This is a genomic window from Clostridium omnivorum (genome assembly GCF_026012015.1).
Taxonomy (GTDB): Bacteria; Bacillota; Clostridia; order Clostridiales; family Clostridiaceae; genus Clostridium_AX; species Clostridium_AX omnivorum.
On the sequence record NZ_BRXR01000001.1, the window covers coordinates 1 to 115,343 of the forward strand.

Consider the following 115,343-nt stretch of genomic DNA (forward strand, 5'->3'; position numbering starts at 1 on the left):
ATAATATCTTTTCCTTGAGTGCCTTTAATTATTTCATAGGTATCCGGAAATAAGTACCCTTCCAAAGTGTAGTTTCTCTTACTATCTTTCTTTACGTAATCCGGAACGGAGTATTCTTTGCAAGCCTCTATAAATACTTCTTTTGATATGATGCCTTTTTCTTCAAGCAAAGCTGCAATATGCACTTCATCATATCCTTCAGGTATAGTTACCTTAATAGCATTTTCATTATACTTTCCGCTATTTAAATCCTTAACAAATTCAGATATAGTTATTTTATTTGATAAGTCATAGCTTCCAGGCTTTATTTTTGTATTTAGATTAAGCCTCTTAATATACCATTTTACAATGTACTGATTCTTTAATAACTTCTGCTCTTCTAATGATGCAATTACCCCATTAAGGGTATCACCACTTTTTACCTTAAACTCTATTCTTTCACTTTTTGTAGTAAAAGGGTGTTTTTCAACACCTTTTACCCACAAATATATACTACCCATTGCAGCTGAAATTAAAAACAAAGATAAAATAAGAATTGAAATTCTTCTTTTCATACCCCGTTACCCCTTAACAATATTTAATCTATAGCTTTCTACTAGCTTTTTTTCTAAGTTCTGTATTTAAAATTCTCTTTCTCATTCTGATAGACTTAGGCGTAACTTCAACAAGCTCATCTGAAGCTATGAACTCAAGGCATTGTTCAAGTGACATTTGAGTTATCGGAGTTAACTTTAATGCATCATCAGATCCTGAAGATCTTGTATTAGAAAGATGTTTTCTTTTGCATACATTAACTTCGATATCATCGTATCTTGAGCATTCTCCAACTATCATTCCTTCATATACTTCAGTTCCAGGTCCTACAAATAGTGTTCCTCTTTCTTGAGCATTAAACAGTCCATAAGTAATTGCATCTCCAGTTTCAAATGCTACTAATGAACCTCTACTTCTTCCAGGTATTTCACCTCTGAACTCTTCATAGTCGTCTAGGACGTGATTCATTATACCGTTACCCTTAGTATCAGTCATAAATTCATTTCTAAATCCTATAAGACCCCTTGATGGTATCTTGAACTCTAATCTTGTATAACCATTTATAGCTGAAGTCATATTAACCATTTCAGCTTTTCTAGGTCCAAGCTTTTCCATAACTACTCCCATGAATTCTTCTGGAACGTCAATAGTTAAATACTCAATTGGCTCAAGTACTTTTCCGTTTTCTTCTTTATATATTACCATTGGCTTAGAAACTTGCATTTCATAGCCTTCTCTTCTCATTGTTTCAATAAGTATAGAAAGGTGCAATTCACCTCTTCCACTTACTTTAAAGCAATCAGCTGAATCAGTTTCTTCAACTCTTAAGCTTACGTTTGTTTCAAGTTCTTTGTTAAGTCTGTCTCTTATGTGTCTTGAAGTTACAAAATCTCCTTCTCTACCTGCAAATGGAGAATTATTAACCATAAAGTTCATGCTTAGAGTTGGCTCATCAATGTCAACAAAAGGAAGTGCTTCTGGACAGCTTGTATCAGCAATAGTTTCACCAATATTGATATCTGGAATTCCTGATATACAAACTATGTCACCAAGCATTGCTTCATCAGTATCAACTTTTCCAAGTCCATCATAAACATAAAGATTTGATATTTTTGCATTTGTAATTGAACCGTCTAATCTAACAACAGACACTTGTTGATTCTTCTTAATTATACCTCTTTGAACTTTTCCTATTGCTATTTTACCTACATATTCATTTGAATCAAGAGTAGTAACTAGCATTTGTAATGGCATATCCTTGTATCCTTCTGGAGCCTTTACATTTTTAATGATAAGATCAAATAGAGGATTCATATCTGTGCTTTCATCATCGGGATCTTTCTTAGCAAATCCGTCTCTAGCAGAACAGTATGCTATTGGAAAGTCAAGCTGCTCATCGTTAGCACCAAGCTCAATAAATAGGTCAAATACTTCATCTATTACTTCAACAGGTCTAGCATCCGGTCTATCTATTTTATTTATAACTACTATTGGTCTAAGGTTTAACTCTAATGCCTTTTTAAGAACAAACTTAGTTTGAGGCATTGGTCCTTCAAAAGCATCAACTACTAGAAGAACACTGTCAACCATTTTAAGTACTCTTTCTACCTCTCCACCAAAATCAGCGTGTCCAGGGGTATCAACTATATTTATCTTAACTCCATTGTGCATTACAGCTGTGTTCTTAGAAAGTATAGTTATTCCTCTTTCTCTTTCAAGGTCATTTGAGTCCATAACTCTTTCCTGTACTTTCTCGTTTGCTCTGAATATATTGCTTTGTCTTAAAAGTGCATCAACCAAAGTAGTCTTACCGTGGTCAACGTGCGCTATTATAGCAATGTTTCTAATATCGTTCCTAGTAAATAATTCCATGTGTATTCCTCCATCATGTTTCATTATTGTTTGAAATATATGTTAATGCGACCTCATAATTAAACTTATTAAAAACAAGGTGTTTATTGAACAAATTTTCTACACGCAAAAATTGGACACTATTAAAAGTATCCAATTTTACATTTAACATTCTTATTCTAATATTTTGTCAGTGAAAAGTCAACTTAAGTAGAATTAATTATAAATTTAGATTATTCTATATTATTATTTTATATTTCCATTATTATCGGCAATATCATTGGCTTTCTCTTAGTTTTTTCATAAAGGAACATTCTTAATGAATCCTTTATATTTGTTTTAATAGTAGCCCATTCTGTAATATGTTTTTCTTCACATTGTCTTAGAGCATCTCTAACAATAATTCTAGCTTCGTCCATAAGATCTTCTGATTCTCTTACATAAACAAAGCCTCTTGAAATTATATCTGGTCCTGCAATAACACTTCCAGTTTCTTTTTCAATAGTAACAACTACTGTAAGTATTCCGTCTTGAGACAAATGTTTTCTATCTCTTAGAACTATATTACCAACATCACCAACACCTAATCCATCTACAAATACCTGTCCAGATACAACTGTTCCACTCTTTTTAATGGAGTCTCTAGTTATTTCAATTACATCTCCATTATCAGCAATTACTATATTATCAGCTGGCATACCTAGCTTTCTAGCAAGCTCATAATGCTGCTTTAAGTGTCTGTATTCCCCGTGTACAGGTAAAAAGAATTTTGGCTTTACAAGAGTATGCATTAACTTTAATTCTTCCTGACAAGCGTGTCCCGATACATGAACGTCTTCAAATATAACCTCAGCGCCTTTTTTAAATAGCTGGTTTATAACTCTTGATACCAATTTTTCATTCCCTGGTATAGGCGTAGCAGAAATAATAACTGTATCTCCTGGAACTATATTTACCTTTTTGTGTTCAGAAGCAGCCATTCTTGATAATGCTGCCATTGGCTCTCCTTGACTTCCTGTTGTTATAATTACAATTTGATCCTCAGCATATCTGTTAATGCTGTCAATATTTATCATTATATCTTTTTCAATATCCAAATACCCAAGCTCTGCTGCAACAGCTACTATATTTTCCATACTTCTTCCTGAAACAGCAATTTTCTTTCCATATTTGCTAGCAGCCCTTATAACTTGCTGTATTCTATGGATATTAGAAGCAAAAGTTGCAACAATAATTCTCCCCTTTGCTTTAGTAAAAAGCTTTTCAAAAGTTTCTCCAACAGTACTTTCAGACATAGTGTATCCTGGTCTTTCTACATTTGTACTGTCAGCCATCATTACAACAACACCTTTTTTACCTAGCTCTGCAAACCTTCCAAAATCAGCTACTACTCCATCTATTGGAGTATAATCAATCTTGAAATCCCCAGTATGAAGAACAATTCCAACTGGTGTATGAATTGCAATTGCTACTGCATCAGCAATACTATGACTAGTTTTTATGAACTCAACTGACATATTATCAAGTTTAGTTATATCCTTTGCCTTCATTACTATAAGTTCAGTAGTACTTAATAATCCATGTTCCTTAAGTTTTGTTTCAACGATTCCAAGTGTTAGTTTTGTGCCATAAACAGGCACATTTAGTTGTTTTAATACATATGGAAGTGCACCAATATGGTCCTCGTGTCCATGCGTTAAAAATATACCTTTAACTCTATCTTTGTTTTTTACAAGATAGCTTACATCCGGAATAACTATATCTATTCCAAACATTTCTTCATCTGGAAACTTTAATCCACAATCTATAACGACAATGTCGTTTTTATATTCTATTGCGGATAAATTCTTTCCAATTTCGTTCAATCCTCCAAGAGGAATAATTTTAATTTTATCTTTTTCCCTTTTCATAGCAACCCTCCTTTTAAAAAAGAAGACATCACTTACTACGAACTGCTTTTACATTCATTGCAAATTCCAAAAAACTTTACACTATGATTTTTTATTTCAAAATCATATTTTGTTTCAATATCGTGCTCTAAAGTTTCAAGCAGGTCACCTTGAACTTCGATAACCCTTCCACAACTATTGCAAATCAAATGATGGTGTTGATGGTTTTCATCCTGTCTTACCAATTCATATCTATTGCATCCATCACTAAGATCTAACTTGCATATAACTCTCATTTCTTCGAGAAGCTGCACTGTTCTATAAACAGTTGCAAGACCGATTTCTGGGCATTCTACTTTTACAAGATCATATATCTCTTCAGTAGTTAAGTGATTACCTTCGTTTTTAATTATTATATCTACTATAGCTCTCCTTTGAGGAGTAAGCTTATAACCCTTTTGTTTTAAATCATTTTTCAATTTTTCTATTTCGCTAGGAGATAAATTTGACATTATAATACCCCGCTTCACAATTTGCTAAATTATAGCATTCTTACTATAAACAGATATATGCACTATAATAATACTATAGCAGCATTTTGTCAATTGATAATCGTTAGTAAATAGAAAATATGATAATTCCTTATTAGTTTAATTCATTGTCTGAAAACAAGGTTTCATAAGCTTCTGCTACCATTTCGAACTCTTCATCGTCGTCTACTGTTGCTAAAACATCGTTGCCATTCTCATCTTGATCAATTCTAAGTGCAATAGCATCAACATCTTCCTCATCCATTGGAACTACAATAACATATTCCCTATCTTCAATATCAAGCTTAGTGATAACCTCAAATTCGATTTCTTCACCGTTCTCGTCTGTTAAAATTATTGTGCTTACATCGTTTTCCATTCTTTTCTCTCCTTTTTTTATTTATAATTTTTTATTACTTAAACTATCTAAATAACCTTGTAATATGTATGTAGCGGCAATCTTATCTACTATCTTTTTTCTTTTTGCTCTAGACAAATCTGCCTCAAGCATTGCTCTATGAGCAGCCACCGTAGTAAGTCTCTCATCCCACATTCTTATTTCAAGATTAGTATATTCCTTTATTAATTCGCAAAATTTTAATATCTTCTCTCCTGATGGTCCAATTGTACCATTCATATTTTTAGGCAGCCCAACAACTATTGATTCAACAGAGTACTCCTTACATATTTTATTTATTTCCTCTAAATCTTTGTTTTTTCCTACCCTTTTTATTGTAGTTATTCCTTGTGCAGTAAATCCTAAAGGATCACAAACTGCAACTCCTATAGTCTTTTCACCTACATCCAATCCCAATATTCGCATACTTCTCTCCTCATATTATGCATAAAGTTAAAATAAAAATGCCCATAAGGGCACTTTTATTTTATACCTAGATAGGATTTCAAAACTTCCTCAAGTATCTCATCTCTTTCTAGCTTTCTTACCAAAGCTCTTGCACCATTATAATTGGTAATATAAGTAGGGTCTCCCGAAATTAAATACCCTACAAGTTGATTTACTGGATTATATCCTTTTTTCATAAGGGAATTATAGACCTCAGTCAAAATTTCCTTAGTCAAATCCTTTTTATCTTTAGCTAAATCAAATTGCATTGTATTATCATTATTCCCCATTGCTCTTTCACCCCTTTTTTATCATCCATTTACGGATAAAAGGTTTATTTATACATATATTATAAGTTATTTTTACTAAAAAGTATACTATTTAACCAAGTCTTTAACTATAATATTCACTTGATTAATAGCATCTTGTAGCTTTTCTGGGTTTTTTCCTCCTGCTTGAGCCATGTCTGGTCTTCCTCCACCACCACCGCCAGCAATAGTTGCAATCTCCTTTATGATCTTACCACAGTGTATTCCTTTTGAAACTGCATTTTTTGACGCCATTGCTACAAACTGCACCTTATCATTGCTGCTGCTCCCAAGTACAACTAACCCATCTGAAATCTTATCTCTCAGTTTATCAGCAAGATTCCTTAAGGAATCTCCATCGATTTCTTCTAGTGCTGCTGCAACTAACTTGATTCCATTAACTTCTTTTGCAGTACTAAGTATATCCTCTTCAATGGAGCCTGTTAATTTTGATTTTAACTCAGCAATTTCCTTGTCTTTTTCCTTTAGCTCAGATGACTGAGAATGAAGTTTATTAATAATATTTTTTTCTGTGCATTTAAGAGTTTCAGCAACTTCCTTTAGAAGGTTACCCTTATATTCAACAAATCTTATTGCATTAAATCCAGTAACTGCTTCTATTCTTCTTATTCCTGCTGCTACTCCAGCTTCAGAAGTTATTTTAAACAAACCTATTTCTCCTGAATTAAATACGTGAGTTCCTCCACATAGTTCCTTACTGAATTCTCCTACAGATACTACTCTTACGCTATCGCCATACTTTTCATCAAATAGAGCAACTGCGCCACTTTGCTTTGCTTCATCGATTGACATTACATCAGTATCAACGCTGTATACTGTCATTATATTTTCGTTAACTATATTTTCAACTCTAGTTATCTCTTCCTCAGATAGAGCACTAAAATGAGTGAAGTCAAATCTTAACTTATCTTCATCAACATAAGAACCAGATTGATGAACATGACTTCCAAGTACTAGCTTTAAAGCAGATTGAAGCATATGAGTAGCAGTATGGTTTTTGCGTATGTTGTTCCTTCTAGCTTTATCCACTTCAAAAGTAGCTTGTGTATCAACGCCCACAGTTCCTTCGAGAACATTTACGAAATGAAGTACTTTTCCTGCTATGCTTTTCTTACAATCTAAAACCTGAGCTTTAAAATTAGAGTTGTATATTAATCCTTTGTCTCCAACTTGGCCTCCCATTTCAGCATAGAAAGTTGTTTGCTCAGAAACAATTATACCTGAAGAACCAGCTTCTAAGTTTGATACAAACTCATTATCTTTAATCAATAGAAGAATTTTAGAATCACACTTGGTTTCACCATAACCTACAAAAGTAGTATTTACATCTGCAGGTATCTTATTCAATATACCATCATCGCTTCCCATGTAATTTGAATCTTCTCTTGCAGCTCTAGCTCTTTCCCTTTGTGACTGCATCTCTCTGTTAAAACCTTCTAAATCAACACTTATTCCCTTCTCTTCAAGTATTTCTTCAGTTAATTCATATGGAAAACCATAAGTATCATATAACTTAAAGGCCTTATCCCCAGAAAGCACTTTTATTCCTTCATTTTCAAGCTCATCAGTGTAATCCCTTAATATTTGCATTCCCCCATCTATAGTTTCTGCAAATCTTTCTTCTTCTAATTGAATAACCTTCTTTAAATATTCCTCTTTTTCCTTTAGTTCTGGATAAGCTCCTCCAAAATTATCTATAACAACCTCACACAATTTTGTTAGGAAGGTTCCTTCAATACCAAGAAGTTTTCCATGTCTAGCAGCCCTTCTTAAAAGTCTTCTTAATACGTATCCTCTACCTTCATTAGAAGGAAGTACCCCATCACTAATCATAAAGGTAACGCTTCTAGCATGATCAGTAATTATTCTAATTGATACATCAGTTTTGCTATTCTCATTATATTTTGCACCTGAAATTTCACAAACCTTAAGTAGTATGTTTTTGATAGCGTCAACTTCAAAAATGTTATCAACACCCTGCATTATTGTTGAAATTCTTTCAAGTCCCATACCAGTATCAATATTTGGATTTGCCAATCTATTATATACTCCATTTTCGTCCTTATCAAACTGAGTAAATACCAAATTCCAAAACTCTACTATTCTGTCTTCATCAGCAGCTTTAATAAATTCTTCAACAGTAGTAACCTTTCCAGTTCCCCTATCATAGTGAATCTCTGAGCATGGCCCACAAGGTCCCTGACCTATTTCCCAGAAATTATCATCCTTTCCAAGTCTAAATATTCTTGATGGATCTATGTCTGTTTTACTAGTCCATATATCGTAAGCTTCATCATCTTCCAAATAAATTGTTGCATATAGTTTATCCTTAGGAATGCCTAATACCACAGTAACAAATTCCCAAGCCCATGGAATAATTTCATTCTTAAAATAATCTCCAAATGAAAAGTTACCGAGCATTTCAAAGAAAGTACCGTGTCTTGATGTTTTTCCAACATTCTCAATGTCCCCTGTTCTAATACACTTTTGACAGGTAGTTACCCTTTTGCTAGGTGGAGTTTGAAGTCCTGTAAAATATGGCTTTAAAGGTGCCATACCTGCATTTATAAGAAGTAAGCTCTTGTCATTCTTTGGAACCAAAGAAAAACTAGGCATTCTTAAATGATCTTTACTTTCGAAAAATTCTAAATAGGCTTCTCTTATTTCGTTTAAACCCATCTTTTTCATATTAAATTACCTCCTGAAATATTAATATATTCATTTTTAAAATAAACAATAAAAAAAACCTTCAAATCCCTAAAAGGGACGAAAGTTTATTCCGCGGTACCACCCTAATTATACAGTATTAAAAAAATTAATTTCTGTATCACTTAATTTGCCTGACTCCGAGACAGCTTCTAATTATCTATCAAGAAGTTTCCACCAGCCACTTCCTCTCTAAATGAATCAATAACTATACTCCTTCTCATCATTGCCGCATATTGATTTATAAAGATTATAAATTAAAAAACTATTTATGTCAATATTGGTTGTATACCCATGCGATAGATAATATTGTAAATGACCAAGTTTAAAATAAATAGTAGTTTAAATCCTCGTATATTATTTTAATAATTACTCCTATAGGAACCGCTAATACCATTCCAATAAATCCACCTATCTTGCCTCCAATAATAAGTATAATAATAACTAATAGGGGGTGCATACTTACGCTATCTCCTGTAATTTTTGGTGATATTATGTCACCTTCTATCTGCTGAATAAAATATAAACATATTGAAGCGTAAATTGCAGTTTTTGGAGAAATTAGAAGTGCCATAAAAACTGCCGGAAGTGCTCCAAAAAGCGGTCCAAAATAAGGAATTATATTAAAAGCAGCATTTAATATGGATAATATTATCGGAAAATCAACTTTTAAAAAAATCAATATAAAAAATGTAAGTATTCCAATTAAAAGACAAAGTAAAAATTGGCTTATAATATATCTTCCCATAATCTTATCTATATGGCATAGTATTTTTTTTATTATACTCCTGCTCTTACATGGAAAAACTACAATTAGTCTATTAAATATAATATCACTATCTGCAAGAAAGTAGTAAACCACAATAGGAATTACTGCGAGAGATATAAGATTCTCCCCTATAGAAAAAGCATTATCCAGAAACTTATTTAGCATAGAAACAAATTGTACATTTACTTTTTCATATATATTTTCTAGAATCACAAATAGAGTTTTATTATTTTTCAAAGGTTTTAACTTATTGTAAAACTCATTAAAATAATGCTCAAGTTTTATAAATGAATTATTTACATTTAAGCTCTCTCTAAAAATAGATGGAATTATAACTATCAAAATTAAAACAGCGCATAACACAAAGACTATGAGAAGCAAAGCCGCAGCAATTCTCTGGTTAATTCCCCTTTTAATTAATAGCTTTTGTAGGGGTTTAATTGTATACGCTATAATAAAAGACATAAAAATAAGATATAGTACTTCCTTAACTATAGTACTTTTATAAATCACAATACCACATGTGAAAAATATAGCTATCAATATTATATACTTAATGATTTTCTTTTTCATTGCAATCAACTTCCATCAATAATCTATGTGGTACGCTAGAGAATTCCATATTTGATACAGGATTAATTTTAAGTATACCTTCTTCTCCAAGTAATAATTCCTTCATGAGAAAAACCTTTTTTCCAGAAATTAAATTTTGTAGAAGCCCTGTAGATACTATTATTGCCTTTATTTCAAAGCTTGCTTTATCAAATAATATATCCTCTAACATTCCGAGTACAGCAGCATCTCTATCAATAATGTCAATGTTTTTTATGTCAGAAAATTTAAGTACTTTGTTTTCACAAGTTTTTTTTACTACCATGATATTACTGTAGGAAATGATATCCTCAACATAAACATTTACAGTGTTTTTAAAAAACTTATATGATGAAACAATAAACCCTTCAACTTCTGCACTATTAAAATTGATGATTATATCCTTGACAAATCCTATTTTCTTTCCTTTTATATCAACTACATCCATTAAGATAAAATCCTTGCTTCTATACATACTATTCATCTCATTATTTATATATTTAGTAACAATTAAGATTATCTTTTCCAAAACATAAAAAAATATAACCCTTTTAGGGTTATATTTCATAAAATATTATTCTCCGTGTACTTGATCATGTATATCATCGTGTTCTTCATAATCCCATGGTTCTAAACCTTGAGATATTCTGTATTCATTAATTGCTTTATGGATTGCTTCTTCAGCTAAAACTGAACAGTGCATTTTAACTGGTGGAAGACCATCTAACGCTTCTGCAACAGCCTTGTTTGTTAATTCCCAAGCTTCTTCAAGAGACTTGCCAATAATAAGCTCTGTAGCCATACTTGAGGAAGCTATGGCAGAACCACAACCAAAAGTTTTAAACTTTGCATCTTTAATTATATTATCTTCAACTTTTAAGTATATTTTCATTATATCTCCGCATTTAGCATTACCTACTTCACCAATGCCATTTGCATCTTCTATTTCTCCTACATTTCTAGGATTCATGAAATGATCCATAACCTTTTCGCTATATTGCATGTTATTTATCCCCTTTCTTAATAAAGTCATCCCATAGAGGTGACATATCTCTAAGTCTAGAAACTACTTTTTCAACTGTTTCAATAACATAATCTACATCTTCCACAGTTGTTCCGTCTCCCATACTAAGCCTTAAAGAACCATGAGCTATTTCATGAGGAAGTCCTATAGCTAAAAGTACATGTGAGGGATCTAACGAACCAGATGTGCAAGCACTACCACTTGAAGCACATATTCCCATATGATCCAATAACAATAATATAGCTTCTCCTTCTATAAATCTAAAGCAGATATTTGCATTACCTGGTAATCTTTTTTCACCTACGGGTCCATTTAATCTTGAATAAGGAATTTTTAAAAGCCCTTCTATGAGTCTATCTCTTAGCTCTGTAAGCTTCTTTGAATGAGCTTCCATATTTTCCGAAGCAAGCTCTATTGCTTTTCCAAGTCCAACTATTCCAGCTACATTTTCAGTACCAGCTCTTTTAGATCTTTCCTGACCGCCACCATGTACAAGATTATCTATTTTTACACCCTTTTTAATATAAAGAGCACCTGTACCTTTAGGTCCATAAATCTTGTGAGCAGCCATAGATAACAAGTCAATGTTCATTTCTTTTACATCAATATTTACATTTCCAACTGCTTGCACTGCATCTGTGTGAAATAAAACCTTTTTTTCTCTACATAGTTTTCCTATTTCGTTTATAGGCTGGATTGTTCCTATTTCATTATTAGCAAACATAATTGAAACTAAAATAGTTTTATCAGATATTGCTTTTTCTAAATCCTCTATTTTTATAAATCCATACTCGTCTACTGGTAAATATGTAATTTCAAATCCATTTTTTTCAAGATATTCACAAGCATGAAGTATGGCATGATGTTCTATTGTTGTAGTAATAATATGATTTCCTTTATTCTTGTGTGCAAATGCTATTCCCTTTAATGCCCAGTTATCTGCTTCAGATCCACCGCCAGTAAAGTATATTTCGTTACTATCTGCATTTATAGCTTTTGCTACTCTATCCCTTGCCTTATCTATTGCCTTTTTTGTTTCTCTTGATAATGAGTAAATTGAGGATGGATTTCCAAAATGCTCTGTAAAATAAGGAATCATCTCATCAAGAACCTCTGGCTTAACGTAAGTGGTAGCAGCATAATCCATGTATATTGGTTTATTCATGCTTTTTCTCTCCTTCGCTATTGGTAATTTTCATGTTATAATAATCATCCACTATATCCTTTAGGGTTGTGGATTTTGTAACACTATCAATGCTTTCTTTTATTTTTGCCCATAAAAGTCTTGTTGCACAACAATCAACGTTGTTACAGCTCTTGTCATCAATGCATGTAGAAATTTCTACGGGGCCTTCCAATACTTCCATTAATTCATATATAGTTATTTCTTCAGGCTTTCTATTTAATACATATCCTCCTTGAGCACCTCTAACACTTTTTATAAGATTTGCTCTTCTTAATGGAGAAAATAGCTGTTCTAAATAGTATTCTGATATGTTCTGCCTTTCTGAAATACATTTTATAGACACAGGATCCATACCATAGTGAATAGCCAAATCCACCATTGCTTTAATTCCATATCTTCCTTTGGTAGATAGCTTCATATAATCACCCTTTCAATGTTGAGTGTTTTACTATGTTTTCAAATTTATAATATCAAATCAGAGTATTATTGTCAACAATTTCAAAACCAATATTTATGTAAATAGCAAAACCAGCTCATACTAATTTTTTTTAATCTTCATTATAATAAGTCTTCTTTCCCATTTCTTTAGGAAAATATTCTTGCTCTACAAAGTGTCCTGGGTAGTCATGTGGGTATTTGTATCCAACATTTCCTAAGGCCTGTGCTCCTTTATAGTGGGTGTCTCTTAAATGTGGAGGTACTCTGTATTGATTATACTTTGCATCCTCAATTGCTTTAAATACTGCAGTACAAACTGAATTGGATTTTGGAGCTTTTGCAAGATAAATTATAGCTTGGGCAATTGGTATTGAAGCTTCTGGCATACCCACCATCATAAGGGCATTACTTGCTGCCTGAGCAATAAGCATTGCGTTAGGGTCTGCCATTCCAATATCCTCTGAAGCATGAACAATAAGCCTTCTAACTATAAATTTAGGATCTTCACCACCAGCAACCATTCTTCCAAACCAGTATAAAGCTGCATCAGCGTTTGAACCTCGTATACTTTTAATAAAAGCAGAAATAATATCGTAATGATTATCCCCTGTTGCATCATAATTTACAGCTGGCTTTTGAAGAGCTTCCAATACCCTTTCTTTTTCTATAATAATAATACCCTCACTATTCTTATGGGTTGAAAGTACTGCTAGTTCTAGAGCATTTATTGCAGTTCTAGCATCGCCACCGCATAATTCAGCTATACATTGAAGTGCTGCTTTTTCTATATTAATTTTTAATCCACCATAACCTCTTTCACTATCCTTTAATATATTCTCAAGTATGAGAACTATATCATTTTCTGTTAAAGGTTCCATTTGAAATACTTTTGCTCTGCTTAAAATTGCACCATTTAAATCAAAGTATGGATTTTCTGTGGTTGCACCTATTAGTATTATAATACCTTTTTCCATGGCATCTAGCAGAGAATCCTGTTGAGCACCTTTTTTCAAAGCATGTATTTCATCTATAAAGAATATAGATTTCTTACCATAAAATTTTAAATTATCTTCTGCTTTTTCTATATATTCTCTAATCTCTTTTACACCAATAGAAGTTGCATTTAATTTTACAAATTCACACTTCGTTTCTTTTGATATTATAGATGCTAAAGTTGTCTTTCCAACTCCAGGAGGTCCATAGAGAATTATTGATGTTAAGCTATCATTTTCAATCAGTCTTCTAAGGAGTTTTCCCTTACCAACTATATGTTTTTGACCATAAAATTCATCTAAATTTCTTGGTCTCATCCTTTCAGCAAGAGGCTTATTACCAGAACTTTTATTCATAGCCATAGTAAATAAATCCATTTAATCACCTTCTTTTTGACCTTTTACACTCTACTTAATTAAACTTGGCTTATTAAAATGTATTTTTCATGCTATAAATCAGGTCGACTTAGTTAAAACTATTATAGCATTTAATTTTAAACTTTGCTTAATGTCCATTATATAATACTTTTAGAAACTTTATAAGGTCTTTTTATTCACTACTAGCGTGAGATTCCCAAAGGCTGCACTGAAAATAAAGAATTTGTGAAAGGTGAATACTATAAAATGAAAGCATTAATAAATCCTGATTCTTACCATGGAAATAATAAAAGAATAAACTTTTTTGAGGGCTGGTATTTTAAACTAGTAGATTCTTCTAAAAAAAACGTTTATGCATTTATTCCAGGAATATTTTTAGGCAAAAATACGTCACAATCCCACAGCTTTATTCAAATTCTAACCGCTTCTACTGCTTCCTATAACTATTTAAAATACTCTACTGTAAATTTTAAAAGTTCAAAAAATGAGTTAGAAACAAGTGTGGGAGAGAATAGCTTTTCCTTAAATGGATTGTCGTTAAATATCAAAGACATAAATCTTAATATAAGTGGTAATATAACTTTTAAAAATGTATTAAAATGGCCTGATTCCTTGATTAACCCCGGAAGTATGGGCTATTACAATTATCTAAAGTTCATGCAGTGCTTTAGTCAAGTATGTGCAATTGATATGGATTTATCGGGAGCTTTGAATATCAATGGCCAATGTATTGATTTTAATGGTGGAAAAGGTTATATCGAAAAAAATTGGGGAAAGTCCTTCCCTCATTCTTGGATATGGGTTCAATGCAATAATTTTAATAATACTAGGGCTGCACTCAGCTGCTCAATAGGTCATATTCCATTTCTTTTCGGAAGCTTTAGAGGCTTTCTTATTGGTTTTAGGGTAAATGATAGTTTCATAAAATTTACTACTTTAAATAGAAGCATACTTAATATATCAAGAAAAAATAATGATGTATTAATTCAGGTTGAAAACAATGAATATAAGCTTAAAATTGAAACATATACGAATAAAAGGGATTTTATACTCTGTAACGGTCCTAGAGATGATAAAATGATTCCTTTAGTTGAAGAAAATTTGCTTGCCAATATTGTAGTAGAACTAATAGACAAAAAAACTAACCGCCCAGTACTTATAGATAATGGCAGCTGTGCGGGAATAGAATATGGTGGCGATCAAATGTGGATTATCAATAAATAATAGAACTAAGGCTGCAGATTATATATACTTACTTGTTATATACCCTGCAGCCTATTTTATATATATTTACATATATTCTGCTTTTCTATTTCTAAAATATACTGGCTTAAGTTCACATACTTCCGCAAGCTTTAGAGCTACATTAAGGTTTTTACCTATATCATTCATGTTATGAGCATCGGAACCAATTGTAACGTTTAATCCCCCAAGTTCTCTATATCTTTTGTAAATTTCAATAAGGTTATCTACTGAACCTTTGTCAGCAAGTCTTTTAGTATTAAGTTCCAAAACGATGCCGCTATTGATTACCATTTTAAGCACTTCATCTATCAAATCACTATATTCATTATAATAAAGCTCTTTATCTTCATATCTTGCATATCTAGCAATATAGTCTATGTGACCTAGACTGTCTATAAAAGTATGATTTTTTATATTCTTGAGCATGCATTGAAAATATTCTGTATATACTTGATTTTTAGTACGTCCATTATATAGTTTCTCATAATATAAATCAGTATTATTAATCATGTGAATTGAACCAATTATATAATCAAAAGGATACCTTTCAGCTACTTCTTTGTTATCTGAAATACAATCATCTTTCATTCCAAGTTCAACACCTAAAAGAAATTTATCCCCTCTATATCTATTATAAGTTTTAAAATAATCATCTATATCAAAAATAAATTCACCTGGTCTTGGAAAATTAAAATCTATATGTTCAGTTATAATACACCCTATATTTAATTCTTCTGATTTTGCTAAAATTTCTTCTACTCTCATCCTGCTATCTGTAGAAAAATTAGCATGCATATGACAGTCAAACATATTACTACCTCCTGTTGTTTCATCCTCAATAAAAATTTAAATCACAAAAATATACATATGGATTTATAATTATTCATAAATTTAAATAATTTTGCATAGACAAGTTAACTTTATAGTCCCTGCTTCATATAATTACTATATGTAATTATAAGCTAAAACCAGTAAAAATACAAAAGTAACAAATTATTTTTGATGGGGGGTTGGCAAATTATGAAAACTAAAGTAATAGCTATTGGGAATCCTATTATGAGTGATGAAGGCATAGCTATAAAGGTTGCAGAAAACTTAAAATCAATTCTAAGAAAAAATAACATAGAGGTTATAATGGGAGAAACTGATGTGGATTACTGCTTTGACAACATCAAAAAAGATGATTTTTTATTTATTATCGATGCAACCTATTATGGTATCATACCTGGTTCGCTTACACTGATACCTCTTGAAAAATCTATTCCTTACCTTAGTGACACTTACTCACAACACGAACTAAGCCTCATAAATGTACTAAAGAAAAATGGGAATGTGCCTCCAGGCTATATAATAGGTATAGAAGTTGATGAAATAAAATTCGATTGCAATTTAAGCTCCTCACTGACAAAAAAATTTGATAAGATATGCAGTAAAGTTCAACATATTATCGTAAATAATTCTCCCAATGCATAAAAATAAGAGGACTGTATGTCCTCTTCATACTATTTTGCTCAATGATTTAAAAATCACATAGTATTTTATTATTAAATAAATTCTTTTATTAAATTAACTTCGTCTAATGCCCACCTTTTTGTAATTCCATAGTCATTTTTATTATTAGATTGAACCTTATGTACATAAGAAACCATAAAACTTAATATCATAGAATATGCTCTCCTTCGCAATTTTCCTTCAAAAGTCATATCCAATTCTTTTCCATATCCATTTATAAATATTGCATCATTGGACCAAAGAACATACTCATATTCACTATCAGCAAACATAGCACGATCTGCATCAATAATAGCTACAATCTTCCAACTTCCATCAACTTTATTTACTATAATATTTGGATCCCATAAATCATTATGAACTAAACTAGGCTTAACACTAATATCAAAAAGTTCTATATGCTTGCTAAAAAAACTATCGAAAACTTTAATATCACTATGATCAAAAACATTATTTCTTGCTGTCTTTTCTGAGATTTCTTGCGCCAATTCACTTATAATATCAGCCCATTTATTTGAACCCCTTATATTACCTTCTGGAGTAATCCATCCAAAGGTGTTGGATTTTATATTATGTATTTTGGCAGTATATGCTCCTAACTCTTCTTTTATCTTATTTCTAGCCTCTCTTGGAAAAGAAGGATGACTCAATGATATGCCTTCAATATATTCCATAACGATATAATCTCTATTTATTATCTCATGTGTAATATCACACTTTAAAACTTTTGGAGTAGGAATCCCATTACTCTCTAATAGTCTATATATAACTGGCTCAGACTTCATCATACTTTTTTCGTAATTTAAAAGTAGTTCCTCTCTAATAGGAGCAACTCTAAGTACTAGCTTTTTTGTAGGATTTAAAGTTTTTATTACATAAGTTGTGTTAAATAATCCGCCTTTTAAAAAATCATAACTATCCACTAAGGTATCATTTTCAAAACTCTTTTTCATAATGAGTTCAATATCTTTTAATTCTAGCTCTTGATAAATTCTTGATTTACTCAATTTATGTACATCTCTCCTTCTTATAATCCTTTCACCCATCCTACACTAAAAAATATATTTACTATTAAAAATTAACCAATAATTTAGCTCTAATTATTATTCTAATTAACTTTAGTTTATAATTGTATTGTAATTTTCATATATTCTATGAATTAATTACAGTAACTAATTTATTTTCTGAGTAAACCTTATCATTAAGCAACTGGCCATTATAGATGTACATTAAAATTGCTGATACTTTATATGTCAGCAACATCGAACTGGTTGTGATTATTTCATTAAAACTTTTCGACACAGATTAAGATATATTATTTCTTCTTCCTAAACTTCTTCGTCACAAATTTCCCTACTTTATATATACTTGCAAAAGTATCAACAATGGAAGGGACATTAATTTCAACATTCCAATTACCATTATTTTGCTGAGAAATAGGTCTTATTAGTTCTTTAGGTTGTTCTTTCTGTACTGTTGCCGCTACTTCATTATTTATAATTTCTTTCTTATTCTTGATTTCTATTTCTTTTTCAATATCCTCCAATACCTGCAATTTTATATTATTTATTATTGATAACTTCTTTTCTATTTTCGTATACCTATCACCAGTAAGTTTCATTAAATATAAGATAATTAACAAAAAACTTAATAACTTAATTAATATTATCACTTGCCCAGATAGATAACTAGATATATTTTGAATCTTTGTATCATTAAATACTCCTATTTTATCAATAAATAATACACATAATGCTGAAAGCATTCCTATGAATAAACTTGTAACATTCTTTGAATAATTAGTGCTATATTTACCAATTGAAGCTTCAAGTCTAATTCTTTCAGCTTGAATAGATATTTCTTTTCTATCTAGTTTATCTTTATAAAATTTTCTAATTTCATCAATGAGTTTAACAATATTATCATGGTCATATTTTTCAGTTGTATTTAACTTTGTTTCACTAAATAAACTTAAGCACTCTTTATATAAATTTTCATCGTTATTATTCTTTTTCTTAACCCAAAGCATAAAAAATCACCTCAATATAACCATATTCTACATATTAAGGTAAATTCCTTTAAATAATATTGATACTTAAAATGGATATTGCAATTAAAGTATCAGTTTGTCCAACTGGTAATGTTAAAGATGATTTATTTAAGAAAATTCCTGTTGTTAAAATCGCAGATGGGTCATGTGGAATCAATATCTATATTGTCTATAGAGAAATCTGAAATATCATTACAAGATATAGTTACTGTATGTACCACATATAATAAACCAATTTTCTCATAAACCAAACATTTAAATCCTCCATTAAGATTCTAGGTGTAGTTTTCAGATACACCATCTATGGTTACATTTTTTACACCTTTATAACCACCATAAGTGATTATCCTTAATTTTGATCCTTTAAAAGAAAACTTACAAGATGAATTACTTGTATTGGCTATCCAATGGCAATGGCCATATGAATATGAAGAATCATAACAAATGGGAAGATTTGTATAAATCAATCTTGAATCATTATCATCATATCTTTGTCACCCTTTTTCTGGATGTAATAATTGATTTCCAACTTTTACACCGTTTTCAGCTGTATTATTCAAATTAGCTGTTTCTATTTCTGGAGCTGTTTCTGCCTTTACATTTTAACTCCATGAACACCAACGAAAATTTCTGTAACTAAATTCATGCAACTAAATACTGCCACAATCTTTTTCCAATTCATTTTTATTCTTTTTATACTCATTTGTTAATCACCCTTAAGACATTATACTCTTTCCATCAAAAGATCAACATTTTCGTCATAATATTTCAACGCATTTCGTAACAAAAAGTTCAGCTCATCACGACATATCTTACTAACATTTAAATTTTTACCTATTATTAAATTAAATGTTATAACCCTTCTTGAATCTTATCTAAAATAAAACGGATATCCCTTCAGATACCCTTGCAAATACAGAATAATATTAAATAAAAGCCTAGGTATTTAAACCTAGGCTAGTTTTCTAACAACACGACGTTCTTCTTCTATTATTGTTACATAAAAGTATAGCTATAATTATAATCCAAACAAACCATCCTCCACCAAAACCGCATCCAAACCCTAAAGAATTATTGTTGCAACAACATCTTGATCTTGATGAAGAACAACAGCAACTTCTTCTTTTACTCATGTATAACATCTCCAATCAATATATTTTTGAAGATATGTCCTCAATACAATATATGTTATACTGTAAAAAGTGTACTACCCCTTTACATAATAATAAACCAATTTGTTCTTCTATTTTTACTTCCCTTGATTGTTATTTTTTCATTTGAAGGTGTTATAATTTCTAATGCATTAAAAGAATTAAAATCCTGTTTTAAATCATCATTGTAAATATTTAAATCCATTTAAAAAAATGCTTTACATAACTTCCTGTTTTTTTATTAGAAGTCATGTAAAGCAATTAAGTATTTTAGAAGATATTTTGTGTTTAAACCGTTGATTTACCTAGGTTTCTTCTTATTTAATCCACATAATATTTTTTAACATAAGGCGAAGTCATAGCTCTAAGTAAGCATCCATAGTCCATATTAAAATCTACTATATCGCCAACTTTATAAAGATTACAGCTGTTAGTAATATCTAGCAGCAAATGATCGCTGCTAGCTCCAAGTATATTTACTTGCTTATCTAGTGGTGTTAATCCCTCAGATACAATGTCCTGCCTACCTAAAGCTACAATAGCTCTTTTAATTATACCTCTATCCTCAAAGTGAGGCGTTTGACCAAATGCATCCATACCAATGGTTCCAATAGGTACAGATGGTTTTTCCTTAATTTCAATTATTTCGCCCTTTAAGGTAAAACTATCCTTATAGCATCCAGGTACATCCTTTCCAAAAGAAGTTTCCCTGCCAAGAACTATTGCTTCACCAATTCTAAGCTGATTAATGCCATCAGGTATAGTTCCATTCATTACAGCATAAAGACTGCTGGAATTTCCTCCTGATACAATTGGAATTTCATACCCTATTTTATCTTTTATTTCTTTTTTTATCATAACAAGTTTTCCAAGATTATTCCCATCAGGTATAACCCCACCATAGCAAGTAAGATTTGTTCCTATACCTGCTAATTTAATATTTTCAAGAGATATTATTTCCTTAACTAAATCAATTACATCTCTCTCTAATACACCTTCTCTTAAATCCCCCATATCTATCATTAATATAACATTATGAATTTTGCTCGCTCTCTTTGCAGCTTTGGACAATCTTTTTATTGTCTCAATCTCAGAATTAAGGCTTATATCAGAGTATTTTACTACCTCTGCTGCATGGCTTTCCATTGGAATTCTAAGCAGCAGTTTTCTGCATTTAAATTCCTCAAGTCTTTTGAGATTTTCAATTCTTGAATCTCCTACAATTTCAAGCCCACCATTTAACATAGCCTTTACTACAGGCTTTTTTGCACAAAACACTTTGGTTACACCTACCACATGTATACCTTTTGTACTGCATAGCTTTACAATTTCTCTAGTATTATGAGTAATTTTTCCTAAATTTACTTCAACACATGGATATTCTCTTTTCATTTCAAAGCTCCCCTTTATTTAAATCCCCTAATAGAATATACTAAATTCCTAAACTCTGTTTTAAAAGCATAACTGCCGCTTCCTTATCCTCTTTGCTTAACACACCAGCGCTAGCCATTATATACATGTTGTCCAAAAGAATTCGAGCCTTTCCCCTAGGCAGCATAGTTAAATCTTCTTTAGTATAGCGAATACTTCCCAATATATCTCTGCCCTCTGGCAGCCTTGTCAGTGCACCTCCAGTGCCTACTATATATTTTACTTTGGATAAATCCTTACCATAGGCTATAACCTTCTTTGAATCTCCGTATATTCTCTTTAAATAACCTACATGTCTATTTACAGCCACCTCAACAGCCTTTTTAGTAAGTATAAGACTGCAATTTATTTCTTCCTCGGTTTCTGGTATGGCCCTTATATTACTTTTTATATATTCTTTATCTAAACCTTTTAAATCCCTTGTATCTAAAAGATTTATGATATTTTCGCTGTTAACATAAACCCCTAAATCACCCTCTACAGTTCTCTTAGCTTTAGGTTCAGGGCTTACAAGTATGTCTAAAACCTCTGAACTTCCTTCGGTTACTGAATGAACATCTGTAGTAGCTCCACCAACGTCGAGAACTACCACATCTCCAATAAGTTCATATAGCAACTTTGTACTTTCCATTACTGCTCCAGGTGTGGGCATTATAGTTCCATTTACCATTTCCTTTATTTTGTTCATCCCAGGTGCTTTAATAATATTGTTTTCAAAAGCCTGCTGAATAACATATCTGGCAGGTTCTACATTCAGTTCATCAATTCTCGGATATACATTATCAACTATATAAAGTTCTTGACCTCGAAATATTTCCTCCATATCATCTATATTGGCTTTATTACCACAGTATACAAAAGGCTTATTAAGGTTTTCTTTACTTAAAACTTCGGCATTATATAGTGCTGTATCCCTTTCGCCAAAGTCAGTGCCTCCAGCAATCATTATTAGATTGGGATTTATTTCTCTTATTTTTTTAATGTCGCTTCTTCTTAGTTTTCCAGCTGTAACTAGCTTAATATTTCCGCCTGCTCCTAATGCTGCTTCCCTTGCTGCCTTCACTGTCATATCTTCCACCAGTCCATGGACGGTTATCTTAAGCCCTCCTGCTGCACTGCTTGTGGAAAGCATTTTTTTATAAGTTAGCTTCTCTCCAATTTGATTTTCTATATCCTCAATGCTTTTTCTAAGTCCAATTGTTACATCACCATCCATAACTGTAGTATAACTCTTTCCTTGAGCAACAATTTTAACTTCATTTGATTTTATGATAAAAGCTGTGGCAACAGTGGTTGTACTTCCTACCTCAGTAATAATATAATCTACTTGCATATCCTCACCTTCCTCTACCCTTTATATAAAGAGCTTCTATAAGTGATTATAGAAGCTCTGCACTGTTAATTATTGAATAGCTAGCATTTTATTTCTCTCTTCTTTTTAATTCCTCTACGATAAAGGTAGCAACATGATTACCATGGCTTCCCCTTCCAAATCCTGCATCCATTCCATTAGCTGTAGCTATTTCATTTGTTACCTGAGTTCCACCACAAATTAGTATTAACTTATCCCTAACTCCTTTTTCTACACATACATCATTAAGTTTCTTCATATTCTTAATATGAATATCATTATGAGTTATTATCGTACTTGCTAATACTACTTGGGCTTTAGTTTCTATAGCTGCATCTACAAGCTTTTCAACTGGACAGGAAGTTCCAAGATATTCGCACTCTATTCCATACTTTTCAATTCCACCGTGCTTAATATCAATTGTTTCTCTAAGACCAACAGAATGCTCATCTTCTCCTACTGTTGCTGCTACTACCTTTACTGGATGATTCTTTATAAATTCTCTTATTGTATCATCATCCATTACATGTTTAGGTTCAGGAATTTTTAGCGTAGCCTTATCAATTGCAAAATTAACCCTTCCTTTAATCTCTACTAAAGTTCCCTCAGCTTCCTGCATAACCTGTTTATGAATTACTTCTACGTCTCTAAGATTCATGTTTTTACCTATTTCTATTGCAGCAGCTTCACTTACAAGTTCTCCTTCTGGAATGAATAATGTAACAGATACATATCCATCCTTTTTCCATTCAACTTCTGGAACTATGGTGCCATCCTCTTTTACACTTTCAAGTCTATTATATACATTATCGTTTTCATCAAGTTCATCAATATATTTTATCTTTTCGTGTTTACATAAGGTGCAGCCATCGATAGCATCACAAGCATTTTCATACTTGCTAGGCACGTTATTATAGCCAAAATGAGCGCATACTGGGGCAAAATAGTCTTCTTCTCTTTCATAAACACTGTCAGCAGCTATTCCACCTTCAATCTTTCTAGCTATACCATCACCATTTCTCTCTGGGTATTCTCCAGAATCAACGAAGAATCCATCATTTACAGCTTTAAAGTATCCACCATGTTCAATTATTTCCTCTAAGAATAAAACAGCTCTTTCTTTTAATTCTCTTGACTTTTCAGGAAGATACCCTTCTTTTTTAAGCTCTATCATATCCATTAATCCATCCATGCCTATTAATGCTTGCTTAGCAGTATTAATGGCATGCATGTTGTTATAATGCCATGGAACGTTTCTGCCTTCATCAGGAGTTATTGTACTTTGAATATCTGCTGAAGTAAGCTTGGAAATCATTAGATTAAGGGTATGACCTACTGTTGCTTCTCTAGTACAAGACTCAATGTATTTAGTATTCATTTGAGCTCTCATTCTATAACCCTTAAATATCTCTCTTAAAGCTACTGCATAAGGAAGATCTATTCTCATACAAGGTGCTGGAGCTGAAGTTGGAGGAACTGTCGAAAGAGCTATATTCTCTTTCTTCATTCCAACTATTTCAGAAAACTTACTATTTATTGCATGCTGAACCATAAGCTCAGGCATAACCTTATACCCCTTCATTGCTGTAGCATTTGCATTGTGTGCACCATCGATTTGAAGCATGTCTGCCCATGCCATTATATTTTTAGCCACAGCCGCATCTACAAAGGAACGTACCATATTTATGTTTCTATAAAGTACATTATATTGAGGGTCTTGGTGTGCTCCATTAACTCCCTCCTCTGCAAACATAACTGCTATATCTGGACCTGCAATACCAGAAACATAGGAGTGGAAGTTAATTTCTCTACCAACTTCTTCTTCAATAAGATCAATAGCTTTTCTTGTGGCTCTTACTTGCTTTCTAGTTACAGCAATTCCACCTACACCTTCTGGTGTACCTTCAATTAGCCCATCATAATGGCTTTGGCCAGCTGTTCTTATAACCATAATATGATCAGCTCCATGCCATGCAGCCATTCTCATTCTTCTAATATCATCTTCAAATCTTCCAGATGCTATTTCTGTTGTAATTACAGGTTTTGGTTGAGGGTCAATCTTGTTAAAGCTTCTTGCTGCTGGCAGTGGCTGACTCTTTTTTAGCGGCTTCGTTATCTCTTGATATTCAAATTCTCCAACCTTTTCATTATAGTCTTCTCTCCAATGCCATCCTCTTCTTTTAGGAGCATAGTGCTCTAAATCATTTAGTATTTCTTCTATATCTAACTTTTTATTCTGCTCTAACATTACTTTCACCTCTCATCTTTGCATGTACAGTATCCCATCCCTTGCCTTCGCTTAATTCTTCTCCAGCTTTCAAATATGGTATCCCCTTAAGCTCTGCATAAGTTAATACTACATTTCCCATTCCTTTTCCAAGAAGATTCCACTTCTGTCCTTCTTTAACTATGTTTCCCGCCTCAATGCTTGAAAATCCCATCCTTAAAAGTACTGAACGTTCAACAGATGGTGAGGTATGTTTATATGCCAAGTCAACTAGCGGCCTTACAATTTCTTCAGTAAGATTCCAAAATCTATTATATAGCTCTTCATCACTTAAATTTTTAAGGTGCTCTCTTCTCTTTTCAAAATCGTCTTCTCTTTTCATTTCTCCACCTACCCTACATAGATTCCTAATTCAGATAAAATATTTTCTACATTTTTTTTATTTAAGTTAGTCTCATCACATAAGAAGTCTATATCTATACTTTCAATACTGCTTACATTAGCATTTTTAACAGCATTAGAAATATATGATCTTCTATAATTATCTAAATTCAATTCATTTACCATCATTTTTGAAGGATGACTGGGAAGTATTATACTTTTGCCAGGAATTTCTTCTTCAGAATTTCCTATCTTTACTTCTATACCATTTTTCTTAGCAAAGCTTAATTGAGGAAGTATATGCTTGCCTGCTCCGGTATACTCGGTTTCTTGAACCACAATTATTTGATCATCGTCATATTCTTGAGCAAGCACAAATGCAGCTGCTAAAGATGTGTTTCCAGCTGGTCCTCTTTCCATTCCTTCTAGCTGCGCAAGCAGCTCTGTCATATAAAATACTTCTCCTTGAGGCATAGTAACATATCTATCAATATATCTTAACGGTCTAGCAGCACTTCTTGGCACATCAGACCTATCTGGATTGGTCATAAATGGAATTCCAAAACCAGTGTGCCCTGTTGTAAAGGATTTTCTATTAAAGTCCTTGTCAGATGCCATATGAAGACCTGACAAATCAACTGAAGCCCCGATAATTTTGGTATCCAGTGCACCTGCTTTTCTTAGCCCTCTTGCAGTGCCAGTTAGATTTCCACCTCCAGCATTAGTAATAACTACAGCAGCTGGATCTTTTCCAAACTTTTCTCTGCACTGAGTTGCTATTTCATAACCTAAAGTTTCTACCCCAACTATTCCGTAAATAGAATATAATGAAGCATTATAAAAACCAGTTTCATCTAGTACCTTAAGATATGTATAAAATAATTCTGGACCAACAGTTAGTCTTAAAACCTCAGCTCCAAGGCACTCACATTTTCTATCCTTTTCTATTATTTCTGGCTGTCCTACCTTATTAGAATCATAGCACTCCTGCACTATAATACACTTAAGTCCTCGCATTGCAGCTTGAGAAGCTACAGCTGAGCCATAATTGCCAGAAGTTGCTGAAGCTACACCCTTATAGCCTCTCATTTTCGCATCATAAACAGACACCGATGCTCTTCTGTCCTTAAAACTTCCAGAAGGATTGCAGCTTTCATCTTTAACAAAAATTCTAGCTGCCTTTCTTGTTTTGGATACTTTTCTAGCTAATGCAGTTAAATTTCTCATTTCAAGAAGTGGAGTATTTCCAACTCCAGTCTCTTCTTGAATTTTCATAACATCAGAAAGGGAATAGCCAACTTCTCTCATCATCTTCTCATAATCGAAAGATAATTTACCTTTTTCATATTTATCATAATCAACGCCAACTGATTTAAGCATTATTTCTTTTTTTCTAGCCATCATCTCTTCGTATTTATTCATTGTCATCACCCCACAATATAGATTTTGCTTGTGGGCCTATATACATTATTTCTGGTACATAGTCTCCAAAATCATGAACAAATCTAGGGTTTTCTTCTGTTATGATGCCTCTAAGCATTCTGCCACATACAGTTTTTATCTCTGCCTCTTCACCAATGCTGCTGTCTTCTTGCAAAATACCCTTGGCCCAAAGCATTAGTGGTTTACATTTTGTCTCTTCAGGTAGGTTGTGAGCTCTATCTTCTGAGCTTAATACCTCCTGAACAATTTCCACAAAAGCTCCTTTTTTAATCATTAAAACTCGCCTTCCTTGTAATATGCTACTTGATTTGCAAAGCAATTTTCTATTGCATGTGGTAGTGGTAAATCCATCATAGTCTTTAAGCCTGCTCTGCTTGCCACAACTTGAGGAATCATGTTCACTGCTAGTGCTATTGTACCAATTCCGCCAGGAGTTTCTGGTTTGATTGAAAGGTGTAGATCTGGATCACCCTTTATATCAATATAGTCACCTGTATCAACACCCTCGCTTTCAGGATGAATTTGTTGTGGATGCTCAAGTGTTATTACAGCCTTACCATCCTTCATTCCGTAGCCTATATGAGCACAACCGGCAACCATTCCAGGTTCCACAGTTACATATGGTGTTTCTCTATGAGTATTAGATATTATTGGTTCGCGTGTTTCTACTATTTCATCTAGTTCAATACCCAAAGCTTTTGCTATCATTGGTATAGATTGCTGGAAGCCTACATGTCCAACAATTGAACCATCTTTTATTCCACTTTCAAATTCCTCTACTGTAGTTCCAACACCCTGTGTTCTCATTACAGTAGCTCCAAATGGTGATAAATCGTTTACTCTTGATGCATATATAGAATGAACCTTTCTGCAAGCAGCAGAAAGCGTTATTATCATTGTGTCTAAAACAAAACCTGGATTTACTCCAGTTCCTAAAATAGTAACTCCGTTAGCCTTAGCTAATCTGTCCATTTCCTCTGATAGTTCTTTATTTATTGTATATGGATAAGCCATTTCTTCAGCAATAGTTATACAATTCATCTTATTTTCAACTATATGCTTTATATAAGGAAATACATTTTTAACAAAAGAATCTATTGCAAGTAAAACTAAATCTGCTTTTGTATCTTTTATAGTATTTTTGAAATCTCCACTTACTTTAATATTGAGTTCTTTTCCAACATTCAATACTTCGCCTAAGTCCTTGCCAATTTTCCCTTCATAGCTATCTATTGCTCCAACTATTTCTACCCCTTTCTTATCGAGAAGCATTTTAGCCATTCCACTTCCCATTGCACCTAAACCACAAAGTATTACTTTTACATTTTCCATAATAATCCCCCATTCTCAAATAAAAAATAATTATTTATAATCTCAAATATTTATAGCAACAATCATGCCAAATATAATCTCAATTTACGCATTAACCAACAAAGTAAATTATCCAAAATACGTCATATTCTGAATATTTATTACTAAACGTCTAAAAATTATACATTATTGTTGGTATGTGGTAAAAAAATCAGGTAGAACTGCAAATTTTTTTGCAGTTCTACCTGATTGAAAATATAAATTATTCTGAATTTTACACAGTGCTGCAAGTTTTTTTGCATGCATAGTGCCGAATTTATGGCAGTTTATATTTTTTAATCTTATACTGTAGGTTTTGTCTTGTCATTTTTAATTCCTGAGCAGTTTTAGAAATATTACAATTGTACCTTAATAGACTTTCTTTAATAATTTCAGCTTCTATCATATCAATATACTCTTCTAATGATTTGTTTTTTAAATCATAATGCACTTCAGGGTTTTTAGTCATTATTTTGCTGGTAATTATTTTATTTTCAAAGTATTCTTTAGTTAACACTCTGCTATTATCTACCATGTTCATTGCAGACTCTATAACATTCTTCAATTCTCTTATATTACCTGGCCAGTCATAACTATTAAAAGCTGTGAGGACACTTTCTTCTATATCCTCTACTTGTTTCCCCAACAGCTTATTGTAGTAATCAATAAAGCCTAAACAAAATTCTTTAATGTCTTCCTTTCGCTCCTTTAATGGTGGAACATCTATTCTTACAACACTCAGCCTATAATAAAAGTCTTTTCTAAGTTTTCCTTCTCTTATAAGCTTTTCTGGTTCTTCATTAAGAGATGCAATAATTCTTACATCTACATCTATAGCAGCATTACTTCCTAAGGGTCTAATATATCCATCTTGGAGTACTCTTAAAAGCTTAGATTGAAGTGCAGTATCCATAGAATTAATTTCATCAAGAAGTATTGTTCCACCATTAGCTTCAATAAAAAGTCCTTTTTTATCTTCCGCCCCCGTGAAACTCCCCTTTACTGTACCAAATAGCATAGATTCTAATAAACTACTAGGAATTGCTGCACAATTTATTGGAACATAAGGTTTATCCTTTCTCGCGCCACTATGATGAATACTCTGAGCAAATACTTCCTTTCCAACTCCTGTTTCACCATATATTAATACGGAGGAATTTGAGAAACTGGCTCTTTGAGCTTTATTAATTACAGCTTTTATGCTTTCAGTTTGTCCAATAATATCATCAAATGTATAATATTTATTTGTAGTGTTACCTGATCCCTGTAATTTGCACAACTTTTCATTTAATTCTTTTAATTGGGTAATATCTTTAGAAATTTCTACTGCACCAATTACCTCACCATTATAAAAAGCAGGTACAGTAGTATTAATAGATGTGATCTTCTTACCATGATTACTACTATAGTTTTGAATTACATCCACATATTGTTCCCTATTTTTTAAAGCATTCATAAGCGTAGAAGATTCCTCTTCTACGCCTTTCAAAAATTCAAATGCTCTTTTGCCAAGTATTTCTCCCGGTGAAATTCCTTCAATTCTTCCCATTGAATTATTATAGTACAATGTATTACCATTCTTATCTACAATGTGAATTCCTTCATCTAGATTTTCAATTAAGCACTTTAGAATGCTTTCAATATTATTCATCTTTCACCCTTAATAAATTGGATATTTAGAACATATCTCACTAACCTCTGCTCTTACCTCTTCAATTACAGTTTCTTTATGTTCTATAACTTTATTAATTAGAGCAGCAATTTTAATCATTTCTTCTTCTTTAAAACCTCTAGTTGTTACTGCAGCAGTACCAATTCTTATACCACTAGTTATAAAAGGACTAAGGGTTTCAAAAGGTATTGTATTTTTATTTACAGTAATATGAGCTTCATCCAATAATTTTTCTGCATCTTTTCCAGTAATTGCTTTATTTGTTAAATCAACAAGCAGCAAATGGTTATCTGTGCCTCCAGAAACTAACCTAAATCCATACTTAGTTAGCTCCTCTCCAAGTACTTTAGCATTTTTTACAACTTGCTTTATATAAGTTTTAAACTCTTCTGTATCAGCCTCTTTAAAGCATACGGCCTTTGCAGCTATAACATGCATTAAAGGGCCTCCTTGCATACCAGGAAATATAGACTTATCTATTTCTTTTGCATATTTTTCTTTACATAATATAGCTCCACCTCTAGGGCCTCTCAAGGTTTTATGCGTAGTTGTAGTAACAAAGTCTGCATATGGAACTGGTGAAGGATGTACCCCAGCTGCAATAAGACCAGCTATATGAGCCATATCCACCATTAAATATGCTCCTACTTCATCGCAGATTTCTCTAATTTTTTTAAAATCTATTATTCTTGGATATGCACTAGCGCCAGTAACTATCATTTTAGGCTTATGTTCTAATGCAAGTTTTCTTAATTCTTCATAGTCTATTTGTTCAGTTTCTTTATTAACTCCATAAGAAATAAAATTATATAGCTTTCCAGAAAAATTAACCGGGCTTCCATGAGTCAAATGACCGCCATGGCTTAAATTCATCCCTAGTACTGTATCACCAGGTTTTAAAACTGCAAAATATACAGCCATGTTTGCTTGAGAGCCTGCATGAGGTTGTACGTTAGCATGCTCAGCATTGAATAACTTTTTCATCCTTTCTCTTGCTAAATCCTCAACCTCATCAACTACTTCACAGCCACCATAATATCTTTTTCTTGGATAGCCTTCTGCATATTTATTTGTGAGCTTTGAACCCATTGCCTCCATAACAGCCTCACTAGTAAAGTTTTCAGAAGCAATAAGTTCAATGTTATGCTCTTGTCTTTTTGCTTCTCTTTCAATGATACTAAAAACTTCTTCATCTTTTGATTTTATGTGATTTAATTCCAATTTAAGCACCTCGCCTTTATTTTTTAAAATTCCTATACATAAAATTATAGAGCCATCAACATTTTTTATCAACTATTGACAGAAAATTTAATATTTTTTTATTATATTAGTTTACTTAATCATCTAATTTAAATTTCAAAAATATGTGATATAATCTTGTTATCAATAATTAGATTTATGTCAAAATTACTTGCTAAACTTAATGCCACTTAAAAAATTAGTGATGCTTGAAAGGAGTTTTTCATGAGTGCAAATAGAATAATACACATTGCAGCTGACGCTGGAAAAATAATTCTAGAAAATGGTGGAGAAACCTATAGAGTTGAAGAAACCATGTCTAGAATTTGTAATGCCTTTGGAATATCGCTTGCTGAAAGTTTTGTTACTCCAACAGGAATTATGATTTCAGTTACTACCGACTGTGATCAAACTATAACAATTGTAAAAAGAATAAAAAGTAGAACAGTTGACCTAGAAAAGATTGCAAAAGTTAATGATCTTTCTAGAAATATAAAATCTCAAGGTTTAACCTTAGACCAGGTTAAAGTTGAATTAAATACTATTAACACAACTAAAAGATACAGCGATAAAACTTTGATTTTATTTTCTTGTATTACGGTTTCCTTCTTTACTCTTATGTTTGGAGGAGATTTTCATGATTTTTGCGTATCCTTTATTATAGGCGGACTTATTAAAATACTTACTCTTGCTCTAAGTAAAGTAAACTTAAATGACTTCTTTATAAATGTTTTAGGAGGGGCTTTAGCTGCTCTCTTGGCACTTTTGTCTGTTAACTTTAATCTCGCAACACATGTAGACAAAATTACAATTGGCTCCATTATGCTGCTGGTTCCAGGACTTTCTATAACTAACGCCATAAGAGATACAATAGCTGGCGACTTACTTGCAGGAATTTCAAGAGCATTGGAGGCTTTTTTAATTGCTGTGGCAATTGCAGCAGGCAGCGGAACAATAATAACTCTCTGGGTTATTTATTTTGGGGGTAGCTTAATATGATTATTATAAATTCTTTATATGCTTTTATTGCAACCTTTGGTTTTTGCATATTATTTAATATACGTGGTAAAAACTTATTTTATACTTCACTTGGTGGCGGTGTTACTTGGTTTTTCTACCTCTTAGCTGATCACTTTAGTAGTTCAAATATTTTTGCTCTATTTATAGCCTCAATTGTAGCGGGTATATATTCTGAAATAATGGCAAGAGTTCTAAAATCACCTGTAACCACTTTCTCTATATGTGCAATTATTCCTCTAGTTCCAGGTGGAGGCATGTATAATACTATGCTTCAATTAATTCAAGGTAATGTTAATAATTCCTTAACTACAGGCCTTGCTACATTATCAAGTGCTGGTGCAATCGCAGTTGGAATTTTACTTGCATCATCTTTCACTAAGCTAATGTTATTCTTTACTAAGCAAAAAAAGGTCATCTAGTAAATAAACTAGATGACCAATTTTTTAACCTATTTTCTATTTTAAAAACATAAGCAGTGTAGAAAGTAAATCTTCAATTTCAGTATCCTTTGAAGAATCAATTTCATCTTTCATAATGCAGTTTTTTGCATAGTTTTCCAAAATCAATCCTCCAACCTTATTCACCGCTGCCCTTACTGCAGCAATCTGAATAACAATATCCCTACAGTTTACTTCATTATCAATCATTTTTTCAATGCCTTTTACCTGACCTTCAATTCTTCTAAGTCTGGTTTGTATATCTTTTTTCATTAAATCTTTATTACTATTTTTAGTGTCATTTACATCATCTTCAATTGTACCATCAATATCAGAAGTATTTTTTTCCTTCATCTATATCACTCCTAGGCTTTGCATTATTCTTGATGGCTTATTTTAGCTATACCCAATTCCTTTAATTGAACATCATCAACAACATTTGGTGCTTCACTCATTGGATCATAGGCATTTTGATTTTTAGGAAAAGCAATAACATCTTTAATATTATCAGTTCCAGCAAGGAACATAATAAGTCTATCAAAGCCAAAAGCTAATCCGCCGTGTGGTGGTGGTCCAAATTTGAAGGCTTCAAGTAAGAACCCAAATCTTTCCCAAGCTTTTTCTTTAGTGAATCCTAAAACATTAAACATTTTTTCCTGCAGCTTGCTGTCATGAATTCTTATACTGCCTCCACCTAATTCTTCTCCATTTAAAACAATATCATATGCTTTAGCTCTAACCTTACCTGGGTCAGTATCTAAAAATTCTATATCCTCATCCATTGGCATTGTAAATGGATGGTGCTCTGCTTGATATCTATTTTCCTCCTCATTATATGAAAGAAGTGGAAACTCTGTTATCCATACAAAGTTGAACTCTGTATTATCTTTTAGAAGTTCAAGCTTCTTTGCAAGTTCAAGTCTTAATGCACCTAAACTTTGTAATACAACCTTATTAGAATCAGCAACAATAAGTATCAAATCGCCTTGCTTTGCATCTACCTTTTCTATAATATTCTTTAGCTCTTCCTCAGTTAAGAACTTAGCTATTGGAGACTTGATCTCTTCTTCTTTAACAGCTATCCATGCAAGCCCCTTAGCCTTATAGGTTTTAACAAACTCACCTAATCTGTCTAAGTCTTTTCTTCCCATATTAGCACAATTTTCAACCTTTATAGCTCTTATACTGCCCTTAATCTCTATTGCATCTTTAAACACTTTGAAGTCTGCATTTTTAACTTCATTACTTATATCTACTATCTCCATACCAAATCTAAGATCTGGTTTATCTGAACCGTATTTTTCCATAGCTTCTTTATAAGGCATTCTCTTTATTGGAGTTTCAACATCTACATCAAGTATTTCCTTGAAAACTTTTTTAATTAATCCTTCATTTACAGCTATAACGTCATCCACTTCTACAAAGCTCATTTCAATATCTACTTGAGTGAACTCTGGCTGTCTATTTGCTCTTAAGTCTTCATCTCTATAGCACTTTGCAATTTGGAAGTACTTATCAAAACCTGATACCATTAATAATTGCTTAAATATTTGTGGTGATTGTGGTAATGCATAAAACATTCCTGGATAGTTTCTGCTAGGAACTAAGTAATCTCTTGCTCCTTCTGGTGTACTCTTAGTAAGAGTTGGAGTGTCTACTTCTAGAAATCCATTATCACTTAAATAATCTCTAACTACTTTTGCAGTCTTACTTCTAGTTATAAATATTTTTTGCATATCTGGTCTTCTAAGATCAAGATATCTATACTTTAATCTGATATTTTCTGCTGCATCCAGATTTTCTTTTATGTATATTGGTGGTGTTTCTGATTCAGATAAAATCTTTATATTATGTCCTTTTAGCTCAATCATACCAGTTGGCATATTTGGATTTGGTGATTCTCTCAGTACTATTTCTCCAGTTACTGCAATACAGTACTCCGATCTTACATTATCAGCTTTTTCAAATGCTTCTTTATTTATTTCTTCTCCAAAAACAACTTGAAGAATACCAGTTCTATCTCTTAAATCAACAAATATTAAGCCTCCTAGATTTCTTTTCCTCTGTACCCATCCCATTACGGTAAAATTACTTCCTATGTTGGATTCCCTTAGTTCTCCACACATTGCTGACCTTTTAAGTCCTAATAACGCTTCACCCATATGTTTATTCCTCCATTTCAATTTGCATCTATGGATAGTATGCTTTTTCCACAGTGATAATTTTTTCATTGTAGAAGTATGTTTTTATAAAATTTATTTTAAATTTATTTATCAGATAATTAATATAGAGTATCTAGAAGTTTAATTTTATTATGGATCATTTCATCAATTCTAGAAATATACTCTCTTACGTCTTTTGTATTGCCAAATCTTTCAATTCTATTTTCATCTAAAAATACAACTTTTGATACTGCATCTGCTCCTAATGCTATAATTGTCTGCTTTTCTTCCATCATTTGAATATTATAAATAGACTCTTTATGCTGCTTTGTATAGCCTACGTTTTCCATGTTTCCTACCATATTCTTTTGTCTATACATATAATAAGGGCTCATATGCAGTCTCTCAGCTAAATTAACTGTAGCTTCATACATAGAATTTAATTCATTCTGAGACTTTTCTTCAAGTTTTATTTTATTTACAATATTCTCATGAAGTCTTGAAGATCTTTTGATTGACATTCCATGAACTGTTATACTTTCAGGGTTCAGCTTGTAAATTTTGTCACAAGTATTTAAAACTTGTTCAAGCCCTTCTCCCTGAAGTCCAACAATTAAATCCATATTTATATTGTCAAAACCACAGCTTCTTGCAAGATTAAATTTATCTATAACATCATTAGAAGAATGATTTCTTCCTATTCGCTTTAAAGTATCATCATTCATAGTTTGTGGATTAATGCTTATTCTGTGTACTCCGAATTTTTTCATAGTCAATAGCTTTTCATAAGTAATACTATCAGGTCTTCCACATTCAACAGTAAATTCTTCCACCTCATTTATAGAACATAAATTATTATGTATTTCTTTCATAATATTTTCAAATTGCAAGTTATCAACTGATGTTGGTGTGCCACCACCAAAATAGATACATTGAATCTTTAGCTCTTTTTCTCTAATATAATTTCCCATTGTAGCTATTTCTTTTGTTAAGGCTGATAAATATGGTTCTACTAGCTTTGAGCAGCTGCTAATTGGGTTAGATGCAAAAGAACAATAAATACATCTAGTAGGACAAAAAGGCATACCTATATAAATACTTACAGTATTTTTATCTTTATTTACTATACCTTCCTCTAGCTTTGCTACATCAATACATAGTCTTGCTTTATCTTCTCTAGCAAAATATCTCTTACTATAGATATGGATAATTTCTTCGTCACTTTTTCCCTCATTCAAAAGTGATAGGGCAATTTTACTTGGACGTATTCCAATTAATATTCCCCAAGGCATTTCTTTTCTTGTTTTATTACTAAGGAACTTAAATATCTCTCTTTTTACATTTTCTTTTTTTACAAAATTGTTATCAAATTCAAAGTAACTTTTATAGCCAGCATCAATAATTTGAATACCCTTGTCATCAATGAAAACAATAAAACTTTCATCAAAATTACTGCTAGTAGGTTCTTCAGCTGCTTCTACGAATTTAATATTTTCTGATTTGTAAAAGATACTAAACATTTGAAATACATCGTATCTAAATGTCATGTCATTTAATTTGATTTTTATCATTATCTCACCTAAATATTCAAGTTATTTTAAATAATGAAAGCCTTAAAAAAAAGGATTGTTCTCCCTTTCATACTTAATAGTGCTTTGTGGTCCATGTCCAGGATAAACCTTTATGTCATCATTTAAAACCATTAACTTTGATTTTATACTTTCAATAATTGTTTCAAAATTTCCACCCTCAAGATCTGTTCTACCTATAGATCTTAAAAATAGAGTATCACCAGTAAAAAGTGAATCATTAACTAGGTAACATACTCCACCTGGGGTATGGCCTGGTGTTTCGATACATTTAATTTCAGATTCACCTAATTCAAAAATATCATTTTCTTTAACATTTTTATCGAACTCTACTTCTATTCCTTTAAACTTAAGTGGGCCAAACATATAGGCTCCATTTTTTATTAATTGTTCATCCTGTTTATGAATGTATACTGGAACACTAAATTCTTCTTTTAGCATTCCTACAGCCCCAGTATGATCCATATGACCATGAGTTAGCAAAATATATTTAACCTTACCTTCTATTGCCTTTACAGCCTTTATAATGTCCTCTCCATCTCCACCTGGATCAATTACTGCAGTTTCCTTGGTGCTCTCATCACACATAATATAGCAGTTTGCAGCGTACACTCCAGCTGGAATTCTCTTTATTTCCATGTAAACACCTCATTTAAAAAACTTTTTTTGAATCAAGCATTAGCGTTACAGGACCATCATTTTCTATGGATACACACATATCCGCCCCAAATACCCCAGTTTGAACTCCTGGTATAATATCCTTACATTGAGCTACAAATTCGTTATATAAATTTTCAGCTTCTTCTCCTGCTAACGCCTCCATAAAATTAGGTCTGCGTCCTTTTCTACAATCTCCATACAAAGTAAATTGGGAAACCAAGAGTAGTTCCCCATCTACTTCTAATAAAGATTTATTCATTTTATTATCTTCATCTTCAAAAATCCTTAGATTCAATATTTTGTCCTTTAAAAATTTTATATCTTCTACACTGTCGTTTTTAGAAATACCTATCAGTACATTTAAACCTCTTCCTATAGCACCGACAACTTTTCCATCTATTTCAACCTTGGAGGATTTTACTCTCTGTACTACAGCTCTCATGTTTCACACTCCTCTTAAGATTTGGTTCTATATATCTCCCTAACACCCTTTAATTTTTTTATTTTTCTCATTAGCATTCTCAAATGCTCCAAGTCAGGTATTTTAACCTTTAAACTCACTATTGCTGTTCCACCTTTAGCAGATTTTGCATTTACTGCGCAAAGATGAGTTTTTGTTTCCATAACAAGCTCCACAATTTCTGACAGCAATCCTTCTCTATCATCGGCTTCCACTTGGAGTTCAGTAATATAGTCTGAGCCTTTTGCTATTCCCCAAGTTGCTTCAACTATTTTACCTTCATCTTCCTTTTTTAAGGCAGCCAAATTCATGCAATCCTCTCTATGAATTGATACTCCTCTTCCCTTAGTAATATAACCTACAATATCATCACCTGGAACTGGATTACAGCACTTTGCAAACCTTACCAGTAAATTGGTTGTGCCTTTTACAATAATTCCTGGACTTTTAGTTCTAAATTTATCTTCTCTTTGATTTGTAATTTTACTGTTATTTTTATTTATTTGCTCTTCCAAGTTTTTTAGATTATTTAAGTCATTTTTATTTGTACCTTTTAAGAACTGTTCCTTTAATCTTAAAACAATAGAAGAAGCCATAATATCGCCAAGTGCAACTAGTGCATATATATCTTCTATAGAATTTGAATTATATCTTTTAAGTAGTTGTTCTAGTGCTTCACCTTTTGCTAATTCTCCAAAATTATATCCCTGCTTTTTAGTCTCCTTTTCAAGCAGTTCTTTGCCCTTTACAATATTTTCTTCTCTTTTTGCTTTCTTAAACCAAGCTCTTATCTTGGACTTAGCCTGGTTGCTTTTTACAACATTTATCCAATCCATGTTAGGACCTTTTGGCACAGAAGAAGTCATAACTTCTACAATTTCTCCTGTCTTTAAGTGATAATCCAAAGGTACCATTCTTCCATCCACTTTAGCACCTACACATCTGTTTCCAACATCAGTATGAATCCTATATGCGAAATCTATGGGAGTTGCATCATTAGGAAGATTAATTACTGTACCCTTAGGTGTAAATACAAAAACTTCATCAGAAAACAAATCAATTTTAAAACCTTCCATGAATTCTTCTGCATCAGAGGTTTCTCCCTGCCATTCTAATATTTCTCTTAGCCATGAAAGTTTAAAATCTAAATTATTTTCTGAATTTACTGTACCCTCTTTATACTTCCAGTGAGCCGCAATTCCGTATTCAGCTGTTCTATGCATATCAAAGGTTCTTATTTGAATTTCAAAAGGTTTTCCTTGAGGCCCTATAACTGTAGAATGAAGTGATTGATACATATTAGGCTTAGGCATAGCAACATAATCCTTAAACCTTCCTGGTATTGGCTTATACATTGTATGTACTATTCCTAGTGCTGCATAACAGTCCTTTACACTATTTACCAGAATTCTTACAGCTGTCAAATCAAATATTTGGTCTACAGTTTTATTTTTACTAACCATCTTTCTATAAATACTATAAAAATGTTTTGGTCTTCCATCAATATCTGATTGAATTCCTGCTTTCAGCAAGCTATCATGCAATTCTTTAGTAATAAGATTTATATATTCTTCTCTTTCTACTCTTTTCTCGGATATTTTTTGTACTAAATCATAGTACTCATTTGGATTTGTATATCTAAAAGCTAAATCCTCTAGCTCCCACTTAATTTTTGATATTCCTAGTCTATGCGCGAGAGGAGCATAAATATCAAAAGTCTCTTTTGCTTTTTCCTTTTGCTTTTCAACAGGCATATATTTTAGAGTTCTCATGTTATGAAGTCTATCTGCAAGTTTTATAAGAATTACTCTAACATCTTTTGCCATGGCAAGCAGCATTTTTCGAACATTGTCAGCTTGCTGTTCTTCTTTAGTCTTATATTCAATTTTCCCAAGCTTAGTAACACCTTGAACTAGCTCAGCTACTTCCACATTAAAATTATTTACAAGATCCTCGTAAGTATAGGTAGTATCCTCAATTACATCATGGAGTAATCCCGCTGCTATAGTATTTGCATCTAAGCCCATATCCGCTAGTATACATGCCACTTCTAATGGGTGGATTATATATGGCTCACCTGATTCTCTCTTTTGCATATTATGAGCCTCATAAGCGAAATTAAAAGCTTTTTCAACAAATTCTTTATTTATGTTATTATTGCTTTTATCTATTTTATCCATTAACTTCTCTAGCATTTGGGGTACTCTCCTAAAATCAAAGGCTGGTTAATTAAACCAGCCGTTATTTTTTACTCTTATTATATAATAATGTGTAGAAATTTGCAATTTAAATTTGACAAACTGCAATTTTCATGCTTCATTTATATTTTTTAGATATCATATGTTACAAGTGACATAACATCATAGTTTGTAAGTTTATCTTTTCCATATAAATCAGTTAGTTCAATTACAAAATCGATACTAACTACTTCACCACCAACTTGTTCTACAAGCTTAGCTACAGTTGCAATTGTTCCACCAGTAGCAAGAAGGTCATCAACTATTGCTACCCTCTGACCAGGCTTAATGGCATCTTTATGTATTTCTAATATATCACTACCATACTCTAAATCATAACTTATAGAAATAGTATCATAAGGCAGTTTTCCTTTTTTTCTAACTGGTACAAAACCAGCCCCTAGGGCATAAGCAACAGGCGCCCCAAATAAAAAGCCCCTAGCTTCAGGTCCTACTACAACATCTATATCTTTATCTTTAAGGTACTCAACCATTTTATCAACAGTAAATTTTAGTGCATCCTTATCTTGAAGTAATGTGGTTACATCTTTAAAACTAATGCCTTCCTTTGGAAAATTATCAATTATTCTTATATTATTTTTCAAATCCAACTTTATTTCCCCCTAAATATGGAACTTCGATAACACGAATATTTCCATGTTTTAATTGTTTTTCGTTTTTAGAACATATTTGATAAAACCCATGTTATATGGGCCTCACAACAATTTTTTCTATAAAATAACACCTCTATATTATACATTAAATGTTCAGGTATTTTCAAGTTCTAAATCTATTTTTAACTTATACTAATTTCCCTAATCCTTTTTTCTATCTCATTATTCAAATACTTTGCAATTTGCTCAGCTCTATATTTATCAGAGGTCGTAAATAATTCTACAGCAATTCTTGCATTATCAATTCTGCCTTCTAAAGTTCTAGTTGAACCTATTTTTTTAACAAATTCAAAAATAGCAGTTTCATTTTCTTCATTTAATTTATAAATCTTCTTCCAAGCATTTATACCATAATTATTAGTCTTTTTTAGCTGCTTTATTCCTTCCTCAACAATAAATTTATTTTCTCCAATTAAAGGAACTTCTTGTGCAACCGTTCCTAACATAACTAAATCTAAATACTTATTTATACTTTTCATTCTATAATAGCTTGCAATTGCCTGCACTAATTTAAAAGCCACACCTGAAGCAGATAAAAATTTAAATTCATAATTACAATTTTCCTGTTTTGGATTAATAATTATTTCATCAGTGGTTCCTTTTACTTCATGATAGTCAGTAACAATTACATCTATACCTAAATTATTACACATCTTAATCTGAGAAAATGAACTTGAACCACACCCCACAGTAATTAATAATTTTGCGCCTAATGCTTTAATATTGTTTTTCACATCTTCAGAATTTATATTAAAATTCGGTGAAATTACATTTGGAACAAAATACTCAACATCAGCATTTAAATATTTAAACACTAATAAAAGTAATGCAATACTTGAAATGCCATCCAAATCATAATAACCATATATAACAATTTTTTCTCTATTATTAATTGCTCTAACAACTCTATTAAGCGCTGCATCCATTCCTTTTAAAGCAAATGGATTGAACCTTAACTGCGGCTGAAAATATTGCAATTTTTCCTTACAATTTTCCATAATTAAATCCTCCAAATTTATCGAAAACACCTTTATTATAAATGAAATTGTCATTTTTGACAAATGTTTTAGATAAATTTTTTAAATAATTAATTTTAGCACTTTAATATATACACAAATTTTAATTAATGGAATATTCTACAAACATAATATATATAAAAAATTAAAAAAGGAGTGCTGAGCACTCCTTCTATCAAACTAAATTATGCTATTGCTCTTTTTGCTTTAGAGGATCTCTTTTTAAGTAAAACCCAAATTGGACTTGCTATGAATATTGAAGAATAACATCCTGATGCAATTCCAATTATAAGTGGGAAAGCAAAATTTCTAACTGAAGGAACAAATATATATACTGCAGTTATAGTTATAAGAACTGTAAGAACAGTATTAATAGACCTTGTCATAGTTTGAGTAATACTAGCATTTGCAAGCTCGGTAACATCTTTTCCCCTAAAGTACTTTTGATTTTCTCTTATTCTATCAAATACAACTATTGTATCATTTATAGAATAACCAATTACAGTAAGCATAGCAGCTATAAATGCTGAATCTACAGGAACTTTGTATAGTGCATACACTCCAAGTGTAATAAGTACATCATGCAATAATGCTATGATAGCAGCAAAGCCAAACTTAAATTCAAATCTTATTCCAACGTATATAAGCATAGCAACTGTTGCAAGAGCTAAAGCCCAAGAAGCCTTTTGCTTTAATTCATTACCTATAGTACCACCAACGGTGTTCTGATCCAAAAGTGAACCTTCTTTTAGTGTATATTTAGTTTTAAGATCATTGTACATTGAGGCAACTTCTTCACCAGAAAGCTTATTACTCTTAATTTCATATTCTGGTGTTGTTTTTCCTTCTGGAATAGCTTTATTTGTAACAGCATCTTTAGCATATTTTAAAACTATTTCATCTGCTTCTGTTTTATTAAAATCTTTTCCCATGTCAATTTTTACAACAGTACCACCTGTAAAGTCCAAGCCAAAATTAAGCCCGTTGACAGCTATACCTATAAAGCCAGCAACTATAATTATAATTGAAATGGCAAACCATATCTTTGTTTTTTCTATAATTTTTAGCACAGTTTTTACCCCCTTGTAATTGCGTGTACTCCAAATGTTCCAATAGTCCACTTTTTATCAAAGAATCCCGCTTTAGCAGCAAGTCTCGTTAAGAATCTTGTTACTGTAATTGCAGTGAACATACTTAAAAGTACACCAATCATTAAAGTAAGGGCAAATCCTTTAACAGAACCTGATCCAAGAGCGTAAAGAACTATACCAGAAATAATAGTAGTAATATTTGAATCTAGAATGGAGCTTAAAGCTCTATGAAAACCTGCTTCTATTGCAGCCTTCGGAGTTTTACCTGACTTTAACTCTTCCTTCATTCTCTCAATTATAAGTACATTGGCATCTACTGCCATACCAACTGTCAGTAGGAAACCTGCAATACCTGATAGCGTTAAAGTAGCTCCTATTGCTGAAAATACTCCTAATAATAACACTATGTAAAGAAGTAAAGCAATATCTGCTATTAAACCAGGTATTCTATAATACAATATCATAAATAGGAATACTATTCCTATACCAACTTCACCAGCTAATATACTCTGAGGCATAGCATTGGCACCAAGTGTAGGTCCAACTACTTTAACTTCAGCAGTTTTAATTGGAAGTGGAAGTGCACCTGACTTAATAATTCCAGCTTGCTTTTTAGCTTCTTGTAAATCTTTAAGTCCTGTAATTTGAGCTTTTCCACCTGTGATAACACTTTGAACTGTTGGATCATTTATTTTATCTTCATCCATATATATAGCTATCTTTTGTCCTAAAAACTTAGAAGTAGCTTCTGCAAATTTCTTTGTACCTGCATCAGTTAATTCTAGGTCTACTACATAGCCGCTTGTTTGATCTAAATTAGCAACTGCATTTTTTACATCTGAACCAGTCAATATTTCTGAATTATCTGGTCCAACAAATCTTAGCTTTCCAGTCTTTCCAACTGAATCAATTACTTCTTTAGTATCAAATTTTCCAGGTATATCAATTCTTATTCTTTTTGTTCCTTCTTTTGAAATTGTTGTCTCGCTTACACCCATTTTATTAACTCTTAAGGAGATAAGCTCGATTGTTCTATCTAGGTCTTCTGGCTTAACCTTATCAGAAGTTTGAATTTCCTCCAATACAGAAATTCCACCCTGTAAATCCAGTCCTCTATTTATGGTGTTTCCTAAGGATTTGATTTGATAATCACCAATAGTCGCTCCCATAGCCCCCAAATATGCTAAAAGACCGATTAAAAAAACACAAACAAAAAATAATACCGCACTTTTTCCTTTTGTTTTCATCTTTCTCCCCCTCTGACAGTTTCTTAGAGTTTATTATATTACTATTTAAATAAATAGTCAACTTAAGGTAAATATGTTTTTATTTTTCCATTATTTTTGATTTTAATGCAATAGAACACTCAATTCTTTTCTTTTGCATTTTACATCCTAGCTCATAAGGCACATGAATATCACCATTAAAATTATAATTATTAGCCTGGCATCCACCACTACAATAGAATCTTGCCCAGCACTCTCTGCAGGTAGGTTTATTATAAATGTGAGCCTTTTTAAAACTCTTTGAAGTACTTTCATCTATTTTAGCTTCAAAGACATCTCCTATTTTGAATTTTTCATTGCCAACAAATTGATGACATGGATATATATCTCCTGTTGGGGTTATAGCAACATATTCGTGCCCAGCACCACAGCCGGATATTCTCTTATATACACACGGTCCACCTTGAAGATCAATATTGAAGTGATAAAACTTAAATTCTCTTCCTTCTCTATGTCTCACTAGCATATCTTCGTAAAGCTTATCATATTGCTCAAAAATCTTTGGTAGGTCTTCTTCCCTAAGAGATAACGGATGGTCCTCTGGAAGTACAACAGGTTCAATAGATATTTCCTTAAATCCAAGGTCCGCAAAATGCTTTACATCTTCAAAAAAGTCAGTATTATTTCTTGTAAAGGTTCCCCTTACATAGTACTGTTTAGACTTGTCCCTCATTTCTACCATCTTTTGAATATTTGGAAGTATTTTATCGTAGCATCCGCTTCCGTCAAATCTAACTCTAACTTCATCGTTTACTTCTTTTCTTCCATCTATACTCAATACTATGTTTCCCATATTTTCATCTATATACTTCATTATTTCATCGGTTAATAACGTAGCATTGGTAGTCATAGTAAATCTAATAACCTTATTGTGAAGCTTTTGTTGCACTTTTGCATACTCAACAATTTCCTTTATAACATCAAAAGCTAAAAGAGGTTCTCCACCAAATAAATCTACTTCAATATTTTTTCTAGGTCCAGAAGCATTTATTACAAAATCTATAGCTTTTTTCCCTACTTCTGCAGTCATTATCTCTCTGCAGCCCTTATATTCACCTTCATCAGCAAAGCAGTACTTACACTTTAAATTGCAGTCATGAGCTATATTTAAGCATAATGCTTTTATAAAAGATTGGGAATTATCATTTTCAGCTATATCTTCATAAAGATCCTTTGAGTAAAGCATTTCCTCTTGTATTAGCTGAAAAAGTTCATCATAAGCTTCCTCAATCTCACTTTTTGCATACTTTGTTGAAAATTTCTCTATAAGTTCTTCTTTACTTCTTAATCCTTCTTCATCTAATAAGTCATAAACAAGTTCATCAACAATATGAACTCCACCTGAGTTAACGTCTATTACATAACGATCATTGCCTTGAATAAATTTATGTATGTTTGCCAATTTTATTTCTCCTTCCAAGTATCTCAATATATAAATTTAATTTAGAACTTTAATAAATTTAAAGCAGTAACATCTGTTACTGCTTCTCTGGTATATTAATTTTCACAAGCTAAGTTAGCAACTGTGCAGGAAGTTTTACAAGCAGATTGGCATGAGTTAGCACATTCTTTACATCCTGGTTTTTTCAAACTATCTTTTATGTTGCTCTTGTTTACTGTTATAATATGTTTCATTATTATTCCTCCATTCGAAAAAACTTACTTAGTAATTGTACCATAAATTTCTTTTAAAATAAAGTGTTTCTAAAGATTAATTCCTAACATACCAGATAAACATCCTACCGCTAGTCCAAGTAGTGACCTCCATAAATCTCTTATGCTAAGTGCAGCATCTCGTCCAGCTACTAAAGATGCAAGATAAATAATCAATATATATATTAAGGCTACGGATAAACCAACTAGCCATCCTTTGTTTCTTATTTTTTTAGTTGCATAAATAGCTCCATAGACTATGCTAGCCATGGTAATAATCAAAATACATAATGAAATTATGTTTTGATTTAAATTACTAAAGCTACTTATAAGAGCCATTACTACAATTAAAATGGTAGTGATGATACACCCTCTTAAAACACCCCTACCAATGTAAGAATAGTTTTTCTTAATTCCTTCCATAAAAAACACCTCCCATCTAGTATTATCTATGTAGAAGAGAGGTATTTTATGATTACTTTTCTGTACTTTCTATTTTTTCTGTTTCATTATCACTTTCAGTGACTAAAACTTGAGAGATACCATTTTTATCAAGTTTAATTCTCATCTTATCTGGACCAGTTTGCATTATTACAAAATTATCTTGTATGTTTACTATTTTGCCTATAATGCCTCCTCTTGACATAATCTCATCGTTAACCTTTAATCCAGACAACATTGCACTGTACTTCTTTTTCCTTTTGTTTTCAGGAACCAAGATTATTAAATAGAATATAGCAATCATTAATATAAAAGGTAAAAAACCAATTAAGCTCTGCATACTTAAAACCTCCTTCCATTAATTCTTATACTATTATAAATTACAAGTATAATCTTATCAATACAAATATTTCATATTAACTAAAAAGCTTTAATTTTATTAGGAGTTACTACTCCAAGCATTTAGTTTTTCATTTTTATAATCATCAAAATAATCTCCATCAATGGCATCTCTTATTTCTTGCATCATATTATTATAAAAATACAAATTATGTAAAACACACAATCTCATAGCTAGCATTTCCTTAGCTTTAAATAAATGCCTAATATAAGCCCTTGTATAATGCTTACAAGCTGGACATTGACATCCTTCATCAATTGGGCTACCATCTGTTTCATACTTTGCATTCATAAGATTGATCTTTCCATCTTTAGTGAATACATGACCATGACGACCATTTCTAGCAGGAAGGACACAATCAAAAAAATCTACTCCTCTAGATACTGCTTCTAAAATGTTGCTTGGAGTACCTACTCCCATTAAATATATTGGTTTGTTCTGTGGAAGATATGGCACTACGGAATCAATGATTCTGTACATCTCTTCATGAGTCTCACCAACAGCAAGACCACCAATAGCATATCCATCTAGATTCATTTTTGAAATTGTCTTTGCATGTTCTATTCTTATATCATCATAGGTTCCACCCTGATTAATTCCAAAAAGCATCTGCTTTTTATTAACTGTATCTTCAAGCGAATTTAATCTATCCATTTCTATTTTACATCTTTCAAGCCATCTTGTTGTTCTTTCAACAGACTGCTCAACATATTCTCTAGAGGAAGGGTTAGGTATACATTCATCAAAGGCCATTGCTATTGTAGATCCAAGATTACTTTGAATTTGCATACTTTCTTCAGGTCCCATAAAGATTTTCTTTCCATCAATATGAGAGCTAAAATAAACGCCTTCCTCTTTTATTTTTCTCATTTGTGACAATGAAAAAACCTGAAACCCACCTGAATCCGTAAGAATAGGTCTATCCCAATTCATGAACTTATGTAGGCCACCCATCTGCCTTACAATCTTATCCCCAGGTCTTAAATGAAGATGATAAGTATTTGAAAGTTCCACTTGACAGTTTATTTCCTTCAAGTCCATAGAGGAAACTGCGCCTTTTATAGCACCTAGCGTACCAACATTCATAAATACTGGTGTTTGTATCACACCGTGAGGCGTAGTAAATTCTCCTCTTCTTATCTTGCCACTTTTCTTGAGTAATTTATACAAATTTGTCACTTCCTCTTTATCAAAAATAGTAATATATTATGATATAAACATAGCATCTCCAAAGCTAAAGAATCTATATTTATTCTCTACTGCTTTATTATAAGCATTTAGTATTATTTCTCTGTTAGAAAGAGCGCTTACAAGCATAATGAGAGTTGATTCTGGTAAATGAAAATTAGTAATAAGTGCATCAACTATTTTGAAATTATATCCAGGATATATAAAAATATTTGTCCATCCTGATTGTTCTCTTACCATACCATTCTCATCACCAATAGTTTCAAGTGTTCTACAGGAAGTTGTACCAACTGCTATGACTCTATTTCCCTTTTGCTTTGCTTCATTAATTATATTTGCTGTTTCCTTTGTCATTATGTAGTATTCAGAATGCATATGGTGTTCCTCTATTTTATCCACCTTAACTGGTCTAAAGGTACCTAGACCAACATGCAATGTAATAAAAGCAAGTTTTACACCTTTATTTTTAATTTTATTTAAAAGTTCATCAGTAAAATGTAGTCCTGCTGTAGGCGCTGCTGCTGAACCAACTTCCTTTGAGTATACAGTTTGATACCTCTCCTTATCGTCAAGTTTTTCCTTTATATATGGTGGTAATGGCATTTGTCCTAATTTGTCGAGCACTTGTTCAAAAATACCTTCATAATAAAACTTAACTATTCTACTTCCCTCTTCACCAAGCCCAATAACTTCCGCAGTAAGTTCACCGTTTCCAAATACAAACTTTGTACCAACTTGAGCTCTTTTTCCTGGCTTCACAAGAGTTTCCCAAGTATCAAGTTCAATCCTCTTTAATAACAAAAATTCTATTTTGCCTCCTGAACCTTCCTTTGCACCTATTAGTCTTGCTGGTAATACCCTTGTATTATTTAAAACAAGGCAGTCTCCTGGATTTAAATAATCAATTATATCTTTAAAAACCTTATGCTTTATTTCTCCATTTTCCTTATTGAGAACCATTAGCCTAGATTCATCTCTTTTCTCTATTGGAACCTGTGCAATAAGTTCCTCTGGCAAATCAAAATAAAAATCCTTTACGTCCAAAAATTTCACCCTCTTAAAATTATAGTACTTTACTTAGTTTATTCATCAAATATTGTACACTGTTTATTATCAAAGCCCTTTTTTCCCGGTGCTCTATTTAAGTGCTTAAAAGCTTTTTCCGTTGCAACTCTTCCTCTTGGAGTTCTTAATATAAAGCCCTTTTGAAGGAGATATGGTTCATAAACATCTTCAATGGTATCCAATTCCTCTCCAATAAAATATGATAGTGTTTCAAGTCCAACTGGTCCGCCATTAAAATTATCTATGATAGCCACTAATATTTTATTATCAATACTGTCAAAGCCTTCCTTGTCTACATCTAAAAGCTCCAATGCGGATTTAGCAATTTCTAAATCCACAACACCTTGTCCTTTAACATCCGAGTAATCTCTAACCCTTTTTAAAAGTCTGTTTGCAATTCTAGGTGTTCCTCTTGATCTCTTTCCTATCTCAAAGGCAGCTTGTTCAGTAATTTTTGTTTCCAGGATGTCTGCTGATCTTATTATAATTTCCATTAATTCATTTTCATTATAAAATTCCATTGGGCATAGCACTCCAAATCTATCTCGAAGAGGAGCTGTCAAAAGTCCTACCCTAGTAGTTGCTCCAATTAACGTGAACTTTGGCAAATCTAATCGAATTGATTTTGCTGCTGCACCCTTTCCTATAACAATATCTAATGCATAATCCTCCATGGCAGGATACAATATTTCTTCTACATTTCTATTAAGTCTGTGGATTTCATCTATAAATAGTACATCAAAGTCACTAAGACTGGTTAAAATTGCAGCTAAATCTCCTGCTCTTTCGATTGCCGGTCCTGAAGTAATTTTTAAGCTTCCCTTCATCTCTTTAGCAATAATATTAGCTAAGGTTGTTTTACCAAGTCCGGGAGGCCCATATAGAAGCACATGGTCCAATGCTTCATTTCTTTTTTTTGCAGCCTCGATAAAGATGCCGAGTTTCTCCTTAACCTTTTCTTGACCTATGTATTCTTTTAATCTTTGAGGTCTCAAACTTAATTCACTGTAACTATCTTCTTCTCTATTTAAAGCTGAAACAAATCTTTCTTCCATAGCATTCTCCTTAATTCATCAAATACTTAAGGCAGCTTTTAATTATATTTTCCAATGATTCCTCTGCTGGAACCATTTTTAATGCCTGTTCTGCTTCTTTTTCTGAGTACCCAAGTGAAACTAAAGCTTCAAGTGCTTCATCTAAGCTTCTGTTAAATACTTGTTGGTCTTCCATATTAGACTCTTTTATAAAATCTTTTAACTCTATTTTATCCTTTAATTCAAGTATAATTCTCTGAGCAGTTTTTTTACCAACTCCAGGAGCCTTAGTAATTGTTTTTTCATCTCCAGTAAGAATTGCATACTTTAAGTTATCAATGGTGCTTATAGAAAGTAGTGATAAAGATGCTTTTGCTCCTATTCCATTGATAGTGAGCAGCAGATTAAACATATTTAGTTCATCCTTACTCAAAAAACCATATAATCCTATAAAATCTTCCCTTACAATTTGTTGGAGGTACAATATTACCATTTCATTAGTTTTTGGCATTTTAGCTATGGTGCTACCAGAAGTAAAGATTTTATACCCAATACCACTATTATCTATAATAATGTAATCTTTGTTCATTCCTACAAAAATACCTTTAATATATTCATACACAGCAGAAACCGCCCTTCTTTTGCATAGTTCTACAACTATAATTTTAACACATATATTACTTTACCATCATAGTAAAATTAATTCAATAAAAAAACTTGAGGATTGATTAGTATCCTCAAGTTTAACTTCTATCTATTAATTCACCAAAATCTTCATCAATTTTAGCCTCAGCACCATCCCTTGTGTCAAATTGAAAGTCTTTGCTGCCATTTGTAAGCAAATCAATATCTCCTTGTTTTAGCTTCTTTACTTGTATTTGCGTGATATCCTTGCTTTCATCTTCTAAAACAAGCTTTCCTTCGCTGTCTACCTTAAAAACAGCTAAATAATCTCCCTTAATTCCAATCACATATTTTCCTGGTTTATAGATATCTACTTTCTTACGAAGCACAACTTCAGCCTTAGTTATTTTTTCAACTGTATAACCCATAGCTTCAATTTGCTGCTTTGTTTTACCTGCAAACTCTCCAGAATTTTGTTCCTTTTTATCTACTTCTTCACTCTTTTTATATTCTATATTTAAAATCACTTTTGCACTTGGTGAAACTGTTTCATCAGAGTTAAAGCTATTTAATGCCTTGTCTACATTAATAGTAGAACTATTTTTAGCCCTTTTAGGATTTGAACCATCATCAGCGAACTTCTTAAGTCCATAATTATAGCTTATAGTAAAAGACACAACCAATATAAAGACACAAGAAATTATAATATAAATATTTTTTTTGGACATAATATCCCTCCTTATGAAAAAATTATGTCCAAATTTTAAAACTTTATTCAATTAAAATAATTTCATAACGTATATTTTCCTATTATTCATTCAACTGTATATTTTCTTCATATTCTCTTATAAGTTCTTCAATTTTAGGTGTACACCTTCTGCCAGAGCAGCCTCCTGATCCGGCTCCTGTAGCCTTCTGAACATCCTTTACAGTTCTTGCACCTGCTGCAATAGCTTTTTTAATAGTTAACCTAGAAATGGCTTTGCAGAGACAAACCTTTGTTAATTTATCTAAAACTTCTTGATTTAAATTATTCTCCATATTACACCTCACAATAATTATAGTTTTCACTCATTTTATAACATTTCTCTATTAATAATAATTATTAGATATAGTATACTACAAATCTAATCCCTTGTAAATAAAAAGAACTCAGGAAAACCTAAGTTCTTTAAATCTATTATTCTTCTGAGTCTCCACTATGTTTAGGTTTATACATCATATATGCAGCAGCACCTAATCCTGCTATGGTAGCAACTGTTCCTGCTACTCCCAGTGCGGTATTTGACAACCTTTTTTTTCTTCTATTCGGCATTAGCCAATTAGCTACTGTGGTAGCACCAACTATCTCTTTAATCATATTCTCACCCTCCAAAAGTTTGATATTTATATTTTGCATAATATTTATTACTTTATCCCTAAGTTATAAAATATTAATAATTAATTTACTAATGCAATTTATATTTACTTATATTAAATATTCTTTTATGCTCTTTAAATAAAAAACGTCTTGCTTTAAGAGCCATCTTCATTAAGCTCATCAGTTTTTTCTATAACAAGCTCACCCTTCTTCATGAACATAAAACATATTTTTTCAAGTAAATCATGGCAAAAGTAAAAGAATAAAAGAATTTAACTTCTTTTATTCTTTTCTAACTTCTAAATACAAAAAACACTTCGGTATGTAACCAAGCTGTACATACCAAAGTGTTTTTAATTTTATATTATTCTTCAAATCCTTCTGGGAACTCAGCGTTGTGGAACACGTCCTGAACATCATCGTCATCTTCAAGTGCATCCAGCATCTTTTGGATTTTTACCGCTGTTTCCTCATCTACTGAAGAATATGTATCTGGTACCATCTTTAGATCCGCCTCTAGGAATTCTACTCCATTGTTTTCTAAAGTTTCTCTTACAGTACCAAAATCTTCAGGTGTTGTAGTTATTACATATACTTCATCTTCTGCTTCGAAATCTTCTGCTCCTGCATCTAACGCAAGCATCATTAATTCTTCTTCATCCATTGCATCCTTTTCAACAATCATTTGACCTTTATTTTGGAACATGAATGAAACGCAGCCAGTAGATCCCATGTTTCCACCATACTTTGAAAAAGCATGTCTTACATTACCTGCAGATCTATTTTTGTTTTCTGTAAGTACGTTAACAATTACAGCAACTCCACCTGGTGCATAGCCTTCATAAACTATTTCTTCGTAGTTTACTCCTTCCATTTCTCCAGCACCTTTTTTAATAGCTCTTGTAACAGTGTCCAGAGGCATGTTATTAGCTTTTGCTTTTGCAATAACGTCTCTTAGTTTACCATTGGTATCCGGATTTGATCCACCCATTTTTGCTGCAACGGCTATTTCTTTACCTATCTTAGTAAAAATTTTACCTCTTTTTGCATCTGTTTTACCTTTTTTTGCTTGTATATTATGCCATTTAGAATGTCCTGACATAAAATCTCCTCCTAACACAAATGTTGTATATAAGAATTTATATTTTTCTATCGGATAAACACCTTAAATATTATAACACAAGAAATTATTTCAGTAAAATATTTTGTATACTATTCTTTAAACAACTTATTTTCAAGTTTAAAATAATAATCCGGCCTTCCCGAATCAATTATTGCCTTGCCAGAGGTTGCATCAGTAATTTCCAGTTTTATCTGCTCTATTTTTTCAACTTCATTACTCATATGTAGCCTTACCTTATCTGTATATTCAATTTGATCAATATACCAAAGGTTCTGGGAACATATATACTGAACTTTTCCAAGCAAATCATAATCTATAAGAATCTCAACAGGACATCCCATTACCTTTTCTACTACTCCAGCTTCCTTTATTCCAATGGATGCACCTTTAGAATATGCTCTTACAAGTCCGCCAGCCCCTAAAAGTATCCCGCCAAAATATCTAGTCACTACCACAACCACATCTGTTATATCGCTTTTTTTTATTACTTCAAGCACAGGTATTCCAGCTGTGCCCTGCGGCTCACCATCATCGCTGTAACGCTGAATTCCCTTGCTTTCTCCAATAATATATGCATAAACATTATGAGTTGCTTGTTTATGTTGATTTCTTATCTGATTAATAAAATTTCGAGCCTCTTCCTCGTTATAAACCCTTTTAACATGACCTATAAATAAGGATTTTTTTTCTTCAAATTCAGCTTTAGCTTCTTTTAAAACTGTATAATAACTCATTTAGTCACCACCACTTATTAATTACAATATTCAACTATTTAATTGGAAACCCTATCCATAAACTCTTTTGCAGCATTCTTAATATACTGTTTGTCCGATAAAGTATATATAGTTTCAATCCTTTTTAACGCATTTTTGCTCTTTAACTTTGTAAGTGCCTTGATAGCATACTGAACAACCTGAGGATTTTCATCATCTAGAGATCTAATTAAGGGACCTTCAAAAGAAGTTAATTCCATCTTTCCCATTGCTGAAACTGCCATTCTCCTTATATTAACATGTTTATGAACTAATGCTTTTAGTAGAATATCAGAATAATCTTTATCTTTTAATTCACCAACAATCCAAACTGCACACTCTTTATCCTTTGAAAGCATATCGGTATAGTTTCTTCTAATGAAGCTCAAGAGTGCCTTTTGATTAATCTGGTCAATAGAATTTAGTAAATTAATCTTATCTAGCTTTCCAGCGTTACAGATACTATTGAACAATTCTCTTTCATCTTTGCTTTTAGCAAGAAATCTGTATTTAATTTTACCTTTAATTAAATGTTCCTGAACTACTACTTTTTCCAAATTTCTTATTTTACAAATAGCATCAATAGGCTTTCCCTCTAAAAAAAGAAAATAGGAAATGTCCTCATTAGCATATTCTTCAGCCTTATTCCAATCAATTTTTATTAGGCCTTTACTCAAAACTATCACTCACTTTTTAACATATTATTTATAATATTCAATCCTTTTTCTATTTTTTCATTTGATACCTGTGAAAATCCAAGCCTAAAGTATTCTTCTCCCTCTTTAGGGTATTTATGAAAAAGTACCCCTGGAGTTAATAATACTCCACTTTCTTTACATTTATAAAACAAATCAATGCTATTTACTTTAGAACTACTATCTATTTGCAGGTAAAAATTTAATCCTCCACCAGGACTATTAAAACATACTTTATCACATAGAATTTGCATAATCTTATCTTCCATATACTTATATCTATTTGCATAAATGTCCTTTAAAGAGGTAATATGCTCTCTCCAAAACCCTTTTTCTATATACAATGAAAGGGCCCTTTGCATTAAACTTGAAGTTGAAATATCTGAATTAACTTTTGAGTTTTGAATTGATTCCCTAAATTTTACTGGTGCTATAAGGTATCCTATTCTTATACCAGGTAAAAAAATTTTTGAAAAACTCTTTATGTATATTACTCTATCACTATCATCCATAGCTTTAAAGCTTTTATATTCAATATTTTCATCATATATTAATTCAGAAAGGTAATCATCTTCAATAATATAAAAGTCATAGTACTCTGCCATATCTAAGATTTCCTTCTTTTTAGAAAGGCTATATGTCATGCCAGTTGGATTTTGAAAATAACTCATTAAATAGAAGCATTTTATTTTATTTTTCTTTAAAATCTTTTCAAATTGATTTAAATCTATACCATCCTGAAGCATAGGCACTTCATAAATATTCGTTCTTCTTCCTTTAAAAACAGAAAGTGCTCCACTATATGTTGGCTTTTCAACAATAATATTATCATTAACATTTAGTAAAGCCTTAGATACTATGTCTATTCCTTGTTGAGCACCGGACACAATTAGCACATCCTCTGTGCTAAGTTTGTTATTCCAAAAATATTTATTAATATTGTTTCGTAGACCTTCATATCCTAACAACTCCTGATAAGTCAGTGCTTCCGCCCCATCTCTATCTAAGACTTCATTAATAACCATTTTAAATGTAGACACCGGAAAGAATTCGCTACTAGCAGTTTCGCCAGTAAAATCAACATACTGGTTTAAAATGCTAGGTGAAAGCTTCTTGAGTGTATCTGAATAATCCTTTTTAAAATTTCTGCTAATTTCTTTTCTTTTAGCATAGGTTCCACTACCTACCTTCTGGACTGCATATCCCTCCACTTGAAGTCTTTTATAAGCATTAATTATGGTATCATTATTTACACCTAGAAGGTCCGATAGTTTTCTGATTGAAGGTAATTTTTCACCATCCTCAATAAAGTCACTATCAATAAGCTTTTTAATATGTTTTGAGATTTGAATATATTTTGGTACCTCATCCAACTTAAAATTTAAATTATATTTATCCATTTAATCACCTATTTTAATATTATGAATAGTTTAAGCTACTACCACAAAATTTACAATATGTGATAGTAGCTTACTTTTCTCAAAAAACAACTTTTTATTGAATTAGCTAAGGTATTTCGTATATTATATGAAATAAACATTTTCTTTAAATAATACTTTACCATCTTCTGTTTTATAGTCTCTACTTTCTTTCTTTACAATATTTCTTTCCCAGAGTCTATTAAGTATATCTTCAAGGCTAATATCATAATTTTCAAAAAGCCTATCTTTTTTTACATCTTCCATGCTCAAGAAGCAATCCTTATCTCTTATATAATTAATTAAAAGAGATGCTGTATTTCTAAGATTCTCATCAACTGCAGCTTCAATATAGTTAATAGTCTCGGTAATTGCATTTTTGTTATCTACATTATTAAAAAACAAATTATCAACACAAAGCCTAAAACTATCATTTAAATTCATAGCCATAGTCATAGCATCTTTACTTATCATATATCCAGATGAATTAACATAGAGATTTGCAAAATTTTCAACACATTTAACAGCAGAACTATAAGCAGTATACATTCCATCATTTGATAAATATTTCTTACATATTCCTATGTTTTTAAGTACCTTTCCTAGGTACACCATATTCCATCTTTCCCTGTCCAAATCAGGGTAATATCTTCCATTATCATATTTTATTGTAATATCCATATCTTTAGAAAAAACAAGTCTTGAGGAAGCAAAAATTCTATGTATAAATCCTCCTCGTAAATCTTCTTCATAAAGTTGAAGAAATTTAGTTTTACTCATTAATTTAATGTGAACAGGCACATTCTTTTCTTCTGTATATATATTTTTTATCTCTGCCTGCTTCTTATCTAGGATTACAAAAAGGTCTATGTCAGATTCATCCCATAAATCCCCCGTAACCATACTTCCAAACACCATAACAGCAAGAACTGCTCCATTAGTTTTAAGCCTATCTATAATGCTGTTAAATGCTTTCTGATATTGTATGATACTCCTTTCCAAGTGAAATCCCCTCCAAAAAAATAAATTTAAAATTAAAGTTAGCTAACAATAGCTTATATTTAATTATAATACAATTAAGCATAAAAACAATACTTTAACAATATTAACTGAATAAAATCTTTCACATTTATATCAATATTTTAAATATTTGCATAGTTCTTCCCTCTTTACAGCTATTACATTCAAAAATATGTATACAATAGTCACTATTGTCGTTTATTGTCATATTGGCAGTATAGTCATCTAATAAAACCTCTTGTGCTCTCCCTTTGTTCTCCATCACGCTGCCACATTTATTGCATATAAGAGTTTTCTCTGAAAGCTTATTGCAAAGTGGACATACTTTATTCATTTTTTTCTCCTTTCTAGAAGCCTTACTTATTTTGCTTTTACACCATTTCAATTATTTGATAATAACTTCTTTCAACAATGCTACATTACTCACTAACAAATTTATTCCTATTTTGCCCTAAAATTAAATAAATAGACTAGTTTCCTAGCCTATTTATCTTAAACATTATAAAGATACTTTAAGCATTTATTATATACCTCATCATCTACTTGAGCCTCTATTACTGTGCCTTCCTCTATAAATTCCTCAGCATCGATATTTGCATTTCTATGAAGATATGCAGCAGTAGCTTGCTCTGTGTAAGGAATTAAGTACTTCACCTTTTTCAATGTATACGGAAGCATAGTACATATTTTACTTAAAAGCTGATCTAAATTAATATTGTTTTTCGCAGAAATTAAAACTATTTCTATATTCTTATATTTTTCTATTACTTCATTAAGCTCTTCTTCACTTATTTTGTCTATCTTATTTAGTGCAAGCAGCATCGGTTTATCAATAACATTTAGCTCTTTTAAAACTTCATTTACCGCTTCTATTTGTTCTTCTGCATTTTCCGCCGATATATCAACCACATGGACTAGTAAATCAGAATATATTACCTCTTCGAGAGTTGATTTAAATGCTTCTACTAAATCATGAGGGAGCTTTCTAACAAAACCAACTGTATCAGTGAAGGTTGCAATTCTATTATCCGGCAGGTTAATAGCTCTAGTAGTTATATCTAAAGTAGCAAACAACATATCTGCTTCAAAAACCTTTTCCTTTTGGGAAACCTCCTTAGGCATTGCTATTTCACATATTTTATTTCGTAGAGTAGACTTACCAGCGTTAGTATATCCTATCAATGATATTTTGGGTACGCTACTTCTATTTTCCCTTTGTGTTTCACGGGTCTTTTTTACTTTTTCCAATTCCTTAAGTAAATCATAAATTCTTTCTTTAATATGTCTTCTATCTGTTTCTAGCTTTTTTTCTCCTGGTCCCTTTGTACCTATTCCACCACCAGTTCTAGAAAGCACAGTACCTAGTCCCATAAGTCTTGGCATTCTATATTTAAGCTGAGCTAATTCAACTTGTATTTTTGCTTCTCTAGACTTAGCCCTTCTTGCAAATATCTCCAAAATAAGAGTAGTTCTATCTATAACTTTAGCACCAATAGCCTCTTCAAGATTTCTAACTTGAGAACCGATTAACTCATCGTCAAATATGATTACATTAGCTCTTAGCGCTTGTCTAAGCATTCCTACTTCCTGAACCTTGCCACTACCAATGAAAAATGCAGAATCAATTCTACTTTTATTCTGAAGAACCTGATCTACAACATTTATTCCGCAGGCTTTAGCTAATTCGCAGAGTTCATTTAAGCTATCTTCACTTTCAATTCCAACTAATATAGCTCTTTCACTATCATCTTCTAATATTTCATTTTGTTTTATCAAGCTCTCAATAAATTTTACTTTATCTACAAAGTCAAAATCCATAGCTGCTGCTATTGTCATAGGTGATGTAGTTTCTGGTACTAAAACTTCATTCATAACTCCACAAAAGCCTAAGGTCAATTCCTTACATTGTCCTTTTTCAACAGCTAAAGCTACAAGACAATCCAGTTTTAATTTAACTAGTGCAGATATATCTAATGCGGAAAGAGTAGCATTTCCATTAGGATGTGTGTGTATTATTCTTACCCCTGACAGCTTCTTTTCCCCTATGTCAATTAAAGGCAATTCAACTGTGGTACTGTCACCAACAGCTACTGCCAGTATTCTTCCCTTTCGATCCACTGCAACGCTAATTTCTCTTTCTATTTGTTCGGTTGCAGAGCATATTATAAATGCAAGCTCTTCTGTTAATATTAATTCCTTGGGTAAGGATAATTCGTAGACCTTCTCCAACTTTTCTAAAATGCTATTTCTAATACCTTCAATATTTCCATATATCATATTATCATCTCCATATCCGATGCATATTTCACTGACTATTATATATACTTGACAACTTTCATATAATTTTATACTATAAAAGCAATATTGTAAATATCTATAGCTTGGAGGATTACAATGGAAAATAAAAAAGAAAACATACTAATTACTAAAGAACAAATTGAAAAAAGAATAGTTGAACTAGGTGCTGAAATTTCTAGAGACTACCAAGGTAAAAAACTTTATGTTTTATCTCTTTTAAGAGGTAGCTTTATTTATACTGCTGACCTAGTAAGACAAATTTCCGTTCCTACAAAAATTGGTTTTATGACTACTTCTAGTTATGGCCATGATGAAGTTAGCTCTGGAGTTGTTAAGATTGTAAATGATATTCCAGATGATATTGAAGGATATGATGTTCTTGTTGTTGATGATATTGTAGACACAGGAATCACCATGAAATTCGTAATAGATCATGTGGCTTCTCTTGGTGCAAAATCTGTAAAGTCTTGTGTACTTTTAGACAAACCTGAGAGACGTAAGGTAGATATAAAACCTGATTACTGCTGTTTTGAAATTCCAGACATATTCGTTGTTGGGTATGGACTAAACTATGGTGACTATTATAGAAATATACCATATGTTTTTAATTGGGAATAATAATTTTATAATTTCAAATAAAACTGGTAACAGCTTGCTGTTTACCAGTTTTATTTTGCATTATTTTCAGTGTTTTATTTCGAATTCATATTATTAAGATCTAAGTTAAAAGCATTGTTAGGAATTTTTCCTACTATTATAGTTTCTGATATAGGGACTTCACATTTCACATCTATATCACTTTTGCCAAGAAACATTACTACTCTTACTTTTGCTTTTACCTCTACGTAAATTTTGTGCCTTGTTTGATTAAATCCTGCACTTTCAAATTCAGATAAATATTTTGTTTCCACATATCCTACAGGAACCATTTTTATTAATAAATCAGGTCCCATTGAAGCAAGGAGATTATTTTTAAATATGTAACCTAAAGGTATCTTAACTCCAATCTGACCATAATTCTTTAATTCCTTTTGCGCCTTTAATGCAACCTCGGAGGATATTTTACTCATGCTTATTGTATCTGCTTGTACCATTACAATATTGCCACTTGCATCCTTCTCAACCTTTATGATATCTTCATATCTAAACTTCTTAGAATATTCATCCAGTATAGCGCTATTAATTATTTCCATAGCTTTTGCTCTCATTTCAGCATTTGTTACTATTATTAATGTAGGAGTTATTACTTTATCAAATTCATATATAAAAATATTAAAGGAAAATATCACTATAGAAAAAAAAGCAATTACCTTAATTTTTGTCTTAGTCTTAATAATTACACCCCCCTATATATCTTTTATTAATTTTAGACATATAGTATAATTTATTTTATTGAATTTAAATTATTCTTAATAAGTTATATTTAAATGTTTTTTATTTGGACATACTTTATTAAAAACAAGCATAACTATATGGTAAAACTATATTAATAAATCTAATAAACAATATTTTATTAAAAGTGGATGTTTTCCTGGATTTTTATATTTTTTATTATGTGTTATAATATTTTAAAGTTGTCAATAATAATAGGAGGCATTCAAGGAGGATTAACATATGCAAGAAAGCAAAAAGAAAAAAAAGAAAAAAACTTCTTTTAAGGTTTTGAAAATAGTACTTATTACACTTTTAAGCATAATTATTTTATCAGGAGTTGCTCTTGGCGGTGTGGTTTTAGCTATTATAAATACAGCACCTCCCCTAGATGTAAATGAAATACTGACATTAAATGAACCCTCTATAATATATGATTCTAATGACAAATATATGGACAACGTTATAACTGATGAAAAAAGAACTGTAGTTTCTATTAAGGACATGCCTGACAATTTAAAACATGCCTTTGTAAGTATAGAAGATGAAAGGTTCTACACTCATAAAGGAGTTGATCCTAGAAGACTTGCAGGAGTTGTTTACATAGATATTATGAATAAAATTAAACATGTAAATACTTTGCAAGGTGCATCAACTATAACGCAGCAGCTTATTAGTAATACACTGCTTTCGAAGGAAGTAACAATTAAAAGAAAAGTACAAGAAATGTATCTGGCAGTGGAGCTTGAAAAACGTTTATCAAAAGATCAGATTCTTGAAGCATACATGAATACCATTTTTTTAGGAGGAACTGCTCATGGTGTTGAAGCTGCAGCTAATCAGTATTTTAATAAATCGGTAAAGGATTTAAGCCTAATTGAATGTGCTTATATAGCTGGAGTTCCGCAAAGTCCATCTGTTTATTATCCATTTTCAGATTCTGCTAAAAAAAATCCATCTGTATATTTAAATAGAACTAAAAGTGTTCTTAGTAAAATGTACGAGAATGGTTATATAAAAAAAGATCAATATGATGCAGCAATTAAGGATTTAAGTGATAAAAAATTAGCATTTCAGCAGCCTTCAGCTACTGCAAATAAAATGAATTATGAATGGTTCTCGCTACCTGCAATTGTACAAGTTAAGAATGACTTAAAGGCTCAATATCACTATAATGATAGTGAAATCAATTCACTGTTGATGTATGGTGGATTAAAGATATATACAACAATGGATAGAAGTTTACAGGATGCTGCAAAAAAAGTTTTAGATGATAATAAAAACTATGGCAATTTAAGTGTGCAGCCCCAAGCTTCTGCAGTAATAATGGACTATCATACTGGAGAAGTTAAGACGATTATTGGTGGAAGAGGAGAACAACCTGCACGTTCTTTTAATAGAGCTGCATTTAATGGTTCTAAGGAATTTTTAAAACCCGTTGGTTCAAGTATAAAACCTTTGACAGTCTACTCAGCGGCAATAGATTCTAATCTCGCAACAGCTGCAACTGTAGTAGAGGATTCACCACTACCTGAAGAAATAGGGAAAAAATATGGCCCTCCAGGACAGCCATATAATCCTAGAAACTATGAAACTGGCTATTTTAGTGGTGATGTAACAATTAGAGAGGCTATAAAAAAATCTATCAACCTAGTTGCAATTAAGCTGGAAGATAAAATCGGCTTAAAAACTGGTGCAGCTTATGGTGAAAAATATGGATTACCTCTGGTAAATCAAGATAAACAAAGTATTTCCGCTCTATCATTAGGTCAGCTTACATACGGTTCCAATACACTTACTATGGCTGCTGCATATGGAGTTTTTGGTAATAACGGTGTTTATACTGAACCAAGATTATACAGAAAAGTGGTAGATAAAAGAGGTATAACTATATTAGAAACTAAGCCTAATACAAGAAAGGTATTGTCACCTCAAAGCGCATATATTATGTTTGATCTTTTAAAGGGACCTACAAGTGAAGGAGGTACAGCTCCTAATGCTAGATTTAGCAGTATGCCTGTAGTTGGAAAGACAGGTACCTCTGGAGATAAACAAGATTTTTGGTTCTGTGGACTTACTCCGTATTACTCTGGAGCTGTCTGGATTGGAGATGACAAACCTAAAAAGCACGATGATATATCTAGTGCTACCTCAGCTGGTATTTGGCAAAAAATCATGGCTGAAGCCCACAAAAATCTTCCTGTTAAAGATATTGAAAGACCTTCAGGAATTGTTACTGCATCTGTATGTGCTGATTCAGGCAAAATTCCCACAGATTTGTGTGCTAAAGATCCTAGAGGAAATAGGACTATTACCGATATTTTTGCAGAAGGCACAGTACCAGCAAGTTTGTGTGATGCTCATGTAGAAGCGAAGATTAATAAATTAAATGGAAAGCTTGCTAATGAAAATACTCCGCCTGATTTAATTGAAACTCGTGTCTTCATAAAAAAAGAATATGCTGATGGAGATAAGGATAAGCCATATATACTTCCAACTGAGTATGATGATACAAAACCAAGCATTCCTACTACTCCTATTACTCCTACTAATCCACCTAACAATACAAATACTAATACCAATACTAATACTACTGGTGGTTCTACAAATAATACTACCACTGGTAATACCAACACTGGTGGGGTTAATCAGGATAACTCGGGAACAACAAATAATACTAGTCACTAATATTTAAAAGGAAGAAGCAGGCGCTTCTTCCTTTTTATTAATCTACATAAAAGCTATAAGGCTTTTATTATAATTACTAATAATAATTTCCATAGCCTTTGTTATAATAGGAGCCCCTATTTCCGAATTATCACTTCCATCCATTTTACCCGGATCTCCTATTCCTATAATGAAATTAACTTTTTTAAAAGAAAGTGTATTTACTGTATCTCCTTTTAATATTCTATTACCCTTAATATTACCATATTTATCAACAGCTTTATCTACTAATTTGCCTAATTTATCAATGGAGTAATCTACTTGAATTCCTCTAGCCTTAGGTGTATTAGATGCTACAGCTATAATTCCAATCACTTCAATATCCTCACAAACCAAGATTTCTTCCATAGCCTTTTCACCAAATCCCATGCCGTTATCACCTTTATCATCTACCATAACAACAATAGGATCATATTTTGCCCTTTTAATAAGTCCTATAATTTGTTTCCCAGATAATAAGGTAGGGTTTCCTGCAGAAGCAGAAATGCATCTTCCTCCAATATTCAATGTTGCTTTTTCTACTGCCTTTTGAGCAATTCTGTCTCCATCAGTTACTATAATTACCCTCCTTTTCAATCTTTTTCACTCCTTTGTTTTGGGATTAAACAATAGAGCCATTATATACCCAAATATTATAGCTGCTGTTATGCCTCCAGCCGTTCCCTTTATACCTCCAGTAAATGCACCTACAAGACCAACATTATCTACCTCTTTCATTACCCCTTTAGCTAATGCATATCCAAAACCAGGTAGCGGTACTGTTGCCCCTGCTTTCCCTATTTTAATTAACCAGTCATAAATATTTAATGCCCCAAGTAATACACCAAGGGTAACAAAGCTAACTAGAATTCGTGCAGGGGTTAATTTAGTCTTATCTATAAGAATTTGTGCTATTACACAAATTAATCCACCAACTACAAAAGCTCTTAAATAATCCATTATAAAAATTCTCCCTCCTTATGCAGTACTTATTCATTAATCAGTTTCTATTGCCACTGCATGAGCAATTCCAGGTATGGTTAACCCTTGAAAACAGGAAGTGGAACTTAAAAGTGCTCCTGTAGATACTAGCAAAACCTTTTTTAAATTGCCTTTAATTATATTTTTATAAATATAACCACAATCAACTACAGCAGAGCAGCCACACCCGCTGCCTCCTGCATTTGTACCTTGCTTTTTATGATCAAATATCTCATCACCACAATCAATATAGATATTTTTAATGTCATATCCATATTCCAAAAGTAGCTTTTCAGTAAGTTTTTTCCCTACTGAACCTAAATCTCCTGTTGCAATTAAATCATAATAATTAGAATCCCTTCCAGTATCCCTTAAGTGCTGGGCTATTGTATCCACTGCTGCTGGAGCCATAGATTCACCCATATTATTCACATCACATACCCCATAATCCTTTACCTTACCTATTGTAACAAAGGTTACATAGGGAAAGTTGCCTTCTTTACCTAGAACCATAGCGCCAGATCCAGTTACCGTCCATTGCGCAGTTGGTGATCTTTGACTTCCATACTCTAATGGAAATCTAAATTGCCTTTCTGCTGAAGAAAAGTGCGATGAGGTTGCAGCTACTACGTAATTTGCAAATCCACCATCCATTATCATAGATGCCATGCTTAAAGATTCGGTCATAGTAGAGCATGCTCCATATAACCCTACAAATGGAATATTTAAATCTCTGGCTGCAAAACTAGAAGATGTCAGCTGATTTAATAAATCCCCAGCAAATAGATAATTTATGTCTTCTTCTTTCAAATTGGCCTTTTTTATGCATTCGCTTATAGAAGTATAAATTAAGCTACTTTCTGCTTTTTCATAGCTATCCTTATCATTTAAATCATCCTCAAGTATAATATCAAAATAATCTTTTAATGGTCCACTACCTTCTTTAGGTCCTACTATACTTGAAGTTGCAATTATTCTTGGTTTGCTTTCTATTTCAACTGTTTGCTTACCGACTCTTTTCCCCAATTAATATCACCTACTTCAGAAAATAATAAATAATACCTACAATAACTGAAGAACCTATTCCATATACCAAAACAGGCCCTGCTATAACGAACATTTTGGCAGCAACACCAAATATAAAACCCTCCTTTTTAAATTCCATAGCTGGAGATACTATGGAATTTGCAAATCCTGTAATTGGAACAACGCTTCCCGCTCCAGCAACTGCAGCTATTTTATCATAGACTCCAATCCCAGTTAGCAGTGCACCTATAAAAACCATAACTATTGACACATAAGTAGATGCATCATCCTTGGGAACACCAATATTTAAAAAATAATTATTAAAGAATTGACCTATTGAACAAAATATGCCCCCAACTATAAAAGCATTAATACAATTTTTTAAAAGTCTAGATTTTGGTTTCACCTCGGAAGTTAATTGGTGGAACTTTTGTTTTATTTTTTCTTCTCCATTTTCCATAGAATCACATCCTATAATCAAAAAATACTTTATGATTATTTTATGCAATAATTATTTTTTTAAACAAAAAGGATAGAACACTAAATGTGCTCTATCCACTTAATCTTTCTTTCATAAGTTTTAAAACTTTTTTTTCTATTCTAGATACCTGAACTTGACTAATGCCAAGCATTTTAGCTACTTGCACCTGAGTTTTATCTTTAAAATATCTTAGTAAAATAATCTGTCTAGATTTTGTATCTAAATTACTTAGTGCTTCTTTTAAAGCAATTTTATCTACTATTTCATCATCTTCTTCTGCATTCTCACTTAGTTTATCAATAAGCAAAACCGGTGATCCATCATCCTGATGAATGGTATCATATAAATACTGTAGTCCACTGACAGACTCTACAGCAAAGATTATTTCTTCTGCTTTAATCCCGGAAAACTCCGCCAATTCCTCTATGGTAGGATCTCTATCTAATTTTTTTGTAAGTGCTTCTTTATCATAATGAATTTTTCTTGCCACATTCTTTACACTTCTGCTAACTTTAATAATTCCGTCATCTCTAATGAACCTTTTAATTTCACCCATAATCATTGGCACAGCATATGTAGAAAACTTTACATTAAAACTTGGATTAAAATTATTAACAGCCTTTACAAGTCCCATACATCCAATTTGAAAAATGTCCTCATACTCATAACCTCTGTTTAAAAACTTCTTACTTATAGCGGACACTAATGGTAAATTTACCTGAATTAACTTATCAAGAGCTTCTTTATCACCTGTTCGCGCTATTTCTATGAGCTCTACATTATCTTCATAATTATATTCATGTTTTCTTAGTATTTCCTCATCCATATCCTTCACCTAACTTAATGACTTAAATACTTTTCTCATAGTTATAGAAGTTCCCCTACCCTTTTCAGATTTAACCTCTAAAAAATCCATAAAAGTTTCCATAACAGTAAATCCCATACCAGATCTCTCTAAATCAGGTCTAGAAGTGTAAAGCGGCTGCATTGCTAGTTCAATATTATCAATTCCAACACCATCATCGCTAATTGTAATGGAAAACTCATTATCTCTAATACTTGCTTCTATTCTTACAGTTCCTTCCTTACCTTCATATCCGTGGATAATAGCATTTGTAACTGCTTCTGATACAGCAGTTTTTACATCAGTAAGCTCTTCTATAGTTGGATCTAGCTGGGATACAAAAGCTGCAACAGCTACTCTTGCAAAACCTTCATTTTCTGATCTACTAGCAAATTCTATTTTAATTGTGTTATCGTACATTTTTATCCCCCCACTAAAAATTACTTAATGCTTGTTCTAAATTTTCATAAAGTTTTATAATTTTAAACATACCTGATAATTCAAAAACACGCTTTACTGAACTGTTTACATTAGCAATACATACTTCACCTTTTTTTAAAGATAGTTTTTTGAATCTTCCTATTACAACACCTATTCCTGAACTATCCATAAAGGTAACATTTGTAAAATCCATAATTAATTTAGTTATTCCAGACCTATCTAACCTATCATCAATCTTTGTTCTGACTTCTTCAGCACTATGATGATCTAATTCACCCATTAAATACACAATTAATGTATCCTTTTCATTTTCAAATTTTAAGTACATGCCTTTCCCCCCACATCTATAGTTAATAAATTTCTTATCTAAAATATCTTACTTGATTATTATTCTACATCTTACATAATTTTCCTTCTAATTTTCTAAAATTTACACACACTTTTTATTTTATCCATAATATATCCTTTTTATACATAATTACTCTAGCAAAGCAACCTTTTTACCAAAATTTATATACTTTAAGATTAATCTATTGCCCTACAAATGAATCATTGTTATAATTATCATTGTTTAATTACAGTTTAAGTATTAAAGGAGGTTGTATTATGGACATGTGGTTAAAAGAAGGGCAAATCAGCGACGCTGCTATGACCTATAAAATAAAAGAAACTTTAGTTACTAAAAAGACTGAATTTCAGGATTTAGCCATAGTAGATACCTACGCTTTTGGGAGAATGTTAATTCTAGATGGGATAGTACAAACAACTATAAAGGACGAATATGTATATCATGAAATGATTTCACATATTCCACTATTTACCCACCCAAATCCAAAAAAGGTACTTGTAGTTGGTGGTGGTGACGGAGGAGCAATAAGGGAAATTTTAAAACACCCTTCAGTAGAAAAAGCAATTTTATGCGAAATAGATAGTGCTGTAGTGGAGGAGTGTAAAAAATTCCTACCTGAGATTAGTTGTGCTCTTGATGATTCAAGGTGTGAAATTTTTATTGGTGACGGTATAAAATATGTTCATGAACACAAAAATGAATTTGATGTAATCATTGTTGACTCAACAGATCCTTTCGGAGCTGCAGAAGGACTTTTTGGCGGAAGCTTTTACAAAGAAATTTCAGAATGTTTAACTGAAGATGGAATATTTATAGCGCAAACAGAAACACCTTTTTATCTACCAGAAGTGGTTAAAAGTGTTGTCAATGATGCAAAAGCTGTATTTCCAATAACAAAATTATTTATGGCCGGGATTCCTACATATCCAAGCGGTTTTTGGAGCTTTACCGTAGGTTCAAAAAAATATGATCCTGAAAACATAGAAATAAATAGGGATCTAGATTTTACTACAAAATATTATACAAAAAAACTTCATAAGTCATGTTTTACATTACCAAAATTCGTTGAAGACCTTACTAAATAGACAATATAAAAGAAGTATATTCTATAAAATATACTTCTTTTTAATTAGATTTTAATTTCTCTTCAATAATTTCTATTTGTTCATATGAAAGATTAAAATAATTATATATGCTTACATTAAAATCATCTATTATTTGTATATCAAGTGCTATAGGAAGCTTCATAATTGTATTAGGGTAATAATCATATAGCTTACCCCCAAGCTTTTTTCCGTAGCACTTAAAATAGAATTCATATAGTTTACTATTTAATATACTTACTAAGTAACTGTTACTTACATTCATTGTGGATTTTGGTAAAAGACAATAAACATCAGCACTAAAGTAACTTCCTTTATCTACAGCAAATTTATTACTATCAGCTTTATATGGAAATATAATTTTTTCTTTTTCAAACAAATCTGGATTTCTTCCCCATTGCAGCTGGTACCATTTTCTTATTCCTTTAATACATTCCCTTCTGTTAGAAAGCTTATCTTTAAACTTCTCAATGTATTCTATTGATTTTTTATATTTATCTTGTTCATCAATAAAATCTGAATAGATAATGAACTTATTGTTTTTTTCAACTTTAAATTGCTTAATATTACTATTCTTTATCCACGGCCTTAAAAGCTCGGTTTCAATTTCCATATTCTCTATTATTTCTTTATCAACTATAAAAGCTTTATCACAACCAGTTATTATTCCTTGATAACTATCGCATATATCACCCAGTGTTGAATTACACTTAGCATTAATTTTATTAATTATTTCTCTTTCAACTCTATCTATTAGCATCCAGGTATCCTTTAAATCTTGTTTTGTTAATTTAAAGCATCTATAAGCATGTTCTTGATTCATAAAAACAGAGTTGTAAAAGTTTTCTGAAAGCTCTTTGTTGCTTCCTAAAGGTTTAATTATATCAATTTCATTTATGTTATTTCCTTTTTCTAAAAAAATAATTATAGGATCAATCCCTGCGTCTTTAAATGGCCTAATGCCGTAAAAATCAACTACGCTATTTATATTAATATCAGCAAGTAAAAGTTTTCTCAAATTTTCGCCACTAGGCGCTTCTATAAAGTACCTAGATGTTATAAAGCTAATCTTTCCTCTTTTAGTAGTTTTTTCAATAGAGCGTTTGAAAAAACAATAACTCAAGTCGCCTTTATCCTTATAAATATTACTATAATTCTCCTTTAGTCTCCTACAATATTCTCTATCTATACTCTTATGTCCAACATAGGGTGGATTTCCAATAATTACGTCAAATACAATAGGGCTATTATCAAACAAAAAATCTCCCACAATAAAATTATCCTTTAAAATTGTTTTTGCTTCTAAAAACAAATCAATTAATAGTACTTTTATGGATATTTCGTCTATATCATAACCAAATATATTATTGTTAATAATATGTTTATCTATATTTTCAAGAGTTAACCTAATATTATGCATCTGATTAATAGTATCTAAATTATCTAAATATATTCTTTTTAAATTCCTATAGCAAGGTATTATAATATTTCCGCAACCGCTAGCTGGATCTAATATTTTTATAAAAGGATTCTTTACTACATCATCCTCTTTAATGGTACTCCTTATAATATATTCAGATATTTCAACTGGAGTATAAACCACACCTGAGTTCTTGCTTTTTTCAACAAGCTTATAATAATATTCCCCAAAGCTATCATTTATTCCAATATTTAAATCACTTTTATATCTATTAATAGCGGTTAATTTGAACATAATATCTATAGGTTCTAAAATTAAGTTATATAAAGATTTAATTTTTTCTATAAAAATATTATTCATTTTAGCTTCTCCGTAAAACTTTAGTATTATAATTTATTTCTTGTAAAGGAGGTTGAAACATGGCGAAAAACTCGTTAATCTTAGCGTTAATTCTCGCTGTAAGCAGTATTTCAGGTAGCAGTAATATTTACATGAAAAAGGATTTTGCTACTATTTCATATAAGCTTGAATTACCTAAAACAGATGATTTTCAGGGCTCAGAATATATATATGTAAATGATATTTTACCTAATGAAAATATACCACAAAACTCAAGTGAAATAAATGATAAAAGTCTTAAATTACCCAATTCAGATATATTAAGGCTTAGTGCTACTGAAAAAAGCTGGTTCTATAAGCCCAGGACTGATGGTCTTACTCCTGAAGAACCAAAAGAGGTACTAGACCTAATAAAAAAATATAATGGAAATTATGTAGGAGATACTTCAAAAAAAGTTCTATATTTAACTTTCGATGAAGGCTATGAAAATGGCTATACTGCTAAAATACTTGATGCATTAAAAGAAAACAATGTAAAAGCAGCATTCTTTGTAACAAGGCCCTATATCGACACCAACAAGGATTTAATTAAAAGGATGGTGGCTGAGGGCCACCTGGTATGTAATCACTCAAATACACATCCATCCATGGCTAAAGTTGCTTCTAGTGATAAGGAGAAATTCGAAAAGGAATTTACCATTACAGAACAGAGCTTTGAAGATGCAACAGGAACAAAGATGCCGAAGTTTTTTAGACCACCTATGGGTAAGTATAATGAGCTTTCTTTATACTACACTTATAAATTACAATATAAAACCATCTTTTGGAGTTTCGCCTATGCTGACTGGGAACCTAAAAAACAGCCAAGTCCTGAATATGCTAGAAAAGTAATCATGGAAAGAACTCATAATGGAAGCATTATACTTCTACACGCTGTATCAAAAACTAATGCAGAACTTATGGATTCTTTAATTAAGGAATGGAAATCAAAAGGATATGAATTTAAAACTCTTAATGATTTACCTTAAAAAAAATATAAGGAAACTCAAAAGTTTCCTTATATTTTTTAAAGCTTTGAATTTACTATTTCTAATATCTCATTTTTCTTTGCATTACCATTTTCTATAAGTTCATTGCACTTCAATTGTATATTCTTTTTGTATTCTTCATCAGAAATACTTGAAAGATTTATCTTTACATTAAGTATAGCACTCTCAATTGCTGTTTGAAGCATAAGTGCTGCAACTCCAGCATCTGAAACCGCATTTTTATTACCATATTTACATGCTACAAGAACAAATTCATAAATACTATATGCCTTCTTAGCGACCTCAAATGGAACTTCTAAGGCTTTAACATAACCCTCTTTAATCTTATTACTTCTTATTACCTTTTCTTCTTCAGTTTCTTTAGGAAGTTTAAATGCAGCCATTAATTGTAGAAACTCTTCTACATCCTTTTCCATTAAGGATAAGAACTCTTCTTTTGAAGTATCAGATTGCTTTAAACTATCTAAAATCATGTTTTTTGTATTTTCATCATATTCATTATAACTCTTCTTGCCTATAGTTAAATTGAATACCATGCAGCTCAGGGCACTACCAATGGAAGCAGATAATGCTGCCACACTCCCACCACCAGGTGCAGGAGAATTAGATGCCAATTCCTTTATAAATTCATTAACTGTTAAATTGCTTAACACAATACTACCACCTTTCAACAATTTTATTATCATCCACTACTAGCTTACCATTTTTTATTACACTTTTCACCGAATTTATTCCAAAATGGTAAATTAAATAATTAAGGCTTTTACTATTAAATATTACTAAATCAGCTTTTTTTCCTGGTTCTATGCTTCCTATTTCATCATTTTTTCCAATTGCATAGGCTGCATTTATAGTCATAGAATTTATAATTTCTTCTGGAGTAAGCCTCATTCCAAAACATGCAAACGTCATTACGTTCTGTAGTGATTCTGTTGGCGATGTCCCTGGATTGCAGTCTGTAGCTAATGCTATTGGAACATTTTCTTTTATCATAGTCCTAGCATCTGCAAACTTATTAAGCATAAGATAAAAAGAGGTGGATGGCAACAGAACTGCTACAACACCTTTATTCGCTAGCTCCTTTATACCTTCTAGTGAAGCTCCTACCAAATGCTCTGCTGAAGTAGCATTTAGCTCTGCAGCCAGCTCTGCTCCCCCAATTGGCTTTATCTCATCTGCATGTATCTTTACTTTAAGTCCTTTCTCCGCTCCAGCTTTTAATATTCTCCTGCTTTCTTCAACACTGAAAACTCCTTCTTCACAAAAGCAGTCAATGAAATTAGCCAACTTATTTTTTCCCACATAAGGAATAACCTCATTAATCATTAGATCAATATATCCATCTCTATTTTCCTTATACTCTTCTGGAATTGCATGAGCACCTAAGTAAGTAGACACAATATCTATAGGATGTTCATCATTAAGTTTTTTATTTACGTTAAGCATTTTAATTTCATCTTCAAAATTAAGTCCATATCCGGATTTACTTTCTATTGTAGTTGTACCATGAAGCAGCATTAAATCCAGCCTCTTCTTAGTTTCCTCTGAAAGTATATCCGAATCAGCCTTTCTAGTATTTCTTACTGTACTTAATATTCCGCCTCCATTATTGAGTATTTCTATATAGCTTACATTATTTAGCTTTAATGCTAACTCCTTTTCTCTTGAACCTCCATATACAACATGAGTATGGCTGTCTATGAGTCCTGGAGTCACAGTCATGTTTTCACCATTTATAATAGTGGTGTCTTCTTTCAAATATTTTTTATAATCCTCACCTTTGCCAACAGCTAATATTTTATCTTCTTCAATTACTACAAATCCATTATCTATAATTCCAGCATCATTAAGGCTTTCTCCAGTTTTAATAGCATTACCTCTACAGGTTACTAGGCATCCTATATTTTTAATTACCGTATTCACATCTCTCCTCCTTATCAATTATATTTCAGAGTAATTTGCTGATTTTCATCAGCAAGTGTACTAAATAAATTTTAATGCTAATTATCATTAGTTAAATTACCCGTTAAAGTACATTTATGACTTTTCCAACTTTATATATAGAATGGAGAAATAGATAACTCTATTTCTCCAAGCTCATTTTTTATTCCCAAATCCTCTTTTCAAGTATTTGATCTATAGAAAAGTTTTCAATTTGCAAATAGTATTCAGCACATTGAATTAGTGCCTGCATAGGAACAAGACCTATAACTTCACTTCCTATAACAGGAACTCCATATCTTTTTGCTTCCATCTTCACCATTTCATATGCTCTATATACTGCAGTTTTCTCATAATTAACTAAATTCATGGACACTTGAGCAATATTTCTGTCCTCTAGTTTAACTCCCATTGCCTTAACATATCTAAGTCCACCACCAATATGTCTTACAATCTTTGCAATGTTATTTGCAATTTCCACATTATCTGTGCCTAAATTTACATTAAATGCTACTAGTGGAACTCTTGCACCTACTGCAACACATCCTCCTTTAACATTGACTTCACTAGGACCATAATCTGGCGACCATCCCTTTTGTTTTATCTTTTCAAAGAAGCCTTCATACTGACCTTTTCTTACAACAGCTAAGTTTTGTCTTTCTGGAGCTGATGCTGCATCCTCATACAAATAAACTGGTATACTAAAGTTCTCAGCTATCTTTTTACCAACGCTTTTTGCAAGTTCAATACACTCTTCCATAGTAACATTAGAAACCGGTACAAAAGGAACTACATCTAAAGCTCCCATTCTTGGATGTCCTCCTTGATGACAAGTCATATCTATATTCTCATATACTTGCTTTGCCATATCAAGAATTGCTTCCTCTACTCTCTCTGGCTCACCAATGAAGGTTACAACTGTTCTATTATGATCTGCATCTGATGAATAGTCTAAAAGCTTTACGCCTTGCCTGCCTCTTAGAGTATCAATAATTTTTTCAATAACTTCCTTATTTCTGCCTTCGCTAAAATTTGGTATACATTCTACAATCTTACTCATTGTTGCCCTCCTAAGCTTACTTTTTTAACATTGGTATTTTTATATCATCATGCTCCTTAGCAAATTTGATAGCTTCTTCATAGCCTGCATCAGCATGTCTAAGTACTCCCATTCCTGGATCCGTAGTTAAAACTCTTCTTATTCTTTCATCAGTTTCATAACTTCCATCACATACAATTACCTGACCCGCATGTTGCGAGTATCCTATACCTACTCCACCGCCGTGATGGAAGGATACCCAGGTAGCTCCACCTATTGCATTAATTCCAAAGTTTAATAATGCCCAGTCAGAAATCGCATCTGAACCATCCTTCATACCTTCAGTTTCTCTATTTGGTGAAGCAACAGAACCACAATCTAGATGGTCTCTTCCTATTACGATTGGAGCTTTTACTTCTCCATTTCTGACCATTTCATTTATGGCAAGACCGAATTTAGCTCTTTCTCCATAGCCAAGCCAGCATATTCTTGAAGGTAATCCTTGAAAGGCAATCCTTTCTCCAGCCATCTTTATCCATCTATTTAAGTGGGAATCATTTGGGAAAAGCTCTAATACTTTTCTATCTGTAGCATAAATGTCCTCCGGATCTCCAGAAAGTGCAGCCCATCTAAATGGTCCCTTTCCTTCGCAGAATAATGGCCTAATATATGCAGGAACAAAACCTGGAAAATCAAAAGCATTTTTTAGTCCTTCTTCATAAGCAACTTGTCTAATGTTATTTCCATAATCGAAGGTTTCTGCCCCTCTCTTTTGGAATTCAAGCATACATTCAACATGTACTCTTATACTCTTTTTCGCCTGTTTAATATATTCTTCTGGGTTTTCTTGTCTTAATTTTAAAGCATCCTCATAGCTCATACCTCCAGGAACATATCCACCCAAGGTATCATGTGCTGAAGTTTGATCTGTTACAACATCTGGTTGGAAGCCCATTTGAATGAATTTAGGGTACACATCAGAGCAATTTCCAAGTAAAGCTATAGATAATGCCCTTCCTTCTTTTTTTGCCTCTAAAGCCATATTAACAGCTTCTGCAGGGTCTTCCACTAAAACATCAACATATTTTGTATCTAAACGTCTTTGAATTCTATTTCTATCAACTTCTACACAAATAGCTACTCCTTCATTCATTGTTACAGCTAGAGGCTGAGCTCCACTCATCCCTCCAAGTCCACCAGTCAAAGTAATAGTTCCCTTTAATGAATCCTTAAATTTCTTATGTGCTACTGCTGCTAAAGTTTCATATGTCCCCTGAAGTATTCCTTGTGTACCTATATATATCCAGCTTCCAGCTGTCATTTGTCCATACATTGTAAGTCCTTGTCTTTCTAATTCTCTAAAGTAATCCCAATTAGCCCAATGTGGAACAAGATTAGAATTTGCTATTATGGCTCTTGGTGCATCCTTATGTGATTTGAAAACTCCAACTGGCTTACCTGATTGTACAAGCATTGTCTCGTCATCTTCAAGTTCCTTTATGGTTTTTACAAGAGCATCAAAGCACTCCCAATTTCGTGCTGCTCTTCCTGTTCCTCCATAAACTATTAGATTATCTGGATCCTCAGCATTAGCTGGGTCTAGATTATTCATTAGCATTCTTAAAATTCCTTCCTGTTGCCAACCCTTACAAGAAAGTTCAGTACCTCTTGGCGCTCTTATTTCTCTATGCATTTTATTTTCCTCCTTCTATTAAGTTTAATATTTTATTTTTACAACTTTTTCTACTTCATTAATTAAAGTTCTATTTGATAATAATTCAGTACACTTATCTAAGTCTTTATACATAATTCTATCTTCTTCAATAAAGCTAAGATTTTCTCTAACAACTCTATAAGCTGCGCTAGTACCTATGCCTAGTTTTACATTTTCCCTGAAGTCTATTGCTTGACAAGCTGCCATTATTTCAGTTGCTATTACTCTCTTTACATTTTCAATAATATCCCTGCTTTTTCTAGCTGCTATAGTACCCATACTTACATGATCCTCTTGGTTTGCAGAGGAAGGTATTGAGTCTACAGAAGCAGGATGAGCAAGTACCTTATTTTCAGATACTAATGCTGCAGCTGCATATTGCGTTATCATAAACCCTGAATTTAGTCCACCTTTTTTTACCAAAAAGGCTGGCAAATCATTTAGTTGATAATTAATCAATCTCTCAATTCTTCTTTCAGATATGTTACCAAGCTCTGCAGCAGCTATTCCTAAAAAATCAAAGCTTAGAGCCATAGGTTGCCCATGGAAATTTCCACCTGATATAACATTCCCATTCTCAGTTATTACTGGATTATCAGTTGCTGAATTCATCTCAATAAGAACTCTTTCAAGTACATAATTTATTGCATCTTTGCTAGCACCATGTACCTGAGGGATGCATCTTAAAGTATAAGCATCTTGAACTCTTAGTTCACCTTGGTTTGTAACTAGGTTGCTGCCTTCAACTAGATTAAGCATATTTTCTGCAGTTGTCATCTGACCCTTATGAGGTCTTATACTATGTACTTCTGGATAAAAAGCATCCTTTATTCCTCTTAGTGCCTCCATAGTTAATGCTGAGGATACATCGGCTAGCTTTAAAAGCTGTATTGCCTCATCAACTGCCAGTGCTCCTACAGCTGTCATTACTTGAGTACCATTTATAAGGGCTAACCCTTCCTTTGCGGTTAATTCAACTAACGGTATTCCAGCCCTATCCATTGCATCTTTCCCATTTAATATTTCACCTTTATACTCCGCTTCTCCTTCGCCAATCATAGGCAATACCATATGCGCAAGTGGTGCCAAATCACCAGAAGCCCCTAAAGAACCTTTTTCAGGGATTATAGGATGTACCCCTTTATTTATCATCTCAATCAAGGTATTTAGAGCATTTAAAGTTATACCTGAATATCCCTTAGAAAGAGCATTTGCCCTTAAAAGCATAATAGCCCTAACTACTTCTGTAGGAAAGCTTTTGCCATAACCACAAGCATGGGATAATATTAGATTTTTCTGCAATGTTTTACAATCATTTTGTGTAATTACCACATCAGAAAACTTGCCAAAACCTGTGGTAATTCCATATACCACTTCATCATTTTTTACAATACGTTCTACAATCTTCCTAGATTTTTCTACTCTTTTTTGTGCCCCTTCATGAAGTACTACCTTATAGCCTTGCTTAGCAACTGCAACTAGCTGATCTAAGGTCAAGCCATTTCCATCAATAATTACTGTATTCATAAAATTCTCTCCCCATTTATAGAATTTTCTTACTATTATAATTATTCTATATAAATTTGTAATAACCTTCTTAATGTATCATTTGAATATTCTGAATACATTTGCAATAGTATCAGTTTATAACGCTAAAAAGATAACTTAATGTCATATTACCTGAAAAACTTTATATTATAATTAACATGTTCTATGCAATGAAAAAATAAAAGCCCTGTACTATTTTTAAATAATACAGGGTACATTTAAACTAACATTATTTTATTTTGATAATTCCATTATTGCACTAGCATAAATATTAGTCATTTTCATCAAATCTTCTATTTCAATATATTCATTTGCTTGATGATCAAGATCAGGTTTACCTGGGAATATCGGTCCAAAGGCTACCATGTTTGGCATTTCTTTTGCATAGGTACCGCCTCCGATAGCTATTGGCTCTGCTTTATCTCCAGTATGTTTTTCATATACATCAAGTAGAGTTCTAATTAATTTATGATCCCTTGGAAAATAAAGTGGTTCTTGATGAGAAAAGTCTTCAATTTTAAAACCAAGAGGCTTTATTTTTTCTTCCATAGGATTCATCATATTTTCGAGCTTAAATGTAACCGGATATCTTAAATTTAATCCAAGGGATATAGTATCTCCTTCTGTGCTAATTGTACCAACATTAAAAGTAAGATATCCTGAATCTTCATCATGAAGCTTTATTCCAAAACCTTCTCCATTGTATTCCATTCCAATATTTTTTGCTAAAAACTCTACGCTGTTTTTAAGGTCACCTTTAAGAATATTCATATGGTCTAAAAGTATTATAGCTTGCATAATGGCATTTTTACCTAGTTCTGGTGTACTACCATGAGCGGATACTCCATAAGACTTTATTATTAGTGTGTCATTTTCAATTTCATACTTAATATTTGCATTATTTTCAGCATTAAAGCTATCAATTTTCTTAGTGCATTCACCTATACCTTGTATTTTCAAAGCTAGTTCACAATAGTCTGGAACCATATTAGGTCTTTGCCCACCTTTTATATACACTATTGGTTCTAAGCCTGCTTCAACTTTTTTAACTAAGTTAAATACAGTTAATCCCTTTTCTCCAAATATTACTGGAAAATCTGCATCTGGTGTAAATCCAATGGTTGGTTGTTCTTCATGTTCTTTGTAGTATTCCATATCAGCAGAACCAGTTTCTTCATTAGTACCTAGTATGATTCTTATTCTTTTATTTGGTACATAACCTGACTCTTTTAAAGAATACATAGCATAAAGTGCTGCCATTATAGGTCCTTTATCATCAAGAGATCCTCTTGCATATATCTTACCATCATGTATTTCTGCTCCATATGGAGGGTATAACCACCCATCACCTTCTGGAACTACATCAAGATGTCCAAGTACACCTACCATTTCACTTGAACTTCCCCACTCTATATATCCAACATAGCCATCCATATACTTTGTTGTAAAACCAAGCTTTTCTCCAAGTTTCAAGGCATGCTTTAATGCATTGTCTATTCCTTCTCCAAATGGCATTCCTGGTTTTTCCTCACTAAGAACACTTTTTATCTTTAGTAAATTTTGTGTTTCACTTACCAATTCCTCTTTTAAGGAATTTATCTTCTCACTATAGCTCATAGCTATTCCTCCTTAAAAATTAATATATTTAAGTATTCTATATTATACTGCATTATCCTTCTTAGAAAGAAGTTTTAAAATTTGCTTTTTATCTACAGATAAAATTAAAATTGAAAGCATTATAAAAAAACTCCCCAAAATTGTATTTGGAGTAATCTTATCTCTAAAAATCAAATAAGATAAAACCATACTAACTATAGGTTCTAAGTTGCTAAATATTGATGCATTTGATGGACCAATAATTTTTACTCCTTGTACAAAAGTTATTAAAGCTATAACTGTTGATATAAAAGCTAGCAATATTATGCATAGAAATCCGTATAATGATATATTGAAACTGATGCTTTTATTTATACTCCCTGCTAATAGCATTGTGATGCTTGAAGCTAAGGAAACATAATAAGTAATTACAAAACTGTTTACACTGCTTATTTCCTTATTAGACAAACCTAACACGTATATAGAATAAAAAAGTGAAGCTAACAATGCTAGAATCAATCCCTGTATATTAATTAAGCTGCCACCTGTAAAGCCTATAAGTAGATATACTCCTAGCAATGACACAATAAGTGATACAATTTTCTTCCTATAGAATTTCTCTCCATAAATAATAAATGATAGTATAGTTACAATACTTGGATATAAGTATAGTATCATTGTAGCAAGGCCTGCAGCTATATAATTATAGGATAAAAACAAACACAGCGCTGTACCTGAATATCCTAATATGCCAAAAATCATCAAAAGTACGAATTGTTTTTTTTCAATTTTTAAGCTTATTCCTTTTATTTTCAAATATAAAAATATCATTATTGCAGCTGACATAAATCTTAAAAATAGAACATTAAAAGGATTACCACCTTGACTATACGAAAGTTTAGCTAATATGGGTATTATTCCAAAAGAAATCGATGATAAAACTATATATAAAATTCCCTTAGTACTCTGCTTCATCTATTTCCCCCCTCCTAGATAAATTAATAACTACGTAAAACAGTTATTATGAATTTCTAGCTTTTAAAAGCTTTCTTTTAGCCATGCTGGTTAAATCCTTAAACTCTTTTATATTAAACATGTTGATAGCTACTAAGTAAATTGCCCCGCCAAGTATAGCTGAAACACCTACTATCATAATGTTTGTTTTTAAGGAATCCCCTAGGTACCTAATAATTATATTATTAATGAACCAAATGCATATCCCCATAAATGCTGATGCAGCTAATATTTTAGTAAATGTAGTACACATGGATTTTATATCCAATCCATTTATTTTTCTGTTAAGAATATAAATTAACGCTATAGTTGTAACTATTGCAGATATAGACGTTGCAAAGGTAAGTCCTGCTACATGCATGAACCTTACTAATATATAATTAAGAACTATATTAATTACAACCCCAATAAGACTATTTACCATTGGAGTTTTTGTATCTTTAATTGAGTAAAAGGCTTTGTTTAGCAAATCTCTAACACCATAAGCAATCATAGCAGGGCAATAAAATAATAATGCTGATCCCGTTATCATTACTGCATTACTATCAAAAGCTCCTCTTTTAAAAATTATACTTATTATAGGAACCCTCAAAATAGCCATTGCAACAGCAGCTGGCACCATAATAAGCAGTATTATGTTCACTGCTCTAATTAGTGATTTTTTATATTCAAGCTTATTATCCTTTGCAATAAATGAAGAAAGGCTTGGGTAAACAACCATAGATATTGCTACAGCAAATACCTCATAAACTAGAGAATTCAGCTTATTAGCAAAATCCAATGCAGATACTGCTCCTTCATATATTGTTGTGGCAAAAAACCTATTAGCAAAAAGACTTAGCTGTGCTGTTGAAGTACTAATAATAACAGGTATCATTAAAATAATAAGTTTTTTAAGTGACTCATCTTTAAAATCAAGTACTGGCCTATAACCATACCCTAGCATTCTATATTTTGGAACATTAATTGCAAACTGTGCTAAAAAGGCTAAAACTGTAGCCCAAGCAAATCCTACAATTCCAAATTGCTTAGCAAAGAAAACCAAATAAAATATATATACTACATTAGATATTGTAGCCATTGCTGACGGCTCAAAAAATTCATTATGTGCTTGAAGTACTCCAGTAAAAACACTCTGCAAGCTTACAAACACTAATGAAAGCAGCATAATTCTTGTTATATACACTGAATCAGAAAAAACCTTAGGATTTGCTTTAAACCCAGGTGCAAATATCATAACAATAAAATATGCAAATACTATACCAATCACTATTATAACTGTAGTGTATAGCGTTGTAACATTGGTTACATTATTTACAAATTTATTTCTTTCTTCTTTGTCTTTTTTCTCAATAAAATCTGAATGAATAGGGATGAAGGTAGTAGTTAGTCCATAGCTTATAGTTGTTAGCAGATAAACCACTCCTAATGAAAACATATAAATATCTGTAGCATAGCTCATACCAAACTTAGAAGCAATAAGTGCATCTCTAATAAATGCAAGTATTTTACCGATAATAGTTAAAATGATTATTATTAGCGAATTTTTAATTAGTTTATTTTGAGTCATTTATTCCTCCAAGGATTTTCAAAATTTGTTTACTATTTATTCAAAACATTATTATAAATATTTTTATATTTTCTCCAAAATTGCTCTAGTGAAAAGTTTGAAACTACCATGTTGTAAAGTTCTTGTCCCATATTCTTTACTTCAATTTTATTCAAATAAGCATATTCCATTTTTTCAAATACGTCTTGTGGTGAATTAGGATTCACTAGTATACCTACTCTATTATTAATAATCTCCTCCATATCTCCAACTTTAGAAGCAATCACTGACTTCTTAACAAGGCCGCTCTCTAATATTACTAGCGGAGGAGAGCCTCCTTCACTAAAAGATGTTAGAATGCTAATATCTGCAGCATTATAATATTCTAATGTATCTACTTGATATCCTGCAAACACAACAGAATCATTTATTTTCATTTTATCTACCATTAGCTTAATTTCAGGTTCCAGTTCACCATCTCCAACAAGTAATAATTTTACATCCCTATATTTATCCCTTAAAAGCTTAAAGGCTTCAATTAGTGTTTTATGATTTTTCACAGGGTGCATTCTGGCTACCATTACATAAACAAACTCATCTTCAGCAATATTATATTTTTCTCTTATATTATTGCTAAACACAAATTCATTATTAATCTTAATACCATTATTAACTACATATTTATCTCCACTAAAGTTCTTAGAATCTAGTACCTTTTTTAAATGATTAGAAACACAGACATAGTATTTGAACTTTTTTAAAGCAATCTTATTTAATGGTGTAAATAAATGATACTTTTTTTTATCATTAATAAAATCCATTCTATAATCACTATGTAGAGTCACAACGGCAGGAATTCTTAGCTTATACCTTGAAAACAAATATGTAAAATTTGCTCGTGCGCCATGATAATTAAGCAAATCAAATTTATTTTTCTCTATGTAACTATTGAGCTTACCGTTCAATATTTCTTTAATACTAAAATTTACTGCTGAAATTCCCTTGTCAATGCAATCTTTATATAATGGTCCACTTCCAATACAGCAAATTGTACTTTCAAAAACATTCTTTGGACAGGTGCAAATATTTAATACATGATTTGCTCCTCCTCCAATATCATTGCTTGAAATAATCTGTAGTACTTTAATGATAAACACCCCTTATTATTAATTTTTTTTTCTAAATATAATTAAGAAAAAAATTAAGCAGGCCTAAACCTACTTAATTATAACACTTTTTTATAAACTTTTATATTTTTTGCAATGCAAATATCTTTTTTAAGGATTTGATAGATATTCCTTTAAAGCTTCTTTCCATTCAGCTGTAATATCACCTGTAGTCATTTCAAGCATATAATTTCTTAAAACAGAAAACTTAGGTCTTTTAGCTGGTCTTGGATATTCTTCAGTGCTGCATGGTATTACTTCAATGTCAATTCCTTTTATTCTAAATATCTCCTTTGCAAACTCATACCAGCTGCATTGACCTTTACATGTACAATGGAACAAACCATAATTTTTTTCTTTTACTAACTTAACTATAACTTTTGCAAGTTCTGCAGTACTTGTTGGTGTACCAAATTGATCATTTACTACTTTTACTGAATTATTGGTTTTACTTAAATTAAGCATTGTTTTTACAAAATTATTTCCATCACCATATAACCAAGCTGTTCTTATTATATAATGTTTAGGATTAAGATTTCTTACTAACTCTTCACCACATAGCTTAGTTTTACCATAAGCAGTTTGCGGATTTGTGCCATCAAATTCAGTAAGAGATGTACTTCCTTCTCCGTCAAAAACATAATCAGTAGATATATGAACTATCTCTGCACCTATTGCAAAGCCTGCAGATGCTAAATTTTTAGGCCCTATTGCATTAATTTTAAAGGCATTATCGAAATCTGCCTCACATTTGTCAACATTAGTATGGGCTGCACAATTGATAATCAAATCAGGTCTATTTTTATTTAAATATAATTGAACCTCATTTATATCAGTTATATTTAAATCCCCAACATCAGTTAATAACAGCTGATTTTCTCCAACATTAAATTGTTTTGAAAGCTCTCTGCCAAGCTGTCCATTTGCACCAGTTATCAATATTTTCAATTTAATCACTCCAATACATTATCATTAATTGTTTCTATTTAAAACAGCTATATAGATAAATTTTGGAATCGAAGATAGTCTTTTTAATCTCCACGGTTCTTTTAATACCCTGTAAAGCCACTCAATTCCAATCTTTATCATCCATTTTGGTGCTCGCTTTGAATTTCCAGAAATAACGTCAAAACTACCACCTACGCCCATGAATATTGTACAAGGCAACCAATGCATATACTTAGTAATAAAAATTTCTTGTCTTGGAGCTCCCATAGCAACGAATATACAATATGGCATTTTAACTTCAATATCTTTTATAATAGTCTCACATTCATCTATATTAAAATATCCATTGTGACTACCAACTATCTCCAGCCTTGGATGCTTCATTTTTAAGTTAGAAATACATTTATCTAAAATTTCTTGCTTGGCACCTAACAAATAAATTGGCTTACTCTCATCTTCACAAAACTTTATAATTTCTTCCATTACTTCAATTCCAGCTATTTTTTCTTGTACTGGAGTTCCAAGAATTTTAGCACTAAGCACAGTACCTATACCATCAGGAATTATAACTGCTTCTTCTGATTTAAAGTTTTCTTTCAATTCCAAATTACTCAACCCTGAATAAAGTACTTCAGGGTTTCCTGAAACTATATGTACCTTGTGTTTAATATCTCTTAGATATTCTATTAGCTCCATTTTTGTTTCTGAATATATATAATAATCTAAAATTTTCACTGACATAATTAATCACCATTCTAAAATTTATTAATTTATTATTTTAATTTTATTTTCTCTTCTATTTATGATTCCTTGTGCTACAGCAAAAATAATCCAAAAGAAAGTAGTAACCTTTGGTACAAAAAACATATTATCAACAAAATTCATACAATAGAACGCAATAATTGAAGCAAAAGAACCTATAAAAAATAAATTATAGTAACTATCCTCTTTCCACCTTATAAACTTTGCCATTGATTTTACAGATAAAAATATAAAGCTTATAAACGAAATTATCCCTAATATTCCAAGCTCACTCTCAATTTTCAAATATGAATTATGTACCGGAAACCTTTTTTTATAAGCATAGTCTAATTCGGGATATTTTGCTATATATGAATCATAGTAACTAACGTAATTGCCATTGCCGACACCAAACAATGGATGATCCTTAATCATTAAAATCGCTACCTTCCAATGCTTAATTCTAGAAGCATATTGGTCTGGATTCATAAAATCTTTAAGTCTCTTTGTAACTACAGGAATAAATAAACTCATTATTGCAAATATAATAAACCCATATATATATTTCCAATTAACAGTAAGTATTAAAACAAACCCTCCAATAGCAAGAGCTATCCAACCATTTTTTGAAAAGGATAATATTAAATTGCAAATAAACAAACCTAAGCATGCAGCATACATTACTTTCTTAGTTTTTTTCTTAGTTTTTAGTAAGAGCATAATCACAGGAAATATGCATAATATCATAAACCCAGCTAAACTGTTAGGGTTTTCTAGAGTTGAAGCTATCCTGAATTTTGATCCAAATGCAAATTCCGTTTTAAATTCATCTGTTAATCCAAAACCACTAAAATACTGGTATATACCTATAACCCCAACAAGCACTGAACTGCATATATAACTATTTAGAATTCCATAATAATACTTATCTTCATTCAATTCGTATTTTATAATGAAAAACATAAATAGATAAGAAAAAAACCTAACACTCTCCCTTGCAGCTAAGCCTTTTTCTAATGAATATGAAACTGATATAATCATTAATATAAATAGTGCTAGCATTGATAGGGTTACTGGATTTTTTAATGCATCTATTACATATTTCTTAAATTTATACCTGTCCTTTGAACCAATAAGGAGTTTAGCTATATATACCAATAACATTATGATAAATATATAGTCAGAGGAAAAAGGAAAACTAAATAGCATTATTTTGGATGGCAAAATCGGTAATAGAAATATTAATGTACATAATAAAAAATAAATAATATTTGTCATAAATTATCACCTCTAATAAAAATAAATTGTCCTAAAGGACAATTTATTTATAATTTTACTTAAGCAATAAATTTTTTATATTTGAAATAACATAATCAACTTGTTCATCTGTCAAATCTGCATACATAGGTAATCTTAAAAGAGTTGCACCTATTTTTTCGGTAATTGGTAATTGTCCCTTTTTATATCCCATCTTCTCACCAACAGGTGCTGTATGAAGTGGAAGATAATGGAATACGGCAGTAATACCAGCTTGTTTTAAATTTGCCATTAGATAGTCTCTTTGTTTTTCACTTTCACATAGTATGTAGAACATGTGATAGTTTGACTTGCAAAAATCAGGTATTATAGGTAGCCTTATTATACCTTTATCTTGTAACTCCTTAAGACCCTCATAATAACGGTTATAAACCCTTTCTCTTCTCTCAAATATTTCATTCTTTGCTTCAAGTTGAGCATATAAAAAAGCTGCTAACATATCTGAAGGAAGATAGCTTGAACCAATATCTACCCAAGTATATTTATCAACCTGACCCCGATAAAACTTACTTCTATCAGTACCCTTTTCTCTTATTATCTCAGCTTTTTCAACTGCTAAGGCATCAGCTGAGTTAATAGATATTGCTCCGCCTTCGCCACAAACATAATTCTTTGTTTCGTGAAAACTGAAACAACCATAATCACCAATCGTACCTAAGTATCTATTTTTATATGTTGAGTATAGTGCCTGTGCAGCATCTTCGCAAACCATTATATTATTTTTTTTCGCAATATCCATTAAGCTGTCCATATCACAGGATACACCTGCATAATGAACTGGAAAAATGGCTTTTGTTTTATTAGTTATTTTTCTTTCAACATCATCTAAATCAATATTTAATGTTTTTTCATCTATTTCTGCAAAAATAACCTTGGCTCCCCTTAAGAGTATAGGATTAGCTGTAGAAACAAAAGTATAAGCTGGGCAAATAACTTCATCTCCCTCTTTTAATCCCATTTGTATAGCTGCCATTTCCAAAGCATGAGTACAAGATGTAGTTAAAAGAATTTTATTTGCAAATAGAGTCTCTTCCAAATATTTATTAACTAACTTTGTATATTTTCCATCTCCACAAATCTTACCAGTATTTATACAATCTTCAATATACTTTAATTCATTTCCAGTAGTGTATGGAATATTAAATGGCACTTGCATTATTAACACCTCGCTATTTAAATTAATTCTTTTATAGTATACCTCTTATATTTCTAACTATCAATACCTAGTAGTTTAAAACATAAATGTTCATACTTTTTAGCTATCTTATCTGCTGCAAAATTATTATAAAGTTTTATCTTTGCATTAGCCCCCAAGTTCTTAGCCTTGTCTTTATTATTTATTAAACTCTCAATAGCTTTTTCTAATTTACTTGCAACTTTATTTTTATCATTAACATCTATAAGAAGCCCTTCATTACCATCAGAAATGAACTCATCTATTCCCCCAACATTTGTTGAAATGATTGGTAAGCCCACAGCCATAGAACTTAAAACTGATATTGGAGCCCCGCCTTCCCACATGGATGGCATAACATAAATATCCATTTCAGATAGCGCGCCATATAAATTATTAGTATATCCTTTAAAAAATATCCTATCATGAAGATCATTTTCACCAACAATCTCTCTTAAATGACACTCTAGTTCCCCGCTGCCATATATATATAGTAAAGCATTAGGATATTTATTAGCTATGGACTTGAACGCTTCAATTAAATATTCCTGTCCTTTTTGTGGGTGTAACCTTCCAGCAGTACCGATAATAATTTTATCCTTACTTTCAAAAGGTAGTGTCTTTATATTTTGGGGAATTTCATTTACATCTATTAATGAATTTATAACTTCATACTTTTCTTCATCAATGTTTTGATACTTAATGCAGTATTTTTTTACACCAACTGCTTCAACAATAATTTTATTGGTGTATTTATTGCTAAGCTTCTCATCAAAATGCATAAGGATTTTATCACTTAATGTTGTTTTTTGCCTATAATCATCTTGATTTAATATTGTAGAAAGCAAAACCTTGCATTTTCCTATTGCCGCAGTTCTTCCAAACAAGTCTGCCCTAAGCAGAATAGTATTTACAACATCAGGTTCAATTTCAGTAATCAATCTTTTTAACTTCCATACAATAGAAATATCTATAAAACTTTTCATATCAAACACAAAAGTTTTAACCCCTAAATACTCTAATTCCTGCTGAATTTCACCATTGTTATATAAACAACATGCATAAATCTCGAATTTAGATTTATCTAAGTATTTTACTAAATACTTTAAATAATTACCTGGACCATCTTTTTGAAATGTGGTTATTATAAAAAGGATTTTAATTTTCATTAAAAATCTCTCCTAATTTTTCATCTATTGTTTTAAATCGTTGTTCCCATGAATTTTTAGAAACAACAGTGTCACTAATCTCTTTATTACTCTCTGAGGCTATAGCTTTCGAAAATTCGTCATAGGACTTGCAAATATAAATATAATCATCAAAATCATGAATATCTGGTAAATCAACAGATACAATTTTCTTCCTTGAAGCAACATATTCCAACATCTTTGTTGGGTATACTCCTCTAGTAAACTCGTTTACTTTGTATGGTATTATACAGACATCGAAAAAATTTATATAATATTTCAAATCTTCATAGTTTCTATAACCAAACAATTTTACATTTCCTATATCTTTTAATACATTTACATCAATATCTACTTTTCCTACTAATGCAAAGCTAAAATTTGGATTTTCTAATGCTAAATATTTAATAAGTTCTAAGTCAATAGAGTGATGGATTCCTCCAATATATCCTACTATTTTACTTTTAAATTCTTTAAATTCATTTGATATTTCCTTATATCTTTTGCTGTCTTTCTCTTTATTAGTTAACTCAAAATCAGCTAAGTTAACACCCTGAGGAATTCTAGCAATTTTATTAATTCCATCATTCATAAAATCATTCATAATTGTTATAGAATCGCAAAAAATATAGTCACTTACATTTGATAGCTCTTTTTCAAATTCTAAAACATAATAAGGTAGACCACTTACCCCTCTTAATCTCTGGACATTGTCATAAACTATTTTGGAATTTGAATATTTTTTATGATAAATCATAAAATCATTTATGACGTCTGAAGGATAATATGTCCACAATAAATCAGCACTCTTATCAAAATATTTTTTTTCTAATTTTCTAATTTGATGTTTTACTAAAATAGAATTTATAACTCTAAAAAATCTGTATTTATGTATAGGTATAATAAAAATATCTTCACTTTTCAGGTTTTCATTTTCTAATTGTACATTCTTTTCTTCTTTAAATTCTTTTCTCCCCTTAAACCTACTTACAACCTTTCTAATCATGTCAGAAAATTTATGGTTTATATTTCCCACTGGATTAATCCAAATAATCTTATTATTATTTTCTGAAAAATACTCCATAATATGATGCTGTCTTTCCTTGTTTGAAAAGGTATGAAGGGTGGCAAAACAAATAATATTTTTGTTATTCATTTAAAACACCTCATTCCTTTTAAACTCCTCTAGATACGTTGCATAAATTAGATTAATTGTAAACCATACAACATAAACATTAAATAGACCTATGAAGAAATATGCTGCTAATATTGAGTACAGCACTACCTTGTATGAATAATCATAGTTAATATTTTGGCTTATTTTTTTGAAAGCAACAATAACAAGTAAAGTGAAAACTGCAAAACCTAATATTCCATTTTCAGCATATAACTGCAAATAAGAATTATGCATATCTCGAGGATAATTAGTTCTTTTATAAAATCCTGTATTGTACTTGGCATTATCGTTACCAACACCTAAAAGAAGTGTTTTAATATTTTTTGTATTCATTGTTAAAGAATCTCTCCAAACCTCCATTCTCTCATTTGAGGAAATTCTTTTTTGTTCTATTACAGCTGAAAACTTTTTATATACAAATGGTGATATTAGTAAAAACAACAATATTATTGGAATTCCAAACCTTAACATATACTTTTTATTAAAATATTTTTTAATGCTAGTGAAATTAATAAATTTATATCTAAAGATTAATAGTATCCCAAAACCAAGCGCAATAAAAGTTCCAAAAGATACAGTTAATATAAATGCTAAAATGCAAATTGGAATAATCGCTTTTTCAAATTTATTTAAAGACTTAAACTTTGAGATACTTATTAAAATACCTGGCAAGATAAATGATGCATAATAATTTGGATCTTCTGAAAAATGTAATCTAATAAAGCTTCCTGTTGGAATTACATTAAAATACTGATCCCATACATTAAAAAATTTCAATAAAATTAATAAAGTAATTCCCAATATACTAAATACTAATGAGGACTTTATAAATAATTTGTCTGTTATAAACTTTCTTTTCTCGAAGTCAATAGATAGATAATAAATAGCTAAAAATAGGTAAACTGCTATAGCAAAAGCAAAAACAATAATTATTCTATAGGAATCCCACTTATTTATTGAATTCAAGGTTGAAGAAACAAACATAATTAAAACTAGTATCACATTTAGAAAAAAGTATTTATCCTTTATTACAATTTTTGCTTTTCTTACAATATCCAATCTTTTAATTTTAAATATGATTTGTGATAAAACTAAAACAAGAAATAACACATGGTTTACTCTAATATAGCTATATACCACAAAGTTAAATTTAATTAAAAAGCTAAACAATATGAATACTATAGCTGCATCTATTGGCTCATAAATACTTATTATATAGAAGGATAGTAAGAATACTACAAACAGTACAGCTTTAATATTATCATTAAACACATAATTAAAGTATACTGGCGATATACCTAGTAAAAACAATAATAACACTATAGCTGTTGATTTTAAATTTTGTTTCATTCTATATCTCTCCATTAGTTCATTTTTTTTACGGTCTTATAAAGCAAATATAACGCTAATAGTGTATATAACGCTACATAACCAAGATATAATAATAATACAATTAACTTGATTGGATAAATTAAATCAACTATAAAGACAACAGTTAAAATAACTACTAATACACTATCATCTGCTAATATATTAATTATTGTTTTTAATATAGATTTTTTCTTTATAGAACTTTTTTCATTATTTTCACTTATTTCATTATCAACATTATATCTGCTGTTCCCAGCATTTTTAGTTTTTGATATTGTTAGATAATATAAGTCCTCAAATAGTCTCAAATATATCATTATCAAGAAACTAAAAAATGATAAGTATAGAAGGAACTTATTTGAATATTGTACATAATTGTAAATGCCTAATCCCATTAATATTCCAGGATTAACTATATAGTGACCTAGTGAATCAAGATATATTCCAAATATACTTGACTTCTTCCTATACCTAGCTACTTCTCCATCTACAGCATCGAGTATTAACCAAAAATGAAGTAAAACAACACCAATAAGAGCATAACTAGATTTTCCAAAGAAGAGTAATCCATCTCCTATAGCACCAATAACAATAAATGAAAATGTAACAAAATTAGCAGATAAATTAGTAAATCTAACAATTAAGTAGGTTAAATATATTGATATATACCTAGAAAAATAAATACCATACCATGATTCACCTGCTGAATGAATTACTGGTTTTTGACATATCGTTCTTAAATCTTTTATGGTTTCTTTCAAAACAATCACTTCCTCTTAACTTCATTATAAGTATTTACTAATTCTTCCCTTGAGAATATTTTCAATGCAAAGCACGCAATACAAGCAATTACTAATACAATCATGCCCTTTATAAATATGTTGGACAAAATATAATTTTTAATAGCTATATCTGATACAACTATTACTGCTGCAAACATAATTAACTTTAATATATTAATACCAATTGACTTGTAGTCCATTTTATATACAACATAAAAGTGAATAACACATAAAATAAAGTTTGTTATCAAAGATGCATATGCTGCACCAATATAGTCATACTTTGGAATAAGCAGAAGATTGAAAGAAACATTTATTATACTGCCTATTACTACTATATAAAATCTTACTTTTTGCTTATCAACTGAAGTTAGCAGAATTGCTGGCACATTACCAACAAATCTTAAAACAACAACAAAACTTAGTATCATTAATATAGGTATTGCATTATCATATTTTGTCTTATACAGAATTCTTATAATTTGTTTACTGTTTAAAAATGTTTCTGCCGCAAAAAAAACACTTACAATCCACATAAGTTTCAAACATTTATCGTACATTGACTTCAACTTATCCTTTGAATCATGATATCTAGACATAACAGGCATCATAACACCCATAATTGTATCAGTAACTATCATTAATGCAATAATAAGTCTTGTAGCAGACTGATAATATCCAACACTCTCATTACCCTTAAATTGTGAAATTAAAAGCGCATCAATTTGAAAATATATAAAACTAAATAGCTGATGAAATCCAAAAGGCATTGCTCTTCTAAATAATCTATTCCACTTATCAAGTTCAATTGTAAAAGCAGAGGTAATATTCTTCTTTTTAAAAATAATGATACTTGCTATTACAGCTGCTAGCCTTGCAAGTAGATATGCTATGGCAACATACATTATATTTTTAAACATGTATAATGCAACTAAACATAAAATTATTAGTAAACTTTGGAGCAGTATATTTAGGTAAGTTTCATACTGCATCATTTCTAAGCCCCTAAACACATTACAATAAAACGCGAATAGGGAATTAAACATATAGGCAGCACCAGTTAAATACACAAGATATACTACATTTTTGTCGTAATGCATAAAATTAATTATTATGCAATTAGAAACTAAAAATAATATAGATAAAAACAACTTAAATCCATATACATGTGGTAGATACTCATTAAGTTTGTCTTTATTTCTTGCAATATCAACAACAATTAATGTGCTTAATCCGAAGTCAGCTACAATTAGTAGTAAATTTGCATAGGATTGAGCAAATGTAAAATTACCATAATCTATTGGCAAACTATTTCTTGCTATTAAAATAGTTATAATAAACCCTGAAAACATACTAAGAAAATTAGTTAAAAACAAAAAAAATGTATTTTTTACGATATTTCTATTTTCGCTCATACAGCTCTCCTTCAAATGTCAACATAATTTTCCCCCAGTAATCCTTGCTAGCAGCAAAATCAAAGGCATCCTTCAAAACTTCTATAGAGTCAACCTCAAATCTTCTTTCACAAATAACTTTACTTAACATATCTTGAAAAAGCTTAGCTCTCATATATTCCAAAATTACTGGATATGAATGTCGTGTACTCCTGCTACTTCCTTTAATAGTAAGTCCCTTCTCCAATACATCTCTCATATTTATAGCGACGTTTTGCTCACTTACTCCCATTGAAACAATAGATCCACCTCGTCTAACAATATCAATAGCATAATTAATTGCATCACCCATGTTGTTTCCACCAACGCACTCAAAAACGTAAGTAGGATGAAATGAAGCTGCATCATAAAATGGTTCGTCGCCTCGTATATTTAATTTTTGTGCAAATTCAAACATATTCAACTTTGACTCATCTGTACCGATAATTAGCAAATTATTTGTAGGAATTTTATATATAAATGAAAGAACGCAATACATTAAGTACCCAACAGGTCCATCACCAAAAACAACTATTCTTTCATCCCCATTTATTTTAACTTTTTTTGTTGCTTCATAGCTAACTGTTACTAACTCACTTAATGCAGCGATTTCACTTGGTACATCGTCGGGAATTTTTACTACGCATTCCTTAGGATGAACTATAAACTTTTGCATTAGTCCATCGTAACCGCTAGATATAAATATCCCATTTTCGCAATAATTCTCTCCTACTTCTTCCAGCTCACAGGCTATACAACATTCCTTTTGTTCTTTTCTATCTAAAACATAGCCTGGTATATTAGGTACTAATACTACTCTATCATTTTTGTTAAAAGCAGCATTACTTTCCTCTACTATACCAATGCCTTCATGTAATAAAGCCATTGGTAGCTTTTTCTTTAATGCTTCTGGCCTTCTATTTCCTGTATAATATCTTAAATCTGCAGCACAAATATAGCAAAGTGTGGGCATCACAACAATATCATTACTATCAATTTTTATATTTTTATCTCTCAGCTCAAACTTATATGGTTTTGTAAGTTGAATCACCTTATTTTTTAGTTGGTTATTCATACTAATTACCTTCTTTTCCAAATAATTTTTTAAATAGTTCTATGTCTGATTGAGTTGTTAGTTTTATGTTATCATAACTGCCTTCAACTATTTTTACTTTTTGTCCTATTCTAAGCACCAATTTAACATCATCGGTTGTATCAGTAAAATTATCGTTTATAGCAGCTTCATGAGCTTTTTTTATAATTGAATATTTAAATACCTGAGGAGTCTGACCATTGTACAACTCTTCTCTTCGCGGAATAAAATCTATAAATCCATCTTTTTCTTTAACTATAGTATCAGTAGCTTTTACGCAAACATCAACTGCTCCATAATCTGCAGCTTCTAAGATTGATTTTTTAATTATATCCTCAGTAATAAATGGTCTTACAACATCATGTATTACTACTATATCAGCATTTTTATTACTTAAGTGTTTTAATGCCATATAAGTTGATTCCTGACGACTACTGCCACCTTCTATAACAACAACATTTTTATTAAATTTAACTTTATTTAATATCTCTTGTGCTTTACTTATATATTGCTTATTCATAACAATAACTATTTCATCAATCATACTGCACTTATTAAATTTATCAACAGTATATTCCATTATTGTTTTGTTATTAAATGTCATAAATTGTTTAGGTAAATCGATATTCATCCTTAAACCAGAACCTCCGGCTAAAAGTACCGCATAAGTTTTCATATTATCACTAACCTTTCGAACCTACTCTTTTCTCTTTAACAATCGCATTTTTTAAAATGTTTATACAACCAAGCAAAGTTATGCCAACATATACTACAAAATTTACAATAAAGTTATGTTCAGACTTATTATATTTGTTATAGAAAATAATCATGGCTCTGTAGAACTCGTATGTTGCTTTTACACCTAATTGCTTACTTGATTCGCCTTTATAGTGAATTATGGATCCTACAGGACAATATCTAACGAGATATCCTTCCTTTTTAGCCCTCATGCACCAGTCCATTTCTTCTCCATACATAAAAAAGGTCTCGTCCAGATAGCCGATTTTATCTATAACTTCTTTCTTCATCATTAAAAATGCTCCTGAAACAGAATCCACATCACAGAATTCTTCCTCAGAAACGTAGGTAAGATTATACTTCGTAAACTTTTCATTATCTTTCATTAATTTGCTAATGCCAAATAGCTTGTAAAAAGCATCCAATGGCCTTGGTGCCATTCTTCTACAAGCTAATTGTAGAGTACCATCAGTATTAAGTACCTTACATCCTGCAACCCCAATCTTTTTATCATTAAATAAACAATTATATACATCGAATATCACATTACTACTTACAAGAGTATCAGGATTTAACAAAAGAACCGCTTTACCATTACATATCTTTATTGCTTGGTTGTTTGCACTAGCAAATCCTTTATTATCTTTATTTTCTATTAAGTGAAAATTATCTTTTGATAGAAACTCATTTTTTAGCATTTCACAACTATCATCAGATGAATTGTTATCAACAACATAAATTTCATAATTTCCTTTTGTATTATCGTAAACAGAATTTAGACAATTTCTTAAAAGCTCTTTTGCATTCCAATTTACAATTATGATGCTTATATCTATATTTTGCATAAAAAAAGACCCCTCTTACTTCACACTTTTATTTTTGTACATTATAATCTTAAATTTATTATTTTTAGGATTAAGTAAATTTAAATTAACTTTGAACTCGGTCTTTTTTAATTTATCATATCCAGATACAAATGTACAGTTACTTATCAATGATATAGGGTCAGATACTAAATTTACTACTTCCCCTGTATAAATATTACTGTCTTTTGTAAAATAGGTTCCATTATACTTAAAAATAAATTTCTCGTTACTGTTATTTAATACTAAATCATCAATACTATACAGTTTTCCATTAACAGATATTTTGATATCCATTGTATCTCCTCTTGAATAATCATCCCTGTTCAAAATACTGTACAAGGACATAGTATTGTTCTCTGTATAGTTTAAATCCCTCAATTTAGAAGCAAATTCTTGGATATTTAGATTATCAATTAAAAAAAGAGATTTGTCCTTATTAGGACTATTTTTAGTAACTAAAAAGTAATTAAATGTAGAATTATTATACTTAAAAAATTTGTCATTTAATTCAATATCAAATGAAGCTACTTCTTTATTTGATTCAATTGTATTCGATTTATTTTCCATTTGAGTATTTTTCAAAAATAAATAGCTAAATACTAAAATAAATGCTAAAGCTATAATATGTTTTATCTTTAATTTCATTTTTTTCTCCATTCAATTGCCTAAAAATGATTTTTAATATTCTTAATTATAGTATCCTCAACAAATTCATAATTTGAATTATTATAAACTTTATTACTTTCCTTAACTATTTTCTGTTCATAGCATAATGGTCTAATTAAGTTTTCATTAATCATAAGTTCACTAATCTTCTTTCTTTCCTCTGGCTTAACCTTTTGTCCAAATACACTATCTAAATCATCAATTCCTTTAATTGAACTAATATAATTTGTCTTAATAAAATTTAAAATACTATTGCTCTCACTACTCTTAAATAATATTAAATCGTAGGTATTATCCAATTTTTTAATAACAGCATTTTCAAATTCTATACTATCTAATTCTACAATTTCAAATTTTGTTTCATTTCCAAATTTATTAACTATATAATTAATAATTGTTTTTGATTTTTCATCTTCGCCATCAATTAAAACTTTTATATTATCATTAAACTTGGCATTTTTGTATATATAATCATTTTTGTTATCATAAAATTCATAACCAGGATCATCCTCAAAGTAAATTGAATTTGTTTTATTAGCAATATTTATATCCTTATAAACACTATTAATCAATTCACCCAAATTGATTTTTTGAATAAATCCCTCTCTTTTATCATTTTCCTTAAAAGCAGAAGTTCTATCATTAAAGGCCAAATAATAAATTGTATTAACATAAACTGGCTTCAAATTATATGTGTTCATTTGTGAAAATTCATTTTTATATTTACTTGCATTAACTAGTTCATAATCACAATTATTATCATTTCTAAAATTAATTTTTGTATTTTTAACCTGAATTTCTACGCCATTCACATATATTCCTATCATTTTTGTATCTTTAATTGTTTTAATACTCTTAGTGTTCAAATTGATACTTCCGCTAAACTCCTCAGGATAAATGTGCTGTTTTGATAATTCTTCTATAAAATTATCATCTTGTTTTTTTAAGACAAATTTAAGTTTGCTATTTGATAACTTGTCAATAGTACTAATATTATCAAAGTTTTTAAAATTATCATGTCTTTTGAATTTAAAAGAGCTTATTACATCGTCTGCATTTATAGTATCATTGTCATTCCATTTAAACTCTTTATTCAAGTCAATCTCATATTCTAACTTATCATTACTAACTACTAATTTATCATTTATGCCTTTTTTTATTTCTCCAGTTTTCTTATCTTTGGTGATCAAAGTTTTATAAAAAAAATCATTTAACATACCAGAGATATAATTATCGTTTTTGCATAAACTTAATTCTGAAATTTTAAGGTTATCAACCTTTACATTAACTTCTTGCATTTTCTTATTGTCTATTATCTTATTTATAGCTAAGAATCCAGATGAAATGATAACTAGGAAAACTAGTACTAATAAAATACAAAGCTGTTTTTTTTTCATTGTTAGCTCCCTTTCTAGATACTTTTACCTTATATGCTCTCGATCTACTGTTATTTCTACGTTTAAATCTACAAGTATTTCTTCTAAGCTTTCTTCTTGCTTTAATCCTTCTGTGCTTTCCTTCATAAATACTATTTTTACTGTCTGCACTATAAGTTTTAAATCCAATAAGAATGAATAATTTCTAATATATATAATATCGTACTTTACTTTGTCTTCAGCTGTAGTATTATATTTACCTAAAACCTGTGCAAGTCCAGTTAGTCCCGCTTTAACCAATGTCCTGTACTTATAGTCTCGAATTTCAGTTTTAAACTTATTAACAAAAAACGGTCTCTCAGGTCTTGGCCCAACTATACTCATACTTCCAGCTAAAACATTAAACAGCTGAGGAAGTTCATCTAATCTCGTACTTCGTAATAGCTTACCAAGCTTTGTAATTCTTGGATCATCTTCTCCAGCAATAACCGGTCCACTTACCTTTTCAGCATCTTTTATCATTGTTCTAAATTTATAAATATTAAAAGTTTCTTCACCATAGGTTACTCTTTCTTGCTTGTAGAATATACTTCCATTATCTTGGAGTTTAATAGCTATAGCAACAAACAGCATTATAGGTGAAGCAATTATTATTCCTATCAAAGAAATAATAATATCAAAAGTTCTTTTTAAAATTCTCTGTTCAATTGTTAATCCAAGCTTTTTTACTTTTAATACTGGTACATCATCTACTCTGTTAAGTTTAGAACTTATTAATCCAATTTCGTATATTCTAGGAATAATATATAAACTCTTTCTGTCATCAATGCATATATCTATTATTCTATTTCTAAATTCATCATTTGCATCTTCACTTAAGAAAACAACATCACATTCCTCTATATAGTTCCATAGATTTACAGAATTAATATCACAAATATATTTTACATCATAAATATCTAGTTGTTTTAGCAGCAATTTTTTTGCTAGCCTTTCTGCATTACTGCCTCCAATAACAATTGTTGGTTTTCTACCATGTGAGCGTCTTTTAAGTTTCCAAACAATGCTTCTCCACATTGACAGAAACAAGAACTGAATAATGGAACTTATTACAATTACAGTTCTAGGATAAGAAAAAGCTCTTAAAAAGAAACTTATAGCCATTGTGGAAATAAGCAATGTAATTACAGTAAGAAATACAGAATAAATCATTTCAGTAAGTGATTGCTTTAATATATCTCCTAAACCATATACAAACATAAAAATTAAATAAACAATTATTATAGCAGGAAGGGATATAACAAATGCATCATAATTAAATTTTGGAATATTAAAGCTAAATTTAACCACATAGGCTAAATAAATAGATAAAATAATTAGTAAAATATCTATAACATAAACACCTATTTCATACAAACTAGTAACAAAGTTCTTATTCTTCATATATTACACCTCACTAATAATTGGATAGCCTGTTCAATATTTTCAATTAAGTATGTTTTTAAATAACAATGCTACAAAACATTTATATTTTAACATAAATACCGACAAAAAAAAACTAAAAATAAATAAAAGGTCTGTAAATCTCATTTATATGCTATTTTTATTATTAACATATTATAAGATTTACAGACTTCTTATGTCACAAATTTATTTGTTTTTTTCTTCATCACATTCAAGCATATCGTTCATTTGTTTAAAAATAGGATTATTCTTCATTGATAATAAATATTCCATAAATGGCTTTTTGATATCTTCTCTCTTAAGAGCAAATTCCACTGTTGCTTCTAGAAATCCGAGTCTGTCCCCTACATCATATCTTCTTCCTTCAAAATTGTAAGCATACATAGCTTCACCGGTTATTAATGTACGTAGAGCATCAGTAAGCTGTATTTCTCCACCTTTTCCAGGTGCAGTAGTTTCAAGAACATTAAAGATTTGTGGTGTAATTATGTATCTACCTAATATAGCAATATTCGAAGGAGCTTCTTCTACTTTAGGTTTTTCAACTAAGTCCTTAACCTTATATACCCTGTCTTCAATATGCATTCCCTTTACAATACCATACTTAGAAACTTCTTGAGATGGTACTTCTTGAACTCCTAGTATAGTTGTTTTATACTCGTTATAGCATTCTATAAGCTGCTTTAAACATGGTACTTTACTATCAACCACATCATCACCTAACATTACTGCAAATGGTTCATTGCCTACAAAAGTTCTTGCACAGCTTATTGCATGTCCAAGTCCTTTTGGTTCCTTTTGTCTAATGTAGTATATATTTGCCATATTTGATATATCTTTAATCATACTTAGCATTTCATCCTTGCCGTGTGAAGCAAGTTCATTTTCTAATTCTACAGATTTATCAAAATGGTCTTCAATAGCTCTTTTATTTCTACCTGTTATTATAAGTATTTCTTCTATTCCAGACGCTACTGCTTCCTCAATTATATATTGAATAGTTGGTTTATCAACTATTGGAAGCATTTCTTTAGGTTGAGCCTTAGTTGCTGGTAGAAATCTTGTACCTAATCCAGCTGCAGGAATAATAGCCTTTTTAACTTTCATAAAAATTTCTCCCTTCATAAGTTTTCAAGAAAATTATATCCTAAAATATCAATATTTACAAATCCAAGTTTATTATTGCTCTAATTTTTCAAAGTAATCATAAAAAAACACTAATTTAAGAAGTTAATCTTATATTAGTGCTGCTTTAATAATTAATATATAACTGATTAAGAAAACATTTTAAAAAAACTAAATCTCTTTTTGATTTTAATTATCTCTGGAATATTAACACTTCTATTATTTATAATATTAAACTGATTTTCTTCAATCCAATTAAATAAATCTTTATTTATTTCTTTAATTATTCCATATTCCTTTTTCATCATTGTATTTCTACCGGAATTATTATGAGCATCACTTCCAACAAGATGGACCATATTTTTCTTAACAAGAAGCTCCGCAAATGCTTTAACATCTTTACCATACAAACCATTAAGACTTCCTGAAGTTACCTGAGTTAACGTACCTTGATCAATCAAATTTTCTAACAGCATTATATTATCTCTAAGCTTTGAATTTCTTTCAGGATGCGCTAAAATTGGAGTAGCGCCCATTAATCTTAATTCGTAAAATACTTCCTCTGTATATAACGGAAAGTGATTCATAGGTAATTCAATTAGCAAGTAATTACTATCATTTATTCCCCATACTCTCCCAGACTTATATAGCTTTGGAAGTTCAGGGTGTATATATAATTCTAAACCATTCAATATCTTAACATTTAAATCTTTTATTTTGCTTATTTCTTTTAAATTATTTAATTTTTCGTCATAATTTAATCTCTCAATTTCTGATTCACCCGCTATAAAATGAGGAGTAGCACAAATGTATTCAACTCCATCATTGAATGACATTTCTAGCATTTCGATAGACATGTCCAAATTTTTTGACCCATCATCTATATAAGGAATAATGTGACTATGAAAATCTATCATTATATTATCTCCATATTCTTATAAAATTAGATATAGCGTTCTATTTAAATTTTATTCATAACTATAGTAATAATATCCCGTGTATGAACCCTTTGTATCAGCAGGCATCTTATTCATAACAACTCCTAGTATTTTCCCTCCAACTTTTTCAATTAACTCTTTTGCTCTTACTACTGCTTCCTTCTCTGTAGTACCATACGCAGTAACAAAAAGAACCCCATCTGTTAGAGTTGAAAGTATTTGAGAATCTGTTACTGCTAGTACTGGTGGTGCATCTATTAGTATTACATCAAAATGCTCTTTAAGTTCTTGTAGTAACCCTTTCATTCTTTTACTTCCTAAAAGCTCCGCTGGATTAGGTGGTATAGGTCCACTAGTAATTATATATAAATTTGGTACACCAAGTAACTGAAGACATTCTTGTAAACTCTTTTCCTTCGATAAAAGAGTTGTGAGACCATTTTTATTTGGAACACCTAATTTTCTATGAATTGTAGGTTTTCTAAGATCACAATCTAATAATACAACCTTTTTTCCACTTTGAGCCATTGTTACTGCAAGGTTAACCAACACAGTGCTCTTTCCCTCACTTGGCTGGGTTGAGGTTACTACTATTGTTTTTAATTCATTATCAAGAGACGAAAATTGTATATTTGTCCTTAAAGTTCTAAAAGCTTCTGCTACGACAGACTTAGGGTTTTTCAATGAAATTACATCATTTGCCATATTCAAACCTCCTTATTCAAAATCTTTTATGTTTGGAATAACACCAATAACTGGTAGTCCAACTAGTTTTTCTATTTCTTCTGCAGATTTAACTGTATTATCTAAATATTCAATTATGAAAACTACACCAACAGAAAGCATTAAACCAATAAAAAAAGCTATTGCAATATTTAATAATGGTTTAGGACTAGCTGGTCTAGTAGGTAATTGTGCATTATCAAGCATTTGAACATTATCAGATTTATTAACATTATAACTTACCTCTTTTAATGACTTTGCAAGTTGATTCGCAATATCCATAGCTTGCTTAGGATCCTTTGATTTCACTGTTATTGTAAGAAATTCTGTATCCCCCATTGGAGAAACTGATATCATTGATTGTAAAGTTTCAACCTTCATAGTTAAATTCATTTTATTTATAACATTTTCGGCCACTGTTCTGGATTGTGCAAATTGGCTATAGGTTTTTACTAGCTTTTGGTACATCATAACATCATTATAATTTGTCTGATTTGCACTAGATTCAGTTTTAGGTTTGCCTATTATAACAGATATGTCAGCTTTATACGTTGGTTTAATTACGAAAAAGCTAACTACAGCACTTGATAGTGTTGTGATTAAAGTAATTAACACAATTAAAGTCCATCTTTTTCTAAATATTTGTAAATATTCATGCAGTTCCATTTATTATCCCCCTATAATATCTTTTCAATATCCTTTATTACCTCGTCATTAGGATTGATAAGTTTTGCAATGTCTATATGGAGTTGTGCTTGCTTTTTATCTCCTAAATTAATATAGCACATTATAAGATTTGTACAAATTTCAATACTCTTTGTAGCCTCAAAAGCTTTTCTAAAATAATTAACAGCTGTATTGAAATCTCCTAAAGAAGCATAATTTAAACCTAATTCATTTACTACATCTACTAGTTGATTATCTAAAGACATTGCTGTAGCTAAATAGTATATTGCCTTTTCGTAATTTTGAAGCAATCTATACCCTACTGCTACATAATAATACAAAGTTGCATCTTCTTGAAACTGATCAAGTAACGGAATCAAATTGGCCAACGCTTCTTTAGGATTATCATATAAGAGTTCTTTTCCTTTATCATAACTCGCAGAAAATTGAAGAGCATTCTTAAGTTCAACTAACTCAGGGGTTTCCTCCCCACCTTTAGCTTTATAATCATTAATGCTATTTAAAGCCCTGGCATATTCACCTGATTTTTTAAATAACTGAGCCTCATATAAATACGGAACAGAAAAGTTTTCAAATTGCTTTCCCATTTCAATTAGAACTATCATTTCTTCTTTAAATAAACTATTACTTTCACTTATAGCATCAGCTAGAGTTAATAACTTTTCTAAGTTACCTGTATTAGTTTCAACTTTAAATAATCCTTTAAGCATAGCATAAGCATCTTCTAATTGTTGATTTTTGATTGCATCATAAATTTTACCTTTAATAAATGTAATATTAGCCTCTTTACTTATTAGAATATTTATATATACACTATTAAATTTAAACTCTGGATCTAGTCCTAATACATAACACATTCCTTCAATAAAATATATTAGTGGAATATCTTCAACATTTTCTCCCTTTTTTATGGCATCTATAATTTGAGAAGATTTTATAGGCATGTACAAATCTTCACTAAGACTTATATTAAAAAAACTACTTACTGTTTCTTTTTTCACATCTAAAAAAAGTAAATTTGATAGTTTATCTGCAAAATAAGATTCTATACTCATTAATTCACCATCCGAAAATAAAATTAATATAAGTTGATTACTTTTGGTTTAATAATATATTGTAACAATAATAATAATACCCAAAATATCATTTATTGTAAACCTATTTAGATATCCATTGCATAAAAATAATGGTAAGAGTGGGATAATCCCAACTCTCACCCTTAGTTTTCGCAAGCATTATTTATTATTGACATCACATTATTTGTAAACACAGTCATTTTTTCTTCCACATCATTTAGACTTGTTCCTATGCATGCAAGATAGACTTTCATCTTTGGTTCTGTTCCTGAAGGTCTAACAACAAACCACGAACCATCCTCTAAAACAAACTTAAGTACATTTGACTTTGGTAAATCAATTATATTTTCTGATATTTTTATTAAGTCTTTTTCTATACTTAACTTATAGTCCATCTTTTTAACTATATTTACGCCATTAACATTTGATTTCATAGAATGCCTTAAAACTTCAAGTGCCTTTGCTATCTTTTCTTGTCCTTCCTTACCTTTAAGTTCAATTGATACCAAATTTTCTTTATAATATCCATATTTCTCATACAAGCTTATTAAAGCATCGTAAAGACTCATGCCCTTTTCTTTATAATAAAGAGCCATTTCGCAAATTAGCGTAGCTGCAATTACAGCATCCTTATCTCTAACAAAGTCTCCAGCTAGATAACCAAAGCTTTCCTCAAAACCAAACAAATAAGTGTTTTCTTTAGTCTCTTCAAACTCTTTTATCTTTTCACCAATGTACTTAAACCCAGTTAATACATTTATTAGTTTCACGTTATACTCTTCAGCTATCTTGCTTACCATTTCAGTAGTAACAATTGTCTTTATTAGCGCTCCATTATTAGGAAGCTTATTTGTTTCCTTAAGAGAAGAAACTATATAATGAGATAAAAGTACTCCTGTCTGGTTGCCAGTTAAAACTCTGAATTCACCAATACTATCTTTAACTACAACCCCTATTCTATCACAGTCAGGGTCAGTACCAAAGATGATATCAGGCTGCATCTCTTTTCCCATTTCCATTGCTATACTAAATACCTTAGGTTCTTCTGGATTAGGGTATGGTGCTGTTGGAAAGTTTCCATCAGGTAACTCCTGTTCTTTTACAACTGCAACATTTTCATATCCAAGTTCTTTTAATACTCTTCTTACAGGTACATTTCCACTTCCGTGAATTGGAGTATATATTACTTTTAAATTTTTTGCATTACTACTCACTAATTCTTTTCTTATAGTTAAATTTTTAACTTTTTCTATGTAAGCTTTATCTACTTCTTCACCAATTATATTTAAAATTCCTTTTTGTTTAGCATCTTCAATATCTATACTTTTTACGTTTTCAAATTCTTCAACTTCTTGAATACATGAAAGAATTTCTGTCGCATTCATATCTGTAACTTGTCCACCGTCTTCTCCATAAACCTTATATCCGTTATACTGTTTAGGATTATGTGATGCTGTAATTACAATGCCGGCTTTACTGCCAAAATGTCTTACAGTATAAGATAGCATTGGTGTAGGTCTTAATGATTCAAAAAGATTTACTTTAATTCCATTGCCGCATAAAACAGCCGCAGCACTTTCAGCAAACTCCTTTGACATATTTCTGGAGTCATAAGCTATACTTACAGATATATCACCATGATAATTATTTATTAAATATTGCGCCAAACCTTGTGTTGCCTTTCCAACAGTATATATATTCATTCTATTGCTTCCAGCACCAATAACGCCCCTTAATCCACCAGTTCCAAACTCTAAATCTTTATAAAATCTGTCTTCTATATCTTTTTCATCTTTAATATTTCTAAGCTCAGTTTTAGTTGCTTCATCAACATATTGAGATTTTAACCACAATTGGTATTTTTCCATGTATGTCATAGTTTTCCTCCCATTTCAATAATAATCAACATTTTTATTATACTAATAAAATATTAAAAATAAAACATTTTTTTATAAATTATGCAAATTTCCATTTCATAAACATAAGCTATAAAAAAAATAAGTGGAACACTCCACTTATTCTTCTGCAATTCTTGGATTGCTTATTTGCATTGTTTCTTCTTGTACAAGGGTAGTATTTCCTCCAGTAACTGAGGCAATAACTGTATTAGGATCATCCATAATGGTAATCTCGCTTGACATTTCTATATCTCTAATCCTAAAAGTATTACCATATGTCAAATTTCCTACATTTATATTTAAAGAGTTTATAACGTTATCGCCCTTACATTGAACTCTTACCTTTGTTTTTTCCTTCTGTAATATTCCGCCATTTCTTGATATGTTGTCTTCGCCTGCAAATATTAGAGGTACATCAGTCTGAACTAGTTTATCTTTAGTCATCTCTTCTAAGTCAATATGTATTAGCTCATGTGTTGCAGGATCCCTTTGCACTTCTTTTATAAGTGATCTATGTTCTGTACCATCTATATTTATATTAATTAAACCATGTTCACCAAATTCACATATTTCCTTGTTTAGTTCTAACTCTGACACTTCGAACATTAAACTTTGCATATTCTTTCCATAAAGTATCCCAGGTATTTTCCCATTTCTCCTTGCTGTTCTTGCACTATGAGCACTTTTCTTTATTCTTGTATTAGCATTTATTGTTTCCATTATTATCCCTCCTACCTTTGCTATTATTGTCACAAATTAAGAATTTTATGCACATGTATAATTATTATATAAATGCTGAAAATATTTTAAGATAAATCATTAATATATATTGCAATTATATTCCAATTACTTTATAATGATATTGTTTTATACAAAGCTGCTTAAACCATTGATTTTGCAAGGTTTTATAGACATAGTATTATGAAAGAAGGTGCTATATTAAAGTGTATAGATTAGATCAAACTCAGACTCCTCTATTTGATGCTTTAATGGAGTATGTTAACAGAGATACTATACCCTTCCACGTTCCAGGTCATAAAAAGGGAGTTGGGATGGACCAGGAATTCAAAGATTTTATAGGAGAAAATCCTTTCAAAATTGACGTTACAGTATTTAAGCTAGTGGACAGCTTACATCACCCAACAGGTCCAATTAAAAAGGCTCAAGAATTAGCAGCTGATGCCTATGGTTCGAATGCTGCTTTTTTCTCAATTCATGGTACTTCAGGTGCAATACAAGCTATGATTATGTCAGTTGTAAGTGATGGCGATAAGATTATAATTCCAAGAAATGTTCATAAATCAGTTACCGCCGGTATTATTTTGAGTGGAGCTATTCCTGTTTATATGCAGCCTGAACTAGATAAAAAGGTAGGGATTGCTCATGGAGTTTCACCAAAAACTGTTGAGGATACATTAAAGAATAATCCTGATGCCAAAGCAGTTTTAATAATAAATCCAACTTATTATGGCGTTGCTACTGACATCAAGAAAATTGCCGATATAGTTCACAGCTACGACATTCCACTTATTGTGGATGAAGCTCATGGACCACACCTTGCTTTCAATGATAAATTACCTATGTCTGCCATGGAAGCAGGCGCTGATATCTGTGCACAAAGTACCCATAAAATTATTGGCGCTATGACCCAATGTTCTTTACTTCAAGTTAATTCAGGACGAGTTGACACCCAAAAGGTACAACAAATTCTTAATTTGATGCAAACAACTTCACCTTCTTATGTTTTAATGGCTTCACTTGATTGTGCACGAAGGCAAATTGCCATAAATGGTAAGGAATTATTAGATAAAACTTTAGATCTATGCAATTACGCAAGAAATGAAATAAATAAAATACCTGGACTATATTGTTTCGGAGAAGAAGTTTTAGGAGTACCTGGTGCTTACGCTTTTGATCCTACTAAAATAACAGTTACTTGTAGGGATTTAGGAATTACAGGTTATGATTTAGATATGATTCTTTCAAATAAATATCATATTCAAGTTGAGCTTTCAGATCTTTACAATATACTTGCTGTAGGATCTTTCGGTGATACTAGAGAAAGCATTGATAAGCTTTTAGCTGCATTAAATGAAATTAGTTCTGAATACTATGGTAAAGGAATAAGAAAATCTGACTTTATCGATATTCCACCAATTCCTGAACAAATGCAAATTCCAAGAGAAGCGTTTAACAGTGTAAAATCTTCTGTGCTTTTACGCGATAGCATAGGTATGATAAGTGGTGAATTTTTATTAGCCTATCCTCCTGGAATACCTGTCCTTTGCCCTGGAGAAAATATAACTAAGGAAATTGTAGATTATATTGAAAACCTAAAAGCTGTTGGATTATATGTACAGGGCACCGAAGATCCAAAGGTTGAATACATTAAAGTAGTAAAACCTGAAGATGCAATATATATAAATGTAGAATAATAAATAAAAAAGACTTGAGAGTTTCTCAAGTCTTTTTAAAATCTTGCTTTGTCACACCTATTAGCAATTTTTTCTTTTGTCACATTGTTAAAGAATTTTAAATATTGATTTGCACTCATATCAAGTACTTTTTCATATGTTCTTATAACTCTTTTAAAATAGCCTATTTCATAAGTTAGTTTCAAAAGCGGTGCTGTTATTTTTTTACTAAATCTATTTGAAAGCTTTTTTCTTTTTTTATCGGCCATATCTTTTATATAATCACAATTATTCTTAACAGATGCAATTAACTTTACTTTTTCAAAATTTTGTTTTATAGCAGTTTCATATTTAGGATATAGTTCTTCCAGCATTTCATCATTAAATACAAATTCTTTGTCATTTAAAGCTTCTATATCATTAACCAAATCACCAATTATTTCATTGCTATGCTGCCTTAACTCCAAAAGCTTTGCCATTACATTCTTCATCTCATAAGCTTCTCTAACTCCATCGCTACCTAAACCATCTAGTACTTTAATTAACTCTTCAAATTCACTTTTTTCTCTTAATACATTTCCTTCGTTTTGAAGAGCGCTTACTATTCCGGCTCCATTCTCATTGCTAAAAAAAACTTCATAGAAATTTGCAAGCCTTGCTAATTCACAAATAACATTTTTTGACTTAAGTACGTTATTTTCCTCATCTAAATAAATATAGCCTTCAGCTTCTTTTTTTACTAGGCTGAATCCCTTTTTATATATTATTACTTCTCTATAATTTTTCCCAGCGTAATTTATTAAACCAGAAACTTTGAATTCTTCACCTTTTTTCTTTAAAGGCTGAATTGCATTATTTATTTCTACCGTAGGTTCTATATATGTTGGCATAGTTTAATCCTCCTTAGTAACATTAATACAATTATAGCAGAATTTTTTATAAAAAGGAGTAGCTTAATTATAAAAAGCCCCACAAGAGTGGGACTTTTTATATTACAATGCTTTCATTCCTTCTGTCAAAGCTTTTTTATTTAATTCTACTGCTTTAACAGGGACTAATGAAGCTATTATATCATTCCAATCTATATTTTCTAATTTTAAAGCCTTTATTAGTGCTCCTAATAATACAACATTCTGGGCCTTGATATTTCCAAGCTGTTCTGATATATTAGCTGCGTCTATAATAATTGTATTTTTAACAACATTCTTTAATCTTTCATTAACATCCTCTGGATACTTTTCTTCTCCTATAAGCACAGTTACAGGATGAATTTCATAATCATTAACCACCAAGTATCCATCTTCTTTTAGATAAGGTAACCATCTAGCAGCCTCACTCTTTTCGAAAGCTACAATTACATCAGCCTTGCCTAGCTCAATTAAAGGGGAATATACCTTTTCGCCATACCTAACTTGAGTGGTAACACTTCCTCCTCTTTGTGCCATACCGTGAACTTCGGACATCTTTACATCATATCCATGTTTCATAAGTCCTTCTGTTAGTAGTTTTGATGCTAATATAGTACCTTGACCACCTACTCCAACAAATAATATGCTTTTTACTTCACTCATATTATTCACCCACCTTTTCTATAGCATTGAATTTACATACCTGCTTGCATAGCTCACAGCCATTACACATATTTCTGTCTATACTAACAACACCATTTTTAAAGGTAAGCGCAGGACATCCTGTTCTAAGGCAAGCCTTACACCTCTTGCACTTATTTGGATCTACAACACACTTAAGTTTAGCTCTAGCTTTTACTACATCCTTTATAAGAGCACAAGGTTGTTTTGTTATAATTACAAAAGGTTCAGTGCTATTATATGCATCCTTAACTGCTTCTTCTGTTTCTTTCAACTTATATGGATCTACAACTCTTATATTCTCTTTCTTTATTCCTATTGAGAGAACAATAGACTCTATATCTATAAAAGGTGCTGGTTTCTTTTGCAAGGTCCTTCCAGTACCTGGATTTTCCTGATGTCCTGTCATTCCTGTTATTCTATTATCAAGTATACAAGTAACTATTGGACTATTGTTATATACAGAATTAATGAGCCCTGTGATACCTGAATGGAAGAAAGTTGAATCACCGAGTATTGCAAAAATCTTACTTTCTCTATTACCCATCATGCTAGCCTTTTGCATACCAATTCCACCTGATATAGAAGCCCCCATACAAATAACAGTATCGGCAACATTTAAAGGTGGAACCATACCCAATGTATAACAACCAATGTCACTTGTTGCAATTACATCCTTATATTTTGATATTGCATGGAAAAGTGGTCTATGTGGACACCCTGGACAAAGCACAGGAGGTCTTGCAGGCGCTTTAATGTCAGTTTCATAATATGGTTTTGATTCCTCATTAAGTAGCGCTTTTCTTATAATATCAGGATTTAATTCACCACATACAGGAATTTTATCTTTACCAATACAGCTTATTCCCATAACCTTAACAGCATTTTCTAAATAAGGTTCATTCTCCTCAATGATATATAAAGCTTCTACATGTTCTGCAAATTCTTTTATCATCTTATTAGGCAATGGAAAACTCATTCCTATTTTAAGATAAGAAGCATTATCTCCAAATACCTCTCTTGCATATGCATAGGATATTCCGCTAGTAATTATACCAATAGATTTGTTTCCCCATTCAATCCTATTCAAAGTAGAGTTGTTTGAATATTCCCTTAGTGCTTCAAGTCTTTCTTCTACCTCATAATGCTTCTTCTTAGAATGCGCAGGTATCATTATGTACTTTTGGACATCCTTTTTATATGGCTTAACTTCAATATTTTCTTTATCAGCTAACTCAACGATTCCTTTTGAATGAGATATTCTAGTTGTGCTTCTAAACAAAACTAAAGTATCAAATTTTTCACTTATTTCAAATGCTGCTTTTATAAAATCCTTGCATTCTTGTGAATCAGATGGCTCAATCATAGCCACTTTAGCATGAGGAGCATACAATCTATTATCCTGTTCATTTTGTGATGAGTGCATTCCTGGGTCGTCAGCACTTACAACAACAAATCCTCCATTAACTCCTTCATAAGCCATAGTGAACATTGGATCGGCAGCAACATTTAATCCTACATGCTTCATTGTTGTAAGACTCCTTGCTCCACCTATTGAAGCACCTGAGGCAACTTCAAAAGCAACCTTTTCATTCGGTGCCCATTCAGCGTATACACCTTCATATGTTGCAAAGTTTTCTAGTATTTCTGTACTTGGTGTGCCTGGATATGCTGATGCAACCTTACATCCAGCCTCATAGGCTCCCCTAGCCATAGCCTCATTACCAGTCATGATAACTTTCATAAATTTACCCCCTATTTTATAAATTGAACTAACTTAACTTAGTTATAGATATATGATTAAATTTTTTAATCTACACAAATAAAATCATTACTCTGCAATTATTGAGCCAAGAGCTATTGAATAAAGTTTTGACTTTGCAGAATCAGCTCTAGATACTAACACTACTGGACATTTTGCTCCCATAATCACTCCGGCATTTTCTGCATTTGCAAAGTATGTTAAGGACTTACCCAACATATTTCCTGCTTCGATATTGGGAACTAATAAGATGTCACTATCTCCAGCAACTGCACTAACAATGCCTTTATGTTTTGTGGACTCTTCAGATATAGCATTATCTAATGCTAGTGGTCCATCTATAATACAGCCTTTTATTTGACCTCTTTTATTCATTTGCGTCAGTAACGATGCATCGATAGTTGCTTGCATATTAGTGTTAACTGATTCAACTGCACAAAGTGGTGCAATTTTGGGATTATCTATATTCAGTGCGTGCGCCACCTTTACTGCATTTTTAATAATGCCTACCTTTTCATTCAAATCTGGATATAAAACCATTCCTCCATCAGTAAGCATTAATAATTTATGATAAGAAGGTACATCATATATCATTACATGTGATAACAGTCCTTCTCCTCTTAAGCCCATTTCCTTGTTTAATACAGCCTTTAAAAGATCAGAAGTATTAAGCATTCCTTTCATAATGAAATTTGCTTGTCCATTTGCTACAAGTTCTACAGCTTTAGCCGCAGCTCTAATTATATCCTTTTCATCTACAATTTTCACATTACTAATGTTTAAATTTTCTCTGCCTGCTATTTCAATAATTTTCTGTTCGTCTCCTACTAAAATTGCATCGACAATATTCATTTCAACAGCCTTTATTACAGCGGTTAATACTTCTTTGTCTTGAGCTACTGCTACTGAAATTACCTTTTTTCTCTTATTACAAGCAATTTCTAGTAAGTTTTCTAATTTATTTACCATATATATACCCCCTTTATAGCTTGTGGTTAAATAAAAACTTTCAAAAACTCTTTATTACATCAACTTTCAAACTATAACAATTTAGCCCCTAAATATTGTGTAATTATTACAATGAAAAGTATTCCAACTAAAATTGAAAAAAAGTAAAAAGTACATGTATTCACTTACACTTTTCACTAAATTTCTATACGACTTAATTTATAATGTCATATTAGTAGTAATAAATTTCAGCTTATGTTTGTGATACATGTACTTTATTATTTTCTATAAATCGTAGTATAACTCAAATTCTTTTGGGTTTGGAACTGGTATTAATTTCATTAATTCTTTATCAAATTTATATTTAATCCAATTATTAATGAAATGTTCATCAAATACTCCATTTCTAGTTAAAAATTTATAATCATTCTTTAATTCTTCCAATGCTTCATCTAAGGATTTTGGTAGTGCTTCGATTTTGTTTCTTTCTTCCTCTGGTAAATCAAATACATTTACATCGTATGGTCCATAACCTTCTTCAGTAGGGTCTATTTTATTCATTATTCCATCAATACCAGCCATAAGTAAAGCTGAATAAGCTAAATATGGGTTGGCAGTTGCATCTGAAGGTCTAAACTCAAATCTTCTCTTTGAAGCTTCTTTTACATAACCAGGAATTCTAATAACAGAACTTCTATTACCTGTTGCAAAGCAAATTGATACAGGTGCTTCGAATCCTGGTACAAGTCTTTTATATGAATTTGTAGATGGATTAGTAAATGCCAAAAGTGCTTTAGAATGCTTTAGAATACCACCAATAAAATAAAGTGCTTCTTGGCTAAGCTTAGAATATTTATCTCCATAGAATATGTTGTCACCATTCTTCCTAAGCAGCATATGCACATGCATTCCACTTCCAGCCTCACCATATAGTGGTTTTGGCATAAAGGTTGCGGTTTTTCCGTGTGCAACAGCCTCATTTTTTATAACATATTTAGCCATCATAGTAGCATCAGCCATTTTAGTCATTTCTCCAAGTTCAACTTCTATTTCAAGCTGACCTGCTGCACCTACTTCATGATGATGGTATTTAACAGCTATGCCCATTTCCTGAAGCTTTAACACCATTTCGCTTCTCAGGTCATTGTTAATGTCGTATGGTAATCCCATATGATATCCTTTTTGGAAAGGTACTTTATATCCAAAGTTATTTTCCTTTGTATTTGAATTCCATGGAGCTTGCTGAGAATCTATACTAACCTCTTGATGCTGGGCTTTTGTTTCAAAACTAATATGATCAAATATATAAAATTCAAATTCAGGTCCGATAACAAATTCATCAGCAATTCCTAAATCTCTTAAACAAACTTCAGCTTTTTCAGCTATGTATCTTGGATCTCCATTAAATCTTCCTTCATTATTACCAATTGTGTAAATATTAGCAATCATGCTTAGAGTAGGAACTTTACAATATGGATCAATAAATGCTGTCCTCATATCTGGAATGAAACACATATCTGAATCCTCTATTGTTGAGTAACCATAGCTTGAACCATCAAAACCTATACCATCAGAAAACAATTTTTCATTTAATCTCTCTACTGGAATTGCTAAATGATTCCATCTTCCTGGTAACGTTATCACTTTAAAATCAATTATTTTGATATTTTCTTTTTCTACAAAACTTTTTAATTCATTATAATTTGTAAACATAAATGAAACCTCCGTGATGTTTTTTTAATTTTGCATATATTCTTAATTTTAGTATAATATATGAATTTTTTTTGTCAACCACATAAACAAAAATGACACAATTATTTCATAAGTTGCAATTTACTAAAAAAAAAGAAGGGTTACCCCTTCTTTTTTAATAAATTATTCTATCGTTAATTTCATCAATAGAATTACAACCAGTCAATACCATAGCTGATTTCAATTCACTTTGAACATTCTCTATATAAGACTTTACACCTTCTCTTTGTCCTCCAAAGGAAGCTGTTACAAATGGTCTGCCTATTAGCACAGCATCAGCTCCTAATGCTATCATCTTAAGCACATCAACACCATTTCTTACTCCCCCATCAGACAATATTTTAATTTTTCCCTTTACTGCCTCAGCAATTTCAGGAAGTACATCCGCTACTCCAGGCGTTTGGTCTAGTACTCTTCCTCCGTGATTTGAAACTACTATAGCATCTACACCAGCTTCAACTGCAAGAAGCGCTTCATCAGCTGTCATTATACCTTTCAAAATGAATGGCAATTTAGTACTATTTACAATTTCTCTAATTTCTTCTACATTTTTGGGCCCTACTGGCTTTCCGTGAAGAGCTAAAGTAATAAGTCCTGCTGCATCTATATCCATACCAACTGCAAACGCTCCAGCTTCTTCAGCGAGTTTAATCTTATTTATTACATTTTTGTTCTCCCATGGTTTAATAATAGCAATACCATTTCCTTCATAGGACTTTAATACCTCTAAATTAGTAAGAAGAAAAGAGTCTACAGCAGTATCTCCTACCATTGCATACACACCTGCATCAAGGCATCCTCCTATTACCCAGGAAATATATTCCATTTCACTATATTTTCCACCCATATTTAATGTAGTGCCAGAAACAGGAGCTGCTAATACTGGTACAGTTAATTTTTTCCCAAATAGTTCTATTGAAGTGTCTGGGTTTTTTGCATTATGAATTACCCTCATATTTAATTTATAGTTTTCTAGAGCTTCTATATTCTCTGTAAAAGCCTTACCAGTTCCCTTTCCACCCATTCCAGGGACTTCTCCTGCACATGCTTTTCCGTTACATACTGGGCACACCCTACAGCTTCCATTTAAATTTTCTTTAGCATTTCTTAGTACCTCATTATAATTCATTTGTGAACCCCTCGCTTATTATTATATATTTTTAAAGTTTACTTATTAAAATACTCAAAATCTATATTTTCAAATTCTTCTTCCGTAAAAACTTCGATATTATTTCTTTGTAAAAGCTCTGCAGCAACACCATTTCCAGGTATTTTTACTCCTGAAAAGCTCCCATCATATATTATCCCTTTTCCACATGAAGGACTCTTAGACTTAAGTATTGCATATTTTGCACCTATTGCTTTTGCAATTTTCAAGGTTTCTTCTGCACCTCTAATGAATCTCTCTGTGCCATCAAAATTGTCATTTGATATTACCTTGGAATTTCCACTTAGCACATCAGCTCCAGCACCATTTTTAATTTCATGTGGAGGTCTTGGTGTACTAAAACCTCCTAATTGTTCAGGGCAAACTAAAATAGCTTTACCCTCTTCAAGAAGCTTAAGTACTTTGTGATTTATATTGTTTTTTCCGTCATATCTTGA

At 31.3% G+C, this 115,343-nt stretch carries 111 protein-coding genes and 1 other annotated feature (1 of these 112 running past the window's edge); of the genes, 9 read left to right on the forward strand and 102 right to left on the reverse strand.

Annotated elements, in window-relative coordinates; genetic code table 11:
- From bsdE14_RS00005 to bsdE14_RS00070, 14 genes are all read right to left on the reverse strand, one after another.
- Positions 1–554 (reverse strand): endolytic transglycosylase MltG (locus tag bsdE14_RS00005; RefSeq protein ID WP_264847854.1); only part of this gene is annotated, 554 nt, incomplete at its 3' end.
- Positions 555–582: 28 nt separating this feature from the next.
- Entirely contained in the window at positions 583–2,406 is a 1,824-nt protein-coding gene (gene typA, locus bsdE14_RS00010) for a translational GTPase TypA (RefSeq protein WP_264847855.1), read from the reverse strand.
- A gap of 230 nt (positions 2,407–2,636) precedes the next feature.
- The gene (locus bsdE14_RS00015; protein ID WP_264847856.1) at positions 2,637–4,295 is read right to left on the reverse strand and encodes a ribonuclease J; all 1,659 of its coding nucleotides are present in this window, start codon (positions 4,293–4,295) and stop codon (positions 2,637–2,639) included.
- 35 nt (positions 4,296–4,330) lie between these two features.
- The gene (locus tag bsdE14_RS00020) at positions 4,331–4,786 is read right to left on the reverse strand and encodes a Fur family transcriptional regulator (RefSeq protein ID WP_264847857.1); all 456 of its coding nucleotides are present in this window, start codon (positions 4,784–4,786) and stop codon (positions 4,331–4,333) included.
- Between the two features lie 133 nt (positions 4,787–4,919).
- Positions 4,920–5,183 (reverse strand): DUF1292 domain-containing protein, encoded by a 264-nt coding sequence (locus bsdE14_RS00025; RefSeq protein ID WP_264847858.1) that lies wholly within the window; start codon positions 5,181–5,183, stop codon positions 4,920–4,922.
- A gap of 21 nt (positions 5,184–5,204) precedes the next feature.
- Positions 5,205–5,627: a Holliday junction resolvase RuvX gene (gene ruvX, locus bsdE14_RS00030; protein WP_264847859.1), complete on the reverse strand. Its 423-nt coding sequence runs from the start codon at positions 5,625–5,627 to the stop codon at positions 5,205–5,207.
- Positions 5,628–5,683: 56 nt separating this feature from the next.
- On the reverse strand, positions 5,684–5,938 hold the full coding sequence (locus bsdE14_RS00035) for an IreB family regulatory phosphoprotein (protein ID WP_264847860.1): 255 nt from the start codon (positions 5,936–5,938) through the stop codon (positions 5,684–5,686).
- Between the two features lie 87 nt (positions 5,939–6,025).
- Positions 6,026–8,665: an alanine--tRNA ligase gene (gene alaS / locus bsdE14_RS00040; protein ID WP_264847861.1), complete on the reverse strand. Its 2,640-nt coding sequence runs from the start codon at positions 8,663–8,665 to the stop codon at positions 6,026–6,028.
- A gap of 71 nt (positions 8,666–8,736) precedes the next feature.
- Positions 8,737–8,919, reverse strand: a binding site (T-box leader).
- A gap of 89 nt (positions 8,920–9,008) precedes the next feature.
- On the reverse strand, positions 9,009–10,025 hold the full coding sequence (locus bsdE14_RS00045) for an AI-2E family transporter (protein WP_264847862.1): 1,017 nt from the start codon (positions 10,023–10,025) through the stop codon (positions 9,009–9,011).
- Entirely contained in the window at positions 10,006–10,572 is a 567-nt protein-coding gene (locus tag bsdE14_RS00050) for a PRC-barrel domain-containing protein (protein WP_264847863.1), read from the reverse strand. Before bsdE14_RS00050 ends, bsdE14_RS00045 begins: the two co-directional genes overlap by 20 nt.
- Before the next feature lie 45 nt (positions 10,573–10,617).
- The gene (gene nifU / locus bsdE14_RS00055; RefSeq protein WP_264847864.1) at positions 10,618–11,046 is read right to left on the reverse strand and encodes a Fe-S cluster assembly scaffold protein NifU; all 429 of its coding nucleotides are present in this window, start codon (positions 11,044–11,046) and stop codon (positions 10,618–10,620) included.
- 1 nt (position 11,047) lies between these two features.
- The gene (gene nifS / locus bsdE14_RS00060) at positions 11,048–12,232 is read right to left on the reverse strand and encodes a cysteine desulfurase NifS (protein ID WP_264847865.1); all 1,185 of its coding nucleotides are present in this window, start codon (positions 12,230–12,232) and stop codon (positions 11,048–11,050) included.
- Positions 12,225–12,671, reverse strand: coding sequence for an RrF2 family transcriptional regulator (locus bsdE14_RS00065; RefSeq protein ID WP_264847866.1), 447 nt, complete (start codon positions 12,669–12,671; stop codon positions 12,225–12,227). Before bsdE14_RS00065 ends, nifS begins: the two co-directional genes overlap by 8 nt.
- Positions 12,672–12,801: 130 nt before the next feature.
- Complete coding sequence (locus tag bsdE14_RS00070; RefSeq protein WP_264847867.1) at positions 12,802–14,061, reverse strand: replication-associated recombination protein A; 1,260 nt, start codon at positions 14,059–14,061, stop codon at positions 12,802–12,804.
- A gap of 246 nt (positions 14,062–14,307) precedes the next feature.
- Between bsdE14_RS00070 and bsdE14_RS00075 the strand changes: the two genes are divergently transcribed.
- Positions 14,308–15,285 (forward strand): tocopherol cyclase family protein, encoded by a 978-nt coding sequence (locus bsdE14_RS00075; RefSeq protein WP_264847868.1) that lies wholly within the window; start codon positions 14,308–14,310, stop codon positions 15,283–15,285.
- Between the two features lie 66 nt (positions 15,286–15,351).
- Here the strand turns inward: bsdE14_RS00075 and bsdE14_RS00080 are convergent, their stop codons facing one another.
- Complete coding sequence (locus bsdE14_RS00080; RefSeq protein WP_264847869.1) at positions 15,352–16,116, reverse strand: histidinol phosphate phosphatase; 765 nt, start codon at positions 16,114–16,116, stop codon at positions 15,352–15,354.
- Positions 16,117–16,326: 210 nt separating this feature from the next.
- Here bsdE14_RS00080 and bsdE14_RS00085 point away from each other — a divergent pair, with 210 nt between their 5' ends.
- Positions 16,327–16,779: a hydrogenase maturation protease gene (locus bsdE14_RS00085; protein ID WP_264847870.1), complete on the forward strand. Its 453-nt coding sequence runs from the start codon at positions 16,327–16,329 to the stop codon at positions 16,777–16,779.
- A gap of 71 nt (positions 16,780–16,850) precedes the next feature.
- On the opposite strand, the gene bsdE14_RS00090 is transcribed toward bsdE14_RS00085, so the two are convergent.
- The 12 genes from bsdE14_RS00090 to glyA form a co-directional block, all read right to left on the reverse strand.
- A complete protein-coding gene (locus tag bsdE14_RS00090; protein WP_264847871.1) occupies positions 16,851–17,825 on the reverse strand; it encodes a phosphotransferase family protein in 975 nt (324 codons plus the stop codon).
- 308 nt (positions 17,826–18,133) lie between these two features.
- On the reverse strand, positions 18,134–18,847 hold the full coding sequence (locus bsdE14_RS00095) for a hypothetical protein (RefSeq protein ID WP_264847872.1): 714 nt from the start codon (positions 18,845–18,847) through the stop codon (positions 18,134–18,136).
- Positions 18,848–20,083: 1,236 nt separating this feature from the next.
- Positions 20,084–20,224 (reverse strand): hypothetical protein, encoded by a 141-nt coding sequence (locus bsdE14_RS00100; protein ID WP_264847873.1) that lies wholly within the window; start codon positions 20,222–20,224, stop codon positions 20,084–20,086.
- Positions 20,225–20,340: 116 nt separating this feature from the next.
- Positions 20,341–21,411: an ornithine racemase Orr gene (gene orr / locus bsdE14_RS00105; protein ID WP_264847874.1), complete on the reverse strand. Its 1,071-nt coding sequence runs from the start codon at positions 21,409–21,411 to the stop codon at positions 20,341–20,343.
- 40 nt (positions 21,412–21,451) lie between these two features.
- On the reverse strand, positions 21,452–22,783 hold the full coding sequence (locus bsdE14_RS00110; protein ID WP_264847875.1) for a GlmL-related ornithine degradation protein: 1,332 nt from the start codon (positions 22,781–22,783) through the stop codon (positions 21,452–21,454).
- 88 nt (positions 22,784–22,871) lie between these two features.
- Positions 22,872–25,049, reverse strand: a complete 2,178-nt coding sequence (oraE, locus tag bsdE14_RS00115; protein WP_264847876.1) for a D-ornithine 4,5-aminomutase subunit OraE — start codon at positions 25,047–25,049, stop codon at positions 22,872–22,874.
- Positions 25,033–25,410: an ornithine aminomutase subunit alpha gene (locus tag bsdE14_RS00120; protein ID WP_264847877.1), complete on the reverse strand. Its 378-nt coding sequence runs from the start codon at positions 25,408–25,410 to the stop codon at positions 25,033–25,035. The genes oraE and bsdE14_RS00120 overlap by 17 nt, the downstream gene beginning before the upstream one ends.
- A gap of 8 nt (positions 25,411–25,418) precedes the next feature.
- Positions 25,419–26,831, reverse strand: coding sequence for a 2-amino-4-oxopentanoate thiolase subunit OrtB (ortB, locus tag bsdE14_RS00125; RefSeq protein WP_264847878.1), 1,413 nt, complete (start codon positions 26,829–26,831; stop codon positions 25,419–25,421).
- A complete protein-coding gene (ortA, locus tag bsdE14_RS00130; protein WP_264847879.1) occupies positions 26,824–27,126 on the reverse strand; it encodes a 2-amino-4-oxopentanoate thiolase subunit OrtA in 303 nt (100 codons plus the stop codon). The genes ortB and ortA overlap by 8 nt, the downstream gene beginning before the upstream one ends.
- On the reverse strand, positions 27,126–28,184 hold the full coding sequence (gene ord, locus bsdE14_RS00135) for a 2,4-diaminopentanoate dehydrogenase (RefSeq protein ID WP_264847880.1): 1,059 nt from the start codon (positions 28,182–28,184) through the stop codon (positions 27,126–27,128). Before ord ends, ortA begins: the two co-directional genes overlap by 1 nt.
- Positions 28,185–28,479: 295 nt before the next feature.
- Positions 28,480–29,853 carry a sigma-54 interaction domain-containing protein gene (locus bsdE14_RS00140; RefSeq protein ID WP_264847881.1) on the reverse strand — a complete coding sequence of 458 codons (1,374 nt, stop codon included), beginning with the start codon at positions 29,851–29,853 and terminating at the stop codon, positions 28,480–28,482.
- A 9-nt stretch (positions 29,854–29,862) separates the two neighbouring features.
- Positions 29,863–31,095: a serine hydroxymethyltransferase gene (gene glyA / locus bsdE14_RS00145; protein WP_264852187.1), complete on the reverse strand. Its 1,233-nt coding sequence runs from the start codon at positions 31,093–31,095 to the stop codon at positions 29,863–29,865.
- Positions 31,096–31,338: 243 nt separating this feature from the next.
- On the opposite strand from glyA, the gene bsdE14_RS00150 reads away from it, so the two are divergent.
- Positions 31,339–32,112 (forward strand): threonine/serine exporter family protein, encoded by a 774-nt coding sequence (locus bsdE14_RS00150; protein WP_264847882.1) that lies wholly within the window; start codon positions 31,339–31,341, stop codon positions 32,110–32,112.
- A complete protein-coding gene (locus bsdE14_RS00155; protein WP_264852188.1) occupies positions 32,112–32,552 on the forward strand; it encodes a threonine/serine exporter family protein in 441 nt (146 codons plus the stop codon). The genes bsdE14_RS00150 and bsdE14_RS00155 overlap by 1 nt, the downstream gene beginning before the upstream one ends.
- A 36-nt stretch (positions 32,553–32,588) precedes the next feature.
- Here the strand turns inward: bsdE14_RS00155 and bsdE14_RS00160 are convergent, their stop codons facing one another.
- The 28 genes from bsdE14_RS00160 to hflX form a co-directional block, all read right to left on the reverse strand.
- Positions 32,589–32,843 (reverse strand): metal-sensitive transcriptional regulator, encoded by a 255-nt coding sequence (locus bsdE14_RS00160; RefSeq protein ID WP_264852189.1) that lies wholly within the window; start codon positions 32,841–32,843, stop codon positions 32,589–32,591.
- Positions 32,844–32,947: 104 nt separating this feature from the next.
- Entirely contained in the window at positions 32,948–34,732 is a 1,785-nt protein-coding gene (gene aspS, locus bsdE14_RS00165) for an aspartate--tRNA ligase (protein ID WP_264847883.1), read from the reverse strand.
- Between the two features lie 119 nt (positions 34,733–34,851).
- Positions 34,852–36,306 (reverse strand): coproporphyrinogen III oxidase, encoded by a 1,455-nt coding sequence (locus bsdE14_RS00170; protein ID WP_264852190.1) that lies wholly within the window; start codon positions 36,304–36,306, stop codon positions 34,852–34,854.
- 39 nt (positions 36,307–36,345) lie between these two features.
- Positions 36,346–36,960 carry an MBL fold metallo-hydrolase gene (locus bsdE14_RS00175; protein WP_264847884.1) on the reverse strand — a complete coding sequence of 205 codons (615 nt, stop codon included), beginning with the start codon at positions 36,958–36,960 and terminating at the stop codon, positions 36,346–36,348.
- 13 nt (positions 36,961–36,973) lie between these two features.
- Entirely contained in the window at positions 36,974–37,423 is a 450-nt protein-coding gene (gene dtd, locus bsdE14_RS00180; RefSeq protein ID WP_264847885.1) for a D-aminoacyl-tRNA deacylase, read from the reverse strand.
- Positions 37,424–37,437: 14 nt separating this feature from the next.
- Complete coding sequence (locus tag bsdE14_RS00185; RefSeq protein ID WP_264847886.1) at positions 37,438–39,636, reverse strand: RelA/SpoT family protein; 2,199 nt, start codon at positions 39,634–39,636, stop codon at positions 37,438–37,440.
- 134 nt (positions 39,637–39,770) lie between these two features.
- Positions 39,771–40,289 carry an adenine phosphoribosyltransferase gene (locus tag bsdE14_RS00190; protein ID WP_264847887.1) on the reverse strand — a complete coding sequence of 173 codons (519 nt, stop codon included), beginning with the start codon at positions 40,287–40,289 and terminating at the stop codon, positions 39,771–39,773.
- A gap of 185 nt (positions 40,290–40,474) precedes the next feature.
- Complete coding sequence (locus tag bsdE14_RS00195; protein ID WP_264847888.1) at positions 40,475–41,350, reverse strand: DHH family phosphoesterase; 876 nt, start codon at positions 41,348–41,350, stop codon at positions 40,475–40,477.
- Between the two features lie 203 nt (positions 41,351–41,553).
- Complete coding sequence (gene secF, locus bsdE14_RS00200; protein ID WP_264847889.1) at positions 41,554–42,438, reverse strand: protein translocase subunit SecF; 885 nt, start codon at positions 42,436–42,438, stop codon at positions 41,554–41,556.
- Between the two features lie 5 nt (positions 42,439–42,443).
- Positions 42,444–43,706 carry a protein translocase subunit SecD gene (gene secD / locus bsdE14_RS00205; RefSeq protein WP_264847890.1) on the reverse strand — a complete coding sequence of 421 codons (1,263 nt, stop codon included), beginning with the start codon at positions 43,704–43,706 and terminating at the stop codon, positions 42,444–42,446.
- A gap of 79 nt (positions 43,707–43,785) precedes the next feature.
- A complete protein-coding gene (scfB, locus tag bsdE14_RS00210; protein WP_264847891.1) occupies positions 43,786–45,147 on the reverse strand; it encodes a thioether cross-link-forming SCIFF peptide maturase in 1,362 nt (453 codons plus the stop codon).
- A 95-nt stretch (positions 45,148–45,242) separates the two neighbouring features.
- The gene (gene scfA / locus bsdE14_RS00215; protein WP_264847892.1) at positions 45,243–45,380 is read right to left on the reverse strand and encodes a six-cysteine ranthipeptide SCIFF; all 138 of its coding nucleotides are present in this window, start codon (positions 45,378–45,380) and stop codon (positions 45,243–45,245) included.
- Positions 45,381–45,449: 69 nt separating this feature from the next.
- The gene (locus tag bsdE14_RS00220; RefSeq protein ID WP_264847893.1) at positions 45,450–45,821 is read right to left on the reverse strand and encodes a TIGR04086 family membrane protein; all 372 of its coding nucleotides are present in this window, start codon (positions 45,819–45,821) and stop codon (positions 45,450–45,452) included.
- Positions 45,822–45,873: 52 nt separating this feature from the next.
- Complete coding sequence (gene yajC / locus bsdE14_RS00225) at positions 45,874–46,179, reverse strand: preprotein translocase subunit YajC (RefSeq protein WP_264847894.1); 306 nt, start codon at positions 46,177–46,179, stop codon at positions 45,874–45,876.
- 99 nt (positions 46,180–46,278) lie between these two features.
- Positions 46,279–47,409, reverse strand: a complete 1,131-nt coding sequence (gene tgt / locus bsdE14_RS00230) for a tRNA guanosine(34) transglycosylase Tgt (protein ID WP_264847895.1) — start codon at positions 47,407–47,409, stop codon at positions 46,279–46,281.
- Positions 47,410–47,445: 36 nt separating this feature from the next.
- Complete coding sequence (gene queA, locus bsdE14_RS00235; protein WP_264847896.1) at positions 47,446–48,471, reverse strand: tRNA preQ1(34) S-adenosylmethionine ribosyltransferase-isomerase QueA; 1,026 nt, start codon at positions 48,469–48,471, stop codon at positions 47,446–47,448.
- A 38-nt stretch (positions 48,472–48,509) separates the two neighbouring features.
- Positions 48,510–49,547, reverse strand: coding sequence for a Holliday junction branch migration DNA helicase RuvB (gene ruvB, locus bsdE14_RS00240; RefSeq protein WP_264847897.1), 1,038 nt, complete (start codon positions 49,545–49,547; stop codon positions 48,510–48,512).
- Between the two features lie 10 nt (positions 49,548–49,557).
- On the reverse strand, positions 49,558–50,148 hold the full coding sequence (gene ruvA, locus bsdE14_RS00245; protein WP_264847898.1) for a Holliday junction branch migration protein RuvA: 591 nt from the start codon (positions 50,146–50,148) through the stop codon (positions 49,558–49,560).
- Positions 50,149–50,269: 121 nt separating this feature from the next.
- Entirely contained in the window at positions 50,270–50,878 is a 609-nt protein-coding gene (locus bsdE14_RS00250; RefSeq protein WP_264847899.1) for a hypothetical protein, read from the reverse strand.
- An 82-nt stretch (positions 50,879–50,960) separates the two neighbouring features.
- Positions 50,961–51,191, reverse strand: coding sequence for a (2Fe-2S)-binding protein (locus bsdE14_RS00255; RefSeq protein ID WP_264847901.1), 231 nt, complete (start codon positions 51,189–51,191; stop codon positions 50,961–50,963).
- A gap of 139 nt (positions 51,192–51,330) precedes the next feature.
- Complete coding sequence (locus tag bsdE14_RS00260) at positions 51,331–51,510, reverse strand: hypothetical protein (protein WP_264847902.1); 180 nt, start codon at positions 51,508–51,510, stop codon at positions 51,331–51,333.
- A 364-nt stretch (positions 51,511–51,874) separates the two neighbouring features.
- Complete coding sequence (locus bsdE14_RS00265; RefSeq protein ID WP_264847903.1) at positions 51,875–52,612, reverse strand: YebC/PmpR family DNA-binding transcriptional regulator; 738 nt, start codon at positions 52,610–52,612, stop codon at positions 51,875–51,877.
- Between the two features lie 110 nt (positions 52,613–52,722).
- The gene (locus bsdE14_RS00270) at positions 52,723–53,367 is read right to left on the reverse strand and encodes a YigZ family protein (RefSeq protein ID WP_264847904.1); all 645 of its coding nucleotides are present in this window, start codon (positions 53,365–53,367) and stop codon (positions 52,723–52,725) included.
- A 38-nt stretch (positions 53,368–53,405) separates the two neighbouring features.
- Entirely contained in the window at positions 53,406–54,062 is a 657-nt protein-coding gene (locus tag bsdE14_RS00275) for a HEAT repeat domain-containing protein (protein ID WP_264847905.1), read from the reverse strand.
- A 5-nt stretch (positions 54,063–54,067) separates the two neighbouring features.
- Entirely contained in the window at positions 54,068–55,480 is a 1,413-nt protein-coding gene (pdxR, locus tag bsdE14_RS00280; protein ID WP_264847906.1) for a MocR-like pyridoxine biosynthesis transcription factor PdxR, read from the reverse strand.
- A 123-nt stretch (positions 55,481–55,603) separates the two neighbouring features.
- Positions 55,604–56,500 carry a nucleotidyltransferase domain-containing protein gene (locus bsdE14_RS00285; RefSeq protein WP_264847908.1) on the reverse strand — a complete coding sequence of 299 codons (897 nt, stop codon included), beginning with the start codon at positions 56,498–56,500 and terminating at the stop codon, positions 55,604–55,606.
- 127 nt (positions 56,501–56,627) lie between these two features.
- Positions 56,628–56,852 carry a hypothetical protein gene (locus bsdE14_RS00290; protein ID WP_264847910.1) on the reverse strand — a complete coding sequence of 75 codons (225 nt, stop codon included), beginning with the start codon at positions 56,850–56,852 and terminating at the stop codon, positions 56,628–56,630.
- A gap of 158 nt (positions 56,853–57,010) precedes the next feature.
- Entirely contained in the window at positions 57,011–58,795 is a 1,785-nt protein-coding gene (gene hflX / locus bsdE14_RS00295; protein ID WP_264847911.1) for a GTPase HflX, read from the reverse strand.
- 117 nt (positions 58,796–58,912) lie between these two features.
- Between hflX and hpt the strand changes: the two genes are divergently transcribed.
- Positions 58,913–59,434, forward strand: a complete 522-nt coding sequence (gene hpt, locus bsdE14_RS00300) for a hypoxanthine phosphoribosyltransferase (protein ID WP_264847912.1) — start codon at positions 58,913–58,915, stop codon at positions 59,432–59,434.
- Between the two features lie 74 nt (positions 59,435–59,508).
- Here the strand turns inward: hpt and yunB are convergent, their stop codons facing one another.
- Positions 59,509–60,153, reverse strand: coding sequence for a sporulation protein YunB (gene yunB / locus bsdE14_RS00305; RefSeq protein ID WP_264852191.1), 645 nt, complete (start codon positions 60,151–60,153; stop codon positions 59,509–59,511).
- 277 nt (positions 60,154–60,430) lie between these two features.
- Between yunB and bsdE14_RS00310 the strand changes: the two genes are divergently transcribed.
- The gene (locus bsdE14_RS00310) at positions 60,431–62,875 is read left to right on the forward strand and encodes a transglycosylase domain-containing protein (protein ID WP_264847913.1); all 2,445 of its coding nucleotides are present in this window, start codon (positions 60,431–60,433) and stop codon (positions 62,873–62,875) included.
- A gap of 42 nt (positions 62,876–62,917) precedes the next feature.
- Here bsdE14_RS00310 and bsdE14_RS00315 read toward each other — a convergent pair whose 3' ends face one another.
- The 7 genes from bsdE14_RS00315 to spoIIAA form a co-directional block, all read right to left on the reverse strand.
- The gene (locus tag bsdE14_RS00315; protein ID WP_264847915.1) at positions 62,918–63,490 is read right to left on the reverse strand and encodes a stage V sporulation protein AE; all 573 of its coding nucleotides are present in this window, start codon (positions 63,488–63,490) and stop codon (positions 62,918–62,920) included.
- 6 nt (positions 63,491–63,496) lie between these two features.
- A complete protein-coding gene (gene spoVAE / locus bsdE14_RS00320; RefSeq protein ID WP_264847916.1) occupies positions 63,497–63,853 on the reverse strand; it encodes a stage V sporulation protein AE in 357 nt (118 codons plus the stop codon).
- Between the two features lie 36 nt (positions 63,854–63,889).
- Positions 63,890–64,900 (reverse strand): stage V sporulation protein AD, encoded by a 1,011-nt coding sequence (spoVAD, locus tag bsdE14_RS00325; RefSeq protein WP_264847917.1) that lies wholly within the window; start codon positions 64,898–64,900, stop codon positions 63,890–63,892.
- Between the two features lie 10 nt (positions 64,901–64,910).
- Positions 64,911–65,360 (reverse strand): stage V sporulation protein AC, encoded by a 450-nt coding sequence (gene spoVAC, locus bsdE14_RS00330; RefSeq protein ID WP_264847918.1) that lies wholly within the window; start codon positions 65,358–65,360, stop codon positions 64,911–64,913.
- A 91-nt stretch (positions 65,361–65,451) separates the two neighbouring features.
- Complete coding sequence (sigF, locus tag bsdE14_RS00335) at positions 65,452–66,207, reverse strand: RNA polymerase sporulation sigma factor SigF (protein WP_264847919.1); 756 nt, start codon at positions 66,205–66,207, stop codon at positions 65,452–65,454.
- A 9-nt stretch (positions 66,208–66,216) separates the two neighbouring features.
- On the reverse strand, positions 66,217–66,645 hold the full coding sequence (spoIIAB, locus tag bsdE14_RS00340; RefSeq protein WP_264847920.1) for an anti-sigma F factor: 429 nt from the start codon (positions 66,643–66,645) through the stop codon (positions 66,217–66,219).
- Positions 66,646–66,658: 13 nt separating this feature from the next.
- Positions 66,659–66,994 carry an anti-sigma F factor antagonist gene (gene spoIIAA, locus bsdE14_RS00345; protein ID WP_264847922.1) on the reverse strand — a complete coding sequence of 112 codons (336 nt, stop codon included), beginning with the start codon at positions 66,992–66,994 and terminating at the stop codon, positions 66,659–66,661.
- A gap of 278 nt (positions 66,995–67,272) precedes the next feature.
- On the opposite strand from spoIIAA, the gene speE reads away from it, so the two are divergent.
- Positions 67,273–68,100, forward strand: a complete 828-nt coding sequence (speE, locus tag bsdE14_RS00350; protein WP_264847923.1) for a polyamine aminopropyltransferase — start codon at positions 67,273–67,275, stop codon at positions 68,098–68,100.
- A 40-nt stretch (positions 68,101–68,140) separates the two neighbouring features.
- Here the strand turns inward: speE and bsdE14_RS00355 are convergent, their stop codons facing one another.
- Positions 68,141–69,898 carry an Eco57I restriction-modification methylase domain-containing protein gene (locus bsdE14_RS00355; RefSeq protein ID WP_264847924.1) on the reverse strand — a complete coding sequence of 586 codons (1,758 nt, stop codon included), beginning with the start codon at positions 69,896–69,898 and terminating at the stop codon, positions 68,141–68,143.
- Positions 69,899–69,957: 59 nt separating this feature from the next.
- Here bsdE14_RS00355 and pdaA point away from each other — a divergent pair, with 59 nt between their 5' ends.
- Entirely contained in the window at positions 69,958–70,905 is a 948-nt protein-coding gene (gene pdaA / locus bsdE14_RS00360) for a delta-lactam-biosynthetic de-N-acetylase (RefSeq protein WP_264847925.1), read from the forward strand.
- A 38-nt stretch (positions 70,906–70,943) separates the two neighbouring features.
- Here the strand turns inward: pdaA and bsdE14_RS00365 are convergent, their stop codons facing one another.
- From bsdE14_RS00365 to bsdE14_RS00515, 31 genes are all read right to left on the reverse strand, one after another.
- Complete coding sequence (locus tag bsdE14_RS00365; protein WP_264847926.1) at positions 70,944–71,579, reverse strand: cyclodeaminase/cyclohydrolase family protein; 636 nt, start codon at positions 71,577–71,579, stop codon at positions 70,944–70,946.
- Between the two features lie 4 nt (positions 71,580–71,583).
- Positions 71,584–72,849, reverse strand: coding sequence for an imidazolonepropionase (gene hutI, locus bsdE14_RS00370; RefSeq protein ID WP_264847927.1), 1,266 nt, complete (start codon positions 72,847–72,849; stop codon positions 71,584–71,586).
- 181 nt (positions 72,850–73,030) lie between these two features.
- Positions 73,031–73,927: a glutamate formimidoyltransferase gene (ftcD, locus tag bsdE14_RS00375; protein WP_264847928.1), complete on the reverse strand. Its 897-nt coding sequence runs from the start codon at positions 73,925–73,927 to the stop codon at positions 73,031–73,033.
- 16 nt (positions 73,928–73,943) lie between these two features.
- Complete coding sequence (gene hutU, locus bsdE14_RS00380; protein ID WP_264847929.1) at positions 73,944–75,599, reverse strand: urocanate hydratase; 1,656 nt, start codon at positions 75,597–75,599, stop codon at positions 73,944–73,946.
- Positions 75,600–75,623: 24 nt separating this feature from the next.
- Positions 75,624–77,147: a histidine ammonia-lyase gene (hutH, locus tag bsdE14_RS00385; protein ID WP_264847930.1), complete on the reverse strand. Its 1,524-nt coding sequence runs from the start codon at positions 77,145–77,147 to the stop codon at positions 75,624–75,626.
- 255 nt (positions 77,148–77,402) lie between these two features.
- Positions 77,403–78,785, reverse strand: a complete 1,383-nt coding sequence (gene pepV / locus bsdE14_RS00390; protein ID WP_264847931.1) for a dipeptidase PepV — start codon at positions 78,783–78,785, stop codon at positions 77,403–77,405.
- A 42-nt stretch (positions 78,786–78,827) separates the two neighbouring features.
- Positions 78,828–79,739, reverse strand: coding sequence for a DMT family transporter (locus tag bsdE14_RS00395; RefSeq protein ID WP_264847932.1), 912 nt, complete (start codon positions 79,737–79,739; stop codon positions 78,828–78,830).
- A gap of 46 nt (positions 79,740–79,785) precedes the next feature.
- Positions 79,786–81,348 (reverse strand): murein biosynthesis integral membrane protein MurJ, encoded by a 1,563-nt coding sequence (gene murJ / locus bsdE14_RS00400; RefSeq protein ID WP_264847934.1) that lies wholly within the window; start codon positions 81,346–81,348, stop codon positions 79,786–79,788.
- Positions 81,349–81,380: 32 nt separating this feature from the next.
- Complete coding sequence (locus bsdE14_RS00405; protein WP_264847935.1) at positions 81,381–82,484, reverse strand: glycosyltransferase; 1,104 nt, start codon at positions 82,482–82,484, stop codon at positions 81,381–81,383.
- A gap of 120 nt (positions 82,485–82,604) precedes the next feature.
- The gene (rfbD, locus tag bsdE14_RS00410; RefSeq protein WP_264847936.1) at positions 82,605–83,441 is read right to left on the reverse strand and encodes a dTDP-4-dehydrorhamnose reductase; all 837 of its coding nucleotides are present in this window, start codon (positions 83,439–83,441) and stop codon (positions 82,605–82,607) included.
- Between the two features lie 24 nt (positions 83,442–83,465).
- Positions 83,466–84,182 carry a WecB/TagA/CpsF family glycosyltransferase gene (locus bsdE14_RS00415; protein WP_264847937.1) on the reverse strand — a complete coding sequence of 239 codons (717 nt, stop codon included), beginning with the start codon at positions 84,180–84,182 and terminating at the stop codon, positions 83,466–83,468.
- Positions 84,183–84,206: 24 nt separating this feature from the next.
- A complete protein-coding gene (locus bsdE14_RS00420) occupies positions 84,207–85,460 on the reverse strand; it encodes an O-antigen ligase family protein (RefSeq protein WP_264847938.1) in 1,254 nt (417 codons plus the stop codon).
- 55 nt (positions 85,461–85,515) lie between these two features.
- Complete coding sequence (gene rffA, locus bsdE14_RS00425) at positions 85,516–86,655, reverse strand: dTDP-4-amino-4,6-dideoxygalactose transaminase (RefSeq protein ID WP_264847939.1); 1,140 nt, start codon at positions 86,653–86,655, stop codon at positions 85,516–85,518.
- 53 nt (positions 86,656–86,708) lie between these two features.
- Positions 86,709–87,842, reverse strand: a complete 1,134-nt coding sequence (locus tag bsdE14_RS00430; RefSeq protein ID WP_264847941.1) for a glycosyltransferase — start codon at positions 87,840–87,842, stop codon at positions 86,709–86,711.
- On the reverse strand, positions 87,832–89,016 hold the full coding sequence (locus bsdE14_RS00435; protein ID WP_264847942.1) for a glycosyltransferase family protein: 1,185 nt from the start codon (positions 89,014–89,016) through the stop codon (positions 87,832–87,834). The genes bsdE14_RS00430 and bsdE14_RS00435 overlap by 11 nt, the downstream gene beginning before the upstream one ends.
- Positions 89,017–90,387: an O-antigen ligase family protein gene (locus bsdE14_RS00440; protein WP_264847943.1), complete on the reverse strand. Its 1,371-nt coding sequence runs from the start codon at positions 90,385–90,387 to the stop codon at positions 89,017–89,019.
- Positions 90,388–90,401: 14 nt separating this feature from the next.
- Positions 90,402–91,169, reverse strand: coding sequence for a CDP-alcohol phosphatidyltransferase family protein (locus bsdE14_RS00445; protein WP_264847944.1), 768 nt, complete (start codon positions 91,167–91,169; stop codon positions 90,402–90,404).
- 5 nt (positions 91,170–91,174) lie between these two features.
- Complete coding sequence (locus tag bsdE14_RS00450; RefSeq protein ID WP_264847945.1) at positions 91,175–92,605, reverse strand: flippase; 1,431 nt, start codon at positions 92,603–92,605, stop codon at positions 91,175–91,177.
- Positions 92,592–93,698: a zinc-binding dehydrogenase gene (locus bsdE14_RS00455; RefSeq protein WP_264847946.1), complete on the reverse strand. Its 1,107-nt coding sequence runs from the start codon at positions 93,696–93,698 to the stop codon at positions 92,592–92,594. Before bsdE14_RS00455 ends, bsdE14_RS00450 begins: the two co-directional genes overlap by 14 nt.
- A 1-nt stretch (position 93,699) precedes the next feature.
- On the reverse strand, positions 93,700–94,392 hold the full coding sequence (gene ispD / locus bsdE14_RS00460) for a 2-C-methyl-D-erythritol 4-phosphate cytidylyltransferase (RefSeq protein ID WP_264847947.1): 693 nt from the start codon (positions 94,390–94,392) through the stop codon (positions 93,700–93,702).
- 7 nt (positions 94,393–94,399) lie between these two features.
- A complete protein-coding gene (locus bsdE14_RS00465) occupies positions 94,400–95,299 on the reverse strand; it encodes a glycosyltransferase family 2 protein (protein ID WP_264847948.1) in 900 nt (299 codons plus the stop codon).
- 15 nt (positions 95,300–95,314) lie between these two features.
- Positions 95,315–95,965, reverse strand: coding sequence for a hypothetical protein (locus bsdE14_RS00470; protein WP_264847949.1), 651 nt, complete (start codon positions 95,963–95,965; stop codon positions 95,315–95,317).
- A 20-nt stretch (positions 95,966–95,985) separates the two neighbouring features.
- Positions 95,986–97,383: an ABC transporter substrate-binding protein gene (locus tag bsdE14_RS00475; protein WP_264847950.1), complete on the reverse strand. Its 1,398-nt coding sequence runs from the start codon at positions 97,381–97,383 to the stop codon at positions 95,986–95,988.
- A 24-nt stretch (positions 97,384–97,407) separates the two neighbouring features.
- Positions 97,408–98,805: a sugar transferase gene (locus bsdE14_RS00480; protein WP_264847951.1), complete on the reverse strand. Its 1,398-nt coding sequence runs from the start codon at positions 98,803–98,805 to the stop codon at positions 97,408–97,410.
- A gap of 207 nt (positions 98,806–99,012) precedes the next feature.
- Positions 99,013–99,933, reverse strand: coding sequence for a UTP--glucose-1-phosphate uridylyltransferase GalU (gene galU / locus bsdE14_RS00485; RefSeq protein ID WP_264847952.1), 921 nt, complete (start codon positions 99,931–99,933; stop codon positions 99,013–99,015).
- A gap of 167 nt (positions 99,934–100,100) precedes the next feature.
- Positions 100,101–100,868, reverse strand: a complete 768-nt coding sequence (locus tag bsdE14_RS00490) for a tyrosine-protein phosphatase (protein WP_264847953.1) — start codon at positions 100,866–100,868, stop codon at positions 100,101–100,103.
- A gap of 51 nt (positions 100,869–100,919) precedes the next feature.
- On the reverse strand, positions 100,920–101,594 hold the full coding sequence (locus bsdE14_RS00495) for a CpsD/CapB family tyrosine-protein kinase (RefSeq protein WP_264847954.1): 675 nt from the start codon (positions 101,592–101,594) through the stop codon (positions 100,920–100,922).
- Between the two features lie 12 nt (positions 101,595–101,606).
- Positions 101,607–102,278: a YveK family protein gene (locus bsdE14_RS00500; protein WP_264847955.1), complete on the reverse strand. Its 672-nt coding sequence runs from the start codon at positions 102,276–102,278 to the stop codon at positions 101,607–101,609.
- A gap of 11 nt (positions 102,279–102,289) precedes the next feature.
- Positions 102,290–103,354 (reverse strand): tetratricopeptide repeat protein, encoded by a 1,065-nt coding sequence (locus bsdE14_RS00505; protein WP_264847956.1) that lies wholly within the window; start codon positions 103,352–103,354, stop codon positions 102,290–102,292.
- A 164-nt stretch (positions 103,355–103,518) separates the two neighbouring features.
- Positions 103,519–105,252: a phospho-sugar mutase gene (locus bsdE14_RS00510; RefSeq protein WP_264847957.1), complete on the reverse strand. Its 1,734-nt coding sequence runs from the start codon at positions 105,250–105,252 to the stop codon at positions 103,519–103,521.
- 138 nt (positions 105,253–105,390) lie between these two features.
- On the reverse strand, positions 105,391–105,993 hold the full coding sequence (locus tag bsdE14_RS00515; protein WP_264847958.1) for a 50S ribosomal protein L25: 603 nt from the start codon (positions 105,991–105,993) through the stop codon (positions 105,391–105,393).
- 224 nt (positions 105,994–106,217) lie between these two features.
- On the opposite strand from bsdE14_RS00515, the gene bsdE14_RS00520 reads away from it, so the two are divergent.
- Complete coding sequence (locus bsdE14_RS00520) at positions 106,218–107,708, forward strand: aminotransferase class I/II-fold pyridoxal phosphate-dependent enzyme (RefSeq protein ID WP_264847959.1); 1,491 nt, start codon at positions 106,218–106,220, stop codon at positions 107,706–107,708.
- A gap of 35 nt (positions 107,709–107,743) precedes the next feature.
- Here bsdE14_RS00520 and bsdE14_RS00525 read toward each other — a convergent pair whose 3' ends face one another.
- The 7 genes from bsdE14_RS00525 to bsdE14_RS00555 all read right to left on the reverse strand — a co-directional run.
- Positions 107,744–108,577 (reverse strand): hypothetical protein, encoded by an 834-nt coding sequence (locus bsdE14_RS00525; RefSeq protein ID WP_264847960.1) that lies wholly within the window; start codon positions 108,575–108,577, stop codon positions 107,744–107,746.
- 102 nt (positions 108,578–108,679) lie between these two features.
- Positions 108,680–109,258 (reverse strand): indolepyruvate oxidoreductase subunit beta, encoded by a 579-nt coding sequence (locus tag bsdE14_RS00530; protein ID WP_264847961.1) that lies wholly within the window; start codon positions 109,256–109,258, stop codon positions 108,680–108,682.
- 1 nt (position 109,259) lies between these two features.
- Positions 109,260–111,020 (reverse strand): indolepyruvate ferredoxin oxidoreductase subunit alpha, encoded by a 1,761-nt coding sequence (iorA, locus tag bsdE14_RS00535; RefSeq protein ID WP_264847962.1) that lies wholly within the window; start codon positions 111,018–111,020, stop codon positions 109,260–109,262.
- A gap of 87 nt (positions 111,021–111,107) precedes the next feature.
- Positions 111,108–112,007 carry a phosphate butyryltransferase gene (locus tag bsdE14_RS00540; protein WP_264847963.1) on the reverse strand — a complete coding sequence of 300 codons (900 nt, stop codon included), beginning with the start codon at positions 112,005–112,007 and terminating at the stop codon, positions 111,108–111,110.
- Positions 112,008–112,271: 264 nt separating this feature from the next.
- Positions 112,272–113,699 (reverse strand): type I glutamate--ammonia ligase, encoded by a 1,428-nt coding sequence (gene glnA / locus bsdE14_RS00545; protein ID WP_264847964.1) that lies wholly within the window; start codon positions 113,697–113,699, stop codon positions 112,272–112,274.
- Between the two features lie 154 nt (positions 113,700–113,853).
- On the reverse strand, positions 113,854–114,867 hold the full coding sequence (locus tag bsdE14_RS00550) for an alpha-hydroxy-acid oxidizing protein (RefSeq protein ID WP_264847965.1): 1,014 nt from the start codon (positions 114,865–114,867) through the stop codon (positions 113,854–113,856).
- 38 nt (positions 114,868–114,905) lie between these two features.
- Positions 114,906–115,343, reverse strand: partial view of a 2-thiouracil desulfurase family protein gene (locus bsdE14_RS00555; RefSeq protein ID WP_264847966.1) — the 3' portion only. Its footprint extends 36 nt past the window's final position; only the last 438 of its 474 coding nucleotides appear in the window; its start codon lies off the right edge, out of view — the gene reads right to left on this strand; its stop codon occupies positions 114,906–114,908.

What these genes read in the sequence shown, in the direction of transcription:
- bsdE14_RS00450 (WP_264847945.1), bottom strand. Translation starts at nt 92,605, where the DNA reads ATGAGCGAAAATAGAAATATCGTAAAAAATACATTTTTTTTGTTTTTA.
- bsdE14_RS00490 (WP_264847953.1), bottom strand. Translation starts at nt 100,868, where the DNA reads ATGATAGATTTTCATAGTCACATTATTCCTTATATAGATGATGGGTCA.
- bsdE14_RS00085 (WP_264847870.1), top strand. Translation starts at nt 16,327, where the DNA reads ATGAAAACTAAAGTAATAGCTATTGGGAATCCTATTATGAGTGATGAA.
- ortB (WP_264847878.1), bottom strand. Translation starts at nt 26,831, where the DNA reads ATGAATAAATACGAAGAGATGATGGCTAGAAAAAAAGAAATAATGCTT.
- dtd (WP_264847885.1), bottom strand. Translation starts at nt 37,423, where the DNA reads ATGAGAGCTGTAGTACAGAGAGTAAAATCCTCCAAGGTTGAAATAGAT.
- bsdE14_RS00435 (WP_264847942.1), bottom strand. Translation starts at nt 89,016, where the DNA reads ATGAATAACAAAAATATTATTTGTTTTGCCACCCTTCATACCTTTTCA.
- bsdE14_RS00035 (WP_264847860.1), bottom strand. Translation starts at nt 5,938, where the DNA reads ATGGGGAATAATGATAATACAATGCAATTTGATTTAGCTAAAGATAAA.
- bsdE14_RS00455 (WP_264847946.1), bottom strand. Translation starts at nt 93,698, where the DNA reads ATGAATAACCAACTAAAAAATAAGGTGATTCAACTTACAAAACCATAT.
- bsdE14_RS00080 (WP_264847869.1), bottom strand. Translation starts at nt 16,116, where the DNA reads ATGTTTGACTGTCATATGCATGCTAATTTTTCTACAGATAGCAGGATG.
- bsdE14_RS00515 (WP_264847958.1), bottom strand. Translation starts at nt 105,993, where the DNA reads ATGGAAACAATAAATGCTAATACAAGAATAAAGAAAAGTGCTCATAGT.
- spoVAE (WP_264847916.1), bottom strand. Translation starts at nt 63,853, where the DNA reads ATGGATTATTTAAGAGCTTTTGTAGTTGGTGGATTAATTTGTGTAATA.
- bsdE14_RS00095 (WP_264847872.1), bottom strand. Translation starts at nt 18,847, where the DNA reads ATGCTTTGGGTTAAGAAAAAGAATAATAACGATGAAAATTTATATAAA.
- bsdE14_RS00550 (WP_264847965.1), bottom strand. Translation starts at nt 114,867, where the DNA reads ATGAATTATAATGAGGTACTAAGAAATGCTAAAGAAAATTTAAATGGA.
- bsdE14_RS00075 (WP_264847868.1), top strand. Translation starts at nt 14,308, where the DNA reads ATGAAAGCATTAATAAATCCTGATTCTTACCATGGAAATAATAAAAGA.
- ftcD (WP_264847928.1), bottom strand. Translation starts at nt 73,927, where the DNA reads ATGAGTAAGATTGTAGAATGTATACCAAATTTTAGCGAAGGCAGAAAT.
- bsdE14_RS00265 (WP_264847903.1), bottom strand. Translation starts at nt 52,612, where the DNA reads ATGTCAGGACATTCTAAATGGCATAATATACAAGCAAAAAAAGGTAAA.
- bsdE14_RS00270 (WP_264847904.1), bottom strand. Translation starts at nt 53,367, where the DNA reads ATGAGTTATTATACAGTTTTAAAAGAAGCTAAAGCTGAATTTGAAGAA.
- bsdE14_RS00100 (WP_264847873.1), bottom strand. Translation starts at nt 20,224, where the DNA reads ATGGATTTAAATATTTACAATGATGATTTAAAACAGGATTTTAATTCT.
- spoVAC (WP_264847918.1), bottom strand. Translation starts at nt 65,360, where the DNA reads ATGGAAAATGGAGAAGAAAAAATAAAACAAAAGTTCCACCAATTAACT.
- bsdE14_RS00290 (WP_264847910.1), bottom strand. Translation starts at nt 56,852, where the DNA reads ATGAATAAAGTATGTCCACTTTGCAATAAGCTTTCAGAGAAAACTCTT.
- nifU (WP_264847864.1), bottom strand. Translation starts at nt 11,046, where the DNA reads ATGCAATATAGCGAAAAGGTTATGGATCATTTCATGAATCCTAGAAAT.
- bsdE14_RS00070 (WP_264847867.1), bottom strand. Translation starts at nt 14,061, where the DNA reads ATGGATTTATTTACTATGGCTATGAATAAAAGTTCTGGTAATAAGCCT.
- spoIIAA (WP_264847922.1), bottom strand. Translation starts at nt 66,994, where the DNA reads ATGTACTTAAAATTTGAAAATGAAAAGGATACATTAATTGTGTATTTA.
- bsdE14_RS00015 (WP_264847856.1), bottom strand. Translation starts at nt 4,295, where the DNA reads ATGAAAAGGGAAAAAGATAAAATTAAAATTATTCCTCTTGGAGGATTG.
- bsdE14_RS00195 (WP_264847888.1), bottom strand. Translation starts at nt 41,350, where the DNA reads ATGGAAAATTGTAAGGAAAAATTGCAATATTTTCAGCCGCAGTTAAGG.
- bsdE14_RS00530 (WP_264847961.1), bottom strand. Translation starts at nt 109,258, where the DNA reads ATGAGTGAAGTAAAAAGCATATTATTTGTTGGAGTAGGTGGTCAAGGT.
- bsdE14_RS00510 (WP_264847957.1), bottom strand. Translation starts at nt 105,252, where the DNA reads ATGACATACATGGAAAAATACCAATTGTGGTTAAAATCTCAATATGTT.
- bsdE14_RS00220 (WP_264847893.1), bottom strand. Translation starts at nt 45,821, where the DNA reads ATGGAAGGAATTAAGAAAAACTATTCTTACATTGGTAGGGGTGTTTTA.
- bsdE14_RS00465 (WP_264847948.1), bottom strand. Translation starts at nt 95,299, where the DNA reads ATGCAAAATATAGATATAAGCATCATAATTGTAAATTGGAATGCAAAA.
- pdxR (WP_264847906.1), bottom strand. Translation starts at nt 55,480, where the DNA reads ATGGATAAATATAATTTAAATTTTAAGTTGGATGAGGTACCAAAATAT.
- bsdE14_RS00025 (WP_264847858.1), bottom strand. Translation starts at nt 5,183, where the DNA reads ATGGAAAACGATGTAAGCACAATAATTTTAACAGACGAGAACGGTGAA.
- ord (WP_264847880.1), bottom strand. Translation starts at nt 28,184, where the DNA reads ATGGAAAATGTAAAAGTAATACTTTGTGGTTTAGGTGCAATGGGAAGT.
- hflX (WP_264847911.1), bottom strand. Translation starts at nt 58,795, where the DNA reads ATGATATATGGAAATATTGAAGGTATTAGAAATAGCATTTTAGAAAAG.
- bsdE14_RS00255 (WP_264847901.1), bottom strand. Translation starts at nt 51,191, where the DNA reads ATGGAGAATAATTTAAATCAAGAAGTTTTAGATAAATTAACAAAGGTT.
- ruvB (WP_264847897.1), bottom strand. Translation starts at nt 49,547, where the DNA reads ATGGAAGAAAGATTTGTTTCAGCTTTAAATAGAGAAGAAGATAGTTAC.
- typA (WP_264847855.1), bottom strand. Translation starts at nt 2,406, where the DNA reads ATGGAATTATTTACTAGGAACGATATTAGAAACATTGCTATAATAGCG.
- bsdE14_RS00120 (WP_264847877.1), bottom strand. Translation starts at nt 25,410, where the DNA reads ATGAAAAGAGAAGACGATTTTGAAAAGAGAAGAGAGCACCTTAAAAAT.
- bsdE14_RS00045 (WP_264847862.1), bottom strand. Translation starts at nt 10,025, where the DNA reads ATGAAAAAGAAAATCATTAAGTATATAATATTGATAGCTATATTTTTC.
- bsdE14_RS00310 (WP_264847913.1), top strand. Translation starts at nt 60,431, where the DNA reads ATGCAAGAAAGCAAAAAGAAAAAAAAGAAAAAAACTTCTTTTAAGGTT.
- nifS (WP_264847865.1), bottom strand. Translation starts at nt 12,232, where the DNA reads ATGAATAAACCAATATACATGGATTATGCTGCTACCACTTACGTTAAG.
- hpt (WP_264847912.1), top strand. Translation starts at nt 58,913, where the DNA reads ATGGAAAATAAAAAAGAAAACATACTAATTACTAAAGAACAAATTGAA.
- iorA (WP_264847962.1), bottom strand. Translation starts at nt 111,020, where the DNA reads ATGAAAGTTATCATGACTGGTAATGAGGCTATGGCTAGGGGAGCCTAT.
- bsdE14_RS00470 (WP_264847949.1), bottom strand. Translation starts at nt 95,965, where the DNA reads ATGAAATTAAAGATAAAACATATTATAGCTTTAGCATTTATTTTAGTA.
- secD (WP_264847890.1), bottom strand. Translation starts at nt 43,706, where the DNA reads ATGAAAACAAAAGGAAAAAGTGCGGTATTATTTTTTGTTTGTGTTTTT.
- bsdE14_RS00140 (WP_264847881.1), bottom strand. Translation starts at nt 29,853, where the DNA reads ATGAATAATATTGAAAGCATTCTAAAGTGCTTAATTGAAAATCTAGAT.
- bsdE14_RS00525 (WP_264847960.1), bottom strand. Translation starts at nt 108,577, where the DNA reads ATGCCAACATATATAGAACCTACGGTAGAAATAAATAATGCAATTCAG.
- bsdE14_RS00430 (WP_264847941.1), bottom strand. Translation starts at nt 87,842, where the DNA reads ATGAAAATTAAAATCCTTTTTATAATAACCACATTTCAAAAAGATGGT.
- ortA (WP_264847879.1), bottom strand. Translation starts at nt 27,126, where the DNA reads ATGATTAAAAAAGGAGCTTTTGTGGAAATTGTTCAGGAGGTATTAAGC.
- ispD (WP_264847947.1), bottom strand. Translation starts at nt 94,392, where the DNA reads ATGAAAACTTATGCGGTACTTTTAGCCGGAGGTTCTGGTTTAAGGATG.
- bsdE14_RS00500 (WP_264847955.1), bottom strand. Translation starts at nt 102,278, where the DNA reads ATGGAACTGCATGAATATTTACAAATATTTAGAAAAAGATGGACTTTA.
- bsdE14_RS00065 (WP_264847866.1), bottom strand. Translation starts at nt 12,671, where the DNA reads ATGAAGCTATCTACCAAAGGAAGATATGGAATTAAAGCAATGGTGGAT.
- bsdE14_RS00110 (WP_264847875.1), bottom strand. Translation starts at nt 22,783, where the DNA reads ATGCAAGTAGATTATATTATTACTGAGGTAGGAAGTACAACCACTGTT.
- aspS (WP_264847883.1), bottom strand. Translation starts at nt 34,732, where the DNA reads ATGGGTGAAGCGTTATTAGGACTTAAAAGGTCAGCAATGTGTGGAGAA.
- pdaA (WP_264847925.1), top strand. Translation starts at nt 69,958, where the DNA reads ATGGCGAAAAACTCGTTAATCTTAGCGTTAATTCTCGCTGTAAGCAGT.
- alaS (WP_264847861.1), bottom strand. Translation starts at nt 8,665, where the DNA reads ATGAAAAAGATGGGTTTAAACGAAATAAGAGAAGCCTATTTAGAATTT.
- bsdE14_RS00160 (WP_264852189.1), bottom strand. Translation starts at nt 32,843, where the DNA reads ATGAAAAAAGATATACAAACCAGACTTAGAAGAATTGAAGGTCAGGTA.
- ruvX (WP_264847859.1), bottom strand. Translation starts at nt 5,627, where the DNA reads ATGCGAATATTGGGATTGGATGTAGGTGAAAAGACTATAGGAGTTGCA.
- spoIIAB (WP_264847920.1), bottom strand. Translation starts at nt 66,645, where the DNA reads ATGTACGATAACACAATTAAAATAGAATTTGCTAGTAGATCAGAAAAT.
- scfA (WP_264847892.1), bottom strand. Translation starts at nt 45,380, where the DNA reads ATGAAACATATTATAACAGTAAACAAGAGCAACATAAAAGATAGTTTG.
- bsdE14_RS00175 (WP_264847884.1), bottom strand. Translation starts at nt 36,960, where the DNA reads ATGGAAATAAAGAGAATTCCAGCTGGAGTGTACGCTGCAAACTGCTAT.
- speE (WP_264847923.1), top strand. Translation starts at nt 67,273, where the DNA reads ATGGACATGTGGTTAAAAGAAGGGCAAATCAGCGACGCTGCTATGACC.
- bsdE14_RS00260 (WP_264847902.1), bottom strand. Translation starts at nt 51,510, where the DNA reads ATGATTAAAGAGATAGTTGGTGCTACCACAGTAGCTAATTGGCTAATG.
- bsdE14_RS00355 (WP_264847924.1), bottom strand. Translation starts at nt 69,898, where the DNA reads ATGAATAATATTTTTATAGAAAAAATTAAATCTTTATATAACTTAATT.
- glnA (WP_264847964.1), bottom strand. Translation starts at nt 113,699, where the DNA reads ATGTTTACAAATTATAATGAATTAAAAAGTTTTGTAGAAAAAGAAAAT.
- bsdE14_RS00395 (WP_264847932.1), bottom strand. Translation starts at nt 79,739, where the DNA reads ATGAAGCAGAGTACTAAGGGAATTTTATATATAGTTTTATCATCGATT.
- bsdE14_RS00540 (WP_264847963.1), bottom strand. Translation starts at nt 112,007, where the DNA reads ATGGTAAATAAATTAGAAAACTTACTAGAAATTGCTTGTAATAAGAGA.
- bsdE14_RS00150 (WP_264847882.1), top strand. Translation starts at nt 31,339, where the DNA reads ATGAGTGCAAATAGAATAATACACATTGCAGCTGACGCTGGAAAAATA.
- galU (WP_264847952.1), bottom strand. Translation starts at nt 99,933, where the DNA reads ATGAAAGTTAAAAAGGCTATTATTCCTGCAGCTGGATTAGGTACAAGA.
- bsdE14_RS00415 (WP_264847937.1), bottom strand. Translation starts at nt 84,182, where the DNA reads ATGTCAGTGAAAATTTTAGATTATTATATATATTCAGAAACAAAAATG.
- bsdE14_RS00420 (WP_264847938.1), bottom strand. Translation starts at nt 85,460, where the DNA reads ATGACAAATATTATTTATTTTTTATTATGTACATTAATATTTCTATTA.
- bsdE14_RS00505 (WP_264847956.1), bottom strand. Translation starts at nt 103,354, where the DNA reads ATGAGTATAGAATCTTATTTTGCAGATAAACTATCAAATTTACTTTTT.
- bsdE14_RS00480 (WP_264847951.1), bottom strand. Translation starts at nt 98,805, where the DNA reads ATGAAGAATAAGAACTTTGTTACTAGTTTGTATGAAATAGGTGTTTAT.
- murJ (WP_264847934.1), bottom strand. Translation starts at nt 81,348, where the DNA reads ATGACTCAAAATAAACTAATTAAAAATTCGCTAATAATAATCATTTTA.
- oraE (WP_264847876.1), bottom strand. Translation starts at nt 25,049, where the DNA reads ATGTTAGAGCAGAATAAAAAGTTAGATATAGAAGAAATACTAAATGAT.
- bsdE14_RS00185 (WP_264847886.1), bottom strand. Translation starts at nt 39,636, where the DNA reads ATGCTAGAGAAGTTAATGGATAAAATAGATAAAAGCAATAATAACATA.
- orr (WP_264847874.1), bottom strand. Translation starts at nt 21,411, where the DNA reads ATGAAAAGAGAATATCCATGTGTTGAAGTAAATTTAGGAAAAATTACT.
- rffA (WP_264847939.1), bottom strand. Translation starts at nt 86,655, where the DNA reads ATGCAAGTGCCATTTAATATTCCATACACTACTGGAAATGAATTAAAG.
- bsdE14_RS00495 (WP_264847954.1), bottom strand. Translation starts at nt 101,594, where the DNA reads ATGGCAAATGATGTAATTTCATTGAAAAACCCTAAGTCTGTCGTAGCA.
- bsdE14_RS00440 (WP_264847943.1), bottom strand. Translation starts at nt 90,387, where the DNA reads ATGAAACAAAATTTAAAATCAACAGCTATAGTGTTATTATTGTTTTTA.
- bsdE14_RS00250 (WP_264847899.1), bottom strand. Translation starts at nt 50,878, where the DNA reads ATGTCCAAAAAAAATATTTATATTATAATTTCTTGTGTCTTTATATTG.
- hutU (WP_264847929.1), bottom strand. Translation starts at nt 75,599, where the DNA reads ATGCATAGAGAAATAAGAGCGCCAAGAGGTACTGAACTTTCTTGTAAG.
- bsdE14_RS00020 (WP_264847857.1), bottom strand. Translation starts at nt 4,786, where the DNA reads ATGTCAAATTTATCTCCTAGCGAAATAGAAAAATTGAAAAATGATTTA.
- bsdE14_RS00475 (WP_264847950.1), bottom strand. Translation starts at nt 97,383, where the DNA reads ATGAAAAAAAAACAGCTTTGTATTTTATTAGTACTAGTTTTCCTAGTT.
- hutH (WP_264847930.1), bottom strand. Translation starts at nt 77,147, where the DNA reads ATGAATACAGTAATTATTGATGGAAATGGCTTGACCTTAGATCAGCTA.
- sigF (WP_264847919.1), bottom strand. Translation starts at nt 66,207, where the DNA reads ATGGATGAGGAAATACTAAGAAAACATGAATATAATTATGAAGATAAT.
- pepV (WP_264847931.1), bottom strand. Translation starts at nt 78,785, where the DNA reads ATGAGCTATAGTGAGAAGATAAATTCCTTAAAAGAGGAATTGGTAAGT.
- yajC (WP_264847894.1), bottom strand. Translation starts at nt 46,179, where the DNA reads ATGCAGAGCTTAATTGGTTTTTTACCTTTTATATTAATGATTGCTATA.